Genomic DNA, 115,343 nt, shown 5'->3' with positions numbered 1-115,343 from the left:
GTTACTTTGTATAAAGGAGGTTGTGCTGCATAAACATATCCCTCATCTACAAGAGGTCTCATATATCTAAAGAAGAATGTTAGTAGTAAAGTTCTTATATGAGCTCCATCTACATCGGCATCGGTCATAATTATGATTTTATGATATCTAGCCTTATCTATATCAAAATCTTCTCCTATACCACAACCATAAGCTGTTATCATATTTTTTATTTCGTCTGAAGATAATATCCTATCTAGTCTTGATTTTTCGACATTAAGTATCTTACCTCTTAATGGAAGTATCGCTTGGCTATTTCTGTCTCTACCTTGTTTTGCTGAACCTCCTGCTGAATCTCCTTCGACTAAGAATATTTCACTTTTAGCAGGGTCTTTTTCTGCACAATCTGCTAATTTTCCAGGTAAAGATGTGCTTTCTAAAACACTCTTTCTTCTTGTTAATTCTCTTGCTTTCTTTGCAGCTTCTCTCGCTCTTTGTGCTCTCAAAGCTTTATCAACTATTATTCTAGCTGTTGTTGGATTTTCCTCTAAGAAAGAACCAAGTTCATCAACTGTTACACTATCAACTACACCTCTCATAAAACTATTACCTAGTTTTGTTTTAGTTTGCCCTTCAAATTGAGGTTCTGGTAATTTAACTGATACTACAGCTGTAAGGCCTTCTCTTATATCTTCACCCAGTAAGTTAACGTCATTTTCTTTTAAGAATTTATTTCTCTTAGCATAATCATTTACAGTTTTAGTAAGAGCTGCTTTAAATCCACTTAAATGAACTCCTCCTTCATGTGTATTTATATTATTTGCAAAAGAATATATGTTCTCTGTATAACCATCCGTATATTGCATAGCTAATTCGACAATACAATCGTCAACTTTTTTATCTATATAAACTATGTCATCATGTATTCCAGTTCTAGATTTATTTAAATACTTAATATATTCTACTAGACCACCTGTATAGTGAAATTCTTTTCTTTTTTCTTGATTTTCTCTTTTATCTTCAAATACTATTTTTATTCCTTTATTTAAAAAAGAAAGTTCTCTCAGTCTATATTCCAATGTTTCATATTTAAACTCTATTTCATCAAATATTGTAGCATCAGGCATAAATTGAATTATTGTTCCTGTACTTTGAGATTCTCCAACTACTTCAAGCTTAGATGTTGGTAGACCTTTTTCATATGTCTGCTTATATATTTTTCCATTTAAATAAACTTCTGCTGTCATCCATTTTGATAATGCATTAACTACAGAAACACCAACTCCATGAAGACCTCCAGATACTTTATATCCTCCGCCTCCAAATTTTCCTCCTGCATGAAGATTAGTTAATACTGTTTCTAAAGTTGATTTTCCAGTCTTAGGATGTACTTCGACTGGGATACCTCTTCCGTCATCTTTTACTAAAATACTGCCATCTTCATTAATAGATACATATATATGTGAACAATATCCTTGTAAAGCCTCATCTATACTATTATCTACAACTTCATAAACTAAGTGGTGTAAACCTCTTGGGCTTGTACTACCAATATACATACCTGGTCTTTTTCTAACGGCTTCTAATCCCTCTAATACCTGTATCTGACTTGCACCGTATTCTTGTTTCATTTAATTTCCTCCATTCTCTATGCTAATAACATTGCCATTTTCAATATTAAATATTGTAACATCCTTTTCATCAAATATTTTTTTATGTGAAATTTCAGCGCTTGTTATAAACATTTGAACATTGCTTAAATTATTTACTAAAAGTTTTTGTCTTGCTTCATCTAACTCACTAAAAACATCATCTAAAATTAATACTGGATATTCTTCAACCTCATTTTTTATTAATTCTATCTCTGACAGCTTTAATGATATTGAAGCAGTTCTCTGTTGACCTTGTGAACCAAAAAGTCTTGCATCTAAATCATTTATGAATATATTTAAGTCATCTTTGTGTATACCATATCTAGTAGTTCTAGATTCTATATCATTAGGTCTATTTGATGACAACTTGGCTAAAAATTTATTATATACTGTTTCTATAGTATCTTCATCAGTTATATTTATTTGAGTTTTATATTTGATTGATAATTTTTCAATTCCATTAGTCAAATTCATATGCATATGTTCAGATATATTAGCTATCTTTTTTATAAAGTCTCTGCGTAAAATATAAATATAACTTCCATATTTTGCTAGTGTATCATCATATACATCTAATAAAGCTTCATCAACATGGATGCTTTTTAGCACTCTACTTCTTTGAGAAAGTATTTTATTGTAATTAGTAAGATAATTATAATATTTAGGAATAATTTGGCTAATCTCTTTATCTATAAAAGTCCTTCTCTCTTTAGGACCCTCTTTAACCAGTCTTAAATCTTCAGGTGAAAATATGACAACATTTAAGTTGCCAAGTAATTCCTGCATTTTTTGCAAAGGGACTTTATTTATTCGTATCCCCTTTTTATCTTTTCCAATAATTAGCTCTATTAGACTATATTTATTATATTTTGAAAAACTTCCTCCAACATATAAATTTTCACTATTAAATCTAACCATTTCTCTATCTTTATTGGTTCTAAATGATTTGCCAAAAGAAAGCATATAAATAGATTCTACTATATTTGTCTTTCCTTGACCATTTTTTCCAACAAGAAGATTCACTTTCCCATTAAATTCCAGATGCAACTTTTCATAATTTCTAAAATTAACAAGCTGCAAACTTTTAAGTTTCACAAAAAGTTCTCCTTTTTTACAATACTTTTATTTTAGTTCCCTCTATCTCAACTATATCTCCTGATTTTATCTTTTTCCCTCTTCTTAATTCTATTTCATCATTTACTGTCACTAGACCTTCTTGAATTAAAAATTTTGCATGACCTCCAGTTGATGCAATCTCTGCTAATTTTAGGAATTGATCTAACTTTATATAGTCTGATTCTATAGTTATTTCAGTCATAAGAGTTCCTCCTTGCCATTATTTTAGGTAAATAGGTATTAATACATTAAAAGTATATTATACCATAAAAATACTTGCAAAAGGAGTTGCCTAAGATTAGAAAAATTTTTCTACAAAAGACAACTCCTTAATGTCTGCTATATATTGGATGATATTCTTACTGGAAGTAATAAGTAAATATAATTAATATCATCTGTTGGTTTAATTATACAAGGATTTACATTTGTAGTAAATTCTATAAATATTTCCTCATTATCTATATTTTTCAACCCTTCAATAAAGTATCGAGAGTTAAAAGCTATATCTAAATAATCTCCATCTAAATCTATTTCAACTTCTTCATATACATTTCCTTTTTCTGTATTAGAAGTAATTGCCATTACTTTATCTCTTATAGATAATTTTATAAGGTTATTTTTTTCTGATTGAGACAATAAAGATGCTCTTTCTATGCTGTTTAAAAGTTCTTTAGTATTTAACTTTACTCTACTGTTATGCTCTCTTGGCAACAATTTTTTATAATCAATAAAATCTCCTTCAAGTAATCTTGTAATAATTTTTGTATCATTAATTATAAAAATAGCATTTTTTTCGTTAAATCCAACTTTAACATTATCCTCTCCAGAAAGCAAGCTATTTACGTCTATAAGTGTCTTTCCTGGAATTATTACTTTTATATTTTCAGTTAAGCTATCAACTGAGCAGCTTTTTACAGCCAATCTATAGCCATCAATTGCTACTAAATTTAAATTTTTATCTACAATTTCTAGAAGTTCTCCCATTAAAACAGGTTTTGTTTGATCTTGTGAAATAGCAAATACAGTTTGTTTAATCATATTTTTTAGGAGTTCTTGAGGTATGCTATATAAATCTTCTTCATTTAATTCTGGTAGCTTAGGAAATTCTTTAGCTGCATATCCTTTAATTTTAAATCTTGAATTTACACAATTTATGTAAATATTATTTTCTGAATCTGTTTCTATCTCAACAAAAGAATCTGGTAGTTTTCTAATTATATCTCCAAATAATCTTGCATCTACAACAACATCACCTTTTTCTATAATCTCTGCTTGTACATAAGTTTCTATTCCTATCTCTGCATCATATCCAGTAAGTTTTAATTGACCTTCTTCTGTAGATATAAGTATACCTTTTAATAGTTCTATTGTTGTTTTTCCATTAATAGCTTTTTGAGCAATCCCAATTCTATTTGCTAGGATTTTTTGATTACAAATTATTTTCAATGTGGATAACCTCCTCTGGCTTTTTATATAAAAAAATAAGTTAAAATCATAGTAGTAATAGTAGTAGGTGTTGTTGATAATGTTAATAAGTATATGTAACATTATAAATACAAAGATATCAACATGTGTATAAGATGTTGATATCTTTGTTATTTTAGACTTAATTATTTGTTAATAAATTTTAAGATAAAAAGATATAAACAAGTTATTCAATAGATATAAACAGACAATTGTGTATAAATTATCCCTTTAAATCTGATATAATTTTGTCTATTTTAGTCTTAATTTCTTCACTTTCTTTTATGTCTTTAGATACTTTGTCATGAGCATGAATTACTGTTGTATGATCTCTTCCTCCAAATTCTTCGCCTATTTTAGGAAGAGATAAGTCAGTAAGTTCGCGCGTTAAATACATAGCTATTTGTCTTGGAAAAGCTATTGAACGAGTTCTTTTTTTAGAATTAAAATCTTCCATTTTTAAATTAAATACAGAAGAAACTTTTTCTTTTATTCTAAGCACATTGATTTCTTCATTTTTAGAAGTTGTTATAATATCTTTTAATGCTTCTGTAGCAAGATCAAAAGATATCACTCTATTACTAAGAGAAGAGTAAGCAACTACTCTAGTTAGGGCACCTTCTAGTTCCCTTATGTTTGACTTAATATTTTTTGCTATATATGACATAACTTCATTTGGCACTTCTATACGTTCTAGTTGAGCCTTTTTTCTAAGTATAGCAATTCTTGTTTCAAAGTCTGGGGCCTGAATATCAGTTATAAGTCCCATTTCAAATCTCGATCTTAATCTATCTTCTAGTGTAGGTATGTCTTTTGGCGGTCTATCACTAGAGATAATTATCTGTTTATTTGCCTCATGAAGAGTATTAAATGTATGGAAAAACTCTTCTTGAGTTCTTTCTTTCCCAGCTATAAATTGAATATCATCAATTAATAAGACATCTACGTTTCTATATTTATTTCTAAATTCTTCATTTTTATCATCTTTTATAGAGTTTATAAGTTCATTAGTAAATTTTTCTGAAGAAACATAAACAACTTTTGAATCCTTTTTTTGGCTGACGATGTGATGTCCAATAGCGTGCATTAAATGGGTTTTACCTAAACCAACTCCTCCATACAAAAAAAGTGGATTGTAAGCTTTAGCAGGAGATTCAGCAACTGCAACACATGCAGCATGAGCAAATCTATTGCTATTACCAATAACGAACGTATCAAATGTGTATTTTGGATTCAGGTTAGGGTAAAGTACTCTGTAATTTAAATCTGTACTATCAGAATTTAGGTCAGCAACTTCTTTTTCGCTCAATACAAATTTAATATTATACTTTTTTAATGACAGTTGATTTATAGCATCTTCAATTAAATGCAAATATCTATTTTCTAGAATATCTTTATTGAAATCGCTAGGAGCTAGTAGTATCAAGTCATTAAGATGTATTTTTAATGGTACGATGTTTTTAAAAAAGGTATTAAAACTTACTGAAGTTAAGTCACCTTTTATTAATTGTAGGGTTTTGTCCCATAAAGAAACTATATCCATAATATAAACCTCCGAACAGAATAATTAATATTTTCCACAAAGTTATTAACAGAAAAGCAAAAATATATATAAATTTTACAGAATAACTAAATTTATGGATAATGGTGTTGATAAATTAATAATAGTATAAATTATTAAAAAAATATGAAAAGATATAAACAATATGTAGATAAAGTTATAAATAACATAAACATACAATAAATGGTGATTATAACTAGAGTATTGTCAGTAATCTTAAAAGTTATACACAAAAGTATCCACAAGCTGTGAATAATTTCTAATAAGTTGATAACATTTATGCACATTATCAACAAGTATATTTATAATATCAAAATATATGTCAAACTTCAATGATTTGTAACTAATTTATCCACAATATTAACTAATTGTTGATAAAAATATAAACATGTTAAATTTACTTTATTTGTGTATATAATTGAAAAAAATAATTTAGAATAAAATTAAATAGATTTTTACTAGTATTTTCAATAAAAAAAATACATAATATATATATGGTAGATTTTGTGATGCAAGCATACCAAAAACTCGTTGACAACGATAGTAAAAGTATTTATAATTATATGTGTTATGTTTACTTTGAGGGTAAAGTTATTATTTTTATAAACGGAAAATGAAATCTGAAAGGCGGTGCAAAATAATGAGTAAAAGAACTTATCAACCAAAAAAGAGACAAAGAAGTAAAGAACATGGTTTCAGAAAAAGAATGAAGACGTCTAACGGAAGAAACGTGTTAAAAAGAAGAAGAGCTAAAGGAAGAAATAGATTAACTCATTAATTACAAAAGGGCCGCTGCAAAGGTGGCCTTTTTGTGTAAATAATTACAATGCATAGCTGTGTTTATGGAGGTTAACTATGGACTTTAATAGGACAAAAGGGTTAAAAAAAGACTCTGATTTTAGAAAAGTATATAAACACGGCAAATCTTTTGCAAACAGATATTTAGTAATATATATACTTAAAAATAAATCAGATTATAGTAGAATAGGTATTTCTGTTTCAAAGAAAGTAGGAAAAGCTATCACTAGAAATAGAGTAAGAAGATTAATAAAAGAAGCTTACAGATTAAATATTGATGAAAAAATTAAGCCTGGATATGATATAGTATTTATAGCAAGAGTATCTAGTAAAGATGCTAGTTTTAAAGATATAGACAAGTCTATAAAAAATTTAGTTAAAAGAACGGATATTTCTCTTTAAATTGTATGCTATAAATCTGGAGGTTAATAACTTTGAATAAAATAATTTATATATTAAAGGAAATAAGTAGGTATTTATCGAATTTATGTATTTATTTAGTAAAATTTTATCAAAAGTATATATCTCCCTTAAAGGGACCTACTTGTAGATTCTATCCAACTTGCTCACAATATTCAATAGAGGCATTTAAAAAATATGGATTTGTAAAAGGTATGTACTTAACGATAAGAAGACTTCTAAAATGTCATCCTTTTCATCCAGGAGGTTACGACCCTCTAAAATAAAAGAGAGTAACTATTAGGAGGTATAAAAAAATTGAATATAATAGGAAATTTCTTAGGATTAATTCTTAAGGTAATATTTGAATTTGTTAACCATTATGGTATTTCTATAATAATTTTTACTATACTTGTAAAGATTGTTTTACTACCATTAACAGTTAAACAGACTAAGTCAACAAAGGCAATGCAAGATATACAACCTCGTATAAAAGAGATACAAGAAAAATATAAAAATAAGCCAGAAAAACAAAATGAAGAAATTGTTAAGTTATATGGAGAAGCTAAAATTAATCCACTATCTGGTTGTTTACCTTTATTAATACAGTTTCCTATATTAATAGGATTATTTAGCGTTTTAAGAGAGCCAGTTGCTCATGGCGTTTTTGCAAATCAAGCTGCATTTATGGCGGCTGACAATGGGTTTTTATGGATAAAAAGTTTAACAGCACCAGATTATGTATTAGCAGTATTTTCAGGAGCAAGTGCATATGTAATGCAAAAAGTAATGACTCCAAAGGACCAACTACAAGGCTCTATGAAAGTAATGACATATGTAATGGCAGGGATGTCTTTCTATTGGGGATTTATATTCCCAGCAGGACTTACATTGTACTGGACAGTAAGTAACTTATTCTCAATAGCTCAGTATTACTTAATAATGAATCCTTTAAAAGCTAAGCTGGCTGCTAACTCTAAGGAGGAAAAAGTTAATGAGAAAAAGCCTAAAATTAATAAAAAGTAAAAGTAAAGAAGAAGCTATAAATAAGGCTATAGCAGAGTTAAATTTAAAAGTAGAGGATATAGAGGTAGAAATACTAGAAAATCCAAGCAAGGGGTTTTTAGGTTTTATAGGTGCTAAAGATGGTACCTATGAAATTTTTGTTATTGAAAGGGAACTAGATGTAGCTAAAAATTTTATAGAGGTAATGTTGAAAAATGCAAATGTTGATGCCAAAGTCAATGTATCTCAAAAAGATAATTTAATCATGGTTGATATTGAAGGCAAAGAAGCTGCAAGTTTAATTGGTAGAAGAGGGGAAACTTTAGATTCTATTCAATTTTTAACTGGATTAGCTCTTAATAAAATAAATAAAGACTCTCATACAAGAGTACTTGTAGATATAGAAAACTATAGGTCAAAAAGAGAAGAGTCTTTAATAAGATATGCTAATAAGGTTGCTAGAGAAGTAGCGAAAACAAGAAAAACTAAAAAATTAGATTATATGAATCCATATGAGAGAAGAATAATACATTCAGCTCTTCAAAATGACAAATATGTAATTACATATAGTGAAGGAACCGATCCATATAGAAGATTAGTAATTGAGTGTAAAAGATAAAATCAACCTCCTAAACATTAGGGGGTTTTATTTTTTAATCTTATTAAATCATTGCAATTGGTTAAAAATAAATCTATATGTAAAAATTATAAATTAAGAGGTGATAAATTTGTTTATAGATGATACAATAGCGGCTATAGCTACAGCACCTGGAGAAGGTGGCATAGGTATACTGAGAATAAGTGGAGAAAAAGCTTTAAAAGTTGCAGAAGAAATCTTTAAGTCCATGTCAGGAAAGAGTATTAAAGATTATAATAAAAGAACATTAATATATGGAAATATTGTAGATAATGAAAATGTAATAGATGAAGTATTATTGGCATATATGAAAGGTCCAAATTCATATACAGGAGAAGATGTTATAGAAATAAATTGCCATGGCGGATTTATTTCAGTAAAGAAAATTTTAGAATTAATATTATCTAAAGATGTTAGATTGGCAGAAGCTGGGGAATTTACTAAAAGAGCATTTTTAAATGGAAGAATAGATTTATCTCAAGCAGAAGCAGTAATAGATGTTATAAAGGCAAAAACCGATATAGCTCATGAAGTTGCCCAAAACCAACTAGAGGGTTCTCTATCAAAGAAGATAAGAGACTTAAGAGATAAAGTTACTGAGATACTGGCACATGTAGAAGTTGCTATAGATTATCCTGAAGAAGATATTGAACATATAACATATCAAACACTTAAGGATAAAACTGGCGAGCTTAAAAAAGAAATTAAAAAATTATATGATACAGCTGAAAGTGGGAAAATACTTAGAGAAGGCTTGAAAACAGTAATTGTTGGTAAACCAAATGTAGGAAAATCTTCACTGCTTAACTCTATTTTGGGAGAAAACAGAGCTATAGTTACAGACATACCAGGAACTACTAGAGATGTCATAGAGGAATTTGTGAATATAAAAGGTATACCTCTTAAGATAGTTGATACAGCAGGTATAAGAGATACTGATGATATAGTTGAAAAAATAGGAGTTGAGAAATCTAAAGAATCATTTACAAGTGCTGATTTAATTATAATGGTTTTAGATGCATCAAGAAAGTTGTCAGAAGAAGATATAGAAATATTAAAGAAGCTTAAAGATAAACAAACAATAGTGCTATTAAATAAAAATGACTTAAAACAAGAGATTGAAGAAGAAAAAATACTTAAATATGTAGAAAATAATAGTATAATAAGAATATCAGCTTTACAACAAGAAGGAATAGAAGCGTTACAAGATAAGATAGAGTCTATGGTATATAAAGGAAGTATCAAAAACAATTCTAGCTTAGTAGTAACTAATTCTAGACATAAAGATGCACTTGGTAAGGCATATAAGTCTGCAACAGATGCTTTAATTGCTCTAGAACAAAGTATGCCATTTGATTTTGTAGAAGTAGATTTAAAAAATATATGGGATTACCTTGGATATATTAATGGGGATACAGTAACAGAGGATTTACTAGATAATATATTCCATAACTTCTGTATAGGAAAATAGGATATAAAATGCAAAAGGAAAGAAGATATAAAAGTAATAAATTTCATTTTTTATTATAGAAATTATAGATATTTTATAGTGTTTCTCATGAAACATTAATATTAAAAAGAAAGGAATTATAAATGATAAAGTTTGAAGCAGGAAAATATGATGTTATAGTAGTTGGAGCAGGTCACGCGGGATGTGAAGCTGCTTTAGCTACTGCAAGAATGGGATATAAAACTTTGATAATAACAATGTCTTTAGATTCTATTGCATTAATGCCTTGCAATCCATCAATTGGTGGAACGGGTAAAGGTCAATTAGTAAAAGAGATAGATGCTTTAGGTGGTCAAATGGGACTAAATATAGACAAGACATATATACAAAGTAGAATGTTAAATACTGCTAAAGGACCAGCAGTTCATTCTTTAAGAGCCCAAGCAGATAAATTTAAATACCATGAAGAAATGAAAAAAACATTAGAAAATGAGCCAAATCTTGATATAGCTATGGATGAAGTTGTAGAAATATTACATGAAGGAAATGTTGTAATAGGTGTTGGAACTAAACTAGGATGTTCATTTAAATCTAAAGCTGTAATATTAGCTACTGGAGTTTATTTAAATTCAAAAATATATATGGGTGAGGTAGCATTTTACGAAGGGCCTAATGCATTAGGATATGCAAAATATCTTACAGATAGTTTAGTTGAATTAGGTCTTAGAATGAGAAGATTTAAAACAGGAACACCAGCAAGAGTCCATAGAGATAGTATAGATTTCTCTGTAATGTCTCTACAAGAAGGTGATGAAAAAGTAACTCCTTTCTCATTTATGAATGAAAACATAGAGAAAGAGCAAGAACCTTGTTATTTAACAAGAACTACTGAAGATACTCAAAAAGTTATACTAGATAATTTAAAAAGGTCTGCTATGTATAGTGGCGTGATAGAAAGTACTGGGCCAAGATATTGTCCTTCGATAGAAGATAAAGTAGTAAGATTTAGTGATAAAACTTCACATCAATTGTTTATAGAGCCAGAGGGACTGAATACTAAAGAAATGTATATTCAAGGTATATCAACTAGTTTACCTTTTGAAGTTCAATTAGATATGTATAAAACTATAAAGGGGCTTGAAAACTGTAAGATAATGAGACCTGCATATGCTATAGAATATGATTGTGTTGACCCAACACAATTAAAAATAAGTTTAGAAATAAAAGGTGTTGAAAACTTATTTAGTGCAGGGCAATTTAATGGAACTTCTGGATATGAAGAAGCAGCAGCTCAAGGACTTATGGCTGGTATAAATGCTGTCAGAAAGATAGAAGGAAAAGAACCTTTTGTATTAGATAGATCAGAAGCATATATAGGTGTATTATTAGATGACCTTGTCACAAAAGGAACTAATGAACCTTATAGAATGATGACATCAAGAGCAGAATATAGATTGTATTTAAGACAAGATAATGCTGATATGAGATTAACTCAAAAAGGTTATGAATTAGGACTAGTTAAAGAAGATAGATATGAAAGATTCATAAATAAAAAGAATGCTGTAGAAAAAGAATTTGAGCGATTAAAGCGTGAAAGGGTTACACCAAAAGAAGTAAATAGTTTATTAGAAGAAAAAGGTGCAACGCCAATAAAAGTTGGAATATCATTGTATGAGTTTTTAAAAAGACCAGAAGTATCCTATGAGTTACTTGAAGAATTAGGAAAAGATGCTGGTGAAGATGTTTCAAGAGAAGTTAAAGAACAATGTGTGATAATGACTAAGTATGAAGGCTATATAGACAAGCAATTAAAACAAATAGAACAATTTAAAAAGCTTGAGAATAAGAAATTAGATGAAAAAATAAATTATTCATCAATAGAAGGACTTAGACTAGAAGCAAGACAAAAACTAGACGATATAAAACCTATTTCAATAGGTCAAGCATCTCGTATATCAGGTGTTTCTCCAGCTGATATATCAGTCTTACTTATACACCTTGAACAAGTTAGAAGGACTAGAGGTGGCAAAGGTGAATAATATAGAGCTTCTAAAAAATGGAATTGAAAATTTTAATATAGATACAAATGATAATATGTTACAAAAATTTAAAACATATAGAGATATATTAGTTGATTGGAATCAAAAAATGAACCTTACAGGAATAGAGAATGAAAAAGAAGTATATATAAAACACTTTTTAGACTCTATTTCAGCTGTAAAAAATGGATATATAAAAGATGGTATGTCTATAATAGATGTTGGTACAGGTGCTGGTTTTCCAGGTATACCACTAAGAATATGTTTAGATGGATTAAAATTAACTTTATTAGACTCTTTAAATAAAAGAATAAACTTTTTAGAAGAAGTTGGCAGAGCATTAGAACTAGAGGGTATTACATTTATACATGGAAGAGCTGAAGATTTTGGAAAAGATGAAAAGTACAGGGAAAAGTATGATATTGCTACAGCAAGAGCTGTAGCTGGATTACCAATTCTTATGGAATTTTGTGTACCATTTGTAAAAGTAGGAGGATATTTTATTTGTTTAAAAGGTCCAAATGCTAATCTAGAATTAGAGGAATCAAAAAAGGCTATAGATACTTTAGGATTAGAGTTTGTCGAAAAAATAGATGTAGAATTACCAGAAATAGATTTAAATCATAATATATTAGTTTTTAAAAAGATACATGAAACACCAGTTAAATACCCTAGAAAAGCTGGTAAACCAGCTAAAAATCCTATTAAATAATCAAGCTATTAATTAGTAGGCAACCTTAATTATTTCCTGAGAAATAATTAAGGTTGCCTCAAAACAAACAAAAATAAAGGAATTATTAAAGTAGATGCAGAAATAAAATTGTATGTACATATAGAGAACAAAAATATTTATATCTAAAATAAGAGAGGTATGTTATGGAAGATAAAAGAGTTATGGAGATACCTATAGAAGATATAGTTCCAAATCCATACCAACCAAGAAAAATATTTTCACAAGTTTCATTGGAGGAATTGAGCAATTCTATAAAGGTATATGGTATAATTCAACCTATAACAGTTAGAGCAAAAGGTGGTAAATATGAACTAATTGCTGGAGAGAGAAGATTAAGAGCAGCTAAGTTAGCAGAGCTTAAAACTGTCCCAGCAATTATAAATAATATGGACGATGAATCTTCTGCTGTTCTAGCGTTATTAGAAAATTTGCAACGAGAAGACTTAAATTTTATTGAAGAAGCAATTGGCTATGAAAACTTAATAAAAGAGCATGCTTTTACTCAACAGCAATTAGCAGAAAAATTAGGCAAAAATCAATCTACTGTAGCAAACAAGCTTAGAATATTAAAGCTTCCAAACGATATAAAAATGAAGCTAATAGAGAATAATTTAACAGAAAGACATGCTAGAGCATTCCTTAAATTACCAAGTGAAGATTTAATGAAAAGTGTACTAGAAAAGGTCATAAAGAATGAATTGACTGTTAAAAAAACAGAAAAACTGATACAAGATATACTAGAAGAAATTGAAATTCAAGAAGAGCCTGATAAAAAACAGAATATAAAGGGTGCTATGAGTATAAGAATTTACATAAATACTATAAAGCAAGCCTTTGATGCTATATCAAATACAGGAATTGATGCTAAGTATAATGAAATAGATAAGGGAGATTATATGGAAGTTGTTGTAAAAATCCCTAAAAAATAGAGATTACTGCTTACCAGTAATCTTTTTTTTTAAACAAGCCTTGTAATATAAATTGATTTATAGACATTATTTATAATTATAAAAGCAACTAGTCAATATTTAAAATTAATTTAATTCTTAAAGGGGGGAACATCATGGGCAAAGTTATAGCTATATTCAATCAAAAGGGCGGAGTTGGAAAAACTACAACAAATGTAAATTTAAGTGCCAGTTTAGGAACCTTAGGAAAAAAGATATTAGTATTAGATTTGGACCCTCAAGGAAATACAACTAGTGGATATGGTATTGATAAAAATGAAGTGGAAAATACAATCTATGAGATTATGTTAGATGGTTTGCATATTAAAGAAGCAATAATAAAAACAGAGTTTGAAAATGTAGATATAGTTCCATCAGCTACGGAACTAGCAGGTGCAGAGATAGAGCTTGCATCAATAAGTAATAGAGAGTATATTTTAAAAAATTCCATAAAAGTAGTAAAGGATGAATATGACTATATATTTTTGGATTGCCCACCTTCACTTGGGATGCTTACAATAAATTGTCTAACGGCTGTAGATAGTGTTTTAATTCCTATACAATGTGAATATTATGCCTTAGAAGGTGTAAGTCAATTAATGGAAACTATAAAATTAGTAAAATCAAGATTAAATACAGATATAGAAATTCAAGGTGTTGTTTTAAGTATGTTTGATGGAAGAGCTAATCTATCGATACAAGTTGTTGAAGAAGTTAAAAAGTACTTTAAAGGAAGTGTATATACAACTCTAATTCCAAGAAATGTAAGGCTTGCAGAAGCTCCTAGTCATGGTAAACCAGCAATTTACTATGATAAAAGATGTAGAGGGTCTGTAGCTTATTTGGAACTAGCAGAAGAATTTATAGATTTAGAAGAGGAGGAGTGGTAGTATGGAGAATAAGTCTAAAAGAAGTAATAGATTGGGTCGAGGTCTTAGTGCATTGATACCAGAAATCAAAGGAGAAACTTCAGATAAAGAAATAGTTAATATAGATATAGACAAAATATATCCAAACGAAGTTCAGCCGAGAAAGCAATTTGATGAAGAAAAAATAAAAGTATTATCTGAGTCTATAAAAAATTATGGTGTACTACAACCAATAGTAGTTAAAAGGGATGAAAATAATAAGTACATGATAATAGCTGGTGAAAGAAGATTTAGAGCATCAAAACTTGCAAATAAAAGTCAAATGCCTGCTATAATTAAAGATATAGAGATGAAAGATATAATGGAGATAGCTTTAATTGAAAACTTACAGAGGGAAGATTTAAATTCGATAGAAGAAGCACTAGCATATAAAAGTTTAATAGAGCACTATAGTGTAACTCAAGAAGAAATATCAGAAGCTGTTGGTAAAAGTAGACCTCATATAACTAACACTTTGAGACTTTTAAATCTAGGACAAGATGTTATAGACATGATAGATAGTGGTAAAATCACAGCAGGTCATGGAAAGGCTCTGTTAAGGATTGTAGATAAAAAATTACAATTACAAATCGCAAAAAAGATAGAAGAGGAAGAACTCTCTGTAAGAGAGGTTGAAAATATTGCAAAAAAAATATCTGAAAATAAAGAAGAAGATATGCCAAAAAAGTCTAAGCCTAAGGATGTATTTATTTTAGATGTAGAAGATAAACTTAGAAATATTTTTGGAACTAAAGTAAATATTTCTAAAGGTAAGAAAAAAGGTAAAATAGAGATAGAATACTATAATGACGATGATTTAAACAGTATTGTATCAATGCTTCTTGAATAACACACAAATATAAAATAGAGAGGACGATTAATATGATTTATCTAGACAATGCTGCAACTACATATCCAAAGCCAGAAAGAGTTTATGATGCTGTTTTAGATTGTATGAAAAACTATTGTGCAAATCCAGGAAGAGCAGGACATAAGCTTGCTATGAGAGCTGCTAGAGAAATTTATGACACAAGAGAAAATGTAGCTAAGTTATTTAATGTAAGTAATCCTATGAATATAGTATTTACGTCTAATGCAACAGACTCTTTGAATTTAGCAATAAAAGGTGTACTACAAAAAGGAGATCATGTAATAACAACATCTATGGAACATAATTCAGTAATAAGACCCATAAAAGCACTTGAGCAAAAAGGGGTAGAAAATACTGTAGTAAAATGTGATGATGAAGGTTTTTTAGATTATGAAGAGTTAGAAAAATCAATAAAGGATAACACTAAGCTGATTGTAACTACACATGCATCTAATGTATGTGGGACATTAATAGATATAAAAAAAGTTGGAGAAATAGCTAAGAAACATAATATATTATTCTTGGTAGATGCATCACAAACAGCAGGTGTTTATGATATAGATGTGAAGAAATGCAATATAGACATGTTGGCAATGCCAGGTCATAAATGCTTATTTGGACCTCAAGGAACAGGTATCTTATATGTAAGAGAAGGTCTAAATTTAAATATATTAAAAGAGGGTGGAACAGGTAGTAAATCAGAAGAAATGGTTCAACCAGAACTGTTCCCAGATAAATACGAGTCAGGAACTCATAATACTCCAGGTATAGCAGGACTTAACCAAGGTGTATTATTTATATTTGAAAGAGGAATCAACAATATAAGACAACATGAAGAAGAATTATGTCAATATATGCTAAATAAGTTAGAAGAAGTATCAGATATAAAGATATATGGACCAAAAGACAGTAAAAAAAGAGCCTCAGTAATAGCTATAAATATAGGGAATATGGATTCTGGAGAGGTTACTTTCTTATTAGATAGTGAATATAATATAGCAACTAGATCAGGAATACATTGTTCTCCGTTAGCTCATACTACTTTAGGTACGTTAAAACAAGGTGCGGTAAGGTTCAGTATAGGATATTTTAATACAAAAGATGAAATAGATAAAGCAATAGACGCTTTGAAGAAAATTTCAAAAAATAGATAGTTATACATTACAACATAAAAATAGTGTCAACTTTATAGAAAGCTGACACTATTTTTTGTAACTTAATATAATTTAAAAACTTACTTTAAATAATCTCCATCTTCAAGAACTATATGACCACTTTCATAGTTAGCGCCATCAACAGTAAGCTTTATTTGTTCAACATTCATGTTCTTTATGTAAGTACGTGCAACTGAATCAAGCATTAAAGTTTCTGCATCACTACCTAAGTTTGATTTTGTAAAATCAGAGTTAACATCTAATATACCAGTTTTTACGCCATCAATATCTTTTGTAGTAAATGAATTTAGTTTTGCAGATTCTGGAATTACTTTAAGCTTTTGAAGCTCAGCAAATAAAGTGTTTTCATCAATTTTTTCTAAATTAACCTTATTTTCAATTAAATCTGTTTTGTCTACATCAAAAGAGTAAATAACAGCAGACTCTGTCTTCTTTTCTTCCTTTGGAGTTGATGCAGATTTTTTATTAGGAACTTCTTTTTCATCATTATTTTCGTTATTGTTTTCTTCTTTTGGTTGCTCAACATTTGTATTATTTTTAGTTTCTTTTTTAGTTGCTTCATTTTGAGCATTGCTACATCCAACCGCCAATATAGATATAGATAATATACTTAACACTAACATTATTTTCTTATTTTTCATAAAAATTACTCCTCTCTAAGATACTATTCTTATATATAATTATAATCGTTATGACTGAATATATGAATACAAAATAGTAACAAATTTAAAAAATGATTTATTTAAATTAATTAAATACAAAATAAACTAAATTTTAGTCATTTTTATGGGAAATCATTTAATGTATAGAGAAAATATTGTAAAATAAAAGTAGTGTTTTTAAAATAAATATAAGTTATAATTATATTATAAAAAAATGTCTTCAAAAGGTGGGAATAGTATGGAAATTTTGAGCTTAGGAGAAAAGATTAAAAAATTAAGAAAAGAAAAAAATATGACATTGAAAGAGTTAGCCGGAGATAGGATAACAGCAGCACAAATAAGCCATATAGAGAGAGATAAATCTCATACTAGTTATGAACTGTTGGAATATCTAGGTGATAAGCTAGATGTAAGCGTGGAATATTTATTAGAAACAAAAGAAATGCAGTCAAAAAAGATAACAGATAATTTAATACTGCAAAGTGAAATTTATATAAAAGAGAATGAGCTAAACAAGGCTGAGGACCAAATAAAAGAAGTTTTAGATATATGTAAGAGATACGATTTAATGGAGAACTATGGCAGATGCAATTTTCTTATGGCTAATATTAACTTAAAAAAATCTAATTACAATAATGCTATAGAAAACTTTGAAAAGGCTTTATATTTCTTTATAAAAAACGATGATAGTGAAAACATACTAAAGTGCTATTTAAACATAGGAAAGATATATATGCAGGAAGACTTTTATAAAGGTGCGATAAGTCACTTTAATTTTGCAGAGGAAATTTTATCAGAGAGTAAGTTTGAGGATATTAACATATATAAGGAATTATATAGTAAGATGGCATATTGTTATATAAAATTAGATAATCCAAATATGTCATTAAAGTACATAGATAAAATAAATGAAATAGATAATAAAAATGATAGAAAAGAAGATGTCGATATTTTGGTGTTAAAAGCAAATAACATGCTTGAGATTGGAAAATATGAAGAATCAAAAGAGTATTTTAAAAAAGCACTAAAAATACTTGAAAATGAAGATAATAAAACTGGAATAGCAAATGTATACTTAACAATTTGTGATGTTTATAGAAAAATAGGTGAGACAGATAGAGTTCTTGAGTATTCTCAAAAAGTGTACAACATAAAGAAGAATGATGAAGACGAATACATGATGTCAGGTTTATTCAAGATAATAGAAGCGTACATAGATAAGGAAGATTATGATTTAGCTAGAAAATATTGTAAAATAGCTTTAGCATCATCAATAAAAAATAAAAACAAATTTAATGAGTATAAAGCATTAAAATTCTATTCTAATATGTATAAGAATCAAAGTGAAATTACTCTTGCTATTGAGTATTTAATTAAATGTATAAAAATAGTATCAGACTTAGGTAATAATAAGATATTAGCAAACTTGTACATAGACTTAGGACAATTATATTCAAGCATATCAAAAGAGAAAGAATTAGAATACTACCAAAAGGGAGTATTTATGTATAAAAATTTAGAGATAATGTAAGTATAATAAACCTATAATAGTATAGAAACAATCTATAACAAGCAAGATAATATCTATGATAAAATATAAATTGTATGAATAATTTTAAGGAGATGAATCAAACAATGAGTATAAAAATAGATGCTAGAGGGCTTGCTTGTCCTAAACCAGTTATAAATACAAAAAAAGAATTAGATAATATAGAAGAAGGTATTGTAGTTACAACAGTTGACAATGAAACAGCAAAAGAAAATATATTAAAACTTGCTAAATCTTTAAATTGTGAAGCAAGGATTGTTGATGAAAAAGAAAATTTAATTTCTATAGAAATTAAAAAAGGCAATAATGTTGTAGTTCAAAAAGAAGAAAGCGAACTAGAAGATACATGTGTATTTATATCTTCAGATAAGATGGGATTGGGGAATGATGAATTAGGACAAGTATTAATAAAAGGATTTATATATACTTTAACAGAATCAAAGCCATATCCTAAACATATACTTTTAGTTAATGGAGGAGTAAAATTAAGTGCTGAAAATGAAGCAACTATAGAAAATCTTAAAATACTTGAAGATGCAGGCGTAGAAATTTTATCTTGTGGAACTTGTTTAGATTACTATAATTTAAAAGAAAAATTACAAGTTGGCTCAGTTACAAATATGTACACTATAGTTGAAACATTAAAAAATGCATCAAATACTATTTCTATATAATGTATGCTTGTTTAACAATATAAAATCATTAAGAAATATTAAACTAAAGAAAAGTAGATAGTCAGAAAGGATTAAGCAATGAATCAAATGTATATAGTATCGTTTAATTCGACACATCATGCAATAAGGTCAGAAAAGCTATTTGGTGAAAAGGGTTTAAAAGTAATGGCTCTTCCAACACCAAGAGAAATAACAGCAAGCTGTGGAATATCAATTAAATTTTCTTTTGAAGATATTGAAAAAATAAAGGCAATTTTAGTTGAAAATAATGTAGATATAAAGGGAATTTATTGTATAAGTAAATTAGAAGATGGCTCAAAGGAAGCAAAGAAGTTAGATTAGGAGGCTAATTATTTATGCCAATGGATTTAAAAATAGGGGATATTGTTGAATTGAAAAAACAACATGCATGTGGATGTAAAGAGTTTGAAATCGTAAGAACTGGAATGGATATAAAGATAAAATGTACGAAATGTTCAAGGCTAATAATGCTTGATAGAGAGACATTAGAAAAGAGAGTAAAGAAGCTAATAAAAAAATGATATAAATTTAACATTTAAAAAATGTCAAATACCGTATATTAATATCCAAATTTTTGGTATAATAGAAATTGAAGAAAACATTTTCATGGGGGTGCTTTAATTATGGCAGTTAAATATGCAAAAAGAATGGAAGGTTTACAAGGATCTGAAATACGTGAGCTTTTAAAACTTACTCAACAACCACAAATAATATCTTTTGCGGGTGGAATGCCTGCTCCAGAGTTATTTCCAGTTGAAGAAATGAAAAAAGTATCAGTTGCAGTGCTTGAAGAAAATGGAAGATCAGCTATGCAATATACTACAACAGAAGGATATGAACCATTAAGAGAAAAAATAGCAGCTAGAATGAATGACAAAAACCAAACTAATGTAAATAAAGATGATATATTAGTTACAAGTGGTTCTCAACAAGGTCTAGATTTTGCAGGAAAAGTATTTATTGATGAAGGTGATGTAATTTTATGTGAAAGCCCATCTTACATAGGAGCTATAAACGCATTTAAATCTTACCAACCTAAATTCATAGATGTTCCAACAGATTCTAATGGAATGATAATGGAAGAACTAGAAAAAATACTAGAAACAACTGATAGAATAAAAATGATTTATGTAATACCTGATTTCCAAAATCCAACAGGAAGAACTTGGCCACTTGAAAGACGTAAAAAATTCATGGAAATAGTAAATAAATATGAAATACCAGTAATAGAAGATAATCCATATGGAGATTTAAGATTTGAAGGAGAAACTTTACCATCTTTAAAATCAATGGATACAAAAGGATTAGTAATATTCTTAGGAACTTTCTCTAAAATATTCTGCCCAGGATACAGATTAGGATGGACTTGTGCTTCTGCAGAAATACTATCTAAATTTAACTTTGCAAAACAAGGTGCAGACTTACAAGCATCAACTATATCTCAAATGGAAGTAAGCAAATTTATGGATATGTATGACTTAGATGAACACGTTGATAAAATAAAAGCTGTTTATATCAAACGTAGAGATGTAATGCTTAAGACTATGGAAGAAGAATTCCCAGAAGGATTAGTATTTACTCATCCAGAAGGTGGATTATTTACATGGGTAGAGCTTCCAAGTAATTTAAATGCTAAAGAATTAATGCCAAAATGCTTAGAAAAGAATGTTGCTTATGTTGCTGGAGGAGGATTCTTCCCTAATGGTGGTAGAGAAAATACTTTCAGACTTAACTATTCAAATATGCCAGAAGAAAAAATAATAGAAGGTATCAAAAATATAGCATCAGTTTTAAAAGAAGCTATGGGTGTTGAAGCTTAATTAAAAATAATAACTTATAGATATATTATGAGGGATGGCGATTGCCATCCCTTATTAATTTAAAAAATATATTTCACCTTATATTAAATATTAAAATTTGTCCAAAATTTAAATTGACATAAACAAGAAAAAATGATAAAATGTGTAGGTATGAGATTTTAGTCTCATTTCTCTGCTCTAAGAGTGTAGAGCCGTTAAGTCCAAAGGGAGGTGAATTATAGTGAAAAATTATGAATTAGTTTATGTAGTAAAGCCAAACTCTGATGAAGAAACAAGAGAAGCTGTACTAAACAAAGTTAAGGAAGTTGTTGCAACTGAAGGAGAAATAGTTAAAGTTGATACTTGGGGAACTAAAAAATTAGCTTATCCAATAGCTAAGTTTACAGAAGGTTTCTATGTGTTAGTTAACTTCAAATCAGCAGTAGACGTTCCTAAAGAAATAGACAGAAACTTAAAGATAAATGAAAACGTAATAAGACATATGATAGTTGTTGCTTAATAACTAGTTTTATTATAAAAAATAGGTGGTGTTTTTATGAATCAAGTTGTATTAGTGGGAAGGTTAACTAAAGACCCTGAATTAAGATACATCCCAGGTACAGGAACACCAGTGGCATCATTTACAATAGCCATTGATAGAGACTATGTAAAAAAAGATGGATCTAAAGAAACTGATTTTATACCTGTTGAAGTAATGGGTAAATCCGCTGAATTTTGTGCCAACTACATAACTAAAGGTAGATTAGTTGCACTTCAAGGATCGATAAGAGTAGACAATTATCAGACACAATCAGGTGAAAAAAGAACTTTTACAAAAGTAAGTACTAGATCAGTACAAGCTTTAGATAGCAAGAATAAATCGGAAAATTCATATAAAGAGAGTGCTCCAGCTTTTGAGCCAAGCTTTGAACCTCAAGGGTTAGACCCACAAGGTTTCCAAGCTATAGATGATGACGATATACCATTTTAAAAAGGAGGGAAAAAAGTCATGATGAATAAAAAAAGACGTAAGAAAAAAAGAGTTTGTCAATTTTGTGCTGACAAAAACGCTAAAATAGATTACAAAAGTACTCAAAGATTACAAAAGTATATAACTGAAAGAGGAAAGATATTACCAAGAAGAATATCTGGAACTTGTGCTAAGCATCAAAGAGAATTAACAGTTGCTATAAAAAGATCAAGAAATATAGCACTTTTACCATATACATTAGATTAAAAAATGAGCCTTGTGCTCATTTTTTATTATAGATATTTATATAAGTAAATGAGACGAGCTATAACGCTCGTTTTTTTGTTTATATACTTAAATATATTATTATTTATGATATAATATTATATATTAAGGAGGGTTGCAAACGTGAAAATAGATAAAGGTTCTGAGATAACAAGAAACATAAAGATAATAGAGTGGATGAAAACAGAAATATTAATGAGTGTAAGTGATTTGTTTAACTTATTATTTAAAGGGGTAAAACCTTTAGATGAGGCAATTCAAGATACTCTAGCAAATATAATAATGATAACATATCTCTTAGCAAAGAGATTAGGAATTAGTTTTAGAGATGTGGATTATAAAGTCAAGGAAAAAATAAAAATTGGTATAGAGGAAGACCATAGTGTTGAAAGATGGTATGGAGATTTATCTAACTTAAAAAAACATATGGATAATAGGGAGTGATATTAAATTGAATAATAAAATTAGACTATCTAAAGCCATGCCTATAATAGTTTTAGCTATAATAATTGCTTTAGTAATAGCCTATATTCCAATGCTAGGAATGTTTAGTATATTAGCTGCTGTCCCATATGTAATTATAGGTGCCATTACTGATAAAAAGTATTCTTTTTTATCTATTTTGATTACATTTTGTGTGCTAATTTTATTTGCAGACATTTCGTATGCATTAAATATATGTATAATGTATTCTTTGCCAGGTATAGCAATAGGAAAGATGCTAAAGAGAAGTTTTGAGCAAGAAGATAGCAATAAATTTGAACCAATATATGGAGGAACAATAATATTTGTGCTTGCAATGGTTGTGTATTTCTTTGTATTGAAGACATTTTTAAATGTAAATTTATTAGATGAAGTTGCTAAAATGATAACGGAAATCGTAAATATTCAAAAAAATAGTTTTTCTGCAACTGAGCTTAAAGTATTTGATAAAATGAAGCCAGATGAAATTGTAAGTTATTTTACAAATATGCTACCGATGATGTTATTCCTACAAGGTTTATTATCAGCATTTGTAACATATTATTTAAGTGTATTCTTTATTAAAAGAATTACAAATTTGAATATAAGATTTCCTAAATTTGCTGACTTTTATTTACCAGGAAATGCTATAGTCACAACTTTTTTACTTTATTTATTAGTCTTATTGATTGAAATTATTGGTTCAAAATTATATACAGAATTAATAATGACTAATTTACAGCTAGTTTTTAACTTAATGTTTGTAATTCAAGGAATAGCAGTTTGTATTTATTATTTAAAGAAATGGATAAGACAAGGACCAAATAAAATTATGTTTCTTTCAGGGATAATTTTATGTTTATTTGGATTTATGGGAATATCTTTTGTTGGTATGGTAGATAGTATAATTGACTTTAGAAAGGTGAGAAGTTATAAATCCACTTAGGAGGATAGAAATGAGTAATAAACAAACCTTTAAATTAAATATGCCAGAAATAAATTTATATATAATTATTATTGGTATTTCTAGTATAATTTTGCTTTATTACAACTTGTATGTAGGGTGTTTATTTTTCTGTATTTTTGCATATATGGTTTTTCACAATTGGAGAACAACTAATATTAGACGTCATGAATGGACAGAGTATATTCAAAATTTATCTTTAGATATAGATGAAACAACTAAGAAAGCTATAATAAATCTTCCAATACCACTATGTATTCTAGAATTTGATGGAAATATATCATGGTATAATGGAAAGTTTTATGATATGATTGGTCAAAAAGATTTACTTGATAAAAATATAGAAGATATAGTTAAAAATCTTAATTTAAGAAAAGTATTAAATGAAAATAAAGAGATGTACACTGAAATAAACTATAAGGAAAGAGAATATACAATAGTTTATAATGTTATAAAAAATGATCAAGAAAAGAATCCTAAATATTTAATGATATTATACTGGATAGATAAGACAGAATATTTACAAGTAAAACAAGATTATGATGATGAAAAAGATGCAATGATGTTAATACAAGTAGATGGATATGATGAAGTATTAAAAAGTGCAGCAGAAGATAAGAGAGCTTTAATTAATGTTGAAGTAGAAAAAATACTTTCTGCTTTAGAATTAAATTCAAATGGTGCTTTGAGAAGGACTTCAAAAGATAAATTCTTCTTGGTAATGCATAAAAAAGAGTTAAAAAAATTAGAAGCTGAGAAGTTTTCTATTTTAGATACAATAAGACATATTGATTATGGAAATAATCTTCCTGTTACAATAAGTATAGGAATTGGTATAGATGGAGATACATTAAATGAGAACCTAAAACTTGCTACAGGTGCTCTTGATTTAGCACTTGGTAGAGGAGGAGACCAAGCTGTTGTAAAGACAAAAGATAAGTTTGTATTTTATGGTGGAAAATCTAAAGCTGTAGAAAAGAAAACAAAAGTAAAATCTAGACTTATAGGTCATGCTCTGAGAGAGGTTATACAAGAAAGCGATCATGTTTATATAATGGGTCATAAATATCCTGACATGGACGCTATGGGAGCTGCAGTTGGGGTTTATGATATATGTAAATCTTGCAATAAGACAGCAAATATAGTTTTACAATCTGTAAATGAATCTATAGAGATATTTATAAACAAAATAAATGAAAGTAATTATTATAAGAAGTTGTTTATTGGAAAAGAGGAGGCTATTGATAACTGTACTAAAAATACACTAGTTGTTGTAGTTGACACTCATAGACCTAATTATACTGAATGTGAAGAACTCTTAAAGTTATCAGAGAAGGTAGTAGTAATAGACCATCATAGAAGAGGTGTAGAGTTTATAAATGATGCAGTGCTTTTATTCCATGAAATATATGTATCTTCAACCTGTGAAATGGTTACAGAATTAGTTCAATATATGGATGAAGAGGTAACAATCAATAAACTTACAGCTGAAGGTCTTTTAGCAGGAATAAGCTTAGATACTAAAAACTTTGCATTTAAAACAGGTGTTAGGACATTTGAAGCTGCTTCTTACCTTAGAAAAGTTGGAGCAGATACAATAGAAGTCAAGAAGTTTTTTAATTCTGACGTAAAAGATTTTATAATAAAGGCTGAAATAATTCAAAGTACGAAGATAATTAATAATAGAATATGCCTAGCATATTCAAGTACAGAAATAGATAGTATAAACGTTATAATAGCTCAAACTGCTGATGAGCTGTTAAATATAAAAGAAGTAGAAGCCTCCTTTGTATTAGGAGAAAAAGATGATACTATATTTATAAGTGCAAGGTCTTTGGGGCAAATAAATGTACATGTACTTATGGAGAAATTAGGAGGCGGGGGACATATAGATATAGCTGGTGCACAGTTAAAAAATGTTTCTCTAAAAGAAGCTTACAAGATAGTAAATAAAATAATAGAGGAGTATTTAGAGGAGGAAGAATAGATGAAAGTTATATTATTAAAAGACATAAAAGGAACTGGTAAAAAAGGGGAAATGAAAGAAGTAAGTGATGGATATGCAAGAAATTTCTTATTTCCTAAAAAAATGGCTGTGCAAGCAGATAGTGTAGCAATCAAAGAATTAAATGAAAAGAATAAATCTAAAGAAATAAAAGCTCAAAAAGAATATGAAGAAGCTGTTTTATTAGGAAAACAAATGGAAGAAATTAATATAGAAATATATTCAAAATCAGGTGAAGGTGGAAGATTATTTGGTTCAATAACAGCCAAAGATATAGCTGAGCAATTAAAGAAACAAAAAGATATAGATGTAGACAAAAGAAAAATTTTATTAGACGAACCAATAAGAACTTTAGGTTCAACATTTGTAGAAATAAAAATACATCAAAAAGTAACTACTAAAATAAGAGTAGATGTAAAAGAAAAACAGTAATAACTAGAGGTGATAAAGATGGAAGACATGACGAGAATTCCTCCTCATAGTGTAGAATCAGAGCAATCAATATTAGGTTCTATACTGCTAGATAAAGATGCTATAATAACAGTTACAGAAACCATAAGGCCTGATGACTTCTATAAAGAAGCTCACAAAATAATATATGAATGTATGATAACTTTAAGCAATAAAGGTGAGCCTATAGACTTAATCACATTGACAGAAGAGCTAAGAAAACAAGGGCATCTTAATGATATTGGAGGAATCAGTTATATTACAAGTCTTTCTACAATAGTGCCAACAACTTCAAATGTAAAATACTATGCTGACATAGTAAAAGAAAAGTCTGTACTTAGAAAGCTTATAAAAGCATCTAATGAAATAATAAATCTAGGATATAGTGGAGCAACAAAAATTGAAGATGTTTTGGAACAAGCTGAAAAGAGGATATTTGATATATCACAGGAAAAAACTAGTGACGATTTTAAATCTATAAACTTAGTTTTGATGGATGCCTATGATATGATAGAAAAATTATATACCAATAAAAGCGATGTAACTGGTATAACTACTGGTTTTAAAGATTTAAATAAAAAAATAAATGGTCTTCAAAGAACAGATTTAATATTAGTTGCCGCAAGACCTGCAATGGGTAAAACTGCTTTTTCTTTAAATTTAGTACAAAATGCAGCTTTAAAAGGAGATGCTTCTGTAGCTGTATTTAGTTTAGAGATGTCCAAAGAACAGTTAGTACAACGTATGTTATCTTCGCAATCTAGTGTAGAATTAAAAAAGATAAAGACTGGAACACTTAATGATAATGATTGGCCTAGGATTATAGATGCAATGGCAGTACTGTCAGATGCAAAAATACACATCGATGATACTCCTGGTATAAAAATATCAGAATTAAGGTCAAAGTGCAGAAAGTTAAAGATAGAAAAAGGTCTAGATTTAGTACTTATAGATTACCTTCAACTTATGGAAGGTGAAGGTAATAATGAAAGTAGACAACAAGAAATATCTAAAATATCAAGGTCATTAAAAGTATTAGCAAAAGAATTAAATTGTCCTGTAGTAGCATTATCTCAGTTATCACGTGCACCAGAGCAAAGAGCAGACCATAGACCTATGTTATCTGATTTAAGAGAATCTGGAGCAATTGAGCAGGATGCAGATATAGTTATGTTCTTGTATAGAGATGAATACTATCATGCTGATTCTGAGAGTAAAAATATAGGAGAAATAATAATAGCAAAAAATAGACATGGCGAAACTGGTTCTGTGGAACTAGTTTGGCTTGGTGAAGTTCAAAGATTTGGGGATAAGTTGAGAGACCTATAATTTAACTAATATCCACAGAACATCCTTTCTTTCTACAGGAAAAATGTGGATACATGTCACTAAATATGTCTAAACCTTGAAATTTAGCTAAAAACTTATCCACACTATCCACAGATAGCCTGTTGATAAGTGTGAATAAGTAGATAAAGCAAGCTTTTGGCTTGCTTTATCTGTGTATAAATGTTAATTATTAGGAGGAACAATATGGAAAAAATAAGCTTAAAATATATATATCCCAATATAATTAAAGTACTTGATGAAATAAACTTGTTTAGGATAGTTGATAGTAATTTAAAAGAATCAATTGTTGTTTATGCTAGTATTGTGGACAATCAATATTATATAAACATGACTAATACAAACTTTGGAAATATAATTAACATATGTAAATTAGAAAAACTTTTAGACGTGGATAAGTTTATAGAAAAAGTTATAAAAAATAGCACAGAAATTAAAGAAATAAATGACTTTTCAAAAATAGAAGAGTATCTGTTAAATATTGGAGAACGCTAAAAAAGTTGAAAAAAATACGAATATTTGATAGAATAAATAAGTAAAGCGTTCGAGAGTATATAAAATATAGAGGTGAATTACATGAAAACAGTTGCAATTGTTGGTTCTCAATGGGGAGATGAAGGTAAAGGTAAAGTTATCGATTATCTTGCTACTCAAGCAGATGTAGTAGTGAGAGGACAAGGTGGAAATAATGCAGGGCATACATTAGTTGTTGAAGGTAAAAAATATGCATTACACTTAATACCATCTGGAGTTTTAAATCCAAAGACAGTGAACATAATCGGAAATGGAATAGTATTTGACCCTAAAGGATTCTTAGAAGAATTAGAAATGTTTAAAGCGGATAATATAAATACAGAAAACATAAAAATTAGCGATAGAGCTCATGTTATATTCCCATACCATAAAGAGCTAGATGCATTATCAGAAGAAGCTAGAGGCGATTTAAAGATAGGTACGACAAAAAAAGGTATTGGGCCTTGCTACATGGATAAAACAGAGAGATCTGGAATCAGAATATGTGATTTAATGGATAAAGATAAATTTGCTATAAAATTAAAGGCTCAGATAGAAGCTAAAAACAAATTAGTTAGAAACATATACGGAAAAGAAGAATTATTTGATTTTGAAGCTATATATAATGAATATATTGGGTACGCAGAACAAATAAAGAAATATGTAGCAGATACATCAGTTATTGTATATGATGCGGTAAAAGCAGGTAAAAAAGTTTTATTTGAAGGAGCACAAGGTACTTTATTAGACTTAGACTTAGGAACTTATCCATTTGTTACATCTTCTCATCCAATATCTGGAGGATTTGCTATTGGTGCAGGTATAGGACCAAATATGATAAAGGATGTTGTTGGTATAGTAAAAGCTTACACTACAAGAGTTGGAGAAGGTCCATTTGTTACAGAACAAATAAATGAGACTGGTGATAAGATAAGAGAACAAGGGCATGAATTTGGAGTAACTACTGGTAGACCAAGAAGATGTGGGTGGTTTGATGCTGTTATAGTAAAATATGCAGCTAGAGTTAATGGATTAACTAGTATTTCATTTATGCTATTAGATGTGTTAACTGGATTTGACAAAATTAAAGTTTGTACATCTTATAAAATGGGCGATAAAATAATAACAGATTTCCCAGCTTCATTAGATGATTTAGCAAAATGTGAACCTATATATGAAGAGTTAGATGGATGGAACGAAGATATAACTCAAGTAGACAATTTTGATGACCTTCCAGAAAATGCAAAGAAATATATTGCTAAAATAGAAGAGTTGATTGGAGTAAGTGTAGATATGGTTTCTGTTGGGCCTAATAGAGCTCAAACTATAATAAGAAAAAATATATTTGCTTAGTATTTTAAGTAAGTGATTTAAATTATAAATGATTAAAAAAGAGTATCTCAAGATAATGTTTATAATTATTAGAGATGCTCTTTTACATTGAGCTAAAATTATTTATGTATATTTTAAATAAAATTAAGGTCGAATTTATACCCTAAATTAGATGTCTTATTTAGAGAATTTTGTTGAAAATCAATGATTCAGTATTATTTTAATTATATGCTAAAAAAAATAAAAAAACTGTTGACTAAAAGTTATACAGCAGTTATAATATAACTTGTGAGTGAAAGAAACGACGAAAAAAGTCGAAAAAATGTGGTCTATTAGCTCAGTCGGTAGAGCACCTGACTTTTAATCAGGGTGTCCCGCGTTCGAGTCGCGGATAGATCACCAAATCATGGCTCGTTGGTCAAGAGGTTAAGACACCGCCCTTTCACGGCGGTAACAGGGGTTCAATTCCCCTACGAGTCACCAATATGGGACTATAGCTCAGCTGGGAGAGCACCTGCCTTACAAGCAGGGGGTCACAGGTTCGAGCCCTGTTAGTCCCACCAGTTTTTAGATGAAAAATACTATAGATGCTGGTGTGGCTCAACGGTAGAGCAGCTGACTTGTAATCAGCAGGTTGTAGGTTCGATTCCTATCACCAGCTCCACAAAATACATAAATGTAAATTAACATAATTTTCTATGCTACAGGATACTTTTAGGTATCTTTTTTTTAATTGCATCAAAAATTAATTGTAATTATAATCAACTCTTTAAATATTATACAATATCATAGCTTTAGAAACATAGTCTATAAATGCACTATAATAAATTTAAATAATACAATATATTAAGATATGATATTAATATATAAAAAATTACAAACTAGATAAAGGTTTAGTATATTAGAAATATAATTAGAAAAACTGAAAGGACAATATGATTATTTAGTATAAGTTTTAAACAGAGAAGCAAGTATGTTCTTACCTCTCTATTTAAAAATAAAAAAATGTTTTTTAAGGGCTACTTTATTTGAATCTCTCCCATCTCAAATCATCTCCAGTAAATTCTAAAATTCTAAACTTGTCTAAAATCCTAGATAGAATTCTTTGAGTATAAGTATTTCCTATTTGAGATGGTGTTAAGTTGGTTGATATAATAATTTTTTTACCAGTAACAAGTCTTGTGTTTACAATATTGAAAATCTCTCCACTAGTAAAAGAATTATTAAGTTCGGTACCAAGGTCATCTATTATTAATAAATCACAATCAAACAAGTTTTTATAATTTTCTTCACTTATTTGATTGTTTGGGTCTCTTCTAAATTTATAGTCTTCAAGAATATCTAAAATTCTAAAAGAAGTTTGATAGATTACAACATTACTTTTGTCTAACAATTCTTTTGCAATACAGTTACACATGTATGTTTTACCTAGTCCAGTAGAACCATAAAACAATAGGTTTTCATTATTATCCACCTTAAAGTCATGAACAAAATTTTCGCAGATACTTAGATTATTTAACATGTTTTCTCTTGGAGAGATTTCTCCATCGGGACTCTTCTTAGGAGAAAATATATTCAAGTTAAAATTCGAAAAATTTTCCTGACTTAAAATTCTATCTAAGTTAGACATTTTATAAGCCTCATTTACAATTTCTTGTTTTAGACAAGAGCATTTTTCACCATTAGGTAAAAATCCTTTGTCTTTACAAGAGTCACATTGAAACTTTATTTCTAAGTAATCAAGAGATATATTATTTTTAAGTAAAAGTTCTTCTTTTCTCAATTTTAAAGATTCTATAGTTTCCTTAGACTCATTTACAATTTCATCTTTAGATTTAGGATTCAAAAGAACTGTTTTAGCTAAGTTAAGACCTATTTTAGAAATCTCATCATCTATAGATTTTATCTCAGGAATCCTATTATAGACTTCATTTTTTCTATGTTCTAAGAGTAGTTCATTTTTATCTCTTTTATTGGCATATTTAGCCAGTATTTTTCTTATTTTATCTTCATTCATTTAATCACCTACTTAAACTTTTCTTTTTGACTTTTTTTAATAATTTCATCGAGTTCATCAGATGTATATTGAGTAAATGTTTCGTTGAAATTATGAAACTTAGTTTTCTTGTAAGTATTGTTGTTTTGAGTAGTATTAATCTGCTTTTTATTAATATTCTCCTTAACTATACGTTCTTCCTCTTTTTGCTTTAAATCATTTAAATTTTTTATATTTTTTTCGTGCCAATTTTTAATTATTCCATTTATATAAGATATACTTGGGTTTGGTATATTCTTAGATTTAGAACATGCATTTACTATTAAGTCCATATCCATGTCAAATTTATCAAACCAAGCATCCATAAGTTCTTTTTCTGATTTCGTTGCTTGTCTTGAAAATCCCAATTCATTGAAAATAGTTTTATATAAAATATATCGTTCGCTTCTAATTAAGAAGCTATCTTCAACATCTTTTGGGGTATATAAATTTGAATCATACCAGTTTCTAATAATGCCTTCGATGTATTTAACTGGTTTAGATGTACCAGTTTTATCTTTAACATATTCATAAGCACAAAGTATCATATCAGGGCCCATGTTGTATTTATTCATTACATCCATAATACTTATTTTTTCGCTTGGGTCAAGATATCGACCAACTATTTTATTTATAGAATTGAACATCTTTCTAATACTTGGATTTTCAGAAGTAGATACAACTTTATCTGTATTAGATTTTACAGATGAATTATTACCTAATATATTTTCGATATAGAAATTCTTTAAATCTAAAAATTCTATTGAATAATTAAAATTATCAGATTCTCCATTGTCATGTATTTTTATAATCTTTTTTTCTTCCCAGAATTTCCAAGCAGATAGTACATCAGACAAAGGTATATTTAGGTTCTTGGCTATTGAGCTATTGTCAAACTTAGGATTAGAAGTAATATCACATGCCTGTCTATAGCCTAAAAGATAAACTTTTACGTATAACCCGTCCGCCATTGGCATAAATATATCTATAAAGATATTGGGAATAGTGATTTCACCTAAATCTATTTCATTGCTTTCTTTGAAAAACATTTTATCACCTCAGATTAAATTATATCATTTTTTGTATTACATTTGGTTGTAAACAAATAAAAGGTCATAAGATTAGCATGTAAATATTTTCTAAAAGTATTCATTTTAAAAAGGAGGAGATATTTTGGTTATAAAATTCAACCAAAAAGTAAGAAGAACATTATCAGTAGCAATTTTATTTATGGTACTAATAATAGGTTGCTTCATAGAAAAGGATGACAGTTTAGAAGCATACAAAGAAAAATCTAATTCAAAGATAAATCAATATAATATGGATGTTATATTTGATGATGAAACTAAGAGGTTAATGTGTAATCAGAGTGTTGAGTACATAAATAATACAAAATCAAATATGGATAAAATATATTTCCATATATATCCGAATGCTTTTTCTAAAAAAGAATTTGCTCCTTTTGAAAAAGATGAGATGACAAGAGCCTATCCTAATGGATTCAATGAAGGATATATAGATATAAAAAACATACTAAATAATAGTAGTAAAATGGAATATAAAATCAAAGGAGATAAAAATGATATATTAGAAATAGAATTAGGAAAAGAGTTAAAGCCAAATGAAAGGATATCACTGGATATAAAATATAATGTAAAAATACCAAACTCAGTGGGAAGATTTGGATATGGAGAAAACACTATAAATATTACTAATTGGTTTCCTATAGCTTGTGTTAATGATGAAAGAGGATGGAATATAAAGAGTTATGAAACTATTGGAGACCCATTTTATAGTGAAACTAGTGATTTTCATGTGAAACTATTGATTCCAAATAAGTATAAGATTGCTCATACAGGTAAACTTGTTAATGATAAACATGATAACAAGAAAATGTTGTATGAAATAGAGGCTGAAAACGTTAGGGACTTTGCGTTTATATTAAGTAGTAAATTTGATGTAAATAAAGTAGATTCAAAGGGAGTAGCTATTAGTACATACAATTTAAATAAGAAGCTTTCTAGCAGAGCAACAGAGATTGCAAAAGATTCAATAAATATATTTAGTGAGTTGTTTGGCAAATACCCATATAAAGAATATTCTGTTGTAGCAAGTGATTTCTTTATAGGTGGCATGGAATATCCTATGCTTGTTATGATAGACCAAGGCTTATATAATGAAAAAAATGAGTTTTTGCTTGAGTATGTTATAGCACATGAAACAGCGCACCAATGGTGGTATTCTGCTGTTGGAAACGATGAAATAAGTGAACCTTGGTTAGATGAAGCTCTTACTGAATACTCTACAATAGTTTATTTTGAACAAAAATATGGGAAGGAAATGGCAAATAAACTTATAAAAACTATGCAAATACAAACAAAGAGTTATTTGAGTGAAAACATATTTAAACCATCAAATGAGTATAAGAATTCTACTGAATACAGTTTAAATGTTTATACAAAAGGAGCAACAGCTTTTAATGAAGTAAGAAAAGAGGTTGGGGATAAGGTATTCTTTGAAACACTAAATGAGTATTATAATAAATACAAACATAAAAATGCTAATGGAAGAGCCTTTGTAGAGTTATGGAACAGTAAAGGGGTAGATATAAATAAGATTATAAGTGAATACAAGTAAATTTCGTACAGAGTATTAAATTTTATTTAATACTCTGTTTTTTTGGTATAATATAATTTATAAGGCAGAAAAAGAGGTGAAATAATGCTAAAGTATTGTTCAGTAGGAAGTGGTAGTAGTGGAAATTGCCACTATATAGGATATAAAAATACTAATATACTAGTAGATGCAGGATTAAGTGGAAAGAGAATAACTACAGGTCTTAAAGACATTGGAGTAGATTCAGATAAATTAAAAGGGATATTTATAACTCATGAGCATATTGACCATATAAAAGGGGCAGGGATATTATCAAGAAAGTTTGATATACCAGTGTTTGCTAATATAAAGACATGGTGTTCTATGAAAGACAAGCTTGGTAATATTAAGGATAAAAATATGAAGGTCTTTGAAAATGATAAAACTTATTCATTAGGAGATGTTATAGTAAGGCCTTTTTCGATAGAACATGATGCAGCTGACCCAGTTGGATATAATTTCTATACAGAAAACGATGAAAAAATGTCTATAGCTACTGATATAGGGTGTATAACTGAAAATATAAAAAAACATCTATATAAATCTAAATTAGTGGTATTAGAATCAAATTATGACCCTAATATGCTTATGATGGGTTCATATACATATGCTTTAAAGAAAAGGGTAATGTCAAATACTGGACATTTATCTAATGAAGATGCAGCAAATTTCTGTGTTGAACTTATTGATAAAGGTACAGAATCTATATTATTAGCACATTTAAGTAAAGAAAATAATTTTCCAGAATTGGCATATGAAACTTCAAAAGGAGTATTAGCATCAAATGATATAGTAGTTGGGCAGGATGTAAAACTAGATGTATTATCACGTAATGATGTTTCTAATGTTTATAAGATGAAGTAGAGGTGAATAACTTTGCTAAAAAGAAATTTCGAAAATGTTGAGGATAATAAAATCTTATATTCTATAAAGCAAGGGATGATTTTAGCAATACCTGCTATTATGACTGGTTCAATTGCTCTTGTTATTTTGAATCTTCCAATAAAAATTTATCAAGAATATATAGCAAGTTTATTTAATGGTGAAATTTCAAATATTCTTACATTTATAAATGATTCTACCTTAGGAATTATCTCATTGATAATATTGTTGACGATAAGTTATAGCTATGGAAAAATCTATGGGAGCAAGTATACAGTACTTGTTCCTATCGTTGCAATGTGTTCTTTTTTAGTGTTTTCACATGGTAATGAACTGGATTCTTATGTGGAAATATTTAAAACAAAGTGGTTGTTTACAGCTATTATTGTTTCCATAACGTCTTCTATATTATTTGTAAAGCTCACAGAATCGTTTATTACAAGTGTAAAATTTCATACAGAAGGGGCAGATGCTGATTTTAATATGGTTGTTTCAGCAATAATTCCCTTCATAATTGTAGTATTTTTATTTTCTATTTTGCGTGTAATAGTAATAAATCTAATTGGAAGTTCGAATTTTCAAGATATATTTTATAATTTATTCTCAAATATATTTAAGAGTATGGGAAGAAACCTTATGAGTGCTTTGCTGTTTATATTTCTAATGCATTTTATGTGGTTCTTTGGTATTCATGGGAGCAACGTACTTGATACAGTTGCAAAAAATTTATTTGAAAATGGAATGGCAATTAACATAAATTTAGTTAACAATAATCAATTACCAACAGAAATTTTTACTAAGACTTTTTTTGATACAATGGTTTTATTGGGTGGATGTGGAGCTTTGTTATGTTTAGTAATTGCCATTTTTCTTAGTGAGAAGCGTATAAATGTAAGGAAGCTGGCTAAAATTGCTTCAATACCAGCTCTTTTTAATATAAATGAAATGTTAGTTTTTGGGATTCCGATTGTTTTTAACTATATTATGTTCATACCTTTTATAATTACACCTATAATTCTAACAATTACAAGTTATGTAGCTATGGCTACAGGGCTTGTACCTTGTACAGTTTCTGCTGTAGAGTGGACATCACCGATATTTTTAAGTGGATATATGGCTACGGACTCAATAAGAGGAAGTTTGTTGCAATTGTTTAATTTGTGTGTAGGAGTTATGATTTATATTCCATTTATAAAGATGTCACAAAATAGATATATTTACATGTTCAAAAATAATATAGAAAACTTAACAAATTTAGTAAAGAAGTGTGAATTAACAGGAGAACAACCAAATATTTTAAATCACAGTGGAAAAATAGGTTCAATCTCAAAAATGCTAGCATCGGATTTAAAGTTTGCTATGAAAAAGGAAGAAATAGAGCTTTTTTACCAACCGCAAGTTAATTATGATGGAAATGTTGTAGGGGCAGAGGGATTACTTAGATGGAGACATTCAATAGGGGGATTTATTTATCCACCACTTGTTATACTTTTAGCTAAAGAAGAAGGTTTTTTAGATGAACTTGGAGAGTATATTATTAATAAAGCTTGTATTGATTTAAAGAAAAGTGAAAGCTTACTAATAAATCCTATTAAATTTTCTGTAAATATATCTCCAGACCAACTTAATGACCCTAATTTGCCAGAGCAAATAAAAAATATAATTGAAAATAAGAATATCAATCCTAATATGCTTGGCATAGAAATCACGGAGCAAGTTGCACTGTCAGGCTCCCAGATAATCATTGAACGTATAAATGCGATACATGACTTAGGAATAAAGCTTATTATGGATGATTTTGGAATGGGACATAGTTCTCTTATATACCTTCAAAATAATAATTTTGATATAGTTAAGTTAGATGGCTCTCTTGTTAAAGAGATACTTATAAACAAAAGAAGTAGTGAAATCATAATGTCTATTGTAAATCTTTCAAAAAACCTAGATTTTGATATAATCGTGGAGTATGTTGAAAATTTAAATCAGAGAGATAAGTTGTATGGCCTAGGATGTGAAATATATCAAGGATATTATTATAGTAAATCTATACCTTTTGAGGAGTTTATAGATTATGCAAATCGAGCACTTGCTAAATAACTTTTCTAATGATTTGTAAGTTATATTAGTATATAAATTTGTAATAAGATTAAGTTTAGGAGAAGTATATGAATATAAGTATAGTTGTAGTAGGTAAAATTAAAGAAAAATATTTAAAGTTAGGTATTGATGAATTTAGAAAGAGACTTTCTAAGTATTGTAAGTTGGAAATTATAGAGCTAGATGATGAAAAAGCTCCAGAAAATTTAAGTGCCAAGGAAATGGAAATTATAAAAGATAAAGAAGGAAAGAGAATTTTAGGGAAGATAAAGCATAATAGTTATGTTATAGCTTTGGCTATTGATGGAAAGAATTTGTCTTCTGAAGAACTTGCTAAGACCATGAGTGATTTAGCAGTTAGAGGAAATAGTAGTATCTGTTTTATAATAGGAGGTTCTTTAGGACTTTCTGGTGAGGTCTTAGCTAGGGCTGATTATAGATTGTCTTTTTCTAGGATGACTTTTCCTCATCAGATGATGAGATTGATATTGTTAGAGCAGATTTATAGGGCTTATAGAATAAATAATGGAGAACCGTATCATAAGTAAGTAATACGGTTTTATTTTTTATATGTGAAATGATATACAGTTACTTATAATAAAATTTGTATTTAATTTGATAAAAATAGGTAGCTCTAAAGCATTTACATAGAAAGTTGTATAGTTACAACCTATAATTTATTTTTTTATAAAAGGGGGGAGTTTGAATAACTAATATCCAATAGCAAAATATTAAATTATTAATAAAATATAACAACGAATTATAAATTGGTAGAAAGGAAGTATATAATGCAGTATGTATTAATTCATGGTCTTGGACAAAATTCATCAAGTTGGGATAAAGTAATTTCTTATATGAGAGGACAAGAGAGGCTTATATGTCCAGAATTATCTTTATTTCTAAGAGAGGGAGATGTAACGTATTCGAATCTATATCAATCCTTTTCACAGTATTGTGATGATTTTTCGGAACCTTTAAACCTATGTGGACTTTCATTGGGGGGAGTTCTTGCATTAAATTATGCGATAGATAATCCTTCAAAAGTTAAATCCTTGATATTGATAGCGACACAATATGAAATGCCAAAAGTATTACTCAAACTTCAAAATATTATTTTTAGATTTATACCTCAGAAATCTTTTAAGGGTATGGGACTTAGAAAGAAAGATTTTATTGAATTAATAAATTCAATGATGAATTTAAATTTTAGTGAAAATCTAAAAAATATTTCATGCCCTGTGTTGGTTATATGTGGAGAAAAAGATAAAGCAAATAAAAAAGCTACAAGTAATATAGCTAAAGGTATAATAAAATCAGAAATTCAATTTGTGAAAAATGCTGGACATGAGGTAAATACCGATTCACCAAAAGAATTAGCAAAAATAATCAGATTCTTTTATTGTAAACAAAAACTATAATAATACAAATTACTAAATAGATTTGATACAACTGAACCAAATAAATATAAGATACATAAAATTCAATTTAAAGAGGTGTTTTTTTAGATGGTATGATTTATACTTCTATATAAATTTTGTGAGTTGATTGTTGATGGTGAGCCGTATCACAAATAAGTGATACGGTTTTTTCAGTTTAGCAATTAATAATATTAAAATAATAAAAAAGTATTGAAAGTATATTACATTTGAGGTAGAATTAAATAAAATATTATAACATTATAATGTTTAAGTTGATTGTTAATAAAAATTTGGAGGTAAATATATGATAAAAATAATGTTGGCTTGTTCAGCGGGAATGTCTACAAGTTTATTAGTTACTAAGATGGAAGATGCAGCTAAAGAAAGCGGTATAGAGTCACAAATTTGGGCAATACCAGAATCAAATATACAAAATGAAATAGAAAAATGTGATGTTTTATTATTAGGGCCACAAGTTAGATATGTATTGTCTAAGGCTCAGGAAATAGCTAAGCCACATAATATACCAGTAGAGGTTATAAATATGATGCACTATGGTACAGTTAATGGAAAAGCTGTTTTAGATAGAGCAATAGAACTTAACAACGCTAAGTAATAGAAAATATAACGTATTTTTAATATATAAATTGGGAGAATCAAGGGATGGACGAAAAGATTATAGAGATTTCTTTTGGTATAATAGGCTATGCAGGTGAAGGTAAAGGATTAGCTTTTGAGGCAATACAAGAAGCTAAAAATGGAAACATAGAAAAAGCAAAAGAATTATTAAAAGAGTCTAAGGAAGTTATAAATAAGGCGCATAGATACCAAACAGAATTAATACAAAATGAAGCTAGTGGGAATAAGACTGAAATGAGTGTTATACTTGTACATGCACAAGATCACTTAATGAATGGTATGAATTTTCAACAGTTAGCTGAGGAAATAGTTGACTTACATTTGAGGTTACAAGATAAATAAAAATTAAAGAGAATAAAATGAAAGAGTTCTAAAAATATAAATTATGTACTGCACACCAATCGTTAGAATGTTGGTTCAATAATTGAAGTGTAGTACACTAAGTTTATTTTGAGGACTCTTTTTATATTGAGTTTAAAGTTAATGTATATTTACTATTAATAGTATAAGATTATATGTTATAATATTATAACATATAATTTAAGAGGTGAATCATGTTAAAAAATCAACCATTATATATACAAGTCGTAGAGATATTAAAGCAAAAAATATTAAATAATGAATATAAAATCGATGAAAATATTCCAACAGAAAGAGAGTTAGAGCAAGAGTTTGGGGTTAGTAAAATTACTGTTAGAAAAGCTATTGAGATATTAGAATCAGAAGGATATGTAGAGAAAAAGAGTGGAAAAGGGACAAAAGTAATAAGCAATAGTCTTTTTAATAAGCTATCTAAGGCAGATTCTTTTTCAAGCATACTTTTATCTAAAGGTCATAAGTTATCTAAAGAGACTATTTCAATTGAAAAAATTATAAATGATACAAACTCACAAGTATTTAGTATATTTGGAGAAAAATGTAGCAAGATTACTAGAATGTATTACTTGGATAGTAAACCATATATATATTTTACTCATTATATACCTTTTGACGAAAATCTAACTGTTGAAAGTTTTAATAATGAAAGTTCTTTATATATGTATTTATATAGGAGAGATATAAATATAACTAGGTTTGAAGATGAATTTTTTATAGAAGAATCAGAACTGGAAGTATCAAAGGCTCTAAATCTAGAAAAAGACACATTACTTGGAAGAAAGAGAAAGACCTATGATGAGAATGATAGTATCGTTGAGTTATCATTTGCAAGATACAATACAGAAGTACAAAATTATGTAATTAAATATGAAATATAATATAATAAAAATCCTGAGTTTATTAAAATGATAATATGCTCAGGATTTTATTTTATAAAAATAAATAAGATTATAACATTATGATGTTTACAATTAAAGATTATAATGTTATAATCTTATTAATCAAATAAGTGATATTATCAATTGCATAAAAATTAGTTTTCATCATGAAATCGTTATTGTGTTGTAAATAAAGGGGAATATCACTAATATAGGGGGGAACTATGGAAAAATTCGCAAGTTTTTTAGAGCGTAAGATTATGCCTGTAGCAGCGAAGATAAGCAATCAAAGACATATGAGAGCTGTAAGAGCAGGTATAATAGCAACATTACCACTAACGATAGTGGGATCATTTTTTACAATATTATTAAACATACCTATTGATGCTTATATGGATTTTATAGCTCCATTCAGAGAAACGTTAGATATACCGTTTAGATATACTGTAGGATTTTTATCTCTATACGCTACTTTTGGAATAGCGTCGTCACTTGCTAAAAGTTATAATCTAGACACAACAGGTGTTGGGATGCTTGCAGTTATGGCATTTTTAGTTTCTACAATAGTTCCAACTCAAGTAGTTGAACCAGTAGGGGGAGTTATAGAAGCTGGTAGATGGATGGATATGGCGAAACTTAATTCACCATCATTATTTGGAGCAATCGTAACATCATTAATTACAGTTGAGATATATCGTTTCATGAAGGAAAAGAATATTACAATTAAGATGCCAGCAGGGGTGCCACTAGAGGTTTCAAACTCATTTACTGCATTATTACCAACAGCAGTAGTACTAATGTTATTCTGGGTAATAAGACATATATTAGGATTTGATATAAGTTCAGCACTAAGTGCTATGTTATCACCTTTAAAAGGATTCTTATCAGGAAATAGTTTAGGTGGTGGAATACTAACAGTATTCTTAATAACAGTATTCTGGGTACTTGGAATACATGGTCCAGCTATAATGGGTCCAGTAATAAGACCTATATGGGATATGTCTATAGCAGAAAATATAACTGCATTCACAGAAGGAGTATCAGCTCATGCAATGCCAAATATATTTACAGAACAATTTTTACAATGGTATGTATGGATAGGAGGAGCAGGAGCTACTCTTGCATTAGTTGTAATGTTTATGTTTTCTAAGTCAAAATACCTAAAAAGTTTAGGCAGATTAGGATTTTTACCAGGATTATTTAACATAAATGAACCTATAATATTTGGAGCACCAATAGTTATGAATCCAATACTAGGAATACCATTTATAATTGGGCCTATAATAATGACAGTTCTATCGTATGTTCTTACTATTACAGGTATTATACCTATGATGGTAGCAAGATTACCATTTGCAATGCCAGCACCAATAGCAGCAGTAATGAGTACTAACTGGAGTATAATGGCAGGTATCTTAGTATTAATCAACTTTGCGATATCATTTGTTGTTTATTATCCATTCTTCAAGGTTTTTGAAAAGCAACAATTACAAAGAGAGCAAAAAGAAATGAGTGAAAGTTTATAAAAATACATATAATAGAAGTTTTGTACTGTATATAATATAGAAAAAACTTACAAATTATTAAAGGTGAAGGTAGGAGGAATTATCTTCACTTTTATTTTATATATCAAAAAAAGTGTAATTTTAGGAGGAGAAAGATGGAAAGAAGATTAGGAATATCAGTATATCCAGAGCATAGTAATATGGAAGATGATAAGACATATATAAAAATGGCTTCAAAGTATGGATTTAAAAGAATATTTATGTGTATGCTTTCAATTACAAGACCAAAGGAAGAGGTTAAAAAACATTTTAAAGAGATTATAACTTATTCAAGAGACTTAGGATTTGAAGTAATCCTTGATATAGCTCCAAATATATTTGATATATTAGAAATATCTTATGATGATTTAACATTTTTTAATGAGTTAAGTGCTAGTGGAATAAGACTTGACTATGGATATGATGGAAGTAAAGAAGCTATGATTTCTTTCAATCCATATGATTTAAAAGTAGAGCTAAATATGAGTAATGATGTAGCGTACTTAGATAATATAATTACTTACAAGCCAAATGTAAATAATATATATGGTTGTCACAATTTTTATCCTCAAAGGGGTACAGGCTTGCCATATGATTTCTTTGTAAGATGTTCAAATAGATTTAAAAAGTATGGAATAAGAACTGCCGCTTTTGTTAATTCAAAATACGCAACAATAGGACCTTGGAATATAAATGATGGACTGTGCACACTTGAAATGCATAGAAATTTAGATATAGCTACAGCAACTAAGCACTTATTCGCAACTGGTTTGATTGATGATGTTATTGTAGGAAATGCATATGCAAGTGAAGATGAATTAAAAAGAATGTCTGAAGTAAATAAATATCAAGTTGTATTTAGTGTAGTAGCTGAGGAAAAAACTTCTGAAGTAGAAAAAACAATAATAGTAAATGAGCAACACTTTAGAAGAGGGGACATAACTAATCAGGTAGCAAGATCTACAGAGGTAAGAAAAAAATATGCTAAAGAAAATTTCCCTAAACATGATAATACGGGCATCTTTAAAAGAGGAGATGTAGTGATTGGTAATGATGACTTTGGAAAGTATAAAGGGGAATTACAGTTGATACTTCAAGATTGTGAAGATGAAAGAAAAAATAAGGTTGCCAGAATAACAGAAGATGAAATAATACTTTTGGACTTTATTGAACCTTGGAGTAAATTTAAGCTTGTTTTAGAGGGAGAGTAAAGTGAAGATAGACATATTAATCAAAGGTGGAAAAACAGTAGATAAAAGTATAATTGATATAGCTATATTAGATGATAAAATAATAGAAGTAAAAAATCAGATAGATGATTCTAAGTATCAGGCAAACCAAATTATAAACCTAGACGGAAAGACATTTATTAGCGCAGGGTGGATAGATATACATACACACTGCTACGAAAGGTTAGAGATTTATAAAGATTATCCTGATGAGGTTGGAATAAAAAGTGGAGTTACTACTGTAGTAGATACAGGGACAACAGGTGCTTTAGATATAGAGAAATTTTATGAGGATACTAAAAAGTACAAAACAAACGTGTATGCTTTAATAAATATTGCTAAGCAGGGAATAACATCTCAAGATGAACTTTCAAATATGATGAACATTGATGAGGATGAACTTAAAAATGCAGTTAAAAAATATAAAGATTTTGTTGTTGGAATCAAAGCTAGAATGAGTAAAAGTGTTGTAATTTCAAATGGAATTGAACCTTTGAAGTTAGCTAAAAGAATTAAAAAAGAACTTAATCTACCTATGATGGTTCACTTTGGAAGTTCTCCTCCAACTATAGAGGATATATTAGGTTATATGGAAAAAGGAGATATATTAACTCATATATATAATGGAAAACCAAATGGAATATTAAAAGGTAATAAGATTAAAGAGGAAATTATAGAAGCTAGAGAAAGAGGTATAATCCTTGATGTAGGTCATGGAACAGAAAGTTTTAGTATGGATGTTGCAATGAAAGCTAAGGATGTGGGACTTTTTCCAGATACCATAAGTACAGATATATATATTAAAAATAGAATAAATGGTCCAGTATATAGCTTATCTACAACAATGGAAAAGTTTATATATATGGGTTACTCACTTGAAGATATAATAAATAAGGTTACTAAAAATGCAGCAAATGCAATAAACTTGAAAAATAAAGGTTTAATAAAAGAAGGATATGATGCTGATTTAACTATATTTGACGTGGTGAATGAAGAAAAAGAACTTCAAGATTCTTTGAATAAGTCAGTAATCACAAATACGTCCATAAAGCCAAGAGCGGTAGTAATTAATGGAGAGTATTTGAATATAGGTGAGTCTACAAAGGAGAATGAATAGGAAGGAGAGAATATTGTATGAGTAGTGTATTTGAAAAGTACTCTGTAAGACGTGTTATAAATGCCTCAGGTAAGATGACTATACTAGGGGTGTCAATATTAGATAAGGAAGTTATTGAAGCAATCGGTGAAGGGTGTAAAAATTTCTTTATAGTAGAAGAACTTGTAAATAAAACAGGTGAATATATAGCAAATTTATTAGAGTGTGAAAGTTCAGTAATAGTTTCTAGTGCATCTGCTGGAATTGCACAGAGTGTAGGTGCAATGATAGCAAGGGATGATATGAGTCTAGTTTACAATATAAATAATCCTAAAAAGCAAGTTAAAAGGGAAATAATAATTCCAAAAGGGCATAATGTTGACTATGGAGTCCCAGTAGAAACAATGATAAGACTTGGAGGAGGAGAAGTTGTTGAGGCTGGCTATGCTAATATGTGCAACAAGGAACATATAAGAAGAGAGATAAATGACAATACAGCGGCAATTATGTATATTAAATCTCATCATTGTGTTCAAAAGAGTATGCTAAGCGTATTAGATGCAGTACAAGTTGCCAAAGAATACAATTTACCTTTAATAGTAGATGCAGCGGCAGAGGAAGATTTAAAAGTATACTATGAACTAGGAGCAGATTTAGTGATATACAGTGGCGCAAAGGCTATAGAGGGACCTAGTTCAGGGTTAGTAATAGGTAAGAAAAAATATATAGATAATGTAAAGCTTCAATCAAAGGGTATTGGAAGAGCTATGAAAATAGGAAAAGAAAATATAGTAGGTTTAACATGTGCAATTGAGAGATATATAAATAATGATAAAGTAACTTTAAAAGAAATGGAGGATAAGCTAAATCCATTTATAGACAAGATAAATACTCTAAATGGGATAAGTGCTAATATAACTAGAGATTCAGCGGGCAGAGAAATACTGCGTGGAGAAATTAATTTTAATGAAGATATAATAAATAAATCAATACAACAAATTATAAATGAGCTTAGAGGTGGAGAGATATCCATATACACTAGAGATTATAAGGCTAATGAAGGCAAGATAGAGGTTGATATAAGAAGTGTAAGTAAAGATGATTTAGATATTATTTATAATATAATAAAAGAGATAATAGAAAAATAGAAAATAAGGTAAATAAAACGATAATGACTTATTAAATTAAATTTTACTAGAAGAGGGGATTAATATGAATTGTACACCAAAATATTATAAAGATAGAGTTTGTTTAAATGTTCTTGCAGGAAACATAAAAAATGCTAAAGAAGTATATGATGCTTGCGATGGGCATGTATTAGTAGGAGTACTATCGAAGAATTATAGTACTGTAGAAGCAGCTATTAAAGATATGAAAAAGTATTCAAAGGAAATAGATAATGCAGTATCTGTAGGACTTGGAGCTGGAGACCCAAATCAATCAAATATGGTATCTCAAATTTCTAAAGAACTTCAACCACAACATATAAACCAAGTATTTACAGGTATAGCTACATCTAGAGCATTACTTGGTCAAGACAATAGCATAATAAATGGATTAGTTTCTCCAACTGGTAAGCCAGGATTTGTAAAGATATCTACAGGTCCATTAAGCTCAAAGGAGGAAGATGGTATAGTTCCTATAGAGACAGCTATAGCTATGATGAAGGATATGGGAGGAAGTTCAGTTAAGTTTTTCCCAATGGGAGGGCTTAAAACAAAAGATGAATATATAGAAGTTGCAAAAGCTTGTGCAAAGCATGACTTTTATCTAGAGCCAACAGGAGGTATAGACTTAGATAACTTCAAAGAGATAGTTCAAATTGCACTTGATAATGGTGTAGAAAAAGTTATACCTCATGTTTATACATCAATAATTGATAAAGAAACAGGTTGTACAAAAGTAGAAGATATAAAAACACTTTACAAAATAATAAAAGAATTATTGGGGTAGATTTATGAATATATTAGCTTTTGGTGAAATAATGATGAGACTTTCAGTACCTGATTATAAGTTTTTAACACAAACAGACCAATTAAATTATGTAATTACAGGTACAGGGTTAAATATATTATCTGGACTTCAAAATTTTGGATACAATACCTATATGTTAACAAAGTTGCCTAATAACAATGTAGGTAAAGCATCAAGTGCAAACATAAGAAAGCTTGGAGTAAAAGATGATTTTATTACATATGGAGGAAATCATATAGGAGTATATTTTCTTGAGACTGGATATGGAGAAAGGCCTTCAGAAGTGACTTATTTAAATAGGCTAAATAGTTCATTTTGCGAGAGTAGGCTACAAGAATATGATATTGATAATTGTCTAGAAGGAATAGATGTAGTCCACATATGTGGGATTGCTATGCAACTTACAGATTCAGTTAAAGAGATTGCTTTAGAACTAGCTAAAAAGTCTTATGAAAAGGGGATAAAAGTATTCTTTGATTTTAATTTTAGACAATCGCTAAATCCAGACAAGACTTATGATAATTTAGTAGATGATTATAAAAAAATACTACCATATTGCCATGGATTATTTGCTAGCTATAGAGATATAAATAAAATACTTAATATAGACGCTCTAGATATAAAATCGAGTTCAGAATTGATTAAAAAAGAGTATGATATAGAAATTGTGGCTGGAACTATGAGAAGATTTGATGATATGAACAATAGATTTATAAAGGGATATATATCAAATAATGATGGCTATTTTGAAAGTAAGGAATATAAGTTAGAAATATATGACAGAGTTGGTGCTGGAGATGGATATGTAGCAGGAATTATATATTCATATTTGGAAAAGATGAGCAATGAAGATATAGTTGAGTTCGGGGTTGCTAGTTCAGTGCTAGCCCATACAACTTATGGGGATAATTCTTTAGTAAGTACGAATCACGTATTTAGACTTATGAACAATGAAAAATTAGATATATTGAGATAGTATTAATAATGAATGAAAAATTAAATAATAAGTAGATAGAAAATAGCATTAACCATAGAAAGATGGTTAATGCTATTTTTATAGTTAATATTAATTAATTTTATATTATAGAAATAAATTTTTCTAATGCTGGATTTGTATTGTTTTTATTCCATACAACTACAACTTCTATTCTATTTTGTACTTCATTTATGGGTACAATTGCAATATCCTGCTTTATCATAGTATCTACAACACAAAATGAAGGTAAAATGGATATACCCATATTAGAGGCAACTAATGATTCAATAGTATTAAGATCATTTGAACGTTGCACAACATTAGGTACAAATCCCGCTTCACGATATCTATTTTGTATCATGGACTTCTGCCCATATTCATCGCCTGTTTCCTTTACAAAAATAAACTTCTCATGTTGTAGCTCAATTAAATCAATATAATCCTCATTGCAAAGTGGATGACCAGGGGGTAAAAGAGCTACCAAAGAATATCTTTCTACAGTTTTATATTCAAAATCTTTTAATGGTTGATTTTCTGGATTAATAACAAAGGCAAGATCCATAAAATTATTTTTCACTAAGTTTAAAAGTTCAGTTATCTCGTTAGTACAAATTTCCATAGATATATTAGGGTATGTATTAGAAAATTCTTTTAAATATTGTTGAAATTTGTTTTTTTCATATCCTATTAAGATTCCAATACTCAAAGTTCCAAAAGAACCATGTGCAAATTGTTGTGTTTTTTCAATAGCATCATTGATATTTTTTATTATAGTACGTGCCTCAGATAAAAAAACTTTTCCAGCTGGGGTTAGTTCAACATGTCGTTTACTTCTTGTAAATAGAGTTACATTTATTTTTTCTTCTAAAGCTTTTATTTGTTGTGTAATAGCAGTTTGGGAAATATAAAACTTTTCTGCTGTTTTGGTAAAACTTAGATTTTCTGCTACAGATATAAAATATTCTAATTGTTTAGTATTCAAATAATCACCCCTATTTAAACTTGATTGTTTGTAAACATTGTTTATATATAATTAAAACTTATTATAGTATAAGAAAATTTACTTTTAAAGAATATTGGAAAATATTTGTATAAAAATATATGTTTTAAACATATCTTTATACTAGATTTTATAAACTTATTAATAAGAATAACTTATATATTCCCATGAAAACGATATTGGATTTAAGTAAGTTTGTCCCATAAAATGAAAGTATACCAATTAATAATATTTTAAATGAGAAAGGAGAAAAAATGGAGGATAAATTTTACGCAAAAGGAAAAGGAAATAACGGATATGTTAAAAACCTTGAAGTTTGTTCCTTTAATGACTTAGATGGAACTTGTGGAATGTTTCAAATGGCTCTGTACAAAAGAGATGAAAAATACTATTTATATGGATGTTGTTTTGGAGGAAGCAAAAAAAATGGAGTAATGATTAGTGATGTTACAGATCCTTATAATCCACACTTTATAAAACATTTTCAAATGTTAGATCCAAAAGAGTACCCTACAACAACAACTCCAAAAATTCAAATAGCAGATGATTTAATGATAGTAGCTATGAGCTGTGGAAGTGGGCCAGGAGCACTTGTTGACCAAGCTAAATTAGCAAGTATTAAGTGCGAAGCAGGAATTAGAATATATAGTTTAAAAGAAGACCCTTTAAATCCTAAGTTTTTAGGATACTGGGATTGTGGATTAAAGCATGTAATGGGTGTCCATAGATTTATGTATAATGGTGGAAGATATGTCCATTTATCAAGTGATTGTGTTGGTTTTGAAGGTTTGATTTATAGAGTCATAGATATAATAGATCCAACTAATCCAGTGGAAATAGGTAAGTGGTGGAGACCAGACCAATATGCAGATGGATATCCAAATAGAACTTTTGATCCAGGGGCAGCTCATTGTCCAGAATTTATGGATAAAGGATGGCTTCATGGACCTCCATTTGTAAGAGATGGAAAAGCATATTGTGGTTATGGTGGAGCAGGTTTAGTTGTACTAGATGTTGAGGATTTAACAAGACCAAGATGTTTAGGTGAATTACCATTTATGCCTGCATTTTCTAGTAGACTTGCAGGAGCAAGAACTCATACAGCACTACCATTACCAGAAAGAGATTTAGTTGTTGTGCAAAATGAGGGAGAACGTTTCCAATTTTTTAAGCCAGAGAATATTACAGATGTTCAAGCCATGAATAATATACATATGGTTGATGTTAGTAATCCAACAAGACCAACATTAATTGCTCAATTCCCATATCCTGAAGTACCGAAGGATTTCCCATATCCTAACTTTAATGTTGCAGGGCTAGGAAAACCAGGGCCATTTGGACCACATAACCTTCATGAGCCAATGGATAATAAACCATGGTTAGAGCAAAGAGGAGATAGAGTATATTGTTGTTATTTCCATGCAGGATTAAGGGTTTATGATGTATCAGATCCATATTACATCAAAGAGTTAGCATATTTTATACCACCAAATCCAAATAAAACACCAGAAGAATCTTATTTCCCAGGATTCCCTGGACCACGCTTGGCAGTAACAGAAGATCTTATTGTTGATGATAGAGGTTACATCATCATAGATGCCTTAGATGATGGATTCTATATATTAAAAATGAAAGAATATTAATAAATGCTAAAGAGGGAGAGTTGAAAATGAAAATACTAGGTATTTCTTTTGGAACAAAAAATGGAAATAATGACACAATGTGTAAAGTGGCACTTAAAGGTGCTCAAGAAGCAGGAGCTGGAGTAGAATTTATTCAAATGTCATCTCTTAACATTAAACATTGTACTGGATGTTGTGCATGTGTTAAGAATTTATTATCTGGAAAAGGTAGTATGTGTGTATTAAAGGATGATTTTGAATGGTTACTTGACAAAATGAAAGGTGCAGATGGGATAGTAGTTTCAGACCCTATCTTTGAAGAAGGAGCATCAGGATTATTCCATACTATAATGGATCGTTTTGGACCAAGAGCAGATAGAGGAAATAATATTATAGGAACAAAAGTTGCAGAAGCTACAGGAGGAAAAATTCCAGACCCAAGAATGCTTAATGATAAAGTAATATCATTCATGGGAATAGGAGGATCAGACTGGGGTACAAGAGTTCAATGTGAGCATGCTATGCTAGCCTTAATACCAATGTGGAAAGTTATAGATAATGCTTGGTTCCCATGGGCAAAGGAATTAGTAATGGATGACTCAAAACTTGCTCAAGTTCATCAAATAGGTTTAAACATAGTTGAAGCAGCAAAAGATTTTGACAAAGCTTTATACCAAGGAGAAGAAGGAGTCTGTCCACATTGTAATAATAGATTATTCTATCTTGAGCCAGGTACTAAAAAATCAATATGTGCTCTATGTGGTATAGTTGGAGAATTAGATACTGCAAGTGGAAAAACTGTATTTAGTTTCCAAGAAGAACAATTAGGTCATGCTCATGATACTTTAGCAGGCAAGTTTATACATGGTGATGATATTAAGAAAATGGAAGGCCATTATGCAGAAGTTCGTAAAACACCAGAATTTAAAGAAAGAAAAACAGCTTACAATTTTATAGAACCATCAACAAAAGAAAAGCATGTTGAACTTTCATTAGGAGAATAATTAAAATTTATAGTATCTATGATTGCAAATCCAATAGCAATGAGGTTGGTGGGAATGAGGCAAGCTATAGAAGCTATTAATTATAATATAGGAAATGGATAGAAAGAAAAAAGAAATATTAACACTAGCTATAGGGATTGCTTTACTACCTCCTTTATGGGCAGTGTTAGCACCTTATATAGGAATAAAAACTGGAGCTGTAGCACTTATTTGTGCAGGACTATATGTAACAAATGGTAATAAACGAAAAGATGGATTAAAAATAATGTTCGGTTTTTGGTGTGGAGATTTATGGGCAGTTTTGGCCATTTTAATTATGGAGTGTATGAATTTCAATCCAAACCTAGAATTATTTTTAACTCTTAGTATATTAGGATTTTTTGCAGTTATAATTGCATCTTTATTTGAAAAAATAATATTCCTACCAGCATGGCTTTGTGGTTGGGCCATAGGTCTAACTATTATGACAGGTGAAAGTATTATTAACTTACAAGGTCTTTATATTCAAATTGCTGTGGCTATGGTAGTAGGAGTGTGGTATGTAGGAGCAGGTGTAGATTTATTTACTATGTGTATTTTGAAGAAAGATAAAAAAACGGGAAATTGAAAGCATGTGAATATAATTTGATTATAGGAGAATGTTTATGGGATTTGAATTTAAAATAATGAGAAGTTTAATATATGTAGGACTTGCTAAGGAAGAGTATAGACCTAAATTAATGGACTGGTTATATCGCTACCATATTCCAGATAGTATTAGTAATTTTGGACCATATTGTACTAAATATGCTTTTTATCAAGCGTATCCTACACCAGATGAAGGCGAACGTTTTGGTGTACGTAAGATGCAATTAACAGAGCACTATTGGATTGTAGATGAACATATGCCTGAAATGGCAAATAGAATTATGACAGAATACATGCCTATGGATGTTCTCCGTTGGCAAGGGTGTATACCAGATGTGGAGAATAAAAAAGTTCATGAGAATGCAGAAAGTGGAGATGCAGGACGTGCAGTAGGTGGGGATAACGGATGTCCACCATTTATATTTGCTTTTGTTCCAATAAACTGGGAAGAAGATTTTAGAGGAAAAGGGCGTACTGTACAAGATGGACCAAACTATCGCTGGCAATTTATGATTAAGTATCCAGATGGCATTTCTAAAGAAGAAGGAGAAAAATGGTTCTATGATGAAGTAGTTCCATACTTTACAAACTGCTGTTATGTTAATCGTTTTGTAAGTAGTAAAATTATGATTAACTATGGAGCAACTGCCTTTGATCGTGTAGTAGAACTATGGTTTGAAGGAGAAGAAGAATGGTATAAAGCTGTGGTTGAAGGGACAAAATCATTTATCAAAAAGCCAGAATGGGCACAAGAAGAAGAGTTCCCATATTTAAAGCCGCAATTTAATATTGCATCAGTATTCTTAGGCGATATAGCAACTATGGATGCATATTCACAGTATCGTGGATATATTCCAATGAGATAAAAATTATAATTCATAACAAGCAAGTGGTGCACAATGACTATTATAGGCATCCGGTTTAGCCATAGTATCTCAAGTAAGTGGTGTGGCAATTGAAGTTGGACAATATGTATCAGCAAGTACAATAGCTACAAGTTGTTGGATTGATTTCAATTTTTAGGTGATATTCTTAATTATTCAACATTTATAGTAATGGTTATAGCTGTTATATGTAGTTTTATATTTATATTGATGATAAATAAGGCTAATAAATATGAAATAACAGCATTAGAATAAATTGATAATATTTGTTAAAAAAGAATTTAGAGTGTATTTAAAGATTAAGATGTTCCCTTTATGGTAGACAGTTGAAATAATAAAACTGTTAGAATAAAGGGAATATTTTTATGTCTAGGAAATCTTTTGAAATAAAAATTAAATATGTGCAAGAATATATTGTAAGTAAAGTATTATTATTAGAAATATGTAGACAAGATAATATTTATAACTTATCATATTAACAAGTTTACACTTGGCTTAGGAAATATAAAGCTAATGGACAAGAATCTCTTACTGATAATAGAGGTAAAAATAGATAAATACTCAGTTAAAAATGTACTAGAATTATTAGATGAGAAATGGTGTACTCATGTTTTGGAGAAATAAAAAGAGTAATTCCAAAGATTAAGAAATACTAAGCTGATTTTGACAATTCGAGATTTAGAAGATGCTGGAATTGTTAATAGGAAGCAATTTAATGAACATAAAGAGCATATATCAATAATAGGAGAATACAATGTATACAATTGGACAAGTATCTAAATTTTTAGGTATATCTAGAGATACACTAAAATTTTATGAAGACAAGGGATTAGTAAAACCTAAGAAAAATGATGAAAATGGATATAGAAAATATAATCAGTTTGATATATATGATATTACAACGATAAATTTTTATAGAGAAATTGATATCGAAATTAAAAAGATTCAAGAAATAATGAAAAGCAAGAGTATAAATAATTTAGAGCTTTTGCTAGAAGAGAAAGAACAAATCATATTGGAAGAAATAGAATATAAAAAGCTTCTTTTAAAAAAGATTCAGTTAATTAAAGAAGACTGTGACAAAATTAAAAAATATTTTGGGAAATACGCAATAAAAGAAATGAAACCTTTAGAAGTAAAGGGTAGAATAAAAAGTGTTACTGAATATGATGAATATGAAACTTTAAGAGAGAATACAGAAAGTCTAAAAAAAGCAGTTACATTAACTGCTTTAAGAAGAGTAATAAGTTTTAGTCAAGAAGGCATAACAGGAGAGATGTTTATAATTGTAAAAGAAATAGAGGGCTTTGACAAAAACATAGAAGGTGAAGTTCTCGCTCATCCAAATTGCATTTATACTATTATTGAAGATGGAAGATGGTCAACTGGAGGAGAAAATATTGATGATAAGGTGGAAGACCGATTAAGAAAAATAGCAATAGAAAATGGATATGACTTACTTGGAATAGTCTATGTTAACATATTGCTTACTACTTACGAAGAAGGGCTTGAACGCATATTTTTAGAAATATATGCACCTATAAAAAAATAATATAAAAAACATTGACCTGAGACTTACTCATAGGTTTAAACTCATTGTATAAGCAATTATAACTTATATAGCAGTTAAATATTAATTTGAAATGAGGGTTCTTATGAGAGTAGAGAAAACATTAAAAAGACCTATAGTAAGTTTTATTATTTTAACAAATATAATTTTCTTACCACTTTTTTTATTAGCATTAGCAACTAGAATGTTAAAACTTCCAACAGTGGTATCTGACATTACTTTGTGTATATCAGCCTGGTCATCAACTTTTGCATTTATGATATTATTTAAAAAAATTTACCCAGATGAAAAATTTCTAGTATATGTAAAAGATAGATTTAGAAATAAATTTAAATTTTCAATAGTATCTATAGTAATTAGTATACAAGTTTTAATAGCTATAGTAGTTATACTTATATTAACATCTAAAAATCATGGAATAATGCCTAGCTTCACAGTTTCATCATGGGGAGCGTTTATATATTTATTCTTAAAAAATTTATTTGCAGGTCCATTAGGTGAGGAATTAGGTTGGATAGGATTTGTTCAAAGTGAACTTCAGAAAAAACATTCTACTTTAAAAGCATCAATAATAGTAGGGTTTTGGTGGGGGATGTGGCATTTACCAATATGGTTTACAACAGGATTTACAGGGATTGATTTAATAAAATATATTATATTTTTTATGATTGCGATTATATCAACTAGTATTATAGTGGCAACTTTTTATAATTTAAATAAAACTTTGTTAGTATCTATTATAATACATCAACTATTTAATTTTCTAATTGGGATAATTAGTGGAAGTTTAATAGAACTTATAAAATACTATGCAATATTATATTTGGTATTTGCAATTGTATTGATAGCTATAAATCCAAGAAATGCACTATATAAAAAGTTTTCTAAAAACACAACACAAACTCTTTAAGAGTGTAAGGGAGAATCATGTCATAAATGAGTGATATGATTCTCCCTTACTTATTAATTAATTTTAAGTGAAAAATATTTGTAAGCATTCTCTTAAATCTGATTCTATTTTTAGTAGGTTTTTTATAAATAAAAAATTTATAGGATATTATTTACTGTTATGATAAAATATAAAGAAATTGTTTTAGGAACCTGGAGGAATAGATATGGTTTTATTGGTTGTTGATACACAAAAACTAATAACAAATGAAAAGTTGTATAATTTTCATGGATTTGTAGCAAACGTAGAGAATTTAATTGATACAGCAAGAAAAAATAATATAGAAGTAATATACATACGTCATGATGATGGGGCTGAAAATGAATTAACTAAGGGTAATGATGGTTTTGAAATATATGAAAAATTTAAACCATGTAATGAAGAAAAAATATTTGATAAAGAAGTAAATAGTTCTTTTAAGAGAACAGGTTTATTAGAATACTTAACAAATAAGAGCGAAAAAGATGTAATTGTCACTGGACTTCAAACAGATTACTGTATTGATGCCACTATAAAATGTGGATTTGAGCATGGATTTAATATAATAGTTCCAGCTTATGCAAATACAACTGTTGGCAATTCATTTATGTCAGCAGAACAATCATATAAATACTACAATGAATTTATATGGAATGGAAGATATGCAGAGTGTATTTCTTTAGAAGAAACACTTAAAAGAATGAAATAGATAAGTATATACTACTATATAAGAAAGAAAATTTAGCTAAATAAGGCACATTAATTTGAATTGATGTGCCATTTTAGGTGTAATAATTTATGTAAAATTGATGTGATTTTTATTTCTTTAAATCTAATTTTTCTTGAGTTCCTTTATTTAAGAAACTCTTTTTTTATGTATTTTATGTATAGAATATATACTTGTATTATAGTTTGTATTTTAGATAAGTTTAATTTTTGTCTTAATCTAAAACAAAAGTTAGACTTAAATGAAATTGAAAAGGCTAAAATTATCAAATAAAATAAATATTGTGGAGGTGATGAAAATCCAGCGATAATATAAAGACTAATCTTAATAAGAAAGTAGGGATTAATAGAAGTGGACAAAGAAATTGTATCAATTCTTCAGATTTTATTAAATAGCACATTGATTACAGCTGATGAACTACAAGAAGAATCTAATGCATCAAAAAGGCAAATTACTTATAGAATAAATAAAATCAATGACATACTTAAAGTAAAAAAAGTACCACTTATATATTTAAGAGCTGATAAAGATATTATTGTTAAAAAAGATACAAAAGATGCAATTAAAGAAATCCTAGAAAAAAACTATTCTAAGAATACTTACTACTTTAGCAAAACAGAAAGAATTTTATATATGTATTTAATGCTTTTTATTAATCTGGAGGATATTTCAATTAATCATTTTATAGATTCTATAAAAGTAAGTAGGTCTACTGTAAATCTTGATTTTAAAGATTTGATACCAGGGCTTGAGAAAAAGAACATTAAAGTTAAGAACAATCGTATAAACGGATATTACTTAGTCGGGAATGAGATGGAAATTAGAAGAGTACTTATTAAAAACATTATAGAAACGCTATCTAATGAGAAAAGTTCAAGAGTATTTGATATTTTTATTGAAGAGTATAAGTTAGATAGTTTTGAAGAAGCTAAAAAAATTATATTAAAGCTTGTAAAAAAATATGAAATTACTTTTGTTGAAGATAGATTAATAGAGTTCATATATATCTTTATCTTTCTAAAAGCAAGAATGTATTCAAATAGAATAGTTATTCAAGAAAATATAGATATTCCTAATATTGCAGTCATGAGTTCGATGAAGGAATACAAATTTGCTAGGGAACTATTAGAAGTATATGAGAGTAAAGAGAAGATAAAATCTCATAATATAATGTATATTAGTGCTTGGATTTTAGGTATATCAGTAGGAAATGATGAAGAAGATACAGAAGATAGAGCTGTTATTTCAAAAATTGTAAATAAAATGATGACAAAGTTTGGATATTTAAGTGGAGTTTATTATATAAGCCAAGAAAAAATATTTAAGAGACTATATTCTCATTTTAGACCAGCCTATTACAGACTTTTATTTAAATTGCCTATTTATAATCCAATTTGTGAAAAGGTAAAAGAAGAATATAGATTAGTTTACAGAATTGTGAGTAATGCAATGAAAGAGTTTTGTGGGCTATTTGGAGAAGACATTCAAGAAGAGGAATTAGCGTATTTAACTATGCATTTTGCAACCCTTTTCTCAGATAAAAAAGAGTTTGATGGACCTAGAAAAAGGAGAGCATTGATAGTTTGTTCAAATGGTGTTGGTAGTTCAGCTATTTTACATGCAGAACTTACAAGCTTGTTCCCTGATTTGCATTTTCTACCAATATTAGAATCCTCTGAGTTGGGAAATATCAGTGAATCTGTAGACATTGTGTTTACTACTAATTATAAGGCAGAGAGTTTAAAAACAGACGTTCCAGTAATTAAAGTTAATCCTGTTATGACCCCAAAAGAAAAATATAAGGTTACACGTGAAGTGTACATTCAATTGGGTGATATTTTTTTAAGGCAACCTAAAATAGATGAGGTTATGGATATAATAAAAAAATATGCAAAAGTAACTTCTGAGAGTATGCTTTCAAGTGAGTTATTAGCTTATTTTACACAGATAGAAAATTTTACGTCTAAGGAAGGAGAAGGACCTATGCTAAGTGACATTACTAATGAAACACTAATAAAACTAAGGATAAAAGCTAAAGATTGGGAGGAGGCTATTAGACAGTCAGCTTCTGTCTTAGTTGAAAATAATAAAGTAACTGAAGACTATGTCGATGCTATGGTTAACTCAGCAAAGGCATCTGGACCATACATAGTAATTACAAAACATGTGGCGCTTCCACATGCTAGGCCAGAAGCAGGGTCAAAAGAAATTGCAATAGGGATTGCTACTTTAGAAAATCCTATTGAGTTTGGAAATGATGATAATGACCCTGTAAAATATGTATTTTGCTTAAGTGCAATAGATAATAATAGTCATTTACGTGCTATGTCTGAGTTAGTTGAATTATTGGAAGAAGAGGAATTCTTTAGAGTTTTAGATAATGCTAAGGAAGCCAATGAAATTATTGATTTTATAAAAAAACACGAATTATAAAAGGGGGATTTAATTATGTATAAAATTTTAATCGCATGTAGAGCAGGAGTTGGCTCAAGTTTGATGTTAAAAATAAAGACTCAACAAATTATTAAGGAAAATAATTTTCCAATTGAAGTAGAGCATGGTTCATTAGACTCATTAAATGGATTCAATGGAGATGCTGTAGAAACATTAATTGATGTTGCTGAAGAGTTAAAAAATAAAGATTTGAAATTTGATATAATTGGAATTCACAATATTGTTGACCGTAATGAAATTAAAACGGCATTAGAAAAATTTCTTGCATCGAAAGAAAAATAAAATTTAATAGAATAAGGAGGGCTATTTATGGAGTTTATTATTAGTTTATTGAGTACACCAGCTGTTTTACTTGGTGTAGTTGCATTTATAGGATTGATTCTTCAAAAGAAACCAGCTGTTGAAGTATTTACTGGAGCTTCAAAAACACTTATAGGTTTCTTGATATTTGGTATTGGTGCTTCAGCTATGACTGGAGCATTACAGAACTTCAATAAATTATTCCAACAAGGTTTTGGAATTACAGGTGTTATAGCTTCACCAGAAGCAGCTACTGCACTTGCACAAGGTACATATGGTTTTGCAGTTTCATGTACATTGATTCTTGGATTCATATTAAACTTAGTTTTTGCACGTATTACAAGATTCAAAAATATTTTCTTTACAACAGGTCATAGTTTATTCTTTTCTTGTGTATTAGTTTTGATTATGAAAGCACATGGATTCGATAATACAATTACTATTTTAGTAGGTGGTACTATCTTAGGATTTATGTCTGCTGCATTACCTCAATTCTGTCAGCCATTTATGCGTGAACTAACAGGTGGGGATGAACAAGCTATTGGTCACTTCAACATGATTGGCTATGGTTTATCAGGTTATATTGGTCGTTTATTTTCAAAGCATAAAGAAGAAACAACAGAAACGATTAAATTTCCTAAGTGGTTATCAATATTCAGAGATTTCTTAATGGGTCTGTCTATAGTTATGCTAATCTTATTCTATGTAGCAACATTAAAAGCTGGTCACGCATTTACTCAGGAACTTGCTGGCTCAACACACTGGTTGGTGTTCCCTCTTATAGAAGCATTTACATTCGTAGCTGGTATGTCAATATTAATGTCAGGTGTTCGTATGTTCTTGGCTGAAATAACTGCAGCATTCGTAATTATTTCAGAAAAATATATTCCAGGTTCACGTCCTGCATTAGATGTACCAACAGTATTTCCATACGCACCAAATGCAGTTATTATCGGATTTATTTCAGCATATGCTGCTGGTCTATTAGCAATTGTTATTATGGCATCACTTCCTAATATATTCCCTGTAGTAATTATTCCAGCCGCTCATATATGTTTCTTTTCAGGTGGTACAGCTGCAGTATTTGGTAATGCATCAGGTGGATGGAGAGGAGCTATTGTTGGCTCATTCGTTGTAGGATTATTTCTTGCATTCTTACCAGTTATACTATATCCAGTTTATGGGACACTTGGTATAGAAGGTGCAACTTTCCCTAACATTGATTATAACGTGGTTGGTTCAATATTACATAATATTTTACAATTTATAAAACCTATCTAAGACATATTAATATTATACAAGGACAATAGGTATTACCATTATAATTTTAAGGAGGATAAATCTATGGTAGAAAATACATTACCTGTATTTCTAGAGAATCTATCTAATGAAGTTGCGACGTTCATTGCTTCAATAGATGAAGTATCTATAAACAAAGCACGTGATTTAATTTTCGAAGCAGAAAGGAATCATGGACGTGTGCATGTAACTGGTATTGGTAAGCCAGGCCATGTATCAGGATATATTTCCTCATTGCTTTCTTCAACTGGGACACCAGCATATATATTGCATGGTACAGAAGCAGTACATGGGTCAAGTGGTCAAGTACTTGAGGGTGACGTTGTTATTGCAATATCTAATAGTGGTGAAACTAAAGAATTAAAAGCAACTGTTGAAACATTAAAAGCAAATGGAGCAAAAATAATTGGTGTAAGTGGCAATGTTGATTCATACTTAAAAAATTCTTCTGATATATTTTTATTTGCAGGTGTTAAACAGGAAGGCGATTGCCTTAATAAGGCTCCTCGTGCGTCAATTCTTGCTGAAACTATAGTATTACAATCATTAAGTGTTGCACTTCAGTACGCTAAAGGTCTTGATGCACAGCAGTATTTGAAGTGGCACCCAGGAGGAAGTCTTGGAAAGTCTATTAGAGAGGGAATGTAATTTTATGAAATATAAAGGTATTATATGTGCAATGATAACGCCATTTGATGAAAATCAAAATATCAATCCACATGCAACATGTGAGTTGATTGATTATCTAATTGATAGAGGAATCTATGGATTATTTATTTTAGGAACTAATGGTGAATGCCATGTACTTACAGATGATGAAAAGGTTGAATTTGCAAAAATTGTTATCAATCATACTAATAATCGTGTACCAGTTTTTGTTGGTACTGGTGGCAATTCAACTCGTGAAGTTATAAATTTATCTAAGAGAATGGAAGGCATAGGTGCAAGTGCATTATCGATTATTACGCCATACTTTGTGGCACCAACACAACAGGAATTAATTTTACACTATAAAGCTATTGCTAAGGCAGTTAACTTACCAATTATGATGTATAACATGCCAGGTAAGACAGGAATTAATATTGAACCTGAGTCAGTATATGAATTATCTAAGGTAAAGAATATTGTTGGAATAAAGGATAGTAGTGGTAAGCTTGATAATATAAAAGCTTATATTGAAATAACTAGGAATGAAGACTTCAGTGTATTTTCAGGTTCAGATTCCCTTATTCTTGATACCTTGAAATCTGGTGGGCAAGGTGCTGTAGCAGCCACAGCAAATTTTCTAACAGAGATTGATATTGCTATTTATGATAACTTTATCAAGGGTGATTTAAAAGCAGCTCAAAAAGCTCAAAATAGTATTGAAGAACTTCGTCGTATCCTAAAATTTGGGACTATCCCATCTGTTATAAAGAAAACTGTTGTCTTAAATGGAATTAATGTTGGAACTGCACGACTTCCTGTAACTGAGCCGACTGGAGAAGTACTTGAAGAAATTAAGCAAGTAGTTGAAAATTATAGATCAACGTTTAATAAAGTGTTATAAATAGAGCAGGCAATCATGTTAATGTGTAGAGAATATATGCCTTATAAGCAATATTAATAAATTAAATAGAGATTAAAACGCTTTAATGAATACAGAGGTGAACGATATGAAAAAGATGAATATAACCAAAAAAATGGTAGAATGTGGAGCTCTAGCAATTGTAAGGGCGGAAACACTTGAGCGTGCATGTGAGATTGCTGAAGGCTGTATTAAAGGTGGAGTACCAGTTATAGAAATGAGTTATACCTTGAATAATGCTGGCGAAATTATTCAAGGGATTAGCAAGAAGTATGGTAAAGTACTTTGTGTAGGAGCAGGAACAGTTTTGGATAGCGAAACAGCTCGTCATGCCATTTTACATGGAGCTCAGTTCATTATTGCACCGAATTACAATGAAGGTGTAGCAAAAACTTGTAATAGATATCAAATTCCTTACGCACCAGGGTGTACATCATTGACAGAAGCAGTAGATGCATTGAGTTTAGGGGCTACCTTTATCAAAGCTTTTCCAATATCAGATTTCTATGGACCTAAACTAGTGAAGGTATTCAAGACACCAATACCTGATATGCCGATATTGGCAAGTGGTGGAATTACTCTTGATAACTTACATATATGGTTGGAAAATGGTGTTGATGTGTGTGGGTTTGGTGGGTTATTAACCAAAGGTAGCGTTGAAGATATTGCTGAAAATGCTAGAAAGATTCGTGAAATAATTAAAAATACAAGAGAAGCTTAAAGTCGGAGCTGTTGCATGAACAATTATAAATTGATGTGTAACAGCTTTCTTTTTTATGTAGAGTAGCTTATTTTTAATATACAAGGAGAAATTCCTCTTCCTCACTGTAGGAGGTGCTCCACTAGATTTTATAAAACAATACATAGAAAATAAAATATCCTAATAGGTGTAACAGATAACCGTATTACAAGTAAGTGATACGGTTTATTATTTATAATTTTATTATTTGAAATGTAGATAAATCCAGCAATGCAACTAATAGTTAACAAGATGCAACCATATAAGTCTTGTGAATAAACCAATAGATAAATATAATTTAAATTGAGATGAGGTGATTATGTTGAACTTGGGGGAAAATTTAAAAAGACTAAGAAAAGAAAGAAATTTATCACAAGAACAACTTGCTGAAATGCTAAATGTATCTAGGCAAGCTATATCAAAATGGGAATCTAATAAAACATATCCAGATATAGAAAATCTAATATTATTAAGAAATCTATTTAATGTAACTTTAGATGATTTGATAGTTAATGAAAATAAAACTGAAGTTGAATATACGATTGTACCAAGTAAATTACCTACTGATAATATCACAGATTATGATAAAAATGAGGAAGAAAATGACCCATCAGATAATTTAATTATAGGTGGTTTTATAATTGGTATATCAATTGGATTCATTACAGATAATTTTATGTGGGGGGTAGTTGGTAGTTTTATAGGTATGGGAATTAGCTATATACTGGAATATATAAAAAAAGAGATAGAATAAGTTAAATTTTAAAAAGGTTAAACCTATAGATTTGCAAGATGAGGTATATGAAATGAGTCCAATAGAAATTTTTAAGGCATTAATAGATAACAGGATTAGATTAGGATTATTTTCTTATGCTATATTAAATGATTATAAATTGAGCTAGGGAGAAAAGTATTTTATTAAATTTATTTAAACAATTTTAGTATATCTACTGTAGGATATTTAAAAATAAAACTTTATAATAATGAATAATTAACATAGACCATATAAGATAATTACTTATGTGGTTATTTTTTAGTGAAGGAAGTACTTTTAAAAGTATAACAGAGAACTATATTATAAGTAATAGATACAGTATTTATGTGTATAGTATATAACATAAATAAGAATCAAAAAAATAAAAATAGCAATGGTCAATCGGACTTGTAGAGTTACTACAAAACACTGTAAATAGTATATTTAAATGTATATGATTTTCTATTATTTTGTACATAATTTCAATGGTTTTATCTTATTTTTTCTATTTAGAAAAGGACTGATTTAAAGTTCAAGTTATGATATAATTTCATTAAAAGAAGGCAAATTTTAGATAAATATCAGAAAATTATGGTTAAGAAACAATAAATTCTATCCTATGTATAAAATGAATCAAGTTTTGTTTGCAATAAATCAAACCTAGTGCCTAAATTAAAAGAAATCAACTTTACAAATTGAAGTTTTGTAATAATGTCAATAAATTTTGAAGTTATAGCATTAGGTAAATCAACAATAGCCACACCTTTAGCATTCGAGCTGGACAAAGAAGTATATCTTCGTTGGATTGTATTTTATAAAAAATTGTATTAGGAAGTGAAAAAATTTATACTAAGCCATCAGAAGAAGCAATTAGACAATTCTATTTACAATATTATCTAAGTGTAAATGAATTAGAGCAATCCTGTAATGATATTGAAATATTGATTGATAAAAAATAAATTTTATTTTTAAAAGCGGTTGAGTATGACAGATTGACTGTTTTTTCTTTTATAAACTTAACTACAATAGGTAAGTATTAAAAAGAGATATTTACTTTTCTAAGTATAGGGCTGTATTTGTCAATATAAGTATAATGTGGTATCATATAGGCTCAAAAGAAATTTTATATATTTAAAAATAAAATTAAAAATAATAAATGGAGGACATATAAATATGGAAAATTTGCCAAATTGCCCGAAATGTAATTCAGAATATACTTATGAAGATGGAACGCTTCTAGTTTGTCCAGAATGCTCTCATGAGTGGACATTAGGATTAGATGCAGAAGAAGATACAGACATTATTAAAGATGCAAATGGAAATGTGTTAAATGATGGAGATGCTGTAACAGTAATAAAAGACCTTAAAGTAAAAGGAAGTTCATCCTCTATAAAGATAGGAACAAAAGCAAAAAGTATACGTTTAATTCATGACCCATCTGATGGGCATGATATAGAATGTAAAATAGATGGTTTTGGAGCTATGAAACTAAAGTCTTCTGTTGTCAAAAAAGCATAGTATAAAAAATTTGTGGTATTTATGAAATAATCTATATAGCTATTGTACAGATATAAATTTAAGATTTTAATGTAGTGAAAATTCATTAGGAGGGTAGCTTATGTGTTATTTTTTAAAAGGTGAAAAACAAGATTACTATGTAAATAAAGTAATGGAAGAAATGAAAAAAGTAGTACCTATAGTGTACAGATGCTGTGAAGATAGTGAAGATGGAGAAGCAGTAGCTGGATGTGATAAAAATGGTGAAGTAAAGTTATGGATAACATTTGACCCAAATGAAAGATTAGAAATGGATAAGCATATAGAAAAAGGTACATTACTAGAATATATTATTGGTTAAGAAAGAAATCTTAGTATTTCTTTCTTTTTTTGTGGCAAATTTAGCTTATAGATTTTTAAAGGATAATTTATATATTTTCTTGTGTGAGTGTAATAGATTATTTTTCAATGGGGGTTCTAAATATTTTACCTGTCCTCCTTAATATACTATTATCGCTTTTATCTGGATTTATAAGATATTGTATGTATAAGATATGTAGATAAAAATCAAGGCAAAATTTAAAATAATACAATTTAAAAATGTAACATAAAATTATATTATAAACAAAATTATAATCAGGCGTGGAAAAGAGCAATTACTTTTATTAAGATGTGATAAGATAAATATAAATAAGAAAATCCTAATATACTAGAACTAAGTATCTTCAAAAAATTACTTTATTTTAAATTCATTAAAATAAAAAATTATAACCATATTTTTAATAAATTTTAAAATATAGCTAATATTGACTAAGGAGTTATTTACTAAAAAATAATCAAAATATTTAAAGATATTTTAGGATATAGGTTAAGTCTAAAATAAAAAATAAATGTATGTTAGAAGTATAATCAAATCTAACATATAGGAGGGTTATATGAGAGAGATAGTAATTTATTCGTTATGCGAAAGAGAGGAAAGTTCTAATAAATATTATAAAGATGTATCACTTTTTACCAATCAAGTAATAGATAAAGTTTCCAAATCTACTGGTATATATACAGAAGAATTTAGAGCGTTTATATATCAAAATGAGATAGAATGTGTAAGAAGTAATATAGAATATGTACTTGAACTATTAGTCTTAGGTTTATTATGGAAAATATATATAAATAAATCAATAACATTAAAGAAAATACCGAAAAGTATGCTTATAAAACTATCCAAATTAAGGGAAAAAAACAATCTAAAAAGAACAGCAGATTTTTGTAGAGGAATTTTAGCAACGATATTTTTGAATAAAGAGTATAGAAATAATATAGATTTAACACTGAAAAACTTTAGAAAACTAATTGATTAGTTATCAGCTACAGGAGAATTTAATCAAGAAGTCAAGAGGTTAAAAATATGGTTGGAGCTGAAATAATTAATAGGTGCTATATAGAAGAATTTTTGAATGCAAAAGAAAAAAGACTGCTTTTACAAAACAAATGGTAGATGTTGAGGATGTAGGTATAATTGGTGTAGCATGCGTACTTAACCTTATATCTGGAGGATGGAAAGTGAAAAATTTTGGATTTGTTCCTCAATGTGTAGTATTAGATTATTGTGGATGCAAAAATCATTGGCATGAAAAAGGTATTGTTACAGATATTAACGTTGATAGATTACTGTATACTATTGGAATAAAGGACACTTTAACTTATAATTAAGAAGAAGTAATTTTGTACAAATAGTTTAAAAATGACTTATTAATAAATATTAATTTATAAAATGCAAAAACAAAAGGAGAATAGATATGAAAGCTATACATAAAGATAAATATAATAATCAACTATTTGAAAGTTTAAAAATTGACTGTGAAAAGTGTTTTGGACTTTGTTGTGTGGCCCTTTATTTCTCTGCTTCAGAAGACTTTCCTGTTAATAAGGAATCAGGTAAACCATGTACTAACTTACAATCAGATTTTAAATGTTCTGTACATAAAAATCTTAGAAGGCAAGGATTTAGAGGTTGTACTACATATGATTGCTTTGGTTCAGGTCAAAGGGTAGCTCAAGTAACATACAAAGGAAAAAACTGGATACAAGAGCCAGAGTTAGCAAACCAGATGTTTGAAGTATTTTTAGTTATGAGGCAGTTACATGAAATGTTATGGTATCTTAAAGAAGCATCTACATTAGATATATCTGATGCAACCAAAGAAAAACTTAATCTAATAATTGAAGAAACTGATAAGATAACTAATATGAGTCCAGAACAACTAATAGATTTAGATATAATATCACATCGAGCAAAGGTTAATTCATTATTGTCACAGGCTAGTGACTCTGTATTAGAAAAAGTCAAATCTTTTGTAAAGAGTTCCAATTTTAAAAATAAGAAAAAATTAAGTAAAAGTATGGATTTAATAGGAGCTGACCTTAGAAAAACAAATTTAATAGGAGCAGATTTAAAAGGTAAATTTCTTATAGCAGCTAATCTAAGGGAGACAGATTTAAGTGGTGCTAATTTGATAGGAGCAGATTTAAGAGACTGCGATATTAGAGGGGCAAATCTTAAAAATAGTGTATTCCTTACACAATTACAGATTAATACTGCAAAGGGAGATTCTAATACAAAGTTACCAGAGATACTAGTACGTCCTAAATACTGGGATAAATAATTAAATTATTACATAACTTTACAAAATATGAACTTTTTTGACTCCAGTTCATAGTATATATTAGAGGTTCTTTAGAGGAATTTCTTAATATATAATATAATAGGAGAGATATAAAAATGAGTTATCAAAATTGTAAATGTGAAAAAGATTATATGTATGAGGATTATAAATATAATAAATGTAATAAATGTAATAAGTGTTATAATGACTATGAAGAAATGACACATGTTCATGAATACTCAGAAAGTGTTAAATTAGCAGAAGAATGTGACGATAGACATAATCATCGTGCTGCAGGAGTTACAGGTGAAGTTATACCAATAAATGGTGGAACAAATCATGTTCATAAAATAAATGATAATGTAGATTTTCTTGACCATTTCCACAAGATATGTGTTACAACAGGTCCAGCAATTAATATACCAGGAACTAATAAGCATGTTCATTTAGTATGTGGAAATACTACTGTTAATGATGGCCACTGCCATAAATTCCTTTTTACTACTCAAATAGAAGCACCTTTAGTATAAACTAAGGTAAATTATTGTAGTAAATTTATTAAATGTAAGTATGTAAATTATAAAAGTGTATTAGAGATAATATTTAAATTTAATGAGGACTATGATATTAACTTTCATAGTCCTTTATAATTTCTATCTTTGATAAAAAAGAATATTAATTATGGAGAGGAGATTATTATGAGTTCTGAAATAGTTTTTGAAATGAAACAAAGAAGTGCAAAAGAATTTCAAGAGATGTTACAAGTTTGGGAATCATCAGTAAGAGCAACACATGATTTTTTAATAGAAAAAGATATTGAATCTTTGAAGCTATTAGTTAAAATTGGTTTGACACAAGTAGAAACTATGGTTTGTGTAAAAGATGATAATATGATTAAAGCCTTTATGGGAATAGATAAAGATAAAATTGAAATGTTATTTATAAAAGGTGAATATAGGAGTAATGGTATTGGAAAAAAACTAATATTATATGCCATAAATAAATACAATATAAAATATGTTGATGTAAATGAACAAAATAAAAAAGCAGTGGGATTTTATACTCACTTAGGGTTTAAAGAGTTTGATAGGTCTGAAATAGATGGGCAAGGGAATCCATATCCAATATTACATATGAAACTAGGTTAGTATAGATTTAGTACTATATTAAATATATAAGCAAATACAAGTTAATAGTAGAAAGCACTTTTTTAAGAAGAAGAAAGTGCTTTTTTTATTTGTGAATAGTCGTAAATAGAATAATTTATAAGATATTAAATTATAAATTATTAAAAGATAATATATATTTAAGTTATTTACAGGTTAAAATATAATAAAAAGATTAAGGGGATATCATGAAAAAGAGAATTTTAAATAATTTTATAAAATTGGTGAAATATAACTGGAGTACATTAATTCTATTTGAGTTATTTCATAAAGGATTAGCTTTGTTGATTATATTACCATCAATTAAATTTGTATTAAGTAGTTCTATGAAAAGTGCAAATATAGTGTATTTAAGTACTGATAACATAGGAGAAATATTAACGAATCCTCTATCAATAATATTAGCTATACTGTCAATTATAATATTGGCATTTTATATGTTTTTTGAATTTACTTCAGTAATTATTTGTTTTGATAAATCACGAATTTCTGAAAAAATTACTTTGTTTAAACTTATTAAATTATCCTTAAAAAAATCTATAAACATATTGAATCCTAAAAATATATTATTATTTGTGTTTGTATTACTAATAGTTCCATTAACGAATATAGCCTTAACCTCAGGTTTTATAGGGAAAATAAAACTTCCTGAATATATATTGGATTATATAAGTTCTAATATTGTTCTAAATATAATTTATATAGTTTTAATTTTAATATTATATGTATCAGTTATTAGGTGGATTTTTAGTATACATGAAGTAACTCTAAATACAAATAGTTTTAAAGAAGCAAGAAATAAAAGTGCTAGCCTTACAAAAGGAAAAGCAATAAAATTAATACTTTATTCTTTAGGATTGTCTCTAATAGTTACTGTCATAGGGTATATAATTTATCATGTTATTATTATATTGATAGGAATATGGACTAAAAATTACACCAATGCAAACTTTTTAAAAGATATATTTATTAGTAGATGTATTATGTTTAATGATTATGCAGCATTTATTTCATCAATAGCTATATTTATAATTAGTACTGGATTTATTTCTGCATTTTATTATGAATATAATGACATTCGTGTCTATAAAAAGAATCTAGAAAAACAAAAAAACTCAATAGGGGCAGTATTAAAAGTTACTTTGAAAATAGTAGTAATTTTATTTGTCCTACATATTGAGTCAATGATGTACTCTTTAAACAATGATATTTTATTTAATACTTCATTTTTTTATAACACAACAGCAACGGCTCACAGGGTTTCAGCGTTGGTTGCTCCAGAAAACACTATAGCAGCATTTAAAGAAACCTTTATAACTCAAGCTGAATATGCTGAAATTGATGTTCAAGAAACTAAAGATGAAGAGTTGATTTTATTTCATGATTCTAATTTTGAAAGAGTCACTGGTGTAGATAAAAATGTTTGGGAAGTAGATTATGATGAAATTAAGACATATGATGCAGGAAGTCATTTTAGGTCAGATTTTGCTGGAGAGAAAATACCAACTCTTGATGAGGCAATGAAGTATTCTAAGGGGAAAATAAAATTGCTAATAGAAATAAAGTTTAATGGTCATGAAAAAACTGATGTAGAAAAAAGAGTATTAGAGCTAATTAAATCAAATAGACTAGATAGTCAATGTGTTGTAGCATCAATGAATAAAAATGTATTAAAGAGGGTTAAAAAATTAAATCCCAATATGGTAACTTGTTATTTAACAGCAGTTGCATATGGGAATTTTTATGACTGGGACTATGTTGATATATATGGAATAGAGTCCACATTTATAAACAAAAAAGTAGTAGATAACATACATCAAAAAGGAAAACAAGTTTTTGTATGGACTATTAATAGTAGTAAATTAATGAAAAAAATGATTAATTTAAATGTAGATAGTATAATTACAGATAATCCATTTTTAGTAGATGATGTAATTTATTGGCAGAAAAATGGATTTATAAATAGAGTAGCTAATTATTTATTTAGGTAGATTCTTATAAAGATATAATTGAAGTATATTAGACTAAAAATGTGCAAATTGTAAAATAATATATTTATTTTACAATATTTTAAATAACCGTATCATAGTGAAGCGATACGGTTATTTTTATTTGTTAATAACTTTATGTCTGTAATCATTTCCCCATTCATGCATTGAATTTAGAACTGGTTCAAGACTATAACCAGTTTCCGTTAGGGTATATTCTACCTTTGGAGGAACTTCTGGATAAATTTTTCTAGTTACTAAATCACTTTCTTCCATAGACCTTAAGTTTGATGTTAAAACTTTTTGAGTTATGTTTCCAATAGATTTTTTGATTTCACCAAACCTTTTAGTACCATCTAATAGTTCTCGTATAATTAATACCTTCCATCGATTACTGATGAGTTGTAAAGTAATCTCTACAGGACATTCAGGTAAATCTTTTTTCATAAATCATAACATCCTTTCTTTAATAATCCTCTTTAAAGTATTATATCATTTTAGGTAATATGCATAAAAATTTATTTTAAATATATAAGTATTTAAAAATGAAATATACCAATAGTTTCTATTAGGTAACTATAGTACTTTAAAGTGCTTACTATACAGTAGATACTAATGAGTTTATTATATTATTAAAGAAATAAAAAATACAACAAATTATTTTAGGGGGTAGATGAAATGAATGAAGTAGTAAAGTTTTTAAAGGAAAATCCAGTTCAATATTTTGCAACAATAGGAACTGATGGAAAGCCAAAAGTTCGCCCATTCCAATTTATGATTGAAGAATGTGGGAAATTATATTTTTGTACAAGTAATGAAAAAGATGTATTTAAACAAGTTAAAAAAAGTCCATATGTAGAAATAACTACATCAACTCCTGAATTTACTTGGATAAGACTATGTGGAAAAGTCATATTCTCAGATAATAAGGATATAAAGAAAAAAATAATTGAATCTAGTGAGCTTGTTAAATCAATCTATAAGAATGAAGAGAATCCTACTTTTGAAATCTTTTATCTTGAGGATGCTAAGGCTGTAATCTCAGATTTTTCAGGGGAGCCACCAAAAGAATATAGTATTTAATACAAAAAAATTAATGCTAATAGCTAACAATATTATTCTAACAACATTAAAATAGAATTTAAGTTAGATGATAATATTATCCTTGCTTTAACATAATTAATTCTAATAAAAAGATAAATGTTTAAAAATATTATACGAATCCATCACATTACAAATAAACAAGAGAGTCATATTATATGAAATTAAATGATTCTCTTATTTATTTGTATAAGTTTATATATTGACATTGACGCTACGTAATTCTATATACTTTATTTTAAAGGAGATGATAAAAATGAATATTATAGAGGTACGCTCAGATAAAATATATAAAAAAATAATTAATGCACCTATAAATAAGAAAGAGGATATATACAGATATGAATTGATGAAACCTTTTGAGTTTAAATGGAAGTGTATAAACGTTCCAATCACTGCAAAACAAGAAGGTGGATATGATGTAATTATGGCAAGTGATATGATGGGGGTTTTATCTCCAAGAGATATTAATGAAAATCAAATAAATAGCATAAATATTTTATCTAATGACAAGCTTTGGAACAGGTGTAAAGAAACTATTGAAAATTCCCTAAAGTCTTTTATAAAAGAGGGATATAAATTGAATACTGAGGAGTATAAATTTTCAATATTATTAGCAAATCCAGAAAGCCCTTATACAATATTAAGTGATGGATATTTTGGTGATGGTGGAATTCCAGGATATATATTTTTATCAATAGTTCCAAATGAGTACACTATTAATAGGTTACCAGTAGCACTAGCGCATGAATGTAATCACAATATTCGATTTCAATTTATAAAATGGAGCAATGACATAACTTTGGAAGAAATGATGATAAATGAAGGTCTTGCAGAAAACTTTGCAACATGGATGTTTGGAGATGATATGGTAGGACCTTGGGTTAGTAAGACTGACCTTGAAACACTGAATACCTATATAAAGCCAATAATTAAAAGTGGCTTAAAGGAAACTGGATTTCAAAATATAATATCATATCTTTATGGTGATGATATAGCTAAAATGCAAGGATATTTTCCAGTAGGACTACCTTATTGCGCAGGGTATGCCTGTGGTTACTATATGATTAAGTATTATTTAGAAAAAACAAACAAGTCAATAGTGGAGGCTACATTATTACCATATAGTGAAATTATAGAGGTAATAAGGGAGTTTTGGGATTAAATCTATAAATTGCATAATCTAAAAAAGATTATGCAATTATTCTATTTTTGAGAAAAATAAATTGACAATGATTTGTAAGAAATATACAATAATATATATAAAGAAATATTTCAATGATAAAATTTTGAAGATTTCATATCTAGTGTATCTAATACTACATGCTAGTTTCTTATTACTTATCTAAATATTATGTATTTCATAGTTACCTGTAAATTTACTATAAAAATATGAAATACACTAAATAATCGACTGAAAAATGAAATATTAATTAAATAAAATTCAAACTATAAAGATTAAATGAATATAATTAAAGTAAATATATAAAATTGAGTACAATACTCAATTTTTAATAGATTGTTAAATTTTAATTACACTTTGTACAATATAACTTATATCATATTTATACTTAAAGAAGCAGTATAATTACAGATATAATTTAATCTGTAAAATTTATATGAAATGGAGATGATGCTATGACAGAATTGATGATTATAAGTGGATTAGTGCTATTGATTTGTATAACCTCAAGCAAGGTATTATATAAATTTGGAGTACCAATATTATTGATTTTTATCTTATTGGGCATGTTATTTGGGTCTGATGGAATGGTAGGAATCTATTTTGATAACTATGAGTTAACAAAGCAATTATGTTCTATTGGATTGATATTTATAATGTTTTTTGGAGGATTTGGAACAAACTGGAACATGGCTAAACCAGTTGCAGTACCTTCTATACTGATGTCTTCATTAGGCGTAATAATTACAGCAGGTGTTACAGGTATCTTTTGTTACATGGTAATAGGAACTAGTTTATTTGAAGGTTTGTTAATTGGAGCAATTGCAGCTTCAACAGATGCTGCATCTGTATTTGCTGTATTACGTTCTCAAAAACTAAACTTAAAAGGTTCTCTTGCTTCATTATTAGAAGTTGAAAGTGGAAGTAATGACCCAATAGCATATATGTTAACATTAATTATTTTGACATTGATGAATAATTCTGGAGTAGAACTTATTATTCCAATGGTAATAAAACAAATAACTTTTGGATTGGCAATAGGATTTATATTGGCAAAATTATCTGTTTATATTTTGAGAAATTCAAATTTTGAAATAGAAGGATTTTATACTATATTTATTACAGCTATTGCGTTACTTTCTTATGCACTTAGTGAGTATGTTGGAGGAAATGGATATTTAAGTGTATATATTTCAGGTATTATTATAGGTAATAGTAAGATACCTCATAAAAGGAGTCTAGTTCATTTCTTTGATGGAATTTCATGGATTATGCAAATAATGTTATTCTTTATGTTAGGATTGTTATCCTTCCCTTCAAAACTACCAAGTGTATTTGGTATAGCAATAGCCATATCTATATTTATGATAATTATTGCAAGACCATTAGCCACATTTATAACTCTAGCAAAATTTAAATTTTCAAACAAAGAAAAATTGTTTATATCATGGGTAGGTCTTAGAGGTGCTGCGTCAGTAGTTTTTGCAATTTATGCAGTTACTCAAGGAGTAGTCATAGAGAATGATATATTTCATATAATATTTTTCATAGCGTTACTTTCAGTAGGACTACAAGGTACGTTGATACCAACTGTAGCAAGGAAGTTAGACTTGGTTGATGATAATACACCTGTATTAAAAACATTTAATGACTATGATGGTGAAATTAGTTCTAAACTTATAGAAGTAAATATAGACGATGATAGTAAGTGGGCTGACAAGAGTATAATGGATTCTAATATACCAGAGGACATATTAATAGTTATGATAAAACGAAAAGAGCAGGTTTTAGTACCTAAAGGGTCAACTGTTATAAAAAGAGGGGATACTTTAGTATTAAGTGGAGACAGAATTGAAGAATTAATATAATTATAATTTATTTAATATTGACTTTAACCTAAGGGTAAGGTTTAAACTTAAATTAATCAAATCTAATGCGCAGGTGATGAGATGTTTTCTATAGGAATGTTTTCTAAAATAAATAAAATAACTACAAAGACACTAAGGTATTATGAAGATATAGGGCTGTTAGAACCAGAATACGTAGACGAATTTACAAAATACAGATACTATACAACAGAACAATTACCAAAATTGCATCAAATAATCACCTTAAAACAAATGGGCCTATCACTAGTTGAAATAAAAGAAATAATAGAAAAGCCTGAAGAGGTGGAAAAGATTTTAATAAACAAAGAAAAAGATATATTAGATGTAATGAGGAATGAAGAATATAAGCTTATTAAACTACGTAATTACCTTAAAAACTTAAAAGGAGAAGTCGATATGAATAATGTAATTATTAAGTCCCTACCAAAAGTTAAAATTGCTTCTATGAGAAAAGTATTAAAGAATTATGATGAGCTTTTCAATTTGTTTCCAAACGTAATGGCTGGAGAAATGATGAAATCAGGATGCACATGTATGGTTCCAGACTATTGTTTCAATATATATCATGATGGTGAATATAGAGAAACAGATATGGATGTTGAGATGTGTCAAGCGATAAATGACCTAAAAGAAGACACGGATTTATTAAAATTTAAAGAAATAGACGAAGTTGAAAATGCAGTTTGTATATTGCATAATGGGCCATATTCAACATTAGGAAAAACTTATGCAGATGCATTTAAATGGATACAAGATAATAAATATGAAGTAATAGGGCATTTTAGGGAATCTTATATAGATGGTATATGGAATAAAGAAAATGAAGAAGAATGGTTAACAGAAATCCAGATACCTGTGAAACATATTTTATAATAAATTAAAATAATATATAAGTAATTAAGTAAGGTCTGTCTAAATAAAAAGATAGACCTTATTTTTATCATATATAGATTTAGATAGAACTGACAAGATAATACTAAATGAAAGGTATTTTAAAATAGATAGTTTTCCTAAAATGATGGATATAGAGTCTCCACATAGTATCCTTGATGTATTTTGGGATTTAGATAAAGTAAAAGATAAGTATTTTATACAAGAAAATAAGTTTTTAAGGGCACTATTAATTATAATGAGTTACAATAAAGAAATAATAATTGCAAGTGAATATTTTGTAAGTGAAAATAAAAAACATATAAAAATAGCACTAAGTAAAAAGGAGAGGACATATCTAGAACAATTAAGTGATACCTTATTTGATTTTGAAGAAATAGGGTATAATTATTATATAATTGATGCTCTTATGAAGTTGGCACTAAGAGAAAGAGTTTCTCTCTCTATATATATGTTGGATTTGGAAATAGGATTAGAAATAAATGGATTATTTAGCAATGTATATAGGGGGTTAAATGGAAGTATAGATATAGTTAAGTATATTTGCAGTGTATAAGGCTTATATGTAAGATAGAGTATCAATTGTATAAAATAGTAATTCTAAGAATAGTAGGTGATTGTATGGAAATATTTGCAATAGGACATTCAAATTATCCATTTGATAAGCTTATTAATATGATAAAAAAATATAATATAAATTGTATAGTTGACATTAGAGAAACTCCATATTCTAAATATAATATTCAGTATAATAGAGAAACATTCAATGAATCACTAAGAAAGGCTGGATTTGTATATATATACATGGGTAAGGAATTTGGGGCAAAAAGAACTAATAAAGATGTATATACACAAGAAGGTTATGCAGATTTTGAAGAGGTAATAAAGGAAGATATATTTTTAAAAGGAATAGAGAGATTAAAAAAGGGATGTCAAATGGGTTATAAAATAGTTTTATTAGGTGCAATGCAAGAGCCTATAAGATGTCATAGAAGTATTTTATTAGGAAAAATATTAAATAAAGAAGGTTTCGATGTAAAATATATAATGCATGAAGGACATTTAGCATCTCAAGAAGATATAGAAGAGTCATTGTTAGATAAGTATTTTAGTGATAGAAAACAACTTAGTATTGATAATTTGTTAGGAAATGCATTAACAAGAGAAGAGATGATAAAAGAAGGTAACGAAACAGTTTATAAAAACTTGTAAATACTTATAAAATATTACAATATTTTATAAGTAAAACTGTAGCCTCGTACGTGTAGAAATATACGTAGGACACGACTTGAAAACCAGTAACTCCTAAAGCCTAACGACTACAATAAGAGATAATCAAACTCTTATGAATGTGAAGAAATTCTGAAACAACAGTTAGGATGATATATGGCGAGAGCCTAAGTATTAATACAATGGATGTTTGGTCGCCAAGCCTAGAAATAGGAAGGTCAAACGACTATCTCGAAAGAGAGTACAACTCAAGTGATTGGAGTTGGAAGCGGGTCGCCCTTAACACGTAATGGTGAAGGTGAAGAAATAGTCTACGCACGTTCTGAAAGGAAGTGACTATTAGTGTGAGCGAAATAGTGTCATAGAAGTAGCGTTCTATGGTAAATAGCATAATACTTATAATATTAAATATAAAAACATATAAAAACATATAAATATAATATTGTTGATGTTTTGTACCCTTGATATAATAAACATATTGGAGGTGTGAAGTATGAAATATTATTCAATAAGTGAATTTGCTAAAAAAATTAGAGTTACTGAACAAACACTTAGAAATTGGGATAAAAAAGGGACTTTTAAGCCACATCATACATCAGATTATGGAAAAAGATTTTATTCTCAAGAACAACTTAATGATTATTTAGGAATAAATCCAGTAGAAGTATCAGATAGAAAAGTGATTGGTTATTGTAGAGTAAGTTCTCATAAGCAAAAGGATGATTTAACAAGGCAAATTGAAAATGTGAGAATGTATATGATAGCAAAAGGATACCAATTTGAAATAATCACAGATATTGGGAATGGGATAAATTATGATAAAAAAGGACTTAAAAAACTTCTAAAGATGATACAGTCTAATAAAGTTGAAAAAGTTGTGATTCTTTACAAAGATAGACTTTTAAGACTTGGATTTGAATTGTTTGAAAACATTTGTAACTATAACAATACTAAGATTGAAATTATAGATAGTACTAATAAAATAGATGAAGAAGAGTTAGTTGAAGATTTAGTGCAGATAATTACTGTATTTAGTTGTAGGTTACAAGGTAAACGAGCAAAGAAAACTAGAAGAATTATTAAGGAGTTAGCAGAAAATGATAAAAGCGAAGAAAGTTAGATTACTCCCAACTAAAGAACAAGAAGAAATGTTTTTTAAGTGTTCTAACATAGCAAGATTTAGTTATAATTATTCTTTAGGTCTTAGAATCAGATATTATAAGATGTTCAAAAAAACTATATCAGAACAGAGATTAAGAAAACATATAACTAAAAGAAAGAAAACTAAATTAAAATTTTTAAGTGAAGTATCTAATGATATACCTAAGCAAGCAGTTAAAGATATGAACCTAGCTTTTAAGAATTTTTTTCAAAAAGGAAACAAAGGATTTCCAAAATTTAAAAGTAAAAGAAAGTCTAAATTATCTTTTTACAATGATGTTTGTAAATTAAAGATAGAAGATAATAATATAATCCAACTTGCTAAAATAGGTAAAGTTAAAACAAGTGAGCAACTTCCAATAAACACTAAATTTACAAATCCTAGAATAAGCTATGATGGTAAGTATTGGTACATATCTATAGGAATTGAAGTAGACGAAAATCAAGTCGGCTTAAATAAAGATTTAGTGATTGGGGTAGATTTAGGACTTAAAAATCTTGCAATATGTTCAGATAACTCTGTATTTAAAAATATCAACAAAACTCACAAAGTCAGAAAAACTGAAAAGAGGTTAAAAAGATTGCAACGTAAGGTTTCAAGAAAATATGATATGAATAAGCAAGGTAATAAGTATTTGAAAACCAAAAATATCTTAAAACTTGAAAAAGAGATAAAACTTATTCATAGAAAACTTACAAATATACGTAATAATCATTTGCATCAGACCACAAACAGTATCATTAAAAAATATCCTTGCAAAATAGTAATGGAAGACTTGAATGTTGGTGGAATGATGAAAAATATCTACCTATCAAAAGCAGTTGCAAACCAAGGTTTCTTTGAATTTACAAGACAAATGGAATATAAATGTAAATTTAATGGAATTGAGTTTGTAAAAGTAGATAGATTTTACCCTTCAAGTAAAAAATGCAGTCAATGTGGTTCTATCAAAAAGAACTTAAAATTGAGTGATAGAATTTATAAATGTGAGTGTGGACTTGAAATTGATAGAGATTTAAATGCAAGTATAAATTTAGCCAACTATGAAAAATTAGCATAGAATCACTTAAAAGACAATGCTGATATGTAGGGTACGTTGTACCCGAATTTACGCCCTTGGAGTGTACTAGAACTTGTGAGTAGAGTATTTGTCAAAAGCATACACGTTGAATAGGGAAGAAAAATAATTTTATGAGTTTTAATATGTTTTTATATTAAATTATAAGTATTATGCAACGGTTATAGATTAGCTAATAAAGAAATAGGATATAGAACAGAAAAAATAGGTAAGTAAAATATATTAACTACCCAAAAACTTAAATACTATTTAATAAGAAAAGTTATTATAAATTTGTAACAGTTAAACATGATGTACTAGCTAAGGTCGTTATGTTAAATTAATATTATTATCTAAAGGGTTACATTGTTTTAAAGAGCACATCATGTTGTACTGTTAAAAAATAAAATCTCTAATATTGCCATAATCAACTGTTCTATTAAGAGTAGGATGGCTAGATATAAATCTAACTGTAATCTTTGAGTTTAACAAACAAGGATTTGAAGTTAAAAATATTCTATCTCCATTGACAATAGAAGTAATAGCTACTGGTAAAATATCAACAAAGGTATCATATCTATTTCTAGCAATTTGATAAGGATAGTTTCCTACAAAAACAAATAGATTTAAGTCATATATATTATCAATGAACCAAGCCCATTGACCATAAACTTTGTCAATACTTACTGTACCTAAACCAAGTGTATCAAAGTATGTTGCTATAGTTAAATAAATATTTTCCATGTTTTCTAAGTATGAAACAGTATATCTTCTGAAACGTATAGGTGCTGTGGCAGAAATAGGGTAAACCATATTTACATTTAAATTATTAGCATTCAAATTAACCAAATTATCACATCCTAAAAAGAGTCTATAAGATACAATATTTAAATTGATGTGATTTTGTTACAGATATATTATAAGATTTTATAAATTTGTTTTTAGTAGATGTGACTTAAATGACCATGTCCATTACAAAAAATTTTATGAAGCTAATAAAAAATATGTTTATTGTTATTGTTATATAATAGTGGTACAATATTATCGAAATACAGTGATTGCATTTGATATCCAGCTATATTAATCGGTTAATTTAACTCATAAATATTTTAAATCTAGTATCCATAAAAAATAATAAACATAAGATAATTATAAAGATATACTGTGTTCAAATGATATTAAACAAGATTTATATTATTTGAACACAGCATATTATAACGTTAAAAATACAATTCTAAACCTTATGGTATCAATTCATAGTTCGATAAAATAATTAAAAATTAAATTTATATAAAGAGGGAAAAGAGGAAAAGGGATGTTTATAAGGAAGAATGTTATAAAATTAGCGATTCCTATAATGATAGAGCAGACATTTGTTATGCTTCTAGGGGTATTTAATACAATGATGGCAGGTCATATTGGGGAAGAGGCTGTATCTGCAGTTGGAATGGTTGATTCAATCAATAATATATTTATATCTGTATTTGCTGCGCTATCTGTTGGTGCTACTGTTGTTGTAGCTCAACAAATAGGAAAAAGAGATACTGAAAAAGTAAATGAAACTATCAAGCAAGCATTAATATCTGGTGTAATATTATCACTTACAATAACAATATTAATGTGGATTTTTAGAACAGGTGTAATCAATTTGTTTTATGGTTCAGCAGAAGAATTGGTAAAATCAAATGCAAAACTGTACATAGAGTTTACATTATTCACCTATCCATTTATTGCAACACAGCAGATAGCAAATGGTATTCTAAGGGGTTGTGGAGATGTAAAGAAACCTATGTATGTGACTATGTTTATGAATATAGTAAATGTAACATTAGGATATATACTTATATATGGTGTTGATTTAAATACTTTAGGGATAAATTTACAGACACCTTCTTATGGCATAACAGGAGCAGCTATGTCTATTGCCATAGCTAGAATAATTGGATGTATAGTTATTATAAGAGCTTTATTTAAAGGAAATGAATTTATATCTATAGGTAAAATATTTCCATTTAAGATTGATGTTGAAACTCAAAAATCTATATTTAATATAGGTATACCAGCAGGGGTTGAACAATTACTTTTTAATGCAGGTAAATTGATTGTTCAAGTATTTATAGTTACTATGGGAACATCAGCAATTGCATCAAACGCAATAGGAATGTCAATTGCATCTATTATAAATGTAATTGGAAATGCATTAGCCCTGTCTGCTACGACTTTGGTGGGGCAATATATAGGACGGGGAGACATCAAAGGGGCTAAGAGCACTTTGTTATATCTAACTAAATTTGCAACAGTTTGTTTATTTGCAGTAGGTGCTATATTTATACCAATTGCACCATGGATTTCAAGCATGTATACTCAAAACTCTAATGTAATTGATGTATCAACACAATTAATTCGAAGTGATTGTTTAGCTATGGTAATATGGCCTATATCCTTTGTACTATCCGCAGGTCTAAAAGGAGCTGGAGATACTAGATATACAATGATGACAGCTGTAATAGGAATGTGGATTTTTAGGATTTTTACAGGCTACGTATTAGGGGTTGTATTAGAATTTGGAGTGCTAGGAATTTGGATAGGTATGTATACAGATTGGCTTGTTAGAGGAACCTTATATTGTTTGAGATTAAGAGGAACGAAGTGGCTAAAACATAAAGTTGCATAGAATATAAAAAATCACTTTTAGATAGTAAATTCTATTTAAAAGTGATTTTTTATTTAGAGAATATCATAATTATAAGTATGATATATAGAAAAATTAAAATATGTAAATTAAGGCTATAATTATATGGATACTATAAATTATATATTGTATAGAATTACATAATTTGGCGATAAATATTATAAGTATATATCTATAGAAAATAATATATATGGGTATATTATTAAATATAAAAAATATTAGATATTTATTTAATAATAAAGGTGGGTATTTTTATGATAAATAAAATAGGAAAAATAACTCTCTATGTAAATAATCAAGAGGATGCAAAATTGTTTTGGACAGAAAAATTAAACTTTGTGGTAACTTATGAAAAAGAAATGGGTCCAAATATGAAATGGGTGGAAGTAGCACCAAGTAAAAATGAATTTACAACATTTGTATTGTATGATAAAAATTTGATGATGAAGCAAAATCAAGATGTAAGTTTATCGCATCCATCAATAATTTTAAGTACAAGAGATATTAATGGAACTTATGAACAGATGGCAAAGAATAAAGTTGAAGTAGGAGAATTAATGGAGATGCCTTATGGAAGAATGTTTTCTTTTAAAGACCAAGATGGAAATTCTTACTTAGTCAGAGAGGATAAATAATTTTGCAAAGTGTTAAATTTACTCAATATCTGATATAATTAGAGACAATAATAATTATAATTTAGTATTAAACTATAATTATATAGTTAAAAATCAATTGTAAAATTTGAGTAGAGGTGATGAAATGTTTAAGAAAATGGCAGTGCTAAAAGATATAGCAACTAAAATAGGACGTAAAAAAGCGTATGAATTATTAGAAATGGTTGAGGGTAATGACGCTTTTGTAGCTGAAGTAAAAATAAAAAAGAATGGGATTGAATCTAAAAAAGAAGAAATTATGTTAAAAGATAATCAAAAAATAATACTAGAGTATATAGAAGGTTAATTTTTAGATACATATATAATTAAATAATACTGATTTTTAAAGATGAGTTAGAAAAACTCATCTTTTTTATTTTTTAATAAATTTGTTTTATATTTAATATATATTTTATCCCTTAGAGTTGCTGAGATATAAAAAGTACTGATATAATAAAAGAATGGATATAAATGTAATATTTTATAGAAAAGAGGGGTATTATGCTTGAAATAAAAAATCTTTCCTTTAATGTCGAGTCTAACAATGAGGAGCTAGGAATAATAAATGATGTTAGCCTTTCATTTGAAAAAGGCAAACTTATTGTTATCACAGGTCCAAATGGTGGAGGAAAATCCACAATTGCTAAGCTTATTATGGGAATTGAAAAAGCCACTAGTGGTCAAATACTTTTAGATGGAGAAGATATAACTAATCTTAGTATCACAGAAAGAGCAAAAAAAGGAATAGGATACGCATTTCAACAACCACCAAGAATAAAAGGGATGACAGTTGAAAACCTGCTTACTCTTGCTCATGGAAAACCATTGTCTACTGATGTGTGTTGTCAATATCTTACAGATGTTGGATTGTGTTCAAAAGATTATTTAAATCGTGAAGTTGATAACTCTCTTTCTGGAGGGGAAATGAAAAGAATCGAGATAGCAACTCTTTTTGCTAGAGATTTAAAGGTTTCTATATTTGACGAACCTGAAGCAGGTATAGACCTTTGGAGTTTTGGAAAGCTTAATGAAAGTTTTAAGAAAATTCATGGGGAATCTGACCAAACTATAATCATAATTTCTCACCAAGAAAGAATATTAGAGTTAGCTGATGAAATAATTGTTTTACAAGATGGTTCAGTAAAAAGCCATGGAACAAAAGATGCTATATTACCTGAAATCATGTGCCAAGTTAATTCAAATTGTGAATTAATGAAAGATATGAATTAATTAGAAAGGAAGGCAAATTAAATGAACAAAATAGACTTAAATCTTTTAGAAAAAGTTGCTGAACTTCGCGGAACTCCATTAGGAGCATACAATATACGTAAAAATGGACAAGGTATAGAAAGACATTCAACTGAAAATGTAACTATAGCTCCAAAGACTGATAAACCTGGAATTGATATTATAGTAAAACCAAATACTAAAGGAGAAAATGTTCATATACCAGTAATAGTAACAGAAGCTGGTGTACAAGACATGGTTTATAATGATTTTGAAATTGGAGAAAATGCGGATGTTGTTATAATTGCTGGTTGTGGTATACATAATTGTGGTAATGATGACAGTGAACACAATGGAATACATAGATTCTTCTTACATAAAGGAGCTCGTCTAAAATATGTGGAAAAACATTATGGCGAAGGTGATGGAGAAGGAAAAAGAATTTTAAATCCAGTTACGATTGTTAATATGGGCGAAGATTCATATTGTGAAATGGAAACAATTCAGATTAAAGGTGTTGATTCAACTAAAAGAGAAATGGATGCTACTTTAGGTAAAGGAGCAAAGATAGTTGTATTTGAAAAGTTGTTAACTCATGGAAATCAAGTTGCAGAATCTAATATGAAGGTTATATTGGAAGGTGAAAATTCTTCTGCTCAAGTAATTTCTCGTACAGTTGGTCAAGATAACTCTAAACAAAAGTTTAATCCTTGTGTTATTGGGGATTCTCTTTGTTCTGCACATGTTCAATGTGACTCAATAATTATGGGCAATTCTCAAATTAGTGCGATACCTGAAATTGCTGCAAATCATCCAGATGCTCTTTTAGTACATGAAGCAGCAATTGGAAAGATTGCAGGAGACCAAATTTTAAAGATGATGACATTAGGCCTTACAGAAGAAGAAGCAGAACAACAAATACTAAATTGTTTTTTAAAGTAAGTCCAAGTTTTTATTTAATTTAATATAATTAATATAGTATAATATAATGAATAAGTCTAGAATATTTTTATTTTTAGACTTATTTTCTTTATGTAAGAAAAAACTATTAGAGAAATTATACTGTAATTAGGATGTGGAATAAATGAAAAACTTACTTATAAGGAATGGGACAATAATATCTCCAAAGGATGGTATCAAATTTGAAAAAAGAGATATCTTAGTTTTACATGGAAAGATATATGATATTGGATTAAATCTTAAAGAAATGATAAGAAAAGAAAAAATACTCATAAACAAAGAGTTTGAGATAATAAATGCTAATAACATGTATATTTCTCCTGGATTTATAGATGTTCATACCCATTGTTATAAGAGAAAATTACCTACAGGTATGGATTCTGATTCAATTGGAATTGAAAAAGGTTCAACAGTTATATTTGATGCAGGTACAGCAGGTCCTGTAAATTACTACGATTTTAAGAAAAAATATATGGATGAATGTAAGACTGAAGTATATTCATTTTTAAATGTAACTAATGAGGGATTAAATATATTGAATGAATCAACATCTTTAGATGTTATAAATTTTGATAACATTGAGTCCATTGTAGAAAAAAATATGGAAAAGATAAAGGGTATAAAAGTAAAAGCAAGTAAATTTCAATCTAGTACAGATGGTATAGATATAATTAAAAAGTCAAAACAAATTGCAGAAAAATTAAATTTACCATTAGTGGTATATATAGGGGAGTATCCATCATATATAGATGAAGTAATGAATATTTTAGGAAAGGGAGATATAGTTACACCTGTATATGGAAATAGCACAAATGGAATATTTAATGAATCTGGTGGCTTGAGAGAATCTGTATTAAATGCAAAAGATAGAGGTGTATTATTTGATGTATGTCATGGGTTAGAACAGTTTGACTTTGAAGTCTTTAAAAAAGCAGTAAATCAAGGATTAGAGCCAGATTTAATAAGTACAGATATGCATATAAAAAATATGAAAGATATACATTATTCTCTTTTAAATGTTGTAAATAAAATTATGGAACTTGGTATACCTCTAGAAAAATGTATAGAAAAAGTAACTGAATATCCAACAAAAGTTTTTAATTTGCAAGGAAGTCAAGGTAGGATAAAAGTTGGTGGAGAAGGCGATTTTACAATATTTACAATAGATGATAGTAAAGAAATTATAACAGATTATAATAATAATGAACTAATGCTAAATAAAAAATTGAGCTTACAATATACTATAAAATCATGGATGAAAAGTAGTGAAGTTTATAGACATTGGTATGATGGGACTGTAATAAATTAAGTCATATTGATAAAAAAGGAAAAATATGTTTAAATTAGTATATATTGGATAAATATGTAAGGAACAATAATTATAATTTTAGGGGAGGTATTTTAGTATGAAAGCATTTGTTGATAAGGATGTATGTGTAGCTTGTGGAGCGTGTATAGGAACATGTCCAGACGTTTTTAGTATGAGTGATGAAGGTCATTCAGTTGCAATTGAAGGAGAAATACCAGCAGAATTACAGGATTTATGTAAAGAAGCAGAAGAAGGATGTCCAGTTTCAGCTATAACAGTTAAATAAAACTGTTTAAATTTAGTTTAAAGACAACATATAAGATTTGATTATTATTTAAGCTATAGTATTAGATTAAGATTCTATTACTATAGCTTTTTAAAATAGATAAACTCAAAAGATAAAGTATTATTTTTATAAAAAGTGGAGGATTTAAATATGAAAAAAAATTATGAAATAGTGTTATTTGACCTGGATGGAACACTTACAGACCCTAAAGAAGGAATAACAAAGTCTATTCAATATTCTTTAAGTAGTTTTGGGATAGAAGAAGAATTGGATAACTTAGAACAATTTATAGGGCCACCCCTACATGCTACTTTTAAAGACTATTATAAATTTGAAGATGAAAAGGCAACAGAAGCTGTTGAAAAGTATAGAGAATACTTTTCTGACAGAGGAATATTTGAAAATAAAATTTATAAAGATATAAAAGAGACTTTAAAAATACTTTATGAAAATGGAAAAACATTATTATTGGCTACTTCTAAACCAACAGTTTTTGCAGAAACCATACTTAAATATTTTGGTATAGATAGATATTTTAAATATATCGCAGGCAGTAATCTTGATGGTACAAGAGTAAATAAAAATGAAGTTATAGAATATGTGTTAGATTTGTGTGATGTAACAGATAAAGATAAGGTCATTATGATTGGCGATAGAAAATACGATATAATTGGAGCTAATAAAATAGGTGTAGATTCTATAGGTGTATTGTATGGATATGGCTCTTTTGATGAGATTAGTAAAAGTAATCCTACTTATATTGTCGAAAGTGTTAAATCTATAAAAGATATTTTGCTATAAATATCTTTTATAGACAAAAACAATACAAAATGGTGTAGCATATTTAAAAATATGATATTATAATTAAGGAAGCCATTTAAAAAAGAGGAGGATGCACTTGAAATGAAATCTATTTTAATCATGGGTGGAAGCGACTTTATAGGTTCTGCACTTGCTAAGCGTTTAATTAAATGTGGGTATCAAATAGATATACTTACGAATGGTAAAAAGGAAATAGATTATAAAGGTTTTAGAGAGCACTTAATTTGCGATAGAAAAGTACGCAAAGATATGGAAAACATTATCAATGGAAGACAGTATGATTACATATATGATATGACAGCATATACAAAAGAGGATGTTGGTAATCTTATTGATTTTGTAAACTTAGATAATTTAAAAAAATACATAGTATTGTCAGCAGGAGCCGTATACAAAGATAGTGGAAGAAATGTAAAAGAAGATAATGAAAAAGGTGAAAATGAAAATTGGGGTAAATATGGACTTAACAAAAAAGAAACAGAAGATTTTGTTATAAATAGCTCTATACCATATATAATTATTAGGCCAACTTATATATATGGGGAAAATAATAATTTGTATAGAGAATATTATTTCTTTGAAAAAATAGAAAAAAACGAAAAAATACCAGTACCTAAAGGAAAACAAGTAAGCAATCAATTTATATATATTGGGGATTTAGTAAAAGTGCTAGAAAGTGTAATGAAAAATTCTCATGTAAGAGAAGCGTATAATGTAACAAATCCACAGTTAATATCTTGGGATGAACTTATATATACATGTGGAGAAGTTATTGGGAAGGAACCTATTATAAAATATGTAGACATGGAAAAAGTTGAGTTTAGAGAGAGAACTTACTTCCCATTTAGGAATATAGACTTTAATCTAGATATAAATAAGCTTATTGAACATGGTCTTTATATACCAAATATTTTATTAAAAGAAGGTCTTACAAGAACATATAAATGGTTTTTAGCTAATAAGCCAAAATTACACGATAGAAAAATGGACAAAGTTGAGTCTGTAATTCAAATAGTTTAATATAATAAATAAGTAGGTAGATACTTTGAAATTAAAGACAAAACGTTTTTTAAAATTTTTTATATTGATATTTGTTTTAATTTTTATATACTCAGTTGCAATAGAACCGAGTCTATTAATTGTGAAAACATATAATATAAATGAAGATGGAAACATGATTAAAGAAAATATAGTAAAAAATGAGAACGAGACTATAAAAGTAGTTCAGATTTCAGATACTCAAATAGGCAGTTTTTATTCAACTAATAAACTCAAAAAAGTAGCTAATAAGGTGAATGCCTTAAATCCAGATATATTAGTATTTACTGGAGATTTAATTGATTATTCTAATAAAAATCCAGATATAGATGAAATTACAAAGATTTTATCTAGTATGAATGCAAGGTTAGGAAAATTTTCAGTATTTGGTAATCATGATTATATGTATGAACTTCCTAGGTATTATAGACAAATTATGAAAAATTCTAACTTTCATCTTTTAGTTAATGAAAATAAGAAAATAAAACTTGAAGACAATAAGTATATTAATATACTTGGAGCTGATGAGATATTAAATGGTAACCCAAATATACAAGATTTGGAAAGTAAAACTGATTATAATAGTTTTAATTTATTGCTAGCACATGAACCAGATTTGGTAGATATGCTCAGTAAAGATACCATGAATTTAGTTTTATCTGGACATAGTCATGGCGGTCAAATAAGATTGCCTTTCAAGGGAGCTTTAGTCACTCCTCCATATGGAAGGAAATACACTAAAGGATTTTATGATATAAAAGGAAATCATCTATATGTGAGTTCTGGTCTTGGAAGTACAAAGTTGCCGTTTAGATTTTTTAATGTACCAGAGATAGTCGAATTTAATATTCTAATCTAGTATAGAATATTGTTTTTATGAAATATAGAGGGATAGAAATTTTAAGAATAAATTGAGTTAAGAATATAAAAAGTTTAAGTTATAGTTAATACATTTATTAGAATCGATAATAATATTAATAACTATTAAAATATAGATATAAAAAATAATAAAAATATAAAAGATTATAATATAGCAAGATTGTGTCAATTATAAATAGAGAGTATTTATAATTAATACAATCTTGCATTTCTTTATATAAAGATATTAATTTTTATACAATGTATGAAAGCGATTTAATGTTATATTTAAATTATTTTAAATAAATATTTTTTATCTTTTCTTTATCCCATATAAAAAGTTTTTCTGAATTATTTAAAGCTCCAAATACATTCCTTTTAAAATCTGGCATTTCTTTATTTAAATTAGCAATAAGATTTTTTATGTATTCTCTCCTAGTATGGCCATTTGCAGGACATGGATTTGCTATGATAGGATAGTTACACTCCTTTGAAATCTTCTTAGTCATATATTCTTCTATGTAAATCATAGGTCTTATAACAGTTAAATCTTGTCTATCTAAATATGTCTTTGGTGAAAAACAATTAACTCTTCCTTCATAAAACATAGACATTAAAAATGTCTCAATAGCATCATCCTTATGGTGTCCTAGAGCTACTTTGTTGCACCCAAGTTTCTTTGAGTTGTCATTTAAAGCACCTCTTCTTAAATTAGCACATAATGCACAAGGATTTTTTTCTTTTCTTATATCAAATACGATTTCTTTTATATTAGTTTGAAATTCATAAAAAGGTACATTTATTTCCTCGCATAACTTATTTAATGGGGAGTTATCAATTCCGCCAGTATTTAGTGTTACAGCTATTAATTCAAACTTTTGTGGAGAAAATCGTTGATAATTTTTAAGCATATGAAGTAATGTCAAACTATCTTTTCCACCAGAAAGACCAACTGCAATTTTATCATTTTCTTGTATCATATCAAAGTCTTGTATAGCCTTACGGGCTTTACTAAGAAGTTTTTGCATAGACATTTTTAGCACCATCCTTTATTTGAAAATATAAACTTAAGAATAACTTAAGGTTTACTTATAAAATACTTAAAACTTATACTCTAAAATTAACATTAACAAACATAACAAAGGAGACGATTTAACCATGAAAAAATTAAAATTGATGTTAGCCATTATAGTATTAGTATTTATAAGTATGTTTATAGTTAAAGATAAAATTCTGAAAGATGAAGAACTGACTGGAACTGCTCAATTTGCTTCATCAGAAGATGTTGAAGCAAATTCTCAGAAAAAAAATCACTCAAATAGTATAGCAGATAATATATTATTGGTAAACAAGACAAATGAACTTAGTAAAGATTATATGCCAAAAGATATTACTAAAGTAAATATAGAGTTTGTTCCAGAAGCTACTGAAGAGGAAAAACAAATGGCAGGAGAACCTGCAAAAGCAGTAGAAGACTTAGTTAGACAAGCTAATGAAGAAGGAATACAGTTTTTAGGGTCTTCAGCATATCGGTCTTATGATACTCAACAAGATACTTATACAAGAAGAGTAAATTCTCAAGGTCAGGAAAAAGCCGATGCATATGTAGCAAAACCTGGACATAGTGAACATCAATCTGGACTGTGTATTGACTTGACAAATCCAGAAAGATGGTTTGTTGGAAGCACAAAAGAAGCCATATGGTTGGCAGAAAATGCTCATAAATTTGGATTTATAATAAGATATCCTAAAGGTAAAGAAGATATAACAGGTACAGCATATGAGCCATGGCACATTAGATATGTGGGTAAGGATGTCGCTGAGGAAATTTATTCAAAAGGGTTAACTTTGGAAGAATATTTACAAAGCAAATAATAAAACAACATAACATAAATTGTATAATATTACTAAATGTAATATAAATAAATTTGATAGATTAGACTACTTTAAGTATAGTATAATTTTAGATGAGTAAGAACTATATTAAAGTAAGTTAGGACGTGAAAAAGTGAAAGATACAATTCTTGTTGTGGATGATGAAAAGGAAATAAGAGACCTTGTAGAGATATATCTTTTAAATGATGGATATAATGTAATTAAAGCTAAAGATGGACAAGAAGCTTTAGATATTTTAAAAAAAGAAAATATTCATCTGATGGTATTGGATATAATGATGCCAAAGATGGATGGGATAGCAGTTTGTAGAAAAGTTAGAGAAAGTTTAAATATACCAATACTTATGCTGAGTGCAAAATCAGAGGATATGGACAAGATACAAGGAATAATGACGGGTGCAGATGACTATCTAACAAAGCCATTTAATCCACTTGAACTTACTGTGAGAGTAAAAGCATTACTTAGAAGAGCGTATTATTTTAGTGGTACTGACAAAGAAAATAAAGATGTCATAGAAGTAGGAGTGGTGTTAATAGATAAGGAAAAACATAGTGTAACAGTAGCTGGCAAGGATATATTTTTGACATCAAGAGAATTTGATATCTTGTATTTACTAGCAAATAATAGAGGTAGAGTATATAGTACAGAAGAGATATTTGAAAAAGTGTGGAAAGAACAATACTACCAATCTAACAATACTGTAATGGTTCATATGAGTAGGATAAGAGATAAAATTGAAAAGTATACAGATGGAGAAAAAATAATTCATACTGTATGGGGGGTAGGATATAAAATTGAAAAATAAGAGTGTATTAAATTATATGTTTCGCCCTATAGTAGACTTTATAATAAGTTGTATTATAACCCTAATGATTATGTTAACAAGTGTATATATAATAAAGATATTATATATTAGAACTACTTTATCTACGATTAATTACCTTATGCGTAGTTTAAGAGACATTAGAGCTGTTATAGGAGACAGTACATTATATTCTGTTTTATTTCTGACAGCATCATTATCAATTTATTCATTAATGTCATACAAGAGAAATAAAAAACTTGTAAATTTTCTAAAAGATACTGATAACAAAAATAAAAAACTAGAAATTATCATGGACGCTGTAAACTCAATGGAGGAAGGCGATTTAGAAAAAAGTATAGATATTGAGTATGAGTCAAATGGATTAAGTGATAAAAAAATTGATGAGATTGATGAACTTGCAAATAAAATCAATAGTATAGTTTATCAACTTAGAAATATAACTGTTGAAGAAAGACAAGCTCAACAGACTAAAACGGATTTAATAACAAATGTTTCGCATGACTTAAGAACTCCTTTAACCTCAATAATGGGTTATCTGGGATTGATAGAAGATGGTAAGTATAAAGATGAAGTTCAGTTGATGTATTATGTTAATATTGCATATGAGAAATCAAAAAGTTTAAATATACTTATAAATGATTTATTTGAACTTACAAAAATGCAAAATAATACAATAAGATTAAAAAAAATAGATATAAACTTGGTAGAACTATTAAGTCAAATAGTATCTCAACTTGGATTTTATTTTAAAAAAGAATTTATGGTTAGTAGAGTTAACTTCAATGAAGAAAAATTAATTATAAATGCTGACCCAAATAAATTGGTGAGAGCTTTTGAAAATCTTATAACCAATGCTATGAAATATGGAAAAGAAGGAATTTATGTAGATATAGTAACTGCCAAAAAAGGAAATATGGCGATTGCAAAAGTTATAAATTATGGAGAACCCATTCCAGTATTAGATTTACCAAATATATTTGATAGATTCTATAGAGTTGAAAAATCAAGAAATAGCAATGATGGAGGTTCTGGATTAGGTCTTGCAATTACAAAAAATATTGTGAATTTACATGGTGGGGAAATTACTGTTTCAAGTAATATACATCAAACTGTATTTGAGGTACAGCTACCAATAATACAAGAAACTGTGCAATAAGATAAAAGTATGATTTAGATGCACAAATATTTATAGCATAAAGTGTTTACAAAAATAAAAAAGTAATATATAATTTAAGTCAGTTTAATAAGATACTTATCAAGAATTAGGGGAGAGAGTTAGCTCAGTGAACCTATACCAACCTTTTATTAGGTGGTCCTGCTAACAACGATGAGATGATTGGAAATAATATACTCTTCTTATCAATAGTGGATAGGGAGAGTTTTTTTATAGATTTAAAGTAACAAATTTTTAAGTGATAATGGAGGATTCAAAAATGGAAAAAGTAGAAAGTTTTAAATTAGACCATACAAAAGTTAAAGCTCCTTTTGTGAGAAAGTGCAGTGTACTTGATGGAGTTAAAGGAGATAAAATAAGTAAATTTGACTTGAGATTTTTACAACCAAATGTAGAAAGCTTTGGAACTGCTGCTATGCATGGTTTAGAACATTTACTAGCAACTTATTTAAGAGAGACATTAGATGGTGTGATAGACTTATCTCCAATGGGATGCAGAACAGGATTTTATTTAATATTATGGGGAGATGTAGATGCTAAGACAGTTAAAGATGGTTTAGAAAAGGCATTAAAGAAAGTAATTGAATCTGATAAAATGCCAGCTGCTACAGCTTTAGAATGTGGAAATTATAGAGACTTATCTTTATTTGGAGCAAAAGAATATGCAAAAGATGTTTTAGATAAAGGATTTTCTCTTAATATATATGGAGAATAATTTAATTGAAAGAGAAAGTATAAGCATAAATCAAAGTGAAGTTTTAAGGTATTTACAATATAAAGGACAAGAAATAGATAAAGAACTTAAAGAAACTATTGATGAATGTATAGAAACAGCCAAAAACAAGATAAATCCTAGATATATATCTAGGATTTATCCTATCAAAATAAATAAAGATAAGATTGTAGAACTAGAGGGAACAAATTTAACTTTAAAGAGTAAGGATATATATGAACTTCTAAAAAACTGTGATGAATGTGTAATTATGGCAGCGACTTTGGGAATAGAAGTAGAAAAGGAAATAAAAAGATACTCTTACTCAGATTTAACAAAAGGACTAATAATTGATTCATGTGGAACAACAGCAATAGAAGAAGTATGTGATATTGTTCAAAACAACATAGAAAAGGTTTTTTTAGAACAAAACAAATTTATAACTATGCGATATAGCCCAGGATATGGGGACTTACCAATAGAGAAAAATATAGATATATTAAATGTTTTAAATGCTCAAAAACAAATAGGACTCACAATTACATCAAATGGGATTATGATACCAAGAAAATCAGTAGTAGCTATTATAGGCATTTCTAATTTAAAAATAGATAAATCAAAGAAAGAAAAATCGTGTGAAAATTGTAAAAACTACAGAAATTGTACATATAGAAAAGGAGCGAATTCTTGTGGAAATAAGACAATATCTAAAGGATAATATATTAATATTTGATGGTGCAATGGGAACAATGCTTCAACAAAAGGGGTTAAAAATAGGTGAAAATCCAGAAGTATTTGGTCTTCAAAATCCAGAAAAACTTATAGAGATACATACATCATATTTAGAGGCAGGCTCAAATGTAATTCTTACAAATACTTTTGGGTGTAATGAATTAAAATTAGATAGTGAATATACAGTAGAAAAAGTTATCGACAATGCCATTTTAGTGGCTAGAAAAGCTATAGAAAATGTAGATAACACTAAACCTAGATATGTAGCACTAGATATTGGTCCTATAGGAGAAATGTTAGAGCCTATGGGAACTTTAAGCTTTGACAGAGCATATGAGATATTTAAAAGACAAGTATTACAGGGTGTTAAATCTGGAGCTGATGTAATAGTAATAGAGACTATGATGGACTTATATGAAGCTAAAGCTGCTGTTTTAGCGGCTAAGGAGAATTCTGATTTACCTGTTTTCTGTACTATGACATTTGATGAGAGTGGGAGAAGTTTTACTGGATGTATGCCAGAAAGTATGGTTGCTACAATAGAAGGGCTGGGGGTTGACGCAATAGGAGTAAACTGTTCATTAGGTCCTAAACAACTTTTACCAATAGTAAAAAAAATCGTGTCAAGAGCTTCAATACCTGTAATGGTTCAAGCAAATGCAGGTTTACCAAATATAGTTGATGGAGAAGCTATATATGATGTTGATGCAAAGGAATTTTTTGAGGGAGTCAAAAAATTTGTTGAAGCTGGAGCAACTATAATAGGCGGATGTTGTGGCACAAATCCAAGCTTTATAAAAGAAATATCTGAAAATATAAGTTCTGTTAAAAAGGGAAGTACCGAAAAGATTGATAAGTGTGTAGTTTGTTCGCCATCAAAATTTGTGGAAGTAGAATCGCCTACAGTTGTCGGAGAAAGATTAAATCCAACAGGTAGAAAATCTTTACAAGAAGCTTTAAAAAATGAAAATTTAGATTATGCAATAAATTTAGGGCTAGAACAAGTAAGTGCTGGGGCACAAATATTAGGTGTGAATGTTGGTTTGCCAGAAATAGATGAAAAGAAATTAATGCCAAAGTTAATAAAAGAGATTCAAGCAGTAGTAGACACACCATTACAAGTCGATTCTTCCGATGTAGAGGCTTTAGAACAAGGTCTTAGATATTATAATGGTAGAACAATCGTAAACTCTGTAAACGGCAAAGAAGAGTCTTTAGAAAGTATATTACCAATAGTTAAAAAGTATGGTGCATGTGTGGTTGGTCTTGCATTAGACGAAAAAGGTATACCAAAAAAAGCTGAGGAAAGATTTGAAATAGCAAAAAAAATAGTTGATAGAGCAGTTTCTTATGGAATAAAACCAAAAGATATATTTATAGATTGTTTATCACTAACTGTTTCAGCTCAACAAGAGGAAGCAATAGAAACTATAAAGGCCATAACAATGGTTAAGACATTAGGGGTAAAAACTATACTAGGGGTTTCAAATATTTCATTTGGACTTCCAAATAGAAAAGCACTTAATGCCTCTTTTTTAACACTAGCTTTAGGAGCTGGGCTTGACTTAGCAATTATAAATCCAAACGAATATAGCATGATGGAGGCTGTTAATTCTTTTAGAATCTTAAATAATACAGATAAAGGATGTATAAATTACATAAATCAATATAGCAATATAAATAATTCAAAACAGTCTGATTCCACTGTTAAAGCTAATAAAGATTTGTCACTAGATGTTTTAGTTGAAAGAGGATTAAAAGAAGAAGCCAAAAATGTAACATTGAATCTTTTAAAAGAGAAGGATGAAAATTATATATTAGATAAAATTTTAATTCCAGCTCTTGATAGAGTAGGAAAGAAATACGATAGTGGAGACATCTTTTTACCACAACTGATTCAATCAGCAGAAACAGTAAAAACTTCACTAAATACAATAAAAGAAACCTTACTAAGTAGAAGTAGTGACAATGTATCTAAAGGAAAAATAATAGTTGCTACAGTAAAAGGGGATATTCATGATATTGGAAAAAATATAGTAAAAATAATGCTAGAGAATTATGGATATGAAGTTATAGACCTAGGAAAAGATGTTCCAATTGAAGAAGTAGTAGAGGTTGCTAAAAAAAGAAATATAAAGTTAGTGGGATTGAGTGCACTTATGACTACAACTGTTCAAAGTATGAAAGATACAATTCAAGCATTAAGAGATAATGAAATAAATGCAAAGGTATTTGTAGGTGGTGCAGTTTTGACAGAGGAATATGCTGAGGAAATGGGAGCTGACTATTATTCAAAAGATGCAAAATCTGCTGTTGAGATAGCAAAGTTAAATTTTTAGCATGGAAATTAAAATAAAGGTTTTACTAAACAGGATATTTTATATATAATATAGATATAAGTTTTAGAAACTTATATCCAAAATAATAGGAATTAATCTATAATAATGAGATTAATTAATATAAAAAAATATTTATCATCAACATTAAAAAGGGCTGGGAAGTCTGGTATAACTTCCGTCAGCCCTTTTTAGTATAAAAATAAGTTAAAAAGCCCAATTGCCATTTTTGAAAATCTGTATATGTTTTCCATCATGAGTTTCTCCGACAATATCCATGTCTGAAGAGCCAACCATAAAGTCAACATGTGTTAGACTATCATTTACTCCATGTTCATCCAATTCTTCATCTTTCAAATCATTTCCACCATCTAAGCAAGTCTTATAAGCAGAACCAATTGCAAAGTGGCAAGAAGCATTTTCATCATATAAAGTATTATAAAAAATAATATTTGTATCAGATATTGGAGAGTTATATGGAACAAGAGCAACCTCTCCTAGATAATGAGAACCTTCATCTGTTTCAATAAGTTTCTTTAATGTTTCCAATCCCTTTTCAGCAGAGAAATCTACTATTTTACCATCTTTGAATGTCAAAAAGAAATTATCAATTATATTTCCTCCATAAACAAGAGGTTTAGTGCTGTAAACAGTTCCATTGACTTTAAACTTGTGTGGCATTCCAAAAATCTCTTCAGTTGGAATGTTAGGATTAAAGCTTACTCCATTAGGGTCTTTAGATGCTCCGCTCAACCAAATATGACCTTTTGGTAAATCCAAAGTTAAATTAGTTTTTGAAGATTTATACTTTAAAGTTTTGAAATTACTTTCATTTAAAAAATCCATTTTAGACTTTAGATTTTCATTATGTTCTTTCCATGCTTTTATAGGGTCTTGTCCATCAACTCTTGAACACTTAAATATGGTATCCCATAACTTATCTACTGCTTCGTTTTCTGATAAATTTGGAAATACTTTTTTTGCCCAATCTTTTGTTGGTACAGAAACTATACTCCATTTACATTTATCTGTTAGCGTATAAGAACGCCACTCTTTTAAAGCCTTTCCAGAAGCTTTTTGAAAGTTAGCAACTTTCTCAGGGTCAACATCTTTTAATAAATCTGGGTTTTGAGCATATACTGATAAAAATGCTCCACCTTCTTTAGCTATGTCTACATATTGATCTGCTGTCCATTTTGGAAACTCATGAAATGCTTCGTCTGGTGCATATAAATATTTAATAAGAGTACTTTCTTCATCAGACCATTCTATATATACATTTTTAGCACCACATTTATATGCTTCCTTTAGTGCATTTCTTGCAAAATCAGCACATTCAATTGGTGATTTTATAAGTAAAGTTTGACCTGGTTGTATGTTAACTCCGACCTTAATTGCTAACTCAGCATATTTTTCTAAATTTTTATTAAAATCCATATTATTCCTCCTGTATTTTTAATATTAAATAACTTATAAAATATTATATCATTAAATAACTTATAAAATATTAATATCATTACTTAGATTTTGGGTCATATTTAAAATATTTATACTCAATAGACTGAGAAATAAAAAACACTTATTTTAATTAAAATAGATTGTTTAAATATATAATTGCAACTAAGACGTTATTTTTTGTTGATAATAGTATTAAAGTAGAAATAAAAATACTTTTTTAGTGAAAAGCTATACAAGAATACCGAAAAAAACTTATAATATAATAATGAGATAGATATTTATAATGAAATAAAAAATTTTCTGGCAAAGCTTATATATGTTTAAATATAGTAGTTTATATATTATGAACAGAAGATTTCAGTTAGGAGGGCATAAATGGAGCTTTATGAAGCCATTTTTTATAGAAAATCTGTAAGAAATTTTTCCAGTACAAAACTAAAAAAGCCATTAATGGAAGAAATAAAAAGAAGTTGTAAAAATTTAGAATACTTAAATGAAGATTTAAATATTAAAGCACATGTTGTTGATAGAGGTCATATAATACACTTTTTAATGGGAAAAGAGTGTAAAGTAAAAGCACCTCATTATATAGTAGTCACATCAGATAAAGGAAAAGACTATCTACAAAATATAGGTTTTGCCACTGAAGGTATAGTCTTACGTCTTACAACGTTAGGAGTAGCTACTTGTTGGTTGGAGTCGACATTAAAAAGAGAAGATATCTTGGAATTTGTAGATATTGGCAACAAAGACCCAAGAGAAGATGAAGAAGACGATTTAGATTATTTAGCTGGAATAAAAACGGAAGAAGAAGATGAAAACAAAATAGAGAATCCATATATAATAATAGCTTTTGGATATCCGGCAAAAAATGAAGATTTATTTAGGACAAGACACGCTAGGCCTGATAGAAAACCAGTAAAAGATATCATAAATAAAATAAATAGAAATAGGAAATGGAAAGAAATATTAGAATTTACAAGAAGAGCTCCATCTGTGAAAAACTCTCAACCTTGGTATTTTCATAAAGATGAACGAGGTCTTCATCTATTTGAAAAGAAACCTAAGAAACATTGTGAAGATATGAATAAGGTTAGCTTAGGAGTAGGCTTAAGACATTTTGATATAGCATGTATAAAAAATAAAATAGATGTTTCATATGAAAAACTTCCTATAAAGAATAGAATAGGAAAGTCATATTTTATAACTGTAGTTGAACATGTAAAACCAGAAGAAGAAACTCAAGATGAAAATTTAAGTTTGGAAAAAGAAGAATCACAAAATGAATAAAATTTTGAGAGGGGATAGTAGGTATGTATAAGTGTGGGAAATGTAATCTTAGAGGCTGTTCAGATGGAGATATGGATAAGCTAATGAAGATATGTCCAACTAGAGAAGTTGAGTTACAAGAAAAAGCAAAAAAACTTTATGAAGAAGAAGAAAATAGAAAAATAGCTTATAATGCTGGATTAATTGAAACAGAAGGATACTGTCAATATACTAGGTTAAAAGAGATTATAGAGTTTGCTAAAAAATGTGACTATAAAAAAATTGGTATAGCGTTTTGTATTGGTTTAAAAAGAGAAATGCAAACAGTACAAAAGGTATTTGAACATCATGGATTTGAAGTGTTTTCTGTGATATGTAAAAATGGAGCAATGCCTAAAAGTACAGTTGGATTAGAAGCATCTCAAACGATATCAAAGTGTGCAGATGAAATAATGTGTAATCCAATAGGGCAGGCTTTGTTTTTAAATGAAGCTAAAGTTGACCTTAATATAATTCTTGGACTATGTGTTGGACATGATACATTAGCTATGAAATATATGGAAGCTCCTATAACAACTCTAATTGTCAAAGATAGAGTAACTGGGCATAATCCAGCTGCTGCGATATATAATGCAGAGTCTTATTTTGAAAAAAAATTGTTTGATAAAGATAAAGAATAATTCAAAGACTTATTGACATAAAAAGCAATTAGTGGTTTAATTATAAAAAAGATGAAACTTTAAAATATCCTTAAGATACATAAAGTTATATAAATAAAGAAAAATATTACAGCTAAATTCCTTAAATTAGTCCAGAGAGACTAAAGGGTTATAGATAGTGTTAATATATAACCTCTAGTAAATCTTCTAGAGGTTTTTGATGAGTATAAAATAAAAATTTAAATATAATAAAGTCTTTTAAACTAGTCCAGAGAGACTGGGAAAGATATCTCATAGCTAATAAATAGAGTTATGTATAGATAAAATCCTTGTGCCTCTTTTGGTGTGAGGATTTTTTTATGAGGATTTAGGCTTTATTAAAAAGGAGATGTAAAAATGATAAATGGTAAAGAGAAGCTAATAGTTGCAATTGATACTGACGAATTTGATAAAGCTAAAGAACTAATAGACAAATTAGAAGATAGTGTAGATATATTTAAAGTAGGACTAGAACAATATGTGGCTACAAAAGGAAAGACTATAGACTATTTAAAAGAAAAAGGTAAAAAAATATTTCTAGACCTTAAATTCCATGATATTCCAAATACTATGAAAAGTGCAGTAAGAGCTGCAGTAAGAGATAATGTTTGGTTAATGACAATACATGTATCAGACATGGAAGGGATGAGACAATGTGCACTAGTTGCTAAAGAAGAAGCAGAGAGATTAAATATAGAAAAACCTTTGGTGGTTGGAGTAACAGTTTTAACTTCATTAAGCAACCAAGACTTACAAGATATAGGATGTAATATGACAACAGAAGAATTGGCTATAAAGAGAGCTAAATTAGCAAAAGAATCAGGAATAGATGGAGTTGTTTGCTCAGCTCAAGAAGTAGATAAGATAGTAGAAGCGTGTGGAACTGATTTTATAACAGTTTGCCCAGGGATAAGACCTAAGTCAGCAGAAGTTGGAGACCAAAAAAGAGTTGTTACTCCATCAGATGCAATAAAAAGAGGAGCTCATTATTTAGTTGTTGGAAGACCTATAACAAAAGCAGAAAGTCCAAGAGAATCAGCTATTAATATTGTAAAAGAAATAGAAAATGCTTAGATAAAACATTTGGGAGGTAGCTTATATGAAGGGGAAATTAATTTTAGAAGATGGAACAGTATTTGAAGGAAAAGCATTTGGATATTTAAAGGAAGCTGTTGGTGAAGTTGTGTTTAATACTTCAATGGCAGGATATGGTGAACTACTGACAGATGCAACTTATTATGGACAAATAGTGACAATGACATATCCACTTATAGGGAACTATGGAATAAATTTAGAAGATGTTGAATCAAATAAAGTGCAAGTAAAAGGACTTATAGTAAGAGAAAAAAGTGACAACCCAAATAATTTTAGATGTGAAATGGATATAGACACATATCTAAAGCAAAATAAAGTAATTGGACTTGAAGGAATAGATACAAGAGCATTGACTAAGATTATTAGAAATAATGGAACAAAAAGAGGTATTATAACTTTAGAAAATGTATCATTACAAGAAGTTCAGTCTAAATTGACAGAGTGTTGCAATAAAGATTCAGTTAAAAGTGTTACAAGAAAAGAAATTGAAAATATTAAAGGGACTGGTGCTAAAGTTGTAGTTGTAGACTTTGGTGTTAAAAATAGTATATTAGATTCACTGAAAGCTTGTAACTGCGACATAACAGTAGTACCAGCAATGACTACTTCAGAAGAAATTTTAAGAATAAACCCTGACTTGATATTATTATCTAATGGGCCAGGTAATCCAGAAGATATAAATGATATAGTTGAAAATATAAAGAAATTAGTAGGCAAAAAACCACTAGCAGGAATCGGTTTAGGACATCAAATTTTGGCATTAGCATTAGGTGGAAAAACTTCAAAACTTGCATTTGGACATAGAGGAGGAAATCATCCAGTTAAATGTTTAGAAACAGGAAAAGTATTTATAACTTCTCAAAATCATGGATACAATGTTTCAGAAATGCCAGAAAATACAGAGATAACTCATGTAAATTTAAATGACAATACTATAGAAGGAATGAGACATAAGGAATTACCAATATATAGTGTTCAGTACATTCCAGAATACACAACAAAAGAAGATTTAGATTGTATATTTAATAAATTCTTAGCATTAATATAGATTTAGTATTATTTACAGATAGTAAAAACCATTTAGATAAGGAGAAAAATTTATGCCTAAATTAGATAGTATAAAGAAAACTTTAGTATTAGGGTCAGGACCAATAATAATAGGTCAAGCGGCAGAATTTGACTATTCAGGAACTCAAGCATGTCAATCTTTAAAAGAAGAAGGAATTGAAGTTGTATTAATAAATAGTAATCCAGCTACAATAATGACTGATAAAGAAGTGGCAGATAAAATATATATAGAACCATTAACAATAGAATTTATAGAAAAAATAATAGAGAAAGAAAGACCAGATAGTTTACTTGCAGGTATGGGTGGACAAACAGGATTAAACTTAGCAGTTGAGCTTTATGAAAAAGGTATACTAGATAAATACGGAGTAAAAATAATAGGTACTTCAGTAGAATCTATCAAAAAAGGTGAAGATAGAGATATATTTAGAGATGTAATGAAAGAAATAAATCAACCTGTAATAGTTAGTGATATAGTTACAGAGTTACAAGCAGGTCTTGATTATGCACTTACAATAGGGTATCCAGTAGTTGTAAGACCAGCATACACATTAGGTGGAACTGGTGGAGGTATAGCTGATACAGAGGAAGAATTAAGAGAGATACTTTCGCATGGATTGCAATTAAGCCCAGTTGGACAAGTATTAATTGAAAAAAGTATAAAAGGTTGGAAAGAAATAGAATATGAAGTAATAAGAGATTCAAAAGGAAACTGTATAGTTGTATGTAACATGGAAAATATAGACCCAGTTGGAGTTCATACAGGAGATAGTATAGTAGTTGCTCCAACACAAACTCTAAGCAATAAAGAATGTGCGATGCTTAAAAAAGCATCTTTAGATATATTAAATGCAGTAGAAGTTCAAGGTGGATGCAATGTTCAGTTTGCATTAAACCCACATAGTTTTGAATATGCAGTTATAGAGATAAATCCAAGAGTTAGTAGATCATCAGCACTAGCATCAAAAGCCACAGGATATCCAATAGCCAAAGTTTCATCAAAAATAGCTTTAGGATATACTTTGGATGAAATAGAAAATGCAGTAACTAAAAAAACTTATGCTTGTTTTGAGCCGACTATAGACTATGTAGTGGCTAAGATACCAAAATGGCCATTTGATAAATTTAAAAAGGCAAATAGAAAATTAGGAACTAAGATGATGGCAACTGGTGAAATAATGAGTATAGGAAGTAACTTTGAAGCTGCTATTCTTAAGGGAATAAGATCACTTGAAACAGGAAAATATTCATTAGTTCATGCACCATCAGAAGAGAGAAGTATTGAAGCGTTAAAGAAAAGAGTTGTAGTACCTGATGATGAAAGACTATTTGATTTAGCTGAAATGATAAGAAGAGGCTATAAAGTAGAAATGATAGAGCAAATCACAGGAATAGACAAGTGGTTTATAAATAAATTTAAATGGATAGTTGAACAAGAAGAAAAATTAAAAGTTATGAAGATTGAAGACTTAACTAAAGATTATCTTCTTGAGTTAAAGAAAAAAGGATTCTCTGATAAAGGTATATCTGATTTAATGAAGATAAGCCCAGAAAAATTATATGAATTAAGAAGTCTATATAACATAAAACCAGCATACAAAATGGTCGATACATGTGCGGGAGAAATAGATGCTATATCTCCATATTACTACTCAACTTATGAGCAATATGATGAAGTAGTTGTTAGTGATAAGAAAAAAGTAATAGTGTTAGGCTCTGGCCCAATAAGAATAGGTCAAGGTATAGAATTTGATTATTGTTCAGTTCACTGTGTAAAATCTTTAAGAAAGATGGATATAGAAACTATAATCATAAACAATAACCCTGAGACAGTAAGTACAGATTTTGATACATCAGATAAACTATATTTTGAACCATTAACAGAAGAAGAAGTTTTAAGTATAATTGAAAAAGAAAAACCAGAAGGTGTAATACTACAATTTGGAGGACAAACAGCTATAAAACTAGCTAAGTTCTTACATGAGAAAAATATACCTATATTGGGAACGGACTTTGATGATATAGATGCAGCAGAAGACAGAGAAAAATTTGATGAATTATTAGAGAGATTAGATATAAATAGACCAAAAGGAAAAGGTGTATGGTCACTTAATGAAGGTATTGAAGTTGCTAATGAATTAGGTTATCCAGTATTAGTTAGACCATCTTATGTACTTGGTGGTCAAGGTATGGAAATAACTTACAATGAAGAAAAATTATCTCAATACCTACAGGATGCATTTGATAGAGACCATAAAAATCCAGTACTTATAGATAAATATCTAACTGGTAGAGAAATAGAAGTAGATGCTATATGTGATAAAGAAGATATATTAATACCTGGAATAATGGAACACTTAGAAAGAGCTGGGGTTCACTCTGGAGATAGTACAACAATGTATCCAAGCCAAAATATATCTGATAAGATAAAGGAAAAGATAGTAGAATACACTAAAAAAATAGCTTTAGACCTTAATGTACTTGGTATGGTTAATATACAATTTATAGAATTCCAAAATGAATTATATATAATTGAGGTTAACCCTAGAGCCAGTAGAACAGTCCCATATATAAGTAAAGTGAGTGGAGTACCAATAGTTGACTTAGCTACAAAATGTATGCTAGGAGCTAAATTAAAGGATTTAGGATATGGTACAGGGGTTTATAAAGAGCCTAAACTAGTATCAGTAAAAGTGCCAGTATTCTCAATGTCTAAATTAGCTAAAGTTGAAGTAAGTCTTGGACCTGAAATGAAATCTACAGGAGAAGTTTTAGGTGTAGGAGAAAATCTAGAAGAAGCTTTATATAAAGGATTCTTAGCAGCAGGTAGACATATGTCCGATGAAAGAGGAGTAGTGCTTGCTACTGTCAATAATAACGATAAAGATGAATTTATAGCAATAGCAAAAGATATGAAAGAGTTAGGATATACTTTTGTTGCAACAGAAGGTACAGCTAAGAGTCTAAGAGAGAATGGAATAGAGGCTGATATAGTAAACAGAGTGGAAGAATCTAGACCAAACATACTAGATGCTATAAGAAATAAACAAGTTGATATAGTAATAAATACACCTACTAAAGGTAATGACTCAACAAGAGATGGATTTAAAATAAGAAGAACAGCTATTGAATTCTCTACTGAAATAATGACATCTTTAGATACATTAAAAGCCTTAGTAGAGGTTAAGAAAAAACACCTAAACAAAGATAAGTTAAAAGTTTACAATATAGCTGAATAGAAATTAAGTTGATTGTATAGTTTAAGAATTTAATCATTAAATTAAAAAGAAGAAGTTATTTTTTCTAGGAGTTTTTACTTTTGAGATAACTTCTTTTTTTTAAGAAATTTGTAGTATAATAGAAAAAGATAAAAAATAAATGCAAATGAGTATAAAACTAGAATGTAAAAGTGAAAAATATATATAGATATTTAAAAGATTATATTTAGTTAATGTTCTTTAGTTTGCCTAAAGAGAATTATAGGAGGTACTGTAATATGAAAGCAAGGTTAATATTAGAAGATGGGACAGTTTTTATAGGAAAAGCATTTGGATATTTAGAAGAAAGTGTAGGAGAAGTAGTATTTAATACTTCAATGATAGGATATGGTGAAGTTTTAACAGACCCTTCTTACTATGGTCAAATAGTTACTATGACTTATCCTCTTATAGGAAATTATGGTATAAATTTATCATCAGCAGAATCTGAAAAAGTGCAAGTGAAAGGATTTATAGTAAGAGAAAAAAGTGATTCTCCAAGTAATTTTAGATGTGAAATTGATATAGACCAATATTTAAAGCAAAATAAAGTGATAGGACTAGAAGGAATAGATACAAGAGCTTTAACTAAGATACTTAGAAATAATGGGACAATGAAAGGTATAATTACGTTAGAAGATAGTAAATTAGAAGATGTTAAACATAAATTAGATAAGTTTTCAAATACAGAAGCAGTTAGAACGGTTACAAGAAAAGAAGTAGAGCATATAGAAGGAAATGGTCCAAAAGTAGCTGTTATGGATTTTGGAGTTAAAAGAAACATCTTAAGATCATTTATAGCTCGTGGATGCGATATAACAATATTCCCAGCTACAACATCTCCAGAAGATGTATTAAGTATAAATCCTGATTTAATATTTTTATCAAATGGGCCTGGAGACCCAGAGGATTTAGAAGATGTTATAGAAAATATAAAAGTTCTAATTGGTAAAAAGCCTATAGTTGGAATATGCTTAGGACATCAGCTTTTAGCCTTAGCTCTTGGCGGAAAAACTGAGAAACTTAAATTTGGACATAGAGGTGGAAATCATCCAGTTAAAGATTTAGAAGAGGGAAAAGTATTTATAACTTCTCAAAATCATGGATATTATGTTTCAGAAGTTCCTGAACAAATGAAAGTGACACATATAAATTTAAACGATAATACTGTTGAAGGAATGAGACATGAGAAGCTAGATGTATACAGTGTTCAATACCACCCTGAAGCTTGTCCAGGGCCAAAAGACAATGACTATATTTTCGATAAGTTTTTAGAGTTTATAAAATAAATAATATCAGAATATATAGCTAAAAATAAGACTAACTTAAATCAAAAAAAGTATTGGTTTAATTAATATAGATATAATAAATAAACTCAAATTTAAAGATGAAATAAAGTAATTAAAATTGATTGTATAGATTATGAAGATAAAAACTGTGAAAATTGTTTAGATAAGGAGAAAGAGTTATGCCTAAATTAGATAGTATAAAGAAAACTTTAGTATTAGGGTCAGGGCCAATAATAATAGGTCAAGCAGCAGAATTTGACTATTCAGGAACACAGGCCTGCCAAGCACTAAAAGAAGAGGGAATAGAAGTTGTATTAGTAAATAGTAATCCAGCTACAATAATGACTGATAAAGAAATTGCAGATAAAATATATATAGAACCATTAACAATAGAATTTATAGAAAAAATAATTGAAAAAGAAAGACCAGATAGTTTACTTGCAGGTATGGGTGGTCAAACAGGACTAAACTTGGCTGTAGAATTACATGATGCTGGTATACTAGATAAATATAATGTAAAAGTTATAGGTACGTCTATAGAGTCTATAAAAAAGGGTGAGGATAGAGATTTATTTAGAGAAGTAATGAAAGAAATAAATCAACCTGTAATAGTTAGTGATATAGTTACAAATTTAGAAGCAGGTCTTGAATTTGCAAATAAAATAGGATATCCAGTGGTTGTAAGACCAGCATACACATTAGGTGGAACTGGTGGAGGTATAGCTGATACAGAGGAAGAATTAAGAGAGATACTTTCACATGGATTGCAATTAAGTCCAGTAGGTCAAGTTCTTCTTGAAAAGAGTATAAAAGGTTGGAAAGAAATAGAATATGAAGTAATGAGAGACGGAAATGGAAACTGTATAACTGTATGTAACATGGAAAATGTAGACCCAGTTGGAGTTCATACAGGAGATAGTATAGTTGTTGCTCCAAGTCAAACTTTAAGTGATGAAGAATACCAACTACTTAGAAAAGCATCAATAGATATAATAAATGCAATAGAAGTTCAAGGTGGATGTAATGTTCAAATAGCTTTAAATCCACATAGCTTAGAATATGCAATAATAGAAATAAATCCAAGAGTTAGTAGATCATCAGCACTAGCATCAAAAGCTACAGGATATCCAATAGCAAAAGTGGCGGCTAAAATAGCTTTAGGATATACTTTGGATGAAATAGAAAATGCGGTAACTAAAAAAACTTATGCTTGTTTTGAGCCAACTTTAGATTATGTGGTAGTAAAAATACCAAAGTGGCCATTTGATAAGTTTAAAAAGGCAAATAGAAAATTAGGAACTAAGATGATGGCAACTGGTGAAATAATGAGTATAGGAAGTAACTTTGAAGCTGCCATTCTTAAGGGAATAAGATCACTTGAAACAGGAAAATATTCATTAGTTCATGCTCCATCAGAAGGTAGAACATTAGAAGAGTTAAAGAAAAGAGTTGTAGTGCCTGATGATGAAAGATTGTTTGACTTAGCTGAAATGATAAGAAGAGGCTATAAAGTAGAAATGATAGAAGAAATCACTGGTGTTGATAAGTGGTTTATAAATAAATTTAAATGGATAGTTGAGCAAGAAGAAAAATTAAAAGGTCTTAAAATAGAAGATTTAGATAAGGAATACTTACATGAATTAAAGAAAAAAGGATTCTCTGATAAGGGTATATCTGACTTAATGAAGATTAGCCCAGAAAAATTATATGAACTAAGAAGTCTATATAATATACAACCAGTTTATAAAATGGTTGATACATGTGGAGGAGAATTTGAAGCTCTATCTCCATATTATTACTCAACTTATGAGCAATATGATGAAGTAGTTGTAAGTGATAAGAGAAAAGTGGTAGTATTGGGTTCTGGACCAATAAGAATAGGTCAAGGTATAGAGTTTGACTATTGTTCAGTTCACTGTGTAAAATCTTTAAGAAAAATGGGTATAGAAACTATAATTGTAAACAATAACCCTGAAACAGTAAGTACAGATTTTGATACATCAGATAAACTATATTTTGAACCATTAACAGAAGAAGAAGTTTTAAATATAATTGAAAAAGAAAAACCAGAAGGTGTAATACTACAATTTGGAGGACAAACAGCTATAAAACTAGCTAAGTTCTTACATGAGAAAAATATACCTATATTGGGAACTGATTTTGATGATATAGATGCAGCAGAAGACAGAGAAAAATTTGACGAATTATTAGAGAGATTAGATATAAATAGACCAAAAGGAAAAGGCGTATGGACAACTAATGAAGGTATTGAAGTTGCTAATGAATTAGGTTATCCAGTATTAGTTAGACCATCTTATGTACTTGGTGGCCAAGGTATGGAAATAACTTACAACGAGGAAAAATTAACTCAGTATTTAGATGATGCTTTTGCTAGAGACCATAAAAATCCAGTACTTATAGATAAGTATTTAACTGGTAGAGAAATAGAAGTAGATGCTATATGTGATAAAGAAGATATATTAATACCTGGAATAATGGAACATTTAGAAAGAGCTGGAGTTCACTCTGGAGATAGTACGACAATGTATCCAAGCCAAAATATATCTGATAAGATAAAAGATAAAATTCTAGAATATACTAAAAAAATAGCTTTAGACCTTAATGTACTTGGTATGGTTAATATACAATTTATAGAATTCCAAAATGAATTATATATAATTGAGGTTAACCCTAGAGCCAGTAGAACAGTCCCATATATAAGTAAAGTGAGTGGAGTACCAATAGTTGACTTAGCTACAAAATGTATGCTAGGAGCTAAATTAAAGGATTTAGGATATGGTACAGGAGTTTATAAAGAGCCTAAACTAGTATCAGTAAAAGTTCCAGTATTCTCAATGTCTAAATTAGCTAAAGTTGAAGTAAGTCTTGGACCTGAAATGAAATCTACAGGAGAAGTTTTAGGTGTAGGAGAAAACCTAGAAGAAGCTTTATATAAAGGATTCTTAGCAGCAGGTAGACATATGTCTGATGAAAGAGGAGTAGTGCTTGCTACTGTCAATAATAACGATAAAGATGAGTTTATAGCAATAGCAAAAGATATGAAAGAGTTAGGATATACTTTTGTTGCAACAGAAGGTACAGCTAAGAGTCTAAGAGAGAATGGAATAGAGGCTGATATAGTAAACAGAGTTGAAGAGCCTAGACCAAACATACTAGATGCTATAAGAAATAAACAAGTTGATATAGTAATAAATACACCTACTAAAGGTAATGACTCAACAAGAGATGGATTTAAAATGAGAAGAACAGCTATTGAATTCTCTACTGAAATAATGACATCTTTAGATACATTAAAAGCCTTAGTAGAGGTTAAGAAAAAGCATATAAACAAAGATAAATTAAAAGTTTATAATATAGCGGAATAAAAAAATAAACTAATATTTAGATTAATTAAAGGCGTTAGTCCGTAGAAGCTTTCGCCTTTAATTAATACTCTATAATTATTTTTTTATGTGAACTAAAATAAATATTAATCTTGATACTATCAGTTTTTTCTTTAATCATTAGATAGAGGATAAGAGTGGTAGTCATGAATTTCTTCATGTATAAGATTTTCATATTTATCATAATAGTATTTAATTGTAACAACTATTTTATCTCCCTTAGATACATTTCTATAGAGTTTTTTACTTTTAATAGAGTAGACCTCATCTTTATATATGGCATTAACTATAAAAATTTCTGACTCATAATCAAATGTGCCCATTACTGGATTATAGTGTTTTGAATCTTCTTTATAGCAGAAGCTTTCAACAGTCATTATATAAGTTCCAAATGAAATCCATTTGGTATATTTAAATAAATTTACTTTCTCATTAATATATGAAACTCCTGGCGTATCAAGAATTTTTTCTAATAATATTTTTTTCTCCATATACAAAAACTCCTTTCATATTATTTATTAATATTGTAGTACTTACTCATATAAATAAAACAAAAATATATTTATTAATGTGACTACATAACATAATCATTTTCTATTTCTTTCTTTAATCTATTAATTATAATGCTTAAAATTATTAATATAGCTACTACGATTATCAAAGCTACAATCAACCAAGGTGGAACTATGTGTCCAAAACCTCTATTGGCTGTAAATGCAGCAGTTGCAACAAGCCATCCAAATAAATTTAAAAATAAGAGCCTTGAATTTGATAATCTTCGCAATAAAACTTTTTTAGGTTCTATTTTTTGTTTAAATATTGAACGTAATTCTACTGACATCTCACCGCCACCATCGAATCTCTCGATTGCCTTATTTTGTGCTTCATCTATGTTATATCCATTTTCAATAAATTCATTTGCAGATGTTGTTAGATGTTCTCTTAGCTCTTCTTTTAAATCTTGAATCTCTTTGTTATTTTCGTTCTTATATAGTGTTTCTAAATACTCTTCTATTATTTTCATAAATCTAATCCCCCTTCTTTAGAAATTTGTTCATAATACCCTGTATAAAGTCCCACTCCTGAATTTTTATTTCTAAGTTATCCTTTCCGTCATCTGTTATATTGTAATACTTTCTCCTGCTTCCTGCGCCTTGGTCATTTCCCCAATAAGATTTTATCAAACCCTTAGATTCTAATCTTTTAAGAGACACATAGAGTGTACTTTCTTTTAACTCAAATGTAGTTTCATCTCTAACCACTTTTGCTATTTCATATCCATATGAATCTCCTTTGTTTAGTATTGATAATATTAAAGTATCAATATGACCTTTAAGCACTTCTTTATTTAAGTCCATAAATTCACCTACTTTATGTTATCATATACCTCGTATTATAAGGTATATAGATATATAATAAAACATTTCATATTATTTTCCAAGTGTAAACTATAAAATTTTAATTATTATTTAAAAAGGGCATTCCATTTATGATTTAAAAATCATTTGGAAACGCCCTTTTTTATAATAATTGATTATACTAGACATCTTAAATCAATTTCCCTCTTTTTAACCTGTATCTGAATTTCGGTTAGAAGTTCCTCTTCATTGTTTGTAGATAGAGGGTCTATTATAGGTATCTCATATATATAATTTTCAATAGGTATCCTTTTATAATCAACATAGTCAACTAACTTTTTAAAAGCAGTATAATTTTCTCTGTAAGAACCTTTATATGTCATACAAATAAAATCACCAGCTGAAATTTCAGATATATATTTTTGAGATTTAGCATCAAATAAATCTCTTTCAACATTTACAAAGCTATTTTCATAGATGACTTTATCTTCGTTTAAGAATTTATCTATAGATACAAGACCACTTACTCCACCATAAAACACAGAGATATTATCTTCTAGTATATTTGCTATTTGTCTTCTGGAAAGTTCCATAGTTTCTTCACTACTTAAACCTTCTTCATATTCTATGGATAAAATACTTCTTCTTGGAATATGTTTTCTTACTATTTTACCTACTTCATCTACTTTCATACCTTTTTCCATTGTTTCTTTTTTTGTACTTAATACTTTTTTTATAAGTTCTAATTCTTTAATTTTTTCATCTACTATATTAATCTTATTAGTTAATAATTTTAGAATTTCTTCATTGTTTTCATCTAACTTTTCTTTGATTTCTTTTAATGGCATACCTAGATACTTTAAGTATTTTATAATATCCAATTGTGAAAATTGGTCAATTGAGTAATATCTGTAATTGCTTTCTTGATCAACATGAACAGGTTTAAATAAATCTATTTGGTCATAGTATCTTAGTGTTTGTATGCTTATTTTGTGAAGCTTTGACATTTCACCTATTGAAAACTTTTTACTCATATAATCACCTCATTTGAGATTTAGAATATATTCCATGGATATTCATCAGGTGGAGTACATATAAATTCCATTTTTTCCTTTGTTGTTGGATGGCAAATTTCTATTTTATTAGACCAAAGAGAAATCTGTTGTCCAATTTTATTTACTTCTTGGCCATATCTTTGGTCTCCATATAAAGGGTGTTTTCTAGTTGCAAATTGAACTCTTATCTGATGAGAACGGCCAGTTTTTAAGTTTACTTGAACTAAGCTTAGATTTTCTTTAAAACCCAATACTTTATAACTAAGTTCAGCTTCTTTAGCATCTTTATGTTTTTTTTTCACGACACTTACCATATTTGTCTTTTTATTTTTATATAAAAAATCTTTTAATATGTCTGAATCGGATTTCATTTTACCATGAACAACTGCCATATAGGTTTTTTTGAATGTCTTATTTCTTACTTGTTCAGACAATCTTGAGGCAGCTTTTGATGTTTTGGCAAAAACCATGACTCCACCTACTGGTCTATCCAATCTATGTACCAAACCAATATATACGTTTCCAGGTTTATTGTACTTTGTTTTGATATAGTCTTTTAAAAGATTTACCATGTCCTTATCATTGGTATCATCTCCTTGAGATAATACATTTACAGGTTTCTCTACAACTAATAAATGGTTATCTTCATATATGACTTTTATCATTATTTGTTCTCCCATCTTCCAAATATACCACAAGGAAGTATTTTACCATCCCTAGAAGCTGGTATTCCTAGTTCACCGCCATAAATTTCTCCATTATTTGCCTTTTTTCCTATTGTTGTAGATAGTACATTTTCAAGAACTATTGGAGAGAAGCCTGTTGTGTAAGAATTAATTAGAAAGAATAAAGGATTATCAGATAAAACACCCATACATAAATCCACAAAGCTATATAATTTTTCTTCTATCTGCCATACTTCTCCCTTAGGTCCTCTTCCATAAGAAGGTGGGTCCATTATTATTGCATCATATTTCTTACCTCTTCTTATTTCTCTTTCAACAAACTTTACAACATCATCTACTATAAATCTTACTGTTTGATTTTTAAGTCCTGATAACTCTATATTTTCTTTTGCCCAGTTGACCATACCTTTTGCAGCATCAACATGACATACTTCTGCACCAGCGGATGCACATGCTACTGTAGCTCCTCCTGTATATGCAAAAAGATTTAATACTTTTATAGGTCTGTCAGCTTTTTTGATTTTGTCCATCATCCAGTCCCAATTGGCTGCTTGTTCTGGGAATAATCCAGTATGTTTAAATCCAGTTGGTTTAATGTGGAATTTTAAGTTTTTGTAATTTATAGTCCATTGTTCTGGATATCTTTTTTTGTGTTCCCATTGACCTCCACCTTTATTACTTCTATGATAATGTCCATGAGGGTTTTTCCATAGAGCCCATTCAGACTCCATTGGCCATACAACCTGTGGATCTGGTCTTCTAAGTACATACTTACCCCAACGCTCTAATTTTTCTCCATTTCCCATATCTATAAGTTCATAATCTTTCCATTTATCTGCTAATAATAACATATCTTTCCTCCTATAAAATAACTCTCAATCCTATGTATTATACCACAAAATCAGTCATTTTTTGCTGTTTTAGATACTTTCTATTCTTTACATTTATTGTTAACATTATTACTCTTTTAAACATATTATATAGTATCTGATTTTTTTAATAAGAGGAGGAGAGTTTTAATGGAAAATTATCAAGCTACAAATACTTGTACATATAACATATTATATGTGCAGTTTAATGAAGACTTTGGCAGAAGTAAGTACTTTTCATATGATGTAAAATATCCTATTCTTTACAATATTAGAAATCAATCTACCTATGTAAATCCGCCTATTTTAAACAACATAAATTCTGCTGTAAAAATGACTGTAAATAATTTTAAGGTTGGATTACAAGAAGAAGAACAAGAATATAATAATGCAGCTTCTCAAAATTCACTTCCAAAACAAAGTTACTGGATTTCTACTAATTATGCAGTTACTTTTAGTAAAAACTATGTACTAAGTATGATATTAAATCTTATGGGATTTGCTGGTAGTTCTGGGCCTAAATACAATACATTAAATAATTACAATATAGATTTAACAAATGGAAAAGAACTTTTACTAAGTGATATTTTTAGAGATGGGGTCGACTATATAAACATAATAACTGATTATATAAAATCTGAAATTAATGAAAATAGAGAAATGTATTATTCTAATGTAGAATTAGTTATACCTGTAGATCAGGCATTTTATATTACAGATGATGGGCTTGTTATCTATTTTGGTGTAGATGAAATAGCACCTGAAAGTTTTGGAATTCCTAAATTTAAGATAAGATTTTCTGATTTTGGAAATTTTATAAACCAACGTTTTTATTGCATTTCTCCAGACATATACATTCAATCAAGAGGAAGAGCTAAGCATTTTATGGTATAAAAATATAGATAATTCTGAGCCCTATTTTAGTGTATCTAGATTTATGCTGGAGTAGGGTTAAGATTTATCTATCTTAAAAACATAATTTAAACAGTACTATTTGTATATGTTAGTTATATAGACTTAGACCTACTGATAAACATTTATATAGTACAATTTGTATTAAAAGTTTTAACTTTTGACACCATTATAATTCCTTTATAATTTGTTTGACTATGTCAAAAATTAACAATATAATGAAGTTAATGAAATTATACAAATTGGAGGAAATAATATGAATAGTCTGTTAAATGATGCAATAGATGAGTTAAAAAACATCCATTGCGGAGAGGTTTTTTTATTAAAAGAATTGTTCAAAGGCTATGAATGGAACAGGTTGGAGATGAACATCAGGTTAAAATTAGGAAAACTTTTTTTGTATGAGGTAGTAAGTAATCCCAATTTAAAGGTAGAAGTAATCAATAAAAACTCTGCTTATCAACAAATGTATAAAAAAAAATAGCAACTTAAATATATATAATAATATAATCTTCTTGTTGAGTCAAAAGTTAA

General features: G+C 28.6%; 115 protein-coding genes, 4 tRNA genes and 1 pseudogene (1 of these 120 running past the window's edge). 101 read left to right on the top strand and 19 right to left on the bottom strand.

Going from position 1 to position 115,343, the window contains the following annotated elements; all coding sequences use genetic code 11:
- The 5 genes from gyrB to dnaA form a co-directional block, all read right to left on the bottom strand.
- Positions 1–1,610 carry the 5' portion of a DNA topoisomerase (ATP-hydrolyzing) subunit B gene (gene gyrB, locus KGF41_RS16385; RefSeq protein ID WP_227828561.1) on the bottom strand. The gene continues 292 nt to the left of window position 1, outside the view, so 1,610 of the gene's 1,902 nt are visible here — the first part of the coding sequence; it begins with the start codon at positions 1,608–1,610; its stop codon lies beyond the left edge, outside the window.
- Positions 1,611–2,726 (bottom strand): DNA replication/repair protein RecF, encoded by a 1,116-nt coding sequence (recF, locus tag KGF41_RS16380; protein ID WP_227828562.1) that lies wholly within the window; start codon positions 2,724–2,726, stop codon positions 1,611–1,613.
- A gap of 16 nt (positions 2,727–2,742) precedes the next feature.
- Positions 2,743–2,949: a S4 domain-containing protein YaaA gene (gene yaaA / locus KGF41_RS16375; RefSeq protein WP_227436580.1), complete on the bottom strand. Its 207-nt coding sequence runs from the start codon at positions 2,947–2,949 to the stop codon at positions 2,743–2,745.
- Between the two features lie 137 nt (positions 2,950–3,086).
- Entirely contained in the window at positions 3,087–4,193 is a 1,107-nt protein-coding gene (gene dnaN, locus KGF41_RS16370) for a DNA polymerase III subunit beta (protein ID WP_227436578.1), read from the bottom strand.
- Between the two features lie 241 nt (positions 4,194–4,434).
- Positions 4,435–5,754 carry a chromosomal replication initiator protein DnaA gene (dnaA, locus tag KGF41_RS16365; RefSeq protein ID WP_255287852.1) on the bottom strand — a complete coding sequence of 440 codons (1,320 nt, stop codon included), beginning with the start codon at positions 5,752–5,754 and terminating at the stop codon, positions 4,435–4,437.
- 658 nt (positions 5,755–6,412) lie between these two features.
- Between dnaA and rpmH the strand changes: the two genes are divergently transcribed.
- The 12 genes from rpmH to KGF41_RS16305 all read left to right on the top strand — a co-directional run bounded on the left by rpmH (position 6,413) and on the right by KGF41_RS16305 (position 16,713).
- Positions 6,413–6,550 (top strand): 50S ribosomal protein L34, encoded by a 138-nt coding sequence (gene rpmH / locus KGF41_RS16360; protein WP_003420485.1) that lies wholly within the window; start codon positions 6,413–6,415, stop codon positions 6,548–6,550.
- 77 nt (positions 6,551–6,627) lie between these two features.
- A complete protein-coding gene (gene rnpA / locus KGF41_RS16355) occupies positions 6,628–6,972 on the top strand; it encodes a ribonuclease P protein component (protein WP_227828563.1) in 345 nt (114 codons plus the stop codon).
- A 32-nt stretch (positions 6,973–7,004) separates the two neighbouring features.
- A complete protein-coding gene (gene yidD, locus KGF41_RS16350) occupies positions 7,005–7,256 on the top strand; it encodes a membrane protein insertion efficiency factor YidD (RefSeq protein ID WP_227436574.1) in 252 nt (83 codons plus the stop codon).
- Between the two features lie 31 nt (positions 7,257–7,287).
- Entirely contained in the window at positions 7,288–7,995 is a 708-nt protein-coding gene (locus tag KGF41_RS16345; RefSeq protein WP_227828564.1) for a YidC/Oxa1 family membrane protein insertase, read from the top strand.
- Positions 7,964–8,593: an RNA-binding cell elongation regulator Jag/EloR gene (gene jag / locus KGF41_RS16340; RefSeq protein WP_227828565.1), complete on the top strand. Its 630-nt coding sequence runs from the start codon at positions 7,964–7,966 to the stop codon at positions 8,591–8,593. The genes KGF41_RS16345 and jag overlap by 32 nt, the downstream gene beginning before the upstream one ends.
- 109 nt (positions 8,594–8,702) lie before the next feature.
- The gene (gene mnmE, locus KGF41_RS16335; protein WP_227839153.1) at positions 8,703–10,082 is read left to right on the top strand and encodes a tRNA uridine-5-carboxymethylaminomethyl(34) synthesis GTPase MnmE; all 1,380 of its coding nucleotides are present in this window, start codon (positions 8,703–8,705) and stop codon (positions 10,080–10,082) included.
- 122 nt (positions 10,083–10,204) lie between these two features.
- Complete coding sequence (mnmG, locus tag KGF41_RS16330) at positions 10,205–12,100, top strand: tRNA uridine-5-carboxymethylaminomethyl(34) synthesis enzyme MnmG (protein WP_227828567.1); 1,896 nt, start codon at positions 10,205–10,207, stop codon at positions 12,098–12,100.
- Positions 12,093–12,812, top strand: coding sequence for a 16S rRNA (guanine(527)-N(7))-methyltransferase RsmG (gene rsmG / locus KGF41_RS16325; protein WP_227856986.1), 720 nt, complete (start codon positions 12,093–12,095; stop codon positions 12,810–12,812). Before mnmG ends, rsmG begins: the two co-directional genes overlap by 8 nt.
- A 164-nt stretch (positions 12,813–12,976) precedes the next feature.
- Positions 12,977–13,762: a nucleoid occlusion protein gene (gene noc / locus KGF41_RS16320; RefSeq protein ID WP_227828568.1), complete on the top strand. Its 786-nt coding sequence runs from the start codon at positions 12,977–12,979 to the stop codon at positions 13,760–13,762.
- 134 nt (positions 13,763–13,896) lie between these two features.
- Positions 13,897–14,670 carry a ParA family protein gene (locus KGF41_RS16315; protein ID WP_227828569.1) on the top strand — a complete coding sequence of 258 codons (774 nt, stop codon included), beginning with the start codon at positions 13,897–13,899 and terminating at the stop codon, positions 14,668–14,670.
- A gap of 1 nt (position 14,671) precedes the next feature.
- Positions 14,672–15,538, top strand: coding sequence for a ParB/RepB/Spo0J family partition protein (locus KGF41_RS16310; protein ID WP_227828570.1), 867 nt, complete (start codon positions 14,672–14,674; stop codon positions 15,536–15,538).
- A 32-nt stretch (positions 15,539–15,570) separates the two neighbouring features.
- Positions 15,571–16,713, top strand: a complete 1,143-nt coding sequence (locus tag KGF41_RS16305; protein WP_227854807.1) for an aminotransferase class V-fold PLP-dependent enzyme — start codon at positions 15,571–15,573, stop codon at positions 16,711–16,713.
- Between the two features lie 80 nt (positions 16,714–16,793).
- Here the strand turns inward: KGF41_RS16305 and KGF41_RS16300 are convergent, their stop codons facing one another.
- Positions 16,794–17,375, bottom strand: a complete 582-nt coding sequence (locus tag KGF41_RS16300; RefSeq protein ID WP_227828572.1) for a GerMN domain-containing protein — start codon at positions 17,373–17,375, stop codon at positions 16,794–16,796.
- Positions 17,376–17,634: 259 nt separating this feature from the next.
- On the opposite strand from KGF41_RS16300, the gene rstA reads away from it, so the two are divergent.
- From rstA to KGF41_RS16205, 19 genes are all read left to right on the top strand, one after another.
- Complete coding sequence (gene rstA / locus KGF41_RS16295; protein ID WP_227856985.1) at positions 17,635–18,927, top strand: toxin production/motility transcriptional repressor RstA; 1,293 nt, start codon at positions 17,635–17,637, stop codon at positions 18,925–18,927.
- Positions 18,928–19,031: 104 nt separating this feature from the next.
- Complete coding sequence (yedF, locus tag KGF41_RS16290; RefSeq protein ID WP_227436550.1) at positions 19,032–19,619, top strand: sulfurtransferase-like selenium metabolism protein YedF; 588 nt, start codon at positions 19,032–19,034, stop codon at positions 19,617–19,619.
- 78 nt (positions 19,620–19,697) lie between these two features.
- Positions 19,698–19,961 (top strand): DUF3343 domain-containing protein, encoded by a 264-nt coding sequence (locus KGF41_RS16285; protein ID WP_227828574.1) that lies wholly within the window; start codon positions 19,698–19,700, stop codon positions 19,959–19,961.
- 14 nt (positions 19,962–19,975) lie between these two features.
- Positions 19,976–20,161 (top strand): DUF951 domain-containing protein, encoded by a 186-nt coding sequence (locus KGF41_RS16280; RefSeq protein WP_054275506.1) that lies wholly within the window; start codon positions 19,976–19,978, stop codon positions 20,159–20,161.
- A 102-nt stretch (positions 20,162–20,263) separates the two neighbouring features.
- A complete protein-coding gene (locus KGF41_RS16275) occupies positions 20,264–21,460 on the top strand; it encodes a PLP-dependent aminotransferase family protein (RefSeq protein WP_227828575.1) in 1,197 nt (398 codons plus the stop codon).
- 220 nt (positions 21,461–21,680) lie between these two features.
- On the top strand, positions 21,681–21,959 hold the full coding sequence (rpsF, locus tag KGF41_RS16270) for a 30S ribosomal protein S6 (protein ID WP_227842992.1): 279 nt from the start codon (positions 21,681–21,683) through the stop codon (positions 21,957–21,959).
- Between the two features lie 36 nt (positions 21,960–21,995).
- Positions 21,996–22,430: a single-stranded DNA-binding protein gene (locus tag KGF41_RS16265; protein ID WP_227436543.1), complete on the top strand. Its 435-nt coding sequence runs from the start codon at positions 21,996–21,998 to the stop codon at positions 22,428–22,430.
- Positions 22,431–22,448: 18 nt separating this feature from the next.
- On the top strand, positions 22,449–22,676 hold the full coding sequence (gene rpsR, locus KGF41_RS16260; RefSeq protein ID WP_021386573.1) for a 30S ribosomal protein S18: 228 nt from the start codon (positions 22,449–22,451) through the stop codon (positions 22,674–22,676).
- A 141-nt stretch (positions 22,677–22,817) separates the two neighbouring features.
- The gene (locus KGF41_RS16255) at positions 22,818–23,138 is read left to right on the top strand and encodes a MazG-like family protein (RefSeq protein ID WP_227436541.1); all 321 of its coding nucleotides are present in this window, start codon (positions 22,818–22,820) and stop codon (positions 23,136–23,138) included.
- A gap of 7 nt (positions 23,139–23,145) precedes the next feature.
- A complete protein-coding gene (locus KGF41_RS16250) occupies positions 23,146–24,102 on the top strand; it encodes a YybS family protein (protein WP_227828576.1) in 957 nt (318 codons plus the stop codon).
- A 10-nt stretch (positions 24,103–24,112) separates the two neighbouring features.
- Positions 24,113–26,107 carry a DHH family phosphoesterase gene (locus KGF41_RS16245; protein WP_227828577.1) on the top strand — a complete coding sequence of 665 codons (1,995 nt, stop codon included), beginning with the start codon at positions 24,113–24,115 and terminating at the stop codon, positions 26,105–26,107.
- Positions 26,108–26,557 (top strand): 50S ribosomal protein L9, encoded by a 450-nt coding sequence (rplI, locus tag KGF41_RS16240; RefSeq protein ID WP_227856984.1) that lies wholly within the window; start codon positions 26,108–26,110, stop codon positions 26,555–26,557.
- 18 nt (positions 26,558–26,575) lie between these two features.
- On the top strand, positions 26,576–27,904 hold the full coding sequence (gene dnaB / locus KGF41_RS16235; RefSeq protein WP_227483326.1) for a replicative DNA helicase: 1,329 nt from the start codon (positions 26,576–26,578) through the stop codon (positions 27,902–27,904).
- Between the two features lie 204 nt (positions 27,905–28,108).
- Complete coding sequence (locus tag KGF41_RS16230; RefSeq protein ID WP_227828579.1) at positions 28,109–28,417, top strand: hypothetical protein; 309 nt, start codon at positions 28,109–28,111, stop codon at positions 28,415–28,417.
- 81 nt (positions 28,418–28,498) lie between these two features.
- A complete protein-coding gene (locus KGF41_RS16225; RefSeq protein ID WP_227828580.1) occupies positions 28,499–29,788 on the top strand; it encodes an adenylosuccinate synthase in 1,290 nt (429 codons plus the stop codon).
- A 305-nt stretch (positions 29,789–30,093) separates the two neighbouring features.
- Positions 30,094–30,169, top strand: a tRNA-Lys gene (locus KGF41_RS16220).
- Between the two features lie 6 nt (positions 30,170–30,175).
- A tRNA-Glu gene (locus tag KGF41_RS16215) sits at positions 30,176–30,250 on the top strand.
- A 4-nt stretch (positions 30,251–30,254) separates the two neighbouring features.
- A tRNA-Val gene (locus KGF41_RS16210) sits at positions 30,255–30,330 on the top strand.
- A gap of 26 nt (positions 30,331–30,356) precedes the next feature.
- Positions 30,357–30,431, top strand: a tRNA-Thr gene (locus tag KGF41_RS16205).
- Between the two features lie 360 nt (positions 30,432–30,791).
- Here the strand turns inward: KGF41_RS16205 and KGF41_RS16200 are convergent.
- Both KGF41_RS16200 and KGF41_RS16195 read right to left on the bottom strand, forming a co-directional pair.
- Positions 30,792–31,784 (bottom strand): ATP-binding protein, encoded by a 993-nt coding sequence (locus KGF41_RS16200; RefSeq protein ID WP_227828581.1) that lies wholly within the window; start codon positions 31,782–31,784, stop codon positions 30,792–30,794.
- A gap of 8 nt (positions 31,785–31,792) precedes the next feature.
- The gene (locus KGF41_RS16195; RefSeq protein WP_227828582.1) at positions 31,793–32,851 is read right to left on the bottom strand and encodes a DnaD domain protein; all 1,059 of its coding nucleotides are present in this window, start codon (positions 32,849–32,851) and stop codon (positions 31,793–31,795) included.
- A gap of 124 nt (positions 32,852–32,975) precedes the next feature.
- Here KGF41_RS16195 and KGF41_RS16190 point away from each other — a divergent pair, with 124 nt between their 5' ends.
- From KGF41_RS16190 to KGF41_RS16125, 14 genes are all read left to right on the top strand, one after another.
- Positions 32,976–34,439 carry a M1 family metallopeptidase gene (locus KGF41_RS16190; protein ID WP_227828583.1) on the top strand — a complete coding sequence of 488 codons (1,464 nt, stop codon included), beginning with the start codon at positions 32,976–32,978 and terminating at the stop codon, positions 34,437–34,439.
- An 84-nt stretch (positions 34,440–34,523) separates the two neighbouring features.
- Entirely contained in the window at positions 34,524–35,321 is a 798-nt protein-coding gene (locus KGF41_RS16185; RefSeq protein ID WP_227850635.1) for an MBL fold metallo-hydrolase, read from the top strand.
- Between the two features lie 12 nt (positions 35,322–35,333).
- Positions 35,334–37,436, top strand: coding sequence for an EAL domain-containing protein (locus KGF41_RS16180; protein ID WP_227856983.1), 2,103 nt, complete (start codon positions 35,334–35,336; stop codon positions 37,434–37,436).
- 68 nt (positions 37,437–37,504) lie between these two features.
- Positions 37,505–37,984, top strand: coding sequence for a 23S rRNA (pseudouridine(1915)-N(3))-methyltransferase RlmH (rlmH, locus tag KGF41_RS16175; protein ID WP_227856982.1), 480 nt, complete (start codon positions 37,505–37,507; stop codon positions 37,982–37,984).
- Between the two features lie 240 nt (positions 37,985–38,224).
- A complete protein-coding gene (locus tag KGF41_RS16170; RefSeq protein WP_227842994.1) occupies positions 38,225–38,854 on the top strand; it encodes an alpha/beta fold hydrolase in 630 nt (209 codons plus the stop codon).
- 304 nt (positions 38,855–39,158) lie between these two features.
- Positions 39,159–39,470 carry a PTS sugar transporter subunit IIB gene (locus tag KGF41_RS16165; protein ID WP_227828590.1) on the top strand — a complete coding sequence of 104 codons (312 nt, stop codon included), beginning with the start codon at positions 39,159–39,161 and terminating at the stop codon, positions 39,468–39,470.
- A 47-nt stretch (positions 39,471–39,517) separates the two neighbouring features.
- Entirely contained in the window at positions 39,518–39,835 is a 318-nt protein-coding gene (locus KGF41_RS16160; protein WP_227828591.1) for a PTS lactose/cellobiose transporter subunit IIA, read from the top strand.
- 212 nt (positions 39,836–40,047) lie between these two features.
- Complete coding sequence (locus KGF41_RS16155; RefSeq protein ID WP_227828592.1) at positions 40,048–40,749, top strand: GntR family transcriptional regulator; 702 nt, start codon at positions 40,048–40,050, stop codon at positions 40,747–40,749.
- Positions 40,750–40,973: 224 nt separating this feature from the next.
- Positions 40,974–42,275 (top strand): PTS sugar transporter subunit IIC, encoded by a 1,302-nt coding sequence (locus KGF41_RS16150; protein WP_227828593.1) that lies wholly within the window; start codon positions 40,974–40,976, stop codon positions 42,273–42,275.
- A gap of 134 nt (positions 42,276–42,409) precedes the next feature.
- A complete protein-coding gene (locus KGF41_RS16145) occupies positions 42,410–43,504 on the top strand; it encodes a MupG family TIM beta-alpha barrel fold protein (protein ID WP_227828594.1) in 1,095 nt (364 codons plus the stop codon).
- Position 43,505: 1 nt separating this feature from the next.
- Entirely contained in the window at positions 43,506–44,639 is a 1,134-nt protein-coding gene (locus tag KGF41_RS16140; RefSeq protein ID WP_227828595.1) for an amidohydrolase/deacetylase family metallohydrolase, read from the top strand.
- A 17-nt stretch (positions 44,640–44,656) separates the two neighbouring features.
- Entirely contained in the window at positions 44,657–45,766 is a 1,110-nt protein-coding gene (locus KGF41_RS16135; protein ID WP_227828596.1) for a DgaE family pyridoxal phosphate-dependent ammonia lyase, read from the top strand.
- Between the two features lie 64 nt (positions 45,767–45,830).
- A complete protein-coding gene (gene dagF / locus KGF41_RS16130) occupies positions 45,831–46,571 on the top strand; it encodes a 2-dehydro-3-deoxy-phosphogluconate aldolase (protein ID WP_227828597.1) in 741 nt (246 codons plus the stop codon).
- Positions 46,572–46,575: 4 nt separating this feature from the next.
- Positions 46,576–47,568 (top strand): sugar kinase, encoded by a 993-nt coding sequence (locus tag KGF41_RS16125; RefSeq protein WP_227828598.1) that lies wholly within the window; start codon positions 46,576–46,578, stop codon positions 47,566–47,568.
- 100 nt (positions 47,569–47,668) lie between these two features.
- Here KGF41_RS16125 and KGF41_RS16120 read toward each other — a convergent pair whose 3' ends face one another.
- On the bottom strand, positions 47,669–48,550 hold the full coding sequence (locus tag KGF41_RS16120; RefSeq protein ID WP_227828599.1) for a LysR family transcriptional regulator: 882 nt from the start codon (positions 48,548–48,550) through the stop codon (positions 47,669–47,671).
- A 272-nt stretch (positions 48,551–48,822) separates the two neighbouring features.
- Between KGF41_RS16120 and KGF41_RS16115 the strand changes: the two genes are divergently transcribed.
- The 23 genes and pseudogenes from KGF41_RS16115 (at position 48,823) to KGF41_RS16010 (ending at position 70,360) form a co-directional block, all read left to right on the top strand.
- Positions 48,823–50,211, top strand: a complete 1,389-nt coding sequence (locus KGF41_RS16115) for an LVIVD repeat-containing protein (protein WP_227828600.1) — start codon at positions 48,823–48,825, stop codon at positions 50,209–50,211.
- Positions 50,212–50,237: 26 nt separating this feature from the next.
- Positions 50,238–51,194, top strand: coding sequence for a flavodoxin family protein (locus KGF41_RS16110; protein ID WP_227828601.1), 957 nt, complete (start codon positions 50,238–50,240; stop codon positions 51,192–51,194).
- A gap of 94 nt (positions 51,195–51,288) precedes the next feature.
- Positions 51,289–51,801 (top strand): DUF1097 domain-containing protein, encoded by a 513-nt coding sequence (locus tag KGF41_RS16105; RefSeq protein WP_227828602.1) that lies wholly within the window; start codon positions 51,289–51,291, stop codon positions 51,799–51,801.
- Between the two features lie 31 nt (positions 51,802–51,832).
- On the top strand, positions 51,833–52,687 hold the full coding sequence (locus KGF41_RS16100) for an acetyl-CoA hydrolase (protein ID WP_227828603.1): 855 nt from the start codon (positions 51,833–51,835) through the stop codon (positions 52,685–52,687).
- Positions 52,688–53,193: 506 nt separating this feature from the next.
- Positions 53,194–53,262: pseudogene (locus KGF41_RS21190) on the top strand (hypothetical protein); the annotation flags it as partial.
- Between the two features lie 197 nt (positions 53,263–53,459).
- Positions 53,460–54,257 carry a MerR family transcriptional regulator gene (locus KGF41_RS16095; protein WP_227856981.1) on the top strand — a complete coding sequence of 266 codons (798 nt, stop codon included), beginning with the start codon at positions 53,460–53,462 and terminating at the stop codon, positions 54,255–54,257.
- Between the two features lie 103 nt (positions 54,258–54,360).
- Positions 54,361–55,185, top strand: a complete 825-nt coding sequence (locus KGF41_RS16090) for a CPBP family intramembrane glutamic endopeptidase (RefSeq protein WP_227828605.1) — start codon at positions 54,361–54,363, stop codon at positions 55,183–55,185.
- Positions 55,186–55,390: 205 nt separating this feature from the next.
- Positions 55,391–55,912: a cysteine hydrolase family protein gene (locus KGF41_RS16085; protein ID WP_227828606.1), complete on the top strand. Its 522-nt coding sequence runs from the start codon at positions 55,391–55,393 to the stop codon at positions 55,910–55,912.
- 369 nt (positions 55,913–56,281) lie between these two features.
- Positions 56,282–58,363: a BglG family transcription antiterminator gene (locus KGF41_RS16080; RefSeq protein WP_227856980.1), complete on the top strand. Its 2,082-nt coding sequence runs from the start codon at positions 56,282–56,284 to the stop codon at positions 58,361–58,363.
- Between the two features lie 15 nt (positions 58,364–58,378).
- A complete protein-coding gene (locus KGF41_RS16075; RefSeq protein ID WP_227828608.1) occupies positions 58,379–58,666 on the top strand; it encodes a PTS sugar transporter subunit IIB in 288 nt (95 codons plus the stop codon).
- Positions 58,667–58,693: 27 nt separating this feature from the next.
- Positions 58,694–59,965 carry a PTS ascorbate transporter subunit IIC gene (locus KGF41_RS16070; RefSeq protein ID WP_227839123.1) on the top strand — a complete coding sequence of 424 codons (1,272 nt, stop codon included), beginning with the start codon at positions 58,694–58,696 and terminating at the stop codon, positions 59,963–59,965.
- Positions 59,966–60,028: 63 nt separating this feature from the next.
- Positions 60,029–60,631, top strand: coding sequence for an SIS domain-containing protein (locus KGF41_RS16065; RefSeq protein ID WP_227828610.1), 603 nt, complete (start codon positions 60,029–60,031; stop codon positions 60,629–60,631).
- Positions 60,632–60,635: 4 nt separating this feature from the next.
- Positions 60,636–61,532, top strand: coding sequence for a 4-hydroxy-tetrahydrodipicolinate synthase (dapA, locus tag KGF41_RS16060; RefSeq protein ID WP_227842933.1), 897 nt, complete (start codon positions 60,636–60,638; stop codon positions 61,530–61,532).
- Between the two features lie 106 nt (positions 61,533–61,638).
- Positions 61,639–62,271, top strand: coding sequence for a ketohydroxyglutarate aldolase (locus KGF41_RS16055; RefSeq protein WP_227850638.1), 633 nt, complete (start codon positions 61,639–61,641; stop codon positions 62,269–62,271).
- Positions 62,272–62,608: 337 nt separating this feature from the next.
- The gene (locus tag KGF41_RS16050) at positions 62,609–63,043 is read left to right on the top strand and encodes a helix-turn-helix domain-containing protein (protein WP_227842921.1); all 435 of its coding nucleotides are present in this window, start codon (positions 62,609–62,611) and stop codon (positions 63,041–63,043) included.
- Between the two features lie 1,173 nt (positions 63,044–64,216).
- Positions 64,217–64,561, top strand: a complete 345-nt coding sequence (locus KGF41_RS16045) for a zinc ribbon domain-containing protein YjdM (RefSeq protein WP_227828613.1) — start codon at positions 64,217–64,219, stop codon at positions 64,559–64,561.
- 100 nt (positions 64,562–64,661) lie between these two features.
- Positions 64,662–64,901: a hypothetical protein gene (locus KGF41_RS16040; RefSeq protein ID WP_227828614.1), complete on the top strand. Its 240-nt coding sequence runs from the start codon at positions 64,662–64,664 to the stop codon at positions 64,899–64,901.
- 574 nt (positions 64,902–65,475) lie between these two features.
- Positions 65,476–65,898, top strand: a complete 423-nt coding sequence (locus KGF41_RS16035) for a hypothetical protein (protein ID WP_227828615.1) — start codon at positions 65,476–65,478, stop codon at positions 65,896–65,898.
- A gap of 130 nt (positions 65,899–66,028) precedes the next feature.
- Entirely contained in the window at positions 66,029–66,250 is a 222-nt protein-coding gene (locus KGF41_RS16030; RefSeq protein ID WP_227842922.1) for a DUF116 domain-containing protein, read from the top strand.
- A gap of 86 nt (positions 66,251–66,336) precedes the next feature.
- The gene (locus tag KGF41_RS16025) at positions 66,337–67,203 is read left to right on the top strand and encodes a pentapeptide repeat-containing protein (RefSeq protein ID WP_227828617.1); all 867 of its coding nucleotides are present in this window, start codon (positions 66,337–66,339) and stop codon (positions 67,201–67,203) included.
- A 116-nt stretch (positions 67,204–67,319) separates the two neighbouring features.
- Positions 67,320–67,733, top strand: coding sequence for a YmaF family protein (locus tag KGF41_RS16020; protein WP_227842924.1), 414 nt, complete (start codon positions 67,320–67,322; stop codon positions 67,731–67,733).
- A 168-nt stretch (positions 67,734–67,901) separates the two neighbouring features.
- Positions 67,902–68,351, top strand: coding sequence for an acetyltransferase (locus KGF41_RS16015; RefSeq protein ID WP_227828619.1), 450 nt, complete (start codon positions 67,902–67,904; stop codon positions 68,349–68,351).
- A gap of 206 nt (positions 68,352–68,557) precedes the next feature.
- Positions 68,558–70,360, top strand: coding sequence for a glycerophosphodiester phosphodiesterase (locus tag KGF41_RS16010; protein WP_227850639.1), 1,803 nt, complete (start codon positions 68,558–68,560; stop codon positions 70,358–70,360).
- Positions 70,361–70,477: 117 nt separating this feature from the next.
- On the opposite strand, the gene KGF41_RS16005 is transcribed toward KGF41_RS16010, so the two are convergent.
- Positions 70,478–70,804, bottom strand: a complete 327-nt coding sequence (locus KGF41_RS16005; RefSeq protein ID WP_227850640.1) for a winged helix-turn-helix transcriptional regulator — start codon at positions 70,802–70,804, stop codon at positions 70,478–70,480.
- Positions 70,805–71,035: 231 nt separating this feature from the next.
- On the opposite strand from KGF41_RS16005, the gene KGF41_RS16000 reads away from it, so the two are divergent.
- From KGF41_RS16000 to KGF41_RS15965, 8 genes are all read left to right on the top strand, one after another.
- Positions 71,036–71,440, top strand: coding sequence for a pyridoxamine 5'-phosphate oxidase family protein (locus KGF41_RS16000; RefSeq protein WP_227850641.1), 405 nt, complete (start codon positions 71,036–71,038; stop codon positions 71,438–71,440).
- 274 nt (positions 71,441–71,714) lie between these two features.
- A complete protein-coding gene (locus tag KGF41_RS15995) occupies positions 71,715–72,623 on the top strand; it encodes a DUF2268 domain-containing protein (RefSeq protein ID WP_227842926.1) in 909 nt (302 codons plus the stop codon).
- A 473-nt stretch (positions 72,624–73,096) separates the two neighbouring features.
- Positions 73,097–74,509 (top strand): potassium/proton antiporter, encoded by a 1,413-nt coding sequence (locus KGF41_RS15990; RefSeq protein WP_227828624.1) that lies wholly within the window; start codon positions 73,097–73,099, stop codon positions 74,507–74,509.
- Between the two features lie 96 nt (positions 74,510–74,605).
- A complete protein-coding gene (locus tag KGF41_RS15985) occupies positions 74,606–75,403 on the top strand; it encodes a MerR family transcriptional regulator (protein WP_227828625.1) in 798 nt (265 codons plus the stop codon).
- A 142-nt stretch (positions 75,404–75,545) separates the two neighbouring features.
- A complete protein-coding gene (locus KGF41_RS15980; RefSeq protein WP_227850642.1) occupies positions 75,546–75,977 on the top strand; it encodes a hypothetical protein in 432 nt (143 codons plus the stop codon).
- Positions 75,978–76,042: 65 nt separating this feature from the next.
- On the top strand, positions 76,043–76,633 hold the full coding sequence (locus tag KGF41_RS15975) for a DUF488 family protein (RefSeq protein WP_227850648.1): 591 nt from the start codon (positions 76,043–76,045) through the stop codon (positions 76,631–76,633).
- Positions 76,634–77,144: 511 nt separating this feature from the next.
- Positions 77,145–77,771, top strand: coding sequence for an IS607 family transposase (locus KGF41_RS15970; protein ID WP_227828627.1), 627 nt, complete (start codon positions 77,145–77,147; stop codon positions 77,769–77,771).
- The gene (locus KGF41_RS15965) at positions 77,749–78,873 is read left to right on the top strand and encodes an RNA-guided endonuclease InsQ/TnpB family protein (protein WP_227850643.1); all 1,125 of its coding nucleotides are present in this window, start codon (positions 77,749–77,751) and stop codon (positions 78,871–78,873) included. The genes KGF41_RS15970 and KGF41_RS15965 overlap by 23 nt, the downstream gene beginning before the upstream one ends.
- A 393-nt stretch (positions 78,874–79,266) precedes the next feature.
- On the opposite strand, the gene KGF41_RS15960 is transcribed toward KGF41_RS15965, so the two are convergent.
- Complete coding sequence (locus KGF41_RS15960; protein WP_227828629.1) at positions 79,267–79,719, bottom strand: staygreen family protein; 453 nt, start codon at positions 79,717–79,719, stop codon at positions 79,267–79,269.
- 466 nt (positions 79,720–80,185) lie between these two features.
- Between KGF41_RS15960 and KGF41_RS15955 the strand changes: the two genes are divergently transcribed.
- From KGF41_RS15955 to KGF41_RS15910, 10 genes are all read left to right on the top strand, one after another.
- Positions 80,186–81,544 (top strand): MATE family efflux transporter, encoded by a 1,359-nt coding sequence (locus KGF41_RS15955; RefSeq protein WP_227828630.1) that lies wholly within the window; start codon positions 80,186–80,188, stop codon positions 81,542–81,544.
- Between the two features lie 272 nt (positions 81,545–81,816).
- On the top strand, positions 81,817–82,197 hold the full coding sequence (locus KGF41_RS15950; protein WP_227828631.1) for a VOC family protein: 381 nt from the start codon (positions 81,817–81,819) through the stop codon (positions 82,195–82,197).
- A 124-nt stretch (positions 82,198–82,321) separates the two neighbouring features.
- Complete coding sequence (locus KGF41_RS15945; protein ID WP_003420681.1) at positions 82,322–82,522, top strand: hypothetical protein; 201 nt, start codon at positions 82,322–82,324, stop codon at positions 82,520–82,522.
- Between the two features lie 194 nt (positions 82,523–82,716).
- A complete protein-coding gene (locus KGF41_RS15940; RefSeq protein WP_227825061.1) occupies positions 82,717–83,445 on the top strand; it encodes an ABC transporter ATP-binding protein in 729 nt (242 codons plus the stop codon).
- A 21-nt stretch (positions 83,446–83,466) separates the two neighbouring features.
- Entirely contained in the window at positions 83,467–84,384 is a 918-nt protein-coding gene (locus KGF41_RS15935; RefSeq protein WP_227436436.1) for a SufB/SufD family protein, read from the top strand.
- A 142-nt stretch (positions 84,385–84,526) separates the two neighbouring features.
- The gene (locus KGF41_RS15930) at positions 84,527–85,711 is read left to right on the top strand and encodes an amidohydrolase family protein (RefSeq protein ID WP_227828632.1); all 1,185 of its coding nucleotides are present in this window, start codon (positions 84,527–84,529) and stop codon (positions 85,709–85,711) included.
- Between the two features lie 97 nt (positions 85,712–85,808).
- On the top strand, positions 85,809–85,997 hold the full coding sequence (locus KGF41_RS15925) for a ferredoxin (protein WP_227436432.1): 189 nt from the start codon (positions 85,809–85,811) through the stop codon (positions 85,995–85,997).
- A 150-nt stretch (positions 85,998–86,147) separates the two neighbouring features.
- Positions 86,148–86,798 (top strand): HAD family hydrolase, encoded by a 651-nt coding sequence (locus tag KGF41_RS15920; protein ID WP_227828633.1) that lies wholly within the window; start codon positions 86,148–86,150, stop codon positions 86,796–86,798.
- A gap of 102 nt (positions 86,799–86,900) precedes the next feature.
- Positions 86,901–87,839 carry an SDR family oxidoreductase gene (locus tag KGF41_RS15915; RefSeq protein ID WP_227828634.1) on the top strand — a complete coding sequence of 313 codons (939 nt, stop codon included), beginning with the start codon at positions 86,901–86,903 and terminating at the stop codon, positions 87,837–87,839.
- Between the two features lie 121 nt (positions 87,840–87,960).
- Positions 87,961–88,716: a metallophosphoesterase gene (locus KGF41_RS15910; protein WP_227828635.1), complete on the top strand. Its 756-nt coding sequence runs from the start codon at positions 87,961–87,963 to the stop codon at positions 88,714–88,716.
- Positions 88,717–89,008: 292 nt separating this feature from the next.
- Here the strand turns inward: KGF41_RS15910 and KGF41_RS15905 are convergent, their stop codons facing one another.
- Positions 89,009–89,749, bottom strand: coding sequence for a tRNA 2-thiocytidine biosynthesis TtcA family protein (locus KGF41_RS15905; RefSeq protein ID WP_227828636.1), 741 nt, complete (start codon positions 89,747–89,749; stop codon positions 89,009–89,011).
- 124 nt (positions 89,750–89,873) lie between these two features.
- Between KGF41_RS15905 and KGF41_RS15900 the strand changes: the two genes are divergently transcribed.
- From KGF41_RS15900 to KGF41_RS15875, 6 genes are all read left to right on the top strand, one after another.
- Entirely contained in the window at positions 89,874–90,590 is a 717-nt protein-coding gene (locus KGF41_RS15900; protein WP_227828637.1) for a M15 family metallopeptidase, read from the top strand.
- Positions 90,591–90,723: 133 nt separating this feature from the next.
- On the top strand, positions 90,724–91,416 hold the full coding sequence (locus tag KGF41_RS15895) for a response regulator transcription factor (protein ID WP_227828638.1): 693 nt from the start codon (positions 90,724–90,726) through the stop codon (positions 91,414–91,416).
- 139 nt (positions 91,417–91,555) lie between these two features.
- Positions 91,556–92,593, top strand: coding sequence for a sensor histidine kinase (locus KGF41_RS15890; protein WP_413841178.1), 1,038 nt, complete (start codon positions 91,556–91,558; stop codon positions 92,591–92,593).
- 277 nt (positions 92,594–92,870) lie between these two features.
- Positions 92,871–93,326, top strand: coding sequence for an S-ribosylhomocysteine lyase (locus tag KGF41_RS15885; RefSeq protein WP_227828640.1), 456 nt, complete (start codon positions 92,871–92,873; stop codon positions 93,324–93,326).
- Positions 93,316–94,041 (top strand): vitamin B12 dependent-methionine synthase activation domain-containing protein, encoded by a 726-nt coding sequence (locus KGF41_RS15880; RefSeq protein ID WP_227828641.1) that lies wholly within the window; start codon positions 93,316–93,318, stop codon positions 94,039–94,041. The genes KGF41_RS15885 and KGF41_RS15880 overlap by 11 nt, the downstream gene beginning before the upstream one ends.
- The gene (locus KGF41_RS15875; RefSeq protein WP_227828642.1) at positions 94,013–96,394 is read left to right on the top strand and encodes a homocysteine S-methyltransferase family protein; all 2,382 of its coding nucleotides are present in this window, start codon (positions 94,013–94,015) and stop codon (positions 96,392–96,394) included. Before KGF41_RS15880 ends, KGF41_RS15875 begins: the two co-directional genes overlap by 29 nt.
- 204 nt (positions 96,395–96,598) lie before the next feature.
- Here the strand turns inward: KGF41_RS15875 and KGF41_RS15870 are convergent, their stop codons facing one another.
- Entirely contained in the window at positions 96,599–97,828 is a 1,230-nt protein-coding gene (locus tag KGF41_RS15870) for an aminopeptidase (RefSeq protein WP_227828643.1), read from the bottom strand.
- A 396-nt stretch (positions 97,829–98,224) separates the two neighbouring features.
- Here KGF41_RS15870 and KGF41_RS15865 point away from each other — a divergent pair, with 396 nt between their 5' ends.
- The 7 genes from KGF41_RS15865 (at position 98,225) to carB (KGF41_RS15835) (ending at position 109,911) form a co-directional block, all read left to right on the top strand.
- Entirely contained in the window at positions 98,225–99,139 is a 915-nt protein-coding gene (locus KGF41_RS15865; protein ID WP_227828644.1) for a nitroreductase family protein, read from the top strand.
- 23 nt (positions 99,140–99,162) lie between these two features.
- On the top strand, positions 99,163–99,798 hold the full coding sequence (locus KGF41_RS15860) for a DUF1847 domain-containing protein (RefSeq protein WP_227856979.1): 636 nt from the start codon (positions 99,163–99,165) through the stop codon (positions 99,796–99,798).
- Between the two features lie 375 nt (positions 99,799–100,173).
- Positions 100,174–100,890, top strand: coding sequence for an orotidine-5'-phosphate decarboxylase (gene pyrF / locus KGF41_RS15855; RefSeq protein ID WP_227436407.1), 717 nt, complete (start codon positions 100,174–100,176; stop codon positions 100,888–100,890).
- A gap of 25 nt (positions 100,891–100,915) precedes the next feature.
- Complete coding sequence (carA, locus tag KGF41_RS15850; RefSeq protein ID WP_227828646.1) at positions 100,916–101,959, top strand: glutamine-hydrolyzing carbamoyl-phosphate synthase small subunit; 1,044 nt, start codon at positions 100,916–100,918, stop codon at positions 101,957–101,959.
- A 52-nt stretch (positions 101,960–102,011) separates the two neighbouring features.
- On the top strand, positions 102,012–105,218 hold the full coding sequence (gene carB, locus KGF41_RS15845; protein WP_227828647.1) for a carbamoyl-phosphate synthase large subunit: 3,207 nt from the start codon (positions 102,012–102,014) through the stop codon (positions 105,216–105,218).
- Positions 105,219–105,475: 257 nt separating this feature from the next.
- Complete coding sequence (carA, locus tag KGF41_RS15840) at positions 105,476–106,525, top strand: glutamine-hydrolyzing carbamoyl-phosphate synthase small subunit (RefSeq protein WP_227828648.1); 1,050 nt, start codon at positions 105,476–105,478, stop codon at positions 106,523–106,525.
- A gap of 179 nt (positions 106,526–106,704) precedes the next feature.
- Positions 106,705–109,911 carry a carbamoyl-phosphate synthase large subunit gene (carB, locus tag KGF41_RS15835; RefSeq protein ID WP_227828649.1) on the top strand — a complete coding sequence of 1,069 codons (3,207 nt, stop codon included), beginning with the start codon at positions 106,705–106,707 and terminating at the stop codon, positions 109,909–109,911.
- Positions 109,912–110,042: 131 nt separating this feature from the next.
- On the opposite strand, the gene KGF41_RS15830 is transcribed toward carB (KGF41_RS15835), so the two are convergent.
- The 6 genes from KGF41_RS15830 to KGF41_RS15805 all read right to left on the bottom strand — a co-directional run bounded on the left by KGF41_RS15830 (position 110,043) and on the right by KGF41_RS15805 (position 113,879).
- A complete protein-coding gene (locus KGF41_RS15830; RefSeq protein ID WP_227828650.1) occupies positions 110,043–110,420 on the bottom strand; it encodes a DNA polymerase III subunit delta in 378 nt (125 codons plus the stop codon).
- Between the two features lie 83 nt (positions 110,421–110,503).
- Positions 110,504–110,953: a permease prefix domain 1-containing protein gene (locus tag KGF41_RS15825; RefSeq protein ID WP_227828651.1), complete on the bottom strand. Its 450-nt coding sequence runs from the start codon at positions 110,951–110,953 to the stop codon at positions 110,504–110,506.
- 4 nt (positions 110,954–110,957) lie between these two features.
- Entirely contained in the window at positions 110,958–111,287 is a 330-nt protein-coding gene (locus KGF41_RS15820) for a PadR family transcriptional regulator (protein WP_227856978.1), read from the bottom strand.
- Positions 111,288–111,463: 176 nt separating this feature from the next.
- The gene (locus tag KGF41_RS15815) at positions 111,464–112,321 is read right to left on the bottom strand and encodes a MerR family transcriptional regulator (RefSeq protein ID WP_227828653.1); all 858 of its coding nucleotides are present in this window, start codon (positions 112,319–112,321) and stop codon (positions 111,464–111,466) included.
- Positions 112,322–112,341: 20 nt separating this feature from the next.
- Positions 112,342–113,007 (bottom strand): RluA family pseudouridine synthase, encoded by a 666-nt coding sequence (locus KGF41_RS15810; protein WP_227828654.1) that lies wholly within the window; start codon positions 113,005–113,007, stop codon positions 112,342–112,344.
- On the bottom strand, positions 113,007–113,879 hold the full coding sequence (locus tag KGF41_RS15805) for a class I SAM-dependent methyltransferase (protein ID WP_227828655.1): 873 nt from the start codon (positions 113,877–113,879) through the stop codon (positions 113,007–113,009). The genes KGF41_RS15810 and KGF41_RS15805 overlap by 1 nt, the downstream gene beginning before the upstream one ends.
- A 168-nt stretch (positions 113,880–114,047) precedes the next feature.
- Between KGF41_RS15805 and KGF41_RS15800 the strand changes: the two genes are divergently transcribed.
- Positions 114,048–114,791, top strand: a complete 744-nt coding sequence (locus KGF41_RS15800) for an RsiV family protein (RefSeq protein WP_227856977.1) — start codon at positions 114,048–114,050, stop codon at positions 114,789–114,791.
- 274 nt (positions 114,792–115,065) lie between these two features.
- Positions 115,066–115,293, top strand: a complete 228-nt coding sequence (locus tag KGF41_RS15795) for a single-stranded DNA-binding protein (protein ID WP_227437569.1) — start codon at positions 115,066–115,068, stop codon at positions 115,291–115,293.
- The last annotated feature ends 50 nt before the right edge of the window (positions 115,294–115,343 follow it).

Source organism: Clostridioides sp. ZZV14-6150, from assembly GCF_020657875.1.
GTDB lineage: Bacteria > Bacillota > Clostridia > Peptostreptococcales > Peptostreptococcaceae > Clostridioides.
The sequence above is the reverse complement of the archived record's forward strand: the minus strand, read 5'-3'. Positions and strand labels throughout refer to the sequence as shown.

Excerpts from the sequence above, each read along its gene's own strand:
- yaaA (WP_227436580.1), bottom strand. The coding sequence starts at position 2,949 with ATGACTGAAATAACTATAGAATCAGACTATATAAAGTTAGATCAATTC.
- dnaA (WP_255287852.1), bottom strand. The coding sequence starts at position 5,754 with ATGGATATAGTTTCTTTATGGGACAAAACCCTACAATTAATAAAAGGT.
- rpmH (WP_003420485.1), top strand. The coding sequence starts at position 6,413 with ATGAGTAAAAGAACTTATCAACCAAAAAAGAGACAAAGAAGTAAAGAA.
- rnpA (WP_227828563.1), top strand. The coding sequence starts at position 6,628 with ATGGACTTTAATAGGACAAAAGGGTTAAAAAAAGACTCTGATTTTAGA.
- jag (WP_227828565.1), top strand. The coding sequence starts at position 7,964 with ATGAGAAAAAGCCTAAAATTAATAAAAAGTAAAAGTAAAGAAGAAGCT.
- mnmG (WP_227828567.1), top strand. The coding sequence starts at position 10,205 with ATGATAAAGTTTGAAGCAGGAAAATATGATGTTATAGTAGTTGGAGCA.
- noc (WP_227828568.1), top strand. The coding sequence starts at position 12,977 with ATGGAAGATAAAAGAGTTATGGAGATACCTATAGAAGATATAGTTCCA.
- KGF41_RS16315 (WP_227828569.1), top strand. The coding sequence starts at position 13,897 with ATGGGCAAAGTTATAGCTATATTCAATCAAAAGGGCGGAGTTGGAAAA.
- KGF41_RS16310 (WP_227828570.1), top strand. The coding sequence starts at position 14,672 with ATGGAGAATAAGTCTAAAAGAAGTAATAGATTGGGTCGAGGTCTTAGT.
- KGF41_RS16305 (WP_227854807.1), top strand. The coding sequence starts at position 15,571 with ATGATTTATCTAGACAATGCTGCAACTACATATCCAAAGCCAGAAAGA.
- KGF41_RS16300 (WP_227828572.1), bottom strand. The coding sequence starts at position 17,375 with ATGAAAAATAAGAAAATAATGTTAGTGTTAAGTATATTATCTATATCT.
- rstA (WP_227856985.1), top strand. The coding sequence starts at position 17,635 with ATGGAAATTTTGAGCTTAGGAGAAAAGATTAAAAAATTAAGAAAAGAA.
- yedF (WP_227436550.1), top strand. The coding sequence starts at position 19,032 with ATGAGTATAAAAATAGATGCTAGAGGGCTTGCTTGTCCTAAACCAGTT.
- KGF41_RS16285 (WP_227828574.1), top strand. The coding sequence starts at position 19,698 with ATGAATCAAATGTATATAGTATCGTTTAATTCGACACATCATGCAATA.
- KGF41_RS16280 (WP_054275506.1), top strand. The coding sequence starts at position 19,976 with ATGCCAATGGATTTAAAAATAGGGGATATTGTTGAATTGAAAAAACAA.
- KGF41_RS16275 (WP_227828575.1), top strand. The coding sequence starts at position 20,264 with ATGGCAGTTAAATATGCAAAAAGAATGGAAGGTTTACAAGGATCTGAA.
- KGF41_RS16265 (WP_227436543.1), top strand. The coding sequence starts at position 21,996 with ATGAATCAAGTTGTATTAGTGGGAAGGTTAACTAAAGACCCTGAATTA.
- rpsR (WP_021386573.1), top strand. The coding sequence starts at position 22,449 with ATGATGAATAAAAAAAGACGTAAGAAAAAAAGAGTTTGTCAATTTTGT.
- KGF41_RS16245 (WP_227828577.1), top strand. The coding sequence starts at position 24,113 with ATGAGTAATAAACAAACCTTTAAATTAAATATGCCAGAAATAAATTTA.
- rplI (WP_227856984.1), top strand. The coding sequence starts at position 26,108 with ATGAAAGTTATATTATTAAAAGACATAAAAGGAACTGGTAAAAAAGGG.
- dnaB (WP_227483326.1), top strand. The coding sequence starts at position 26,576 with ATGGAAGACATGACGAGAATTCCTCCTCATAGTGTAGAATCAGAGCAA.
- KGF41_RS16230 (WP_227828579.1), top strand. The coding sequence starts at position 28,109 with ATGGAAAAAATAAGCTTAAAATATATATATCCCAATATAATTAAAGTA.
- KGF41_RS16225 (WP_227828580.1), top strand. The coding sequence starts at position 28,499 with ATGAAAACAGTTGCAATTGTTGGTTCTCAATGGGGAGATGAAGGTAAA.
- KGF41_RS16200 (WP_227828581.1), bottom strand. The coding sequence starts at position 31,784 with ATGAATGAAGATAAAATAAGAAAAATACTGGCTAAATATGCCAATAAA.
- KGF41_RS16195 (WP_227828582.1), bottom strand. The coding sequence starts at position 32,851 with ATGTTTTTCAAAGAAAGCAATGAAATAGATTTAGGTGAAATCACTATT.
- KGF41_RS16185 (WP_227850635.1), top strand. The coding sequence starts at position 34,524 with ATGCTAAAGTATTGTTCAGTAGGAAGTGGTAGTAGTGGAAATTGCCAC.
- rlmH (WP_227856982.1), top strand. The coding sequence starts at position 37,505 with ATGAATATAAGTATAGTTGTAGTAGGTAAAATTAAAGAAAAATATTTA.
- KGF41_RS16170 (WP_227842994.1), top strand. The coding sequence starts at position 38,225 with ATGCAGTATGTATTAATTCATGGTCTTGGACAAAATTCATCAAGTTGG.
- KGF41_RS16165 (WP_227828590.1), top strand. The coding sequence starts at position 39,159 with ATGATAAAAATAATGTTGGCTTGTTCAGCGGGAATGTCTACAAGTTTA.
- KGF41_RS16160 (WP_227828591.1), top strand. The coding sequence starts at position 39,518 with ATGGACGAAAAGATTATAGAGATTTCTTTTGGTATAATAGGCTATGCA.
- KGF41_RS16155 (WP_227828592.1), top strand. The coding sequence starts at position 40,048 with ATGTTAAAAAATCAACCATTATATATACAAGTCGTAGAGATATTAAAG.
- KGF41_RS16150 (WP_227828593.1), top strand. The coding sequence starts at position 40,974 with ATGGAAAAATTCGCAAGTTTTTTAGAGCGTAAGATTATGCCTGTAGCA.
- KGF41_RS16145 (WP_227828594.1), top strand. The coding sequence starts at position 42,410 with ATGGAAAGAAGATTAGGAATATCAGTATATCCAGAGCATAGTAATATG.
- KGF41_RS16135 (WP_227828596.1), top strand. The coding sequence starts at position 44,657 with ATGAGTAGTGTATTTGAAAAGTACTCTGTAAGACGTGTTATAAATGCC.
- dagF (WP_227828597.1), top strand. The coding sequence starts at position 45,831 with ATGAATTGTACACCAAAATATTATAAAGATAGAGTTTGTTTAAATGTT.
- KGF41_RS16125 (WP_227828598.1), top strand. The coding sequence starts at position 46,576 with ATGAATATATTAGCTTTTGGTGAAATAATGATGAGACTTTCAGTACCT.
- KGF41_RS16115 (WP_227828600.1), top strand. The coding sequence starts at position 48,823 with ATGGAGGATAAATTTTACGCAAAAGGAAAAGGAAATAACGGATATGTT.
- KGF41_RS16110 (WP_227828601.1), top strand. The coding sequence starts at position 50,238 with ATGAAAATACTAGGTATTTCTTTTGGAACAAAAAATGGAAATAATGAC.
- KGF41_RS16105 (WP_227828602.1), top strand. The coding sequence starts at position 51,289 with ATGGATAGAAAGAAAAAAGAAATATTAACACTAGCTATAGGGATTGCT.
- KGF41_RS16100 (WP_227828603.1), top strand. The coding sequence starts at position 51,833 with ATGTTTATGGGATTTGAATTTAAAATAATGAGAAGTTTAATATATGTA.
- KGF41_RS16095 (WP_227856981.1), top strand. The coding sequence starts at position 53,460 with ATGTATACAATTGGACAAGTATCTAAATTTTTAGGTATATCTAGAGAT.
- KGF41_RS16090 (WP_227828605.1), top strand. The coding sequence starts at position 54,361 with ATGAGAGTAGAGAAAACATTAAAAAGACCTATAGTAAGTTTTATTATT.
- KGF41_RS16085 (WP_227828606.1), top strand. The coding sequence starts at position 55,391 with ATGGTTTTATTGGTTGTTGATACACAAAAACTAATAACAAATGAAAAG.
- KGF41_RS16075 (WP_227828608.1), top strand. The coding sequence starts at position 58,379 with ATGTATAAAATTTTAATCGCATGTAGAGCAGGAGTTGGCTCAAGTTTG.
- KGF41_RS16070 (WP_227839123.1), top strand. The coding sequence starts at position 58,694 with ATGGAGTTTATTATTAGTTTATTGAGTACACCAGCTGTTTTACTTGGT.
- KGF41_RS16065 (WP_227828610.1), top strand. The coding sequence starts at position 60,029 with ATGGTAGAAAATACATTACCTGTATTTCTAGAGAATCTATCTAATGAA.
- dapA (WP_227842933.1), top strand. The coding sequence starts at position 60,636 with ATGAAATATAAAGGTATTATATGTGCAATGATAACGCCATTTGATGAA.
- KGF41_RS16055 (WP_227850638.1), top strand. The coding sequence starts at position 61,639 with ATGAAAAAGATGAATATAACCAAAAAAATGGTAGAATGTGGAGCTCTA.
- KGF41_RS16050 (WP_227842921.1), top strand. The coding sequence starts at position 62,609 with ATGTTGAACTTGGGGGAAAATTTAAAAAGACTAAGAAAAGAAAGAAAT.
- KGF41_RS16045 (WP_227828613.1), top strand. The coding sequence starts at position 64,217 with ATGGAAAATTTGCCAAATTGCCCGAAATGTAATTCAGAATATACTTAT.
- KGF41_RS16040 (WP_227828614.1), top strand. The coding sequence starts at position 64,662 with ATGTGTTATTTTTTAAAAGGTGAAAAACAAGATTACTATGTAAATAAA.
- KGF41_RS16035 (WP_227828615.1), top strand. The coding sequence starts at position 65,476 with ATGAGAGAGATAGTAATTTATTCGTTATGCGAAAGAGAGGAAAGTTCT.
- KGF41_RS16030 (WP_227842922.1), top strand. The coding sequence starts at position 66,029 with ATGGTAGATGTTGAGGATGTAGGTATAATTGGTGTAGCATGCGTACTT.
- KGF41_RS16025 (WP_227828617.1), top strand. The coding sequence starts at position 66,337 with ATGAAAGCTATACATAAAGATAAATATAATAATCAACTATTTGAAAGT.
- KGF41_RS16020 (WP_227842924.1), top strand. The coding sequence starts at position 67,320 with ATGAGTTATCAAAATTGTAAATGTGAAAAAGATTATATGTATGAGGAT.
- KGF41_RS16015 (WP_227828619.1), top strand. The coding sequence starts at position 67,902 with ATGAGTTCTGAAATAGTTTTTGAAATGAAACAAAGAAGTGCAAAAGAA.
- KGF41_RS16010 (WP_227850639.1), top strand. The coding sequence starts at position 68,558 with ATGAAAAAGAGAATTTTAAATAATTTTATAAAATTGGTGAAATATAAC.
- KGF41_RS16005 (WP_227850640.1), bottom strand. The coding sequence starts at position 70,804 with ATGAAAAAAGATTTACCTGAATGTCCTGTAGAGATTACTTTACAACTC.
- KGF41_RS16000 (WP_227850641.1), top strand. The coding sequence starts at position 71,036 with ATGAATGAAGTAGTAAAGTTTTTAAAGGAAAATCCAGTTCAATATTTT.
- KGF41_RS15995 (WP_227842926.1), top strand. The coding sequence starts at position 71,715 with ATGAATATTATAGAGGTACGCTCAGATAAAATATATAAAAAAATAATT.
- KGF41_RS15990 (WP_227828624.1), top strand. The coding sequence starts at position 73,097 with ATGACAGAATTGATGATTATAAGTGGATTAGTGCTATTGATTTGTATA.
- KGF41_RS15985 (WP_227828625.1), top strand. The coding sequence starts at position 74,606 with ATGTTTTCTAAAATAAATAAAATAACTACAAAGACACTAAGGTATTAT.
- KGF41_RS15980 (WP_227850642.1), top strand. The coding sequence starts at position 75,546 with ATGATGGATATAGAGTCTCCACATAGTATCCTTGATGTATTTTGGGAT.
- KGF41_RS15975 (WP_227850648.1), top strand. The coding sequence starts at position 76,043 with ATGGAAATATTTGCAATAGGACATTCAAATTATCCATTTGATAAGCTT.
- KGF41_RS15970 (WP_227828627.1), top strand. The coding sequence starts at position 77,145 with ATGAAATATTATTCAATAAGTGAATTTGCTAAAAAAATTAGAGTTACT.
- KGF41_RS15965 (WP_227850643.1), top strand. The coding sequence starts at position 77,749 with ATGATAAAAGCGAAGAAAGTTAGATTACTCCCAACTAAAGAACAAGAA.
- KGF41_RS15955 (WP_227828630.1), top strand. The coding sequence starts at position 80,186 with ATGTTTATAAGGAAGAATGTTATAAAATTAGCGATTCCTATAATGATA.
- KGF41_RS15950 (WP_227828631.1), top strand. The coding sequence starts at position 81,817 with ATGATAAATAAAATAGGAAAAATAACTCTCTATGTAAATAATCAAGAG.
- KGF41_RS15945 (WP_003420681.1), top strand. The coding sequence starts at position 82,322 with ATGTTTAAGAAAATGGCAGTGCTAAAAGATATAGCAACTAAAATAGGA.
- KGF41_RS15940 (WP_227825061.1), top strand. The coding sequence starts at position 82,717 with ATGCTTGAAATAAAAAATCTTTCCTTTAATGTCGAGTCTAACAATGAG.
- KGF41_RS15935 (WP_227436436.1), top strand. The coding sequence starts at position 83,467 with ATGAACAAAATAGACTTAAATCTTTTAGAAAAAGTTGCTGAACTTCGC.
- KGF41_RS15930 (WP_227828632.1), top strand. The coding sequence starts at position 84,527 with ATGAAAAACTTACTTATAAGGAATGGGACAATAATATCTCCAAAGGAT.
- KGF41_RS15925 (WP_227436432.1), top strand. The coding sequence starts at position 85,809 with ATGAAAGCATTTGTTGATAAGGATGTATGTGTAGCTTGTGGAGCGTGT.
- KGF41_RS15920 (WP_227828633.1), top strand. The coding sequence starts at position 86,148 with ATGAAAAAAAATTATGAAATAGTGTTATTTGACCTGGATGGAACACTT.
- KGF41_RS15915 (WP_227828634.1), top strand. The coding sequence starts at position 86,901 with ATGAAATCTATTTTAATCATGGGTGGAAGCGACTTTATAGGTTCTGCA.
- KGF41_RS15905 (WP_227828636.1), bottom strand. The coding sequence starts at position 89,749 with ATGTCTATGCAAAAACTTCTTAGTAAAGCCCGTAAGGCTATACAAGAC.
- KGF41_RS15900 (WP_227828637.1), top strand. The coding sequence starts at position 89,874 with ATGAAAAAATTAAAATTGATGTTAGCCATTATAGTATTAGTATTTATA.
- KGF41_RS15890 (WP_413841178.1), top strand. The coding sequence starts at position 91,556 with ATGCGTAGTTTAAGAGACATTAGAGCTGTTATAGGAGACAGTACATTA.
- KGF41_RS15885 (WP_227828640.1), top strand. The coding sequence starts at position 92,871 with ATGGAAAAAGTAGAAAGTTTTAAATTAGACCATACAAAAGTTAAAGCT.
- KGF41_RS15880 (WP_227828641.1), top strand. The coding sequence starts at position 93,316 with ATGGAGAATAATTTAATTGAAAGAGAAAGTATAAGCATAAATCAAAGT.
- KGF41_RS15870 (WP_227828643.1), bottom strand. The coding sequence starts at position 97,828 with ATGGATTTTAATAAAAATTTAGAAAAATATGCTGAGTTAGCAATTAAG.
- KGF41_RS15865 (WP_227828644.1), top strand. The coding sequence starts at position 98,225 with ATGGAGCTTTATGAAGCCATTTTTTATAGAAAATCTGTAAGAAATTTT.
- KGF41_RS15860 (WP_227856979.1), top strand. The coding sequence starts at position 99,163 with ATGTATAAGTGTGGGAAATGTAATCTTAGAGGCTGTTCAGATGGAGAT.
- pyrF (WP_227436407.1), top strand. The coding sequence starts at position 100,174 with ATGATAAATGGTAAAGAGAAGCTAATAGTTGCAATTGATACTGACGAA.
- carA (WP_227828646.1), top strand. The coding sequence starts at position 100,916 with ATGAAGGGGAAATTAATTTTAGAAGATGGAACAGTATTTGAAGGAAAA.
- carB (WP_227828647.1), top strand. The coding sequence starts at position 102,012 with ATGCCTAAATTAGATAGTATAAAGAAAACTTTAGTATTAGGGTCAGGA.
- carA (WP_227828648.1), top strand. The coding sequence starts at position 105,476 with ATGAAAGCAAGGTTAATATTAGAAGATGGGACAGTTTTTATAGGAAAA.
- carB (WP_227828649.1), top strand. The coding sequence starts at position 106,705 with ATGCCTAAATTAGATAGTATAAAGAAAACTTTAGTATTAGGGTCAGGG.
- KGF41_RS15830 (WP_227828650.1), bottom strand. The coding sequence starts at position 110,420 with ATGGAGAAAAAAATATTATTAGAAAAAATTCTTGATACGCCAGGAGTT.
- KGF41_RS15825 (WP_227828651.1), bottom strand. The coding sequence starts at position 110,953 with ATGAAAATAATAGAAGAGTATTTAGAAACACTATATAAGAACGAAAAT.
- KGF41_RS15820 (WP_227856978.1), bottom strand. The coding sequence starts at position 111,287 with ATGGACTTAAATAAAGAAGTGCTTAAAGGTCATATTGATACTTTAATA.
- KGF41_RS15815 (WP_227828653.1), bottom strand. The coding sequence starts at position 112,321 with ATGAGTAAAAAGTTTTCAATAGGTGAAATGTCAAAGCTTCACAAAATA.
- KGF41_RS15810 (WP_227828654.1), bottom strand. The coding sequence starts at position 113,007 with ATGATAAAAGTCATATATGAAGATAACCATTTATTAGTTGTAGAGAAA.
- KGF41_RS15805 (WP_227828655.1), bottom strand. The coding sequence starts at position 113,879 with ATGTTATTATTAGCAGATAAATGGAAAGATTATGAACTTATAGATATG.
- KGF41_RS15800 (WP_227856977.1), top strand. The coding sequence starts at position 114,048 with ATGGAAAATTATCAAGCTACAAATACTTGTACATATAACATATTATAT.
- KGF41_RS15795 (WP_227437569.1), top strand. The coding sequence starts at position 115,066 with ATGAATAGTCTGTTAAATGATGCAATAGATGAGTTAAAAAACATCCAT.